The sequence below is a fragment of the Citrobacter sp. Cpo147 genome (genome assembly GCF_030332405.1).
In the GTDB taxonomy this organism is placed as follows: domain Bacteria; phylum Pseudomonadota; class Gammaproteobacteria; order Enterobacterales; family Enterobacteriaceae; genus Citrobacter; species Citrobacter portucalensis.
Genome location: NZ_JAOWHX010000031.1, coordinates 1 through 115343, shown reverse-complemented (window position 1 = coordinate 115343; position 115343 = coordinate 1). Strand labels below are relative to the sequence as shown.

107 protein-coding genes and 1 tRNA gene (1 of these 108 running past the window's edge) are annotated in these 115343 nt (G+C 52.6%); 70 read left to right on the top strand and 38 right to left on the bottom strand.

Features of this window, described 5'->3' with window-relative positions:
- Positions 1 to 1649: the 3' portion of a two-component system sensor histidine kinase PgtB gene (gene pgtB / locus OGY06_RS10350; protein ID WP_267397809.1), read on the top strand. It extends 346 nt beyond the left edge of the window; the window shows 1649 of its 1995 coding nt (coding positions 347-1995); the start codon falls outside the window, past its left edge; it ends in the stop codon at positions 1647 to 1649.
- Positions 1639 to 2886: a two-component system response regulator PgtA gene (pgtA, locus tag OGY06_RS10345; RefSeq protein ID WP_286605275.1), complete on the top strand. Its 1248-nt coding sequence runs from the start codon at positions 1639 to 1641 to the stop codon at positions 2884 to 2886. Before pgtB ends, pgtA begins: the two co-directional genes overlap by 11 nt.
- A 105-nt stretch (positions 2887 to 2991) precedes the next feature.
- Here pgtA and OGY06_RS10340 read toward each other — a convergent pair whose 3' ends face one another.
- Positions 2992 to 3531, bottom strand: coding sequence for a DUF2058 domain-containing protein (locus tag OGY06_RS10340; protein WP_003834848.1), 540 nt, complete (start codon positions 3529 to 3531; stop codon positions 2992 to 2994).
- A 372-nt stretch (positions 3532 to 3903) separates the two neighbouring features.
- On the opposite strand from OGY06_RS10340, the gene OGY06_RS10335 reads away from it, so the two are divergent.
- Positions 3904 to 5802 carry a methyl-accepting chemotaxis protein gene (locus OGY06_RS10335; RefSeq protein ID WP_286605272.1) on the top strand — a complete coding sequence of 633 codons (1899 nt, stop codon included), beginning with the start codon at positions 3904 to 3906 and terminating at the stop codon, positions 5800 to 5802.
- Between the two features lie 186 nt (positions 5803 to 5988).
- On the top strand, positions 5989 to 6621 hold the full coding sequence (locus OGY06_RS10330; RefSeq protein WP_286605270.1) for an ECs1377 family protein: 633 nt from the start codon (positions 5989 to 5991) through the stop codon (positions 6619 to 6621).
- 46 nt (positions 6622 to 6667) lie between these two features.
- On the opposite strand, the gene OGY06_RS10325 is transcribed toward OGY06_RS10330, so the two are convergent.
- A tRNA-Arg gene (locus tag OGY06_RS10325) sits at positions 6668 to 6742 on the bottom strand.
- A gap of 75 nt (positions 6743 to 6817) precedes the next feature.
- Entirely contained in the window at positions 6818 to 7759 is a 942-nt protein-coding gene (locus OGY06_RS10320; protein ID WP_125112645.1) for a formate/nitrite transporter family protein, read from the bottom strand.
- A 288-nt stretch (positions 7760 to 8047) separates the two neighbouring features.
- On the opposite strand from OGY06_RS10320, the gene mlaA reads away from it, so the two are divergent.
- Positions 8048 to 8803: a phospholipid-binding lipoprotein MlaA gene (gene mlaA / locus OGY06_RS10315; protein WP_003028190.1), complete on the top strand. Its 756-nt coding sequence runs from the start codon at positions 8048 to 8050 to the stop codon at positions 8801 to 8803.
- 59 nt (positions 8804 to 8862) lie between these two features.
- On the opposite strand, the gene fadL is transcribed toward mlaA, so the two are convergent.
- Positions 8863 to 10143 (bottom strand): long-chain fatty acid transporter FadL, encoded by a 1281-nt coding sequence (gene fadL, locus OGY06_RS10310; RefSeq protein WP_003028188.1) that lies wholly within the window; start codon positions 10141 to 10143, stop codon positions 8863 to 8865.
- A gap of 371 nt (positions 10144 to 10514) precedes the next feature.
- Here fadL and OGY06_RS10305 point away from each other — a divergent pair, with 371 nt between their 5' ends.
- The 4 genes from OGY06_RS10305 to sixA all read left to right on the top strand — a co-directional run bounded on the left by OGY06_RS10305 (position 10515) and on the right by sixA (position 15128).
- Positions 10515 to 10799 (top strand): YfcZ/YiiS family protein, encoded by a 285-nt coding sequence (locus OGY06_RS10305; protein ID WP_003834838.1) that lies wholly within the window; start codon positions 10515 to 10517, stop codon positions 10797 to 10799.
- A 177-nt stretch (positions 10800 to 10976) separates the two neighbouring features.
- Entirely contained in the window at positions 10977 to 12287 is a 1311-nt protein-coding gene (gene fadI, locus OGY06_RS10300; RefSeq protein WP_063940574.1) for an acetyl-CoA C-acyltransferase FadI, read from the top strand.
- The gene (gene fadJ, locus OGY06_RS10295; RefSeq protein WP_003834835.1) at positions 12287 to 14434 is read left to right on the top strand and encodes a fatty acid oxidation complex subunit alpha FadJ; all 2148 of its coding nucleotides are present in this window, start codon (positions 12287 to 12289) and stop codon (positions 14432 to 14434) included. Before fadI ends, fadJ begins: the two co-directional genes overlap by 1 nt.
- 208 nt (positions 14435 to 14642) lie before the next feature.
- Entirely contained in the window at positions 14643 to 15128 is a 486-nt protein-coding gene (gene sixA, locus OGY06_RS10290) for a phosphohistidine phosphatase SixA (protein WP_003028179.1), read from the top strand.
- Positions 15129 to 15202: 74 nt separating this feature from the next.
- Here the strand turns inward: sixA and smrB are convergent, their stop codons facing one another.
- Positions 15203 to 15754 carry an endonuclease SmrB gene (smrB, locus tag OGY06_RS10285; protein ID WP_003839296.1) on the bottom strand — a complete coding sequence of 184 codons (552 nt, stop codon included), beginning with the start codon at positions 15752 to 15754 and terminating at the stop codon, positions 15203 to 15205.
- Positions 15755 to 15920: 166 nt separating this feature from the next.
- Here smrB and prmB point away from each other — a divergent pair, with 166 nt between their 5' ends.
- The 6 genes from prmB to OGY06_RS10255 are packed head-to-tail and all read left to right on the top strand — an operon-like array spanning position 15921 to position 20471.
- Positions 15921 to 16853 carry a 50S ribosomal protein L3 N(5)-glutamine methyltransferase gene (prmB, locus tag OGY06_RS10280; protein WP_003834827.1) on the top strand — a complete coding sequence of 311 codons (933 nt, stop codon included), beginning with the start codon at positions 15921 to 15923 and terminating at the stop codon, positions 16851 to 16853.
- 39 nt (positions 16854 to 16892) lie between these two features.
- Complete coding sequence (aroC, locus tag OGY06_RS10275; RefSeq protein ID WP_003834825.1) at positions 16893 to 17978, top strand: chorismate synthase; 1086 nt, start codon at positions 16893 to 16895, stop codon at positions 17976 to 17978.
- Positions 17979 to 17981: 3 nt separating this feature from the next.
- Complete coding sequence (gene mepA, locus OGY06_RS10270; RefSeq protein WP_063940571.1) at positions 17982 to 18806, top strand: penicillin-insensitive murein endopeptidase; 825 nt, start codon at positions 17982 to 17984, stop codon at positions 18804 to 18806.
- Positions 18806 to 19615 carry a sulfite exporter TauE/SafE family protein gene (locus OGY06_RS10265; protein WP_003834821.1) on the top strand — a complete coding sequence of 270 codons (810 nt, stop codon included), beginning with the start codon at positions 18806 to 18808 and terminating at the stop codon, positions 19613 to 19615. The genes mepA and OGY06_RS10265 overlap by 1 nt, the downstream gene beginning before the upstream one ends.
- On the top strand, positions 19615 to 20163 hold the full coding sequence (locus OGY06_RS10260; RefSeq protein WP_003834819.1) for an elongation factor P hydroxylase: 549 nt from the start codon (positions 19615 to 19617) through the stop codon (positions 20161 to 20163). Before OGY06_RS10265 ends, OGY06_RS10260 begins: the two co-directional genes overlap by 1 nt.
- Before the next feature lie 32 nt (positions 20164 to 20195).
- Entirely contained in the window at positions 20196 to 20471 is a 276-nt protein-coding gene (locus OGY06_RS10255; RefSeq protein ID WP_003028163.1) for a YfcL family protein, read from the top strand.
- A gap of 114 nt (positions 20472 to 20585) precedes the next feature.
- Here the strand turns inward: OGY06_RS10255 and mnmC are convergent, their stop codons facing one another.
- The gene (gene mnmC, locus OGY06_RS10250) at positions 20586 to 22586 is read right to left on the bottom strand and encodes a bifunctional tRNA (5-methylaminomethyl-2-thiouridine)(34)-methyltransferase MnmC2/FAD-dependent 5-carboxymethylaminomethyl-2-thiouridine(34) oxidoreductase MnmC1 (RefSeq protein WP_286605268.1); all 2001 of its coding nucleotides are present in this window, start codon (positions 22584 to 22586) and stop codon (positions 20586 to 20588) included.
- A 159-nt stretch (positions 22587 to 22745) separates the two neighbouring features.
- Here mnmC and fabB point away from each other — a divergent pair, with 159 nt between their 5' ends.
- Positions 22746 to 23960, top strand: coding sequence for a beta-ketoacyl-ACP synthase I (fabB, locus tag OGY06_RS10245; RefSeq protein ID WP_003834815.1), 1215 nt, complete (start codon positions 22746 to 22748; stop codon positions 23958 to 23960).
- Between the two features lie 51 nt (positions 23961 to 24011).
- Here the strand turns inward: fabB and OGY06_RS10240 are convergent, their stop codons facing one another.
- The 3 genes from OGY06_RS10240 to OGY06_RS10230 form a co-directional block, all read right to left on the bottom strand.
- Positions 24012 to 24542, bottom strand: a complete 531-nt coding sequence (locus OGY06_RS10240; protein ID WP_286605266.1) for a YqhG/Tai3 family protein — start codon at positions 24540 to 24542, stop codon at positions 24012 to 24014.
- A 3-nt stretch (positions 24543 to 24545) separates the two neighbouring features.
- A complete protein-coding gene (locus OGY06_RS10235) occupies positions 24546 to 24914 on the bottom strand; it encodes a CHAP domain-containing protein (protein ID WP_003834811.1) in 369 nt (122 codons plus the stop codon).
- A 150-nt stretch (positions 24915 to 25064) separates the two neighbouring features.
- Entirely contained in the window at positions 25065 to 25322 is a 258-nt protein-coding gene (locus OGY06_RS10230) for a helix-turn-helix domain-containing protein (protein WP_003834809.1), read from the bottom strand.
- A 171-nt stretch (positions 25323 to 25493) separates the two neighbouring features.
- Here OGY06_RS10230 and OGY06_RS10225 point away from each other — a divergent pair, with 171 nt between their 5' ends.
- Positions 25494 to 25868 carry a hypothetical protein gene (locus OGY06_RS10225; protein WP_003834808.1) on the top strand — a complete coding sequence of 125 codons (375 nt, stop codon included), beginning with the start codon at positions 25494 to 25496 and terminating at the stop codon, positions 25866 to 25868.
- Between the two features lie 179 nt (positions 25869 to 26047).
- A complete protein-coding gene (locus tag OGY06_RS10220; RefSeq protein ID WP_003834805.1) occupies positions 26048 to 27226 on the top strand; it encodes an MFS transporter in 1179 nt (392 codons plus the stop codon).
- Here OGY06_RS10220 and flk read toward each other — a convergent pair.
- Positions 27223 to 28224, bottom strand: coding sequence for a flagella biosynthesis regulator Flk (gene flk / locus OGY06_RS10215; protein ID WP_257661987.1), 1002 nt, complete (start codon positions 28222 to 28224; stop codon positions 27223 to 27225). The two genes, OGY06_RS10220 and flk, sit on opposite strands and share 4 nt — an antisense overlap.
- A 108-nt stretch (positions 28225 to 28332) precedes the next feature.
- Between flk and pdxB the strand changes: the two genes are divergently transcribed.
- The 15 genes from pdxB (at position 28333) to hisP (ending at position 42607) form a co-directional block, all read left to right on the top strand.
- On the top strand, positions 28333 to 29469 hold the full coding sequence (gene pdxB / locus OGY06_RS10210; RefSeq protein WP_003834802.1) for a 4-phosphoerythronate dehydrogenase PdxB: 1137 nt from the start codon (positions 28333 to 28335) through the stop codon (positions 29467 to 29469).
- 68 nt (positions 29470 to 29537) lie between these two features.
- Positions 29538 to 30551 (top strand): aspartate-semialdehyde dehydrogenase, encoded by a 1014-nt coding sequence (locus OGY06_RS10205; RefSeq protein ID WP_003834801.1) that lies wholly within the window; start codon positions 29538 to 29540, stop codon positions 30549 to 30551.
- Positions 30551 to 31363: a tRNA pseudouridine(38-40) synthase TruA gene (gene truA / locus OGY06_RS10200; RefSeq protein ID WP_003028142.1), complete on the top strand. Its 813-nt coding sequence runs from the start codon at positions 30551 to 30553 to the stop codon at positions 31361 to 31363. Before OGY06_RS10205 ends, truA begins: the two co-directional genes overlap by 1 nt.
- A 24-nt stretch (positions 31364 to 31387) precedes the next feature.
- Positions 31388 to 32047, top strand: coding sequence for a DedA family protein (locus OGY06_RS10195; RefSeq protein ID WP_003028140.1), 660 nt, complete (start codon positions 31388 to 31390; stop codon positions 32045 to 32047).
- A 149-nt stretch (positions 32048 to 32196) separates the two neighbouring features.
- Positions 32197 to 33111: an acetyl-CoA carboxylase, carboxyltransferase subunit beta gene (gene accD / locus OGY06_RS10190; RefSeq protein WP_003834797.1), complete on the top strand. Its 915-nt coding sequence runs from the start codon at positions 32197 to 32199 to the stop codon at positions 33109 to 33111.
- A gap of 192 nt (positions 33112 to 33303) precedes the next feature.
- Positions 33304 to 34572: a bifunctional tetrahydrofolate synthase/dihydrofolate synthase gene (gene folC / locus OGY06_RS10185; RefSeq protein WP_063940566.1), complete on the top strand. Its 1269-nt coding sequence runs from the start codon at positions 33304 to 33306 to the stop codon at positions 34570 to 34572.
- Positions 34562 to 35224, top strand: a complete 663-nt coding sequence (dedD, locus tag OGY06_RS10180; protein ID WP_267440554.1) for a cell division protein DedD — start codon at positions 34562 to 34564, stop codon at positions 35222 to 35224. Before folC ends, dedD begins: the two co-directional genes overlap by 11 nt.
- A 213-nt stretch (positions 35225 to 35437) precedes the next feature.
- Positions 35438 to 35926, top strand: a complete 489-nt coding sequence (gene cvpA, locus OGY06_RS10175) for a colicin V production protein (protein ID WP_003028129.1) — start codon at positions 35438 to 35440, stop codon at positions 35924 to 35926.
- 33 nt (positions 35927 to 35959) lie between these two features.
- Positions 35960 to 37477 (top strand): amidophosphoribosyltransferase, encoded by a 1518-nt coding sequence (purF, locus tag OGY06_RS10170; protein WP_003028127.1) that lies wholly within the window; start codon positions 35960 to 35962, stop codon positions 37475 to 37477.
- A gap of 96 nt (positions 37478 to 37573) precedes the next feature.
- Complete coding sequence (locus OGY06_RS10165; protein ID WP_003028125.1) at positions 37574 to 38143, top strand: UbiX family flavin prenyltransferase; 570 nt, start codon at positions 37574 to 37576, stop codon at positions 38141 to 38143.
- A 287-nt stretch (positions 38144 to 38430) separates the two neighbouring features.
- Complete coding sequence (gene argT / locus OGY06_RS10160; RefSeq protein ID WP_003834788.1) at positions 38431 to 39213, top strand: lysine/arginine/ornithine ABC transporter substrate-binding protein ArgT; 783 nt, start codon at positions 38431 to 38433, stop codon at positions 39211 to 39213.
- A gap of 247 nt (positions 39214 to 39460) precedes the next feature.
- Positions 39461 to 40243, top strand: coding sequence for a histidine ABC transporter substrate-binding protein HisJ (gene hisJ, locus OGY06_RS10155; RefSeq protein ID WP_003028120.1), 783 nt, complete (start codon positions 39461 to 39463; stop codon positions 40241 to 40243).
- 186 nt (positions 40244 to 40429) lie between these two features.
- Positions 40430 to 41116: a histidine ABC transporter permease HisQ gene (locus OGY06_RS10150; RefSeq protein WP_003028118.1), complete on the top strand. Its 687-nt coding sequence runs from the start codon at positions 40430 to 40432 to the stop codon at positions 41114 to 41116.
- Complete coding sequence (gene hisM / locus OGY06_RS10145) at positions 41113 to 41820, top strand: histidine ABC transporter permease HisM (protein WP_003028116.1); 708 nt, start codon at positions 41113 to 41115, stop codon at positions 41818 to 41820. The genes OGY06_RS10150 and hisM overlap by 4 nt, the downstream gene beginning before the upstream one ends.
- A gap of 13 nt (positions 41821 to 41833) precedes the next feature.
- On the top strand, positions 41834 to 42607 hold the full coding sequence (hisP, locus tag OGY06_RS10140; RefSeq protein WP_003028114.1) for a histidine ABC transporter ATP-binding protein HisP: 774 nt from the start codon (positions 41834 to 41836) through the stop codon (positions 42605 to 42607).
- Positions 42608 to 42640: 33 nt separating this feature from the next.
- On the opposite strand, the gene OGY06_RS10135 is transcribed toward hisP, so the two are convergent.
- From OGY06_RS10135 to yfcG, 4 genes are all read right to left on the bottom strand, one after another.
- On the bottom strand, positions 42641 to 43156 hold the full coding sequence (locus OGY06_RS10135) for a GNAT family N-acetyltransferase (RefSeq protein ID WP_074170577.1): 516 nt from the start codon (positions 43154 to 43156) through the stop codon (positions 42641 to 42643).
- A gap of 71 nt (positions 43157 to 43227) precedes the next feature.
- Positions 43228 to 44121: a TIGR01777 family oxidoreductase gene (locus OGY06_RS10130; protein WP_286605261.1), complete on the bottom strand. Its 894-nt coding sequence runs from the start codon at positions 44119 to 44121 to the stop codon at positions 43228 to 43230.
- 20 nt (positions 44122 to 44141) lie between these two features.
- Positions 44142 to 44504, bottom strand: a complete 363-nt coding sequence (folX, locus tag OGY06_RS10125; protein WP_003028107.1) for a dihydroneopterin triphosphate 2'-epimerase — start codon at positions 44502 to 44504, stop codon at positions 44142 to 44144.
- 54 nt (positions 44505 to 44558) lie between these two features.
- Positions 44559 to 45194, bottom strand: a complete 636-nt coding sequence (gene yfcG, locus OGY06_RS10120) for a GSH-dependent disulfide bond oxidoreductase (protein ID WP_003834779.1) — start codon at positions 45192 to 45194, stop codon at positions 44559 to 44561.
- 134 nt (positions 45195 to 45328) lie between these two features.
- Between yfcG and yfcF the strand changes: the two genes are divergently transcribed.
- From yfcF to yfcD, 3 genes are read left to right on the top strand one after another with little or no spacing between them, the layout of a single operon-like run.
- A complete protein-coding gene (yfcF, locus tag OGY06_RS10115) occupies positions 45329 to 45973 on the top strand; it encodes a glutathione transferase (protein WP_193134242.1) in 645 nt (214 codons plus the stop codon).
- A gap of 55 nt (positions 45974 to 46028) precedes the next feature.
- Entirely contained in the window at positions 46029 to 46580 is a 552-nt protein-coding gene (yfcE, locus tag OGY06_RS10110) for a phosphodiesterase (protein ID WP_003834777.1), read from the top strand.
- Between the two features lie 56 nt (positions 46581 to 46636).
- The gene (gene yfcD, locus OGY06_RS10105) at positions 46637 to 47191 is read left to right on the top strand and encodes an NUDIX hydrolase YfcD (RefSeq protein ID WP_003834775.1); all 555 of its coding nucleotides are present in this window, start codon (positions 46637 to 46639) and stop codon (positions 47189 to 47191) included.
- Positions 47192 to 47247: 56 nt separating this feature from the next.
- Here the strand turns inward: yfcD and yfcC are convergent, their stop codons facing one another.
- From yfcC to ackA, 3 genes are all read right to left on the bottom strand, one after another.
- Positions 47248 to 48768, bottom strand: coding sequence for a putative basic amino acid antiporter YfcC (gene yfcC / locus OGY06_RS10100; RefSeq protein ID WP_063940562.1), 1521 nt, complete (start codon positions 48766 to 48768; stop codon positions 47248 to 47250).
- A gap of 199 nt (positions 48769 to 48967) precedes the next feature.
- On the bottom strand, positions 48968 to 51109 hold the full coding sequence (gene pta / locus OGY06_RS10095; protein ID WP_003834771.1) for a phosphate acetyltransferase: 2142 nt from the start codon (positions 51107 to 51109) through the stop codon (positions 48968 to 48970).
- Between the two features lie 75 nt (positions 51110 to 51184).
- Positions 51185 to 52387, bottom strand: a complete 1203-nt coding sequence (gene ackA / locus OGY06_RS10090) for an acetate kinase (protein ID WP_003834770.1) — start codon at positions 52385 to 52387, stop codon at positions 51185 to 51187.
- 339 nt (positions 52388 to 52726) lie between these two features.
- Between ackA and yfbV the strand changes: the two genes are divergently transcribed.
- From yfbV to OGY06_RS10070, 4 genes are all read left to right on the top strand, one after another.
- Positions 52727 to 53182, top strand: a complete 456-nt coding sequence (yfbV, locus tag OGY06_RS10085) for a terminus macrodomain insulation protein YfbV (protein ID WP_003028087.1) — start codon at positions 52727 to 52729, stop codon at positions 53180 to 53182.
- Between the two features lie 83 nt (positions 53183 to 53265).
- Entirely contained in the window at positions 53266 to 53760 is a 495-nt protein-coding gene (locus tag OGY06_RS10080; protein ID WP_125112635.1) for a YfbU family protein, read from the top strand.
- The gene (locus tag OGY06_RS10075; protein ID WP_008785348.1) at positions 53753 to 54430 is read left to right on the top strand and encodes a sugar phosphatase; all 678 of its coding nucleotides are present in this window, start codon (positions 53753 to 53755) and stop codon (positions 54428 to 54430) included. Before OGY06_RS10080 ends, OGY06_RS10075 begins: the two co-directional genes overlap by 8 nt.
- A gap of 77 nt (positions 54431 to 54507) precedes the next feature.
- Complete coding sequence (locus OGY06_RS10070) at positions 54508 to 56340, top strand: SLC13 family permease (RefSeq protein ID WP_149335115.1); 1833 nt, start codon at positions 54508 to 54510, stop codon at positions 56338 to 56340.
- Positions 56341 to 56403: 63 nt separating this feature from the next.
- Here the strand turns inward: OGY06_RS10070 and yfbR are convergent, their stop codons facing one another.
- Together yfbR and alaA are read right to left on the bottom strand one after the other, a co-directional pair.
- The gene (gene yfbR / locus OGY06_RS10065; RefSeq protein ID WP_003028083.1) at positions 56404 to 57003 is read right to left on the bottom strand and encodes a 5'-deoxynucleotidase; all 600 of its coding nucleotides are present in this window, start codon (positions 57001 to 57003) and stop codon (positions 56404 to 56406) included.
- Positions 57004 to 57086: 83 nt separating this feature from the next.
- Positions 57087 to 58304, bottom strand: coding sequence for an alanine transaminase AlaA (alaA, locus tag OGY06_RS10060; protein WP_003028082.1), 1218 nt, complete (start codon positions 58302 to 58304; stop codon positions 57087 to 57089).
- A 927-nt stretch (positions 58305 to 59231) separates the two neighbouring features.
- Between alaA and lrhA the strand changes: the two genes are divergently transcribed.
- From lrhA to nuoN, 14 genes are all read left to right on the top strand, one after another.
- Positions 59232 to 60170, top strand: coding sequence for a transcriptional regulator LrhA (lrhA, locus tag OGY06_RS10055; RefSeq protein ID WP_286605255.1), 939 nt, complete (start codon positions 59232 to 59234; stop codon positions 60168 to 60170).
- 627 nt (positions 60171 to 60797) lie between these two features.
- Positions 60798 to 61241, top strand: a complete 444-nt coding sequence (gene nuoA / locus OGY06_RS10050; protein WP_003028077.1) for an NADH-quinone oxidoreductase subunit NuoA — start codon at positions 60798 to 60800, stop codon at positions 61239 to 61241.
- Positions 61242 to 61256: 15 nt separating this feature from the next.
- Positions 61257 to 61919 carry an NADH-quinone oxidoreductase subunit NuoB gene (gene nuoB / locus OGY06_RS10045; RefSeq protein WP_003028075.1) on the top strand — a complete coding sequence of 221 codons (663 nt, stop codon included), beginning with the start codon at positions 61257 to 61259 and terminating at the stop codon, positions 61917 to 61919.
- Positions 61920 to 62004: 85 nt separating this feature from the next.
- On the top strand, positions 62005 to 63807 hold the full coding sequence (nuoC, locus tag OGY06_RS10040; protein ID WP_003834757.1) for an NADH-quinone oxidoreductase subunit C/D: 1803 nt from the start codon (positions 62005 to 62007) through the stop codon (positions 63805 to 63807).
- A gap of 2 nt (positions 63808 to 63809) precedes the next feature.
- Positions 63810 to 64310 (top strand): NADH-quinone oxidoreductase subunit NuoE, encoded by a 501-nt coding sequence (nuoE, locus tag OGY06_RS10035; RefSeq protein ID WP_003028069.1) that lies wholly within the window; start codon positions 63810 to 63812, stop codon positions 64308 to 64310.
- Positions 64307 to 65644 (top strand): NADH-quinone oxidoreductase subunit NuoF, encoded by a 1338-nt coding sequence (gene nuoF, locus OGY06_RS10030; protein WP_003834753.1) that lies wholly within the window; start codon positions 64307 to 64309, stop codon positions 65642 to 65644. The genes nuoE and nuoF overlap by 4 nt, the downstream gene beginning before the upstream one ends.
- Before the next feature lie 80 nt (positions 65645 to 65724).
- On the top strand, positions 65725 to 68451 hold the full coding sequence (nuoG, locus tag OGY06_RS10025) for an NADH-quinone oxidoreductase subunit NuoG (RefSeq protein ID WP_126317644.1): 2727 nt from the start codon (positions 65725 to 65727) through the stop codon (positions 68449 to 68451).
- Entirely contained in the window at positions 68448 to 69425 is a 978-nt protein-coding gene (gene nuoH, locus OGY06_RS10020; protein ID WP_003028063.1) for an NADH-quinone oxidoreductase subunit NuoH, read from the top strand. Before nuoG ends, nuoH begins: the two co-directional genes overlap by 4 nt.
- A gap of 14 nt (positions 69426 to 69439) precedes the next feature.
- A complete protein-coding gene (gene nuoI, locus OGY06_RS10015) occupies positions 69440 to 69982 on the top strand; it encodes an NADH-quinone oxidoreductase subunit NuoI (protein ID WP_003028062.1) in 543 nt (180 codons plus the stop codon).
- Between the two features lie 11 nt (positions 69983 to 69993).
- Positions 69994 to 70548: an NADH-quinone oxidoreductase subunit J gene (nuoJ, locus tag OGY06_RS10010; protein WP_003028059.1), complete on the top strand. Its 555-nt coding sequence runs from the start codon at positions 69994 to 69996 to the stop codon at positions 70546 to 70548.
- A complete protein-coding gene (gene nuoK / locus OGY06_RS10005; RefSeq protein WP_000612644.1) occupies positions 70545 to 70847 on the top strand; it encodes an NADH-quinone oxidoreductase subunit NuoK in 303 nt (100 codons plus the stop codon). Before nuoJ ends, nuoK begins: the two co-directional genes overlap by 4 nt.
- Positions 70844 to 72685: an NADH-quinone oxidoreductase subunit L gene (nuoL, locus tag OGY06_RS10000; RefSeq protein ID WP_003834744.1), complete on the top strand. Its 1842-nt coding sequence runs from the start codon at positions 70844 to 70846 to the stop codon at positions 72683 to 72685. The genes nuoK and nuoL overlap by 4 nt, the downstream gene beginning before the upstream one ends.
- A 251-nt stretch (positions 72686 to 72936) precedes the next feature.
- The gene (gene nuoM / locus OGY06_RS09995; protein ID WP_003027692.1) at positions 72937 to 74466 is read left to right on the top strand and encodes an NADH-quinone oxidoreductase subunit M; all 1530 of its coding nucleotides are present in this window, start codon (positions 72937 to 72939) and stop codon (positions 74464 to 74466) included.
- Positions 74467 to 74472: 6 nt separating this feature from the next.
- A complete protein-coding gene (gene nuoN / locus OGY06_RS09990) occupies positions 74473 to 75930 on the top strand; it encodes an NADH-quinone oxidoreductase subunit NuoN (RefSeq protein ID WP_003027689.1) in 1458 nt (485 codons plus the stop codon).
- Positions 75931 to 75988: 58 nt separating this feature from the next.
- Here nuoN and OGY06_RS09985 read toward each other — a convergent pair whose 3' ends face one another.
- Complete coding sequence (locus tag OGY06_RS09985; protein ID WP_003834740.1) at positions 75989 to 76993, bottom strand: chemotaxis protein; 1005 nt, start codon at positions 76991 to 76993, stop codon at positions 75989 to 75991.
- Positions 76994 to 77057: 64 nt separating this feature from the next.
- Positions 77058 to 77975: a ribonuclease BN gene (gene rbn, locus OGY06_RS09980; protein WP_003834737.1), complete on the bottom strand. Its 918-nt coding sequence runs from the start codon at positions 77973 to 77975 to the stop codon at positions 77058 to 77060.
- 67 nt (positions 77976 to 78042) lie between these two features.
- Between rbn and OGY06_RS09975 the strand changes: the two genes are divergently transcribed.
- The 9 genes from OGY06_RS09975 (at position 78043) to pmrD (ending at position 86403) form a co-directional block, all read left to right on the top strand.
- On the top strand, positions 78043 to 78504 hold the full coding sequence (locus OGY06_RS09975) for a GNAT family N-acetyltransferase (RefSeq protein ID WP_286605253.1): 462 nt from the start codon (positions 78043 to 78045) through the stop codon (positions 78502 to 78504).
- Between the two features lie 63 nt (positions 78505 to 78567).
- Positions 78568 to 78873 carry a stress response protein ElaB gene (gene elaB, locus OGY06_RS09970; protein ID WP_003027683.1) on the top strand — a complete coding sequence of 102 codons (306 nt, stop codon included), beginning with the start codon at positions 78568 to 78570 and terminating at the stop codon, positions 78871 to 78873.
- A 104-nt stretch (positions 78874 to 78977) separates the two neighbouring features.
- A complete protein-coding gene (menF, locus tag OGY06_RS09965) occupies positions 78978 to 80276 on the top strand; it encodes an isochorismate synthase MenF (protein ID WP_057066387.1) in 1299 nt (432 codons plus the stop codon).
- Positions 80277 to 80363: 87 nt separating this feature from the next.
- Entirely contained in the window at positions 80364 to 82034 is a 1671-nt protein-coding gene (gene menD / locus OGY06_RS09960; protein WP_003834726.1) for a 2-succinyl-5-enolpyruvyl-6-hydroxy-3-cyclohexene-1-carboxylic-acid synthase, read from the top strand.
- Positions 82031 to 82789 carry a 2-succinyl-6-hydroxy-2,4-cyclohexadiene-1-carboxylate synthase gene (menH, locus tag OGY06_RS09955; RefSeq protein WP_003834724.1) on the top strand — a complete coding sequence of 253 codons (759 nt, stop codon included), beginning with the start codon at positions 82031 to 82033 and terminating at the stop codon, positions 82787 to 82789. Before menD ends, menH begins: the two co-directional genes overlap by 4 nt.
- A gap of 14 nt (positions 82790 to 82803) precedes the next feature.
- Complete coding sequence (menB, locus tag OGY06_RS09950) at positions 82804 to 83661, top strand: 1,4-dihydroxy-2-naphthoyl-CoA synthase (RefSeq protein WP_003027671.1); 858 nt, start codon at positions 82804 to 82806, stop codon at positions 83659 to 83661.
- A complete protein-coding gene (gene menC, locus OGY06_RS09945) occupies positions 83661 to 84623 on the top strand; it encodes an o-succinylbenzoate synthase (protein ID WP_125112629.1) in 963 nt (320 codons plus the stop codon). The genes menB and menC overlap by 1 nt, the downstream gene beginning before the upstream one ends.
- Complete coding sequence (gene menE / locus OGY06_RS09940) at positions 84620 to 86044, top strand: o-succinylbenzoate--CoA ligase (RefSeq protein ID WP_003834718.1); 1425 nt, start codon at positions 84620 to 84622, stop codon at positions 86042 to 86044. The genes menC and menE overlap by 4 nt, the downstream gene beginning before the upstream one ends.
- Positions 86045 to 86139: 95 nt before the next feature.
- Positions 86140 to 86403 carry a signal transduction protein PmrD gene (gene pmrD, locus OGY06_RS09935; RefSeq protein ID WP_003834715.1) on the top strand — a complete coding sequence of 88 codons (264 nt, stop codon included), beginning with the start codon at positions 86140 to 86142 and terminating at the stop codon, positions 86401 to 86403.
- 2 nt (positions 86404 to 86405) lie between these two features.
- Here pmrD and arnF read toward each other — a convergent pair whose 3' ends face one another.
- The 8 genes from arnF to nudI all read right to left on the bottom strand — a co-directional run bounded on the left by arnF (position 86406) and on the right by nudI (position 94491).
- Positions 86406 to 86792, bottom strand: a complete 387-nt coding sequence (arnF, locus tag OGY06_RS09930; RefSeq protein ID WP_003834713.1) for a 4-amino-4-deoxy-L-arabinose-phosphoundecaprenol flippase subunit ArnF — start codon at positions 86790 to 86792, stop codon at positions 86406 to 86408.
- Positions 86792 to 87127 (bottom strand): 4-amino-4-deoxy-L-arabinose-phosphoundecaprenol flippase subunit ArnE, encoded by a 336-nt coding sequence (arnE, locus tag OGY06_RS09925; protein WP_003834709.1) that lies wholly within the window; start codon positions 87125 to 87127, stop codon positions 86792 to 86794. The genes arnF and arnE overlap by 1 nt, the downstream gene beginning before the upstream one ends.
- Positions 87124 to 88782, bottom strand: coding sequence for a lipid IV(A) 4-amino-4-deoxy-L-arabinosyltransferase (gene arnT, locus OGY06_RS09920; RefSeq protein WP_125112628.1), 1659 nt, complete (start codon positions 88780 to 88782; stop codon positions 87124 to 87126). The genes arnE and arnT overlap by 4 nt, the downstream gene beginning before the upstream one ends.
- Complete coding sequence (gene arnD / locus OGY06_RS09915) at positions 88779 to 89681, bottom strand: 4-deoxy-4-formamido-L-arabinose-phosphoundecaprenol deformylase (protein ID WP_125112627.1); 903 nt, start codon at positions 89679 to 89681, stop codon at positions 88779 to 88781. The genes arnT and arnD overlap by 4 nt, the downstream gene beginning before the upstream one ends.
- A complete protein-coding gene (gene arnA / locus OGY06_RS09910) occupies positions 89678 to 91660 on the bottom strand; it encodes a bifunctional UDP-4-amino-4-deoxy-L-arabinose formyltransferase/UDP-glucuronic acid oxidase ArnA (RefSeq protein WP_125112626.1) in 1983 nt (660 codons plus the stop codon). Before arnA ends, arnD begins: the two co-directional genes overlap by 4 nt.
- The gene (arnC, locus tag OGY06_RS09905) at positions 91657 to 92640 is read right to left on the bottom strand and encodes an undecaprenyl-phosphate 4-deoxy-4-formamido-L-arabinose transferase (protein ID WP_193134236.1); all 984 of its coding nucleotides are present in this window, start codon (positions 92638 to 92640) and stop codon (positions 91657 to 91659) included. The genes arnA and arnC overlap by 4 nt, the downstream gene beginning before the upstream one ends.
- Before the next feature lie 2 nt (positions 92641 to 92642).
- On the bottom strand, positions 92643 to 93782 hold the full coding sequence (arnB, locus tag OGY06_RS09900; protein ID WP_125112625.1) for a UDP-4-amino-4-deoxy-L-arabinose aminotransferase: 1140 nt from the start codon (positions 93780 to 93782) through the stop codon (positions 92643 to 92645).
- 283 nt (positions 93783 to 94065) lie between these two features.
- Positions 94066 to 94491, bottom strand: coding sequence for a nucleoside triphosphatase NudI (nudI, locus tag OGY06_RS09895; protein WP_125112762.1), 426 nt, complete (start codon positions 94489 to 94491; stop codon positions 94066 to 94068).
- A 318-nt stretch (positions 94492 to 94809) separates the two neighbouring features.
- Between nudI and OGY06_RS09890 the strand changes: the two genes are divergently transcribed.
- Complete coding sequence (locus OGY06_RS09890) at positions 94810 to 95352, top strand: YfaZ family protein (protein WP_286605250.1); 543 nt, start codon at positions 94810 to 94812, stop codon at positions 95350 to 95352.
- 79 nt (positions 95353 to 95431) lie between these two features.
- Positions 95432 to 96628 carry a nicotinamide mononucleotide deamidase-related protein YfaY gene (locus tag OGY06_RS09885; RefSeq protein ID WP_125112624.1) on the top strand — a complete coding sequence of 399 codons (1197 nt, stop codon included), beginning with the start codon at positions 95432 to 95434 and terminating at the stop codon, positions 96626 to 96628.
- 38 nt (positions 96629 to 96666) lie between these two features.
- Here OGY06_RS09885 and OGY06_RS09880 read toward each other — a convergent pair whose 3' ends face one another.
- The 4 genes from OGY06_RS09880 to glpA form a co-directional block, all read right to left on the bottom strand.
- Positions 96667 to 97620, bottom strand: a complete 954-nt coding sequence (locus OGY06_RS09880) for an Rpn family recombination-promoting nuclease/putative transposase (RefSeq protein ID WP_286605248.1) — start codon at positions 97618 to 97620, stop codon at positions 96667 to 96669.
- 183 nt (positions 97621 to 97803) lie between these two features.
- Positions 97804 to 98994, bottom strand: a complete 1191-nt coding sequence (gene glpC, locus OGY06_RS09875; protein ID WP_286605246.1) for an anaerobic glycerol-3-phosphate dehydrogenase subunit GlpC — start codon at positions 98992 to 98994, stop codon at positions 97804 to 97806.
- Positions 98991 to 100250, bottom strand: a complete 1260-nt coding sequence (glpB, locus tag OGY06_RS09870) for a glycerol-3-phosphate dehydrogenase subunit GlpB (RefSeq protein WP_003834683.1) — start codon at positions 100248 to 100250, stop codon at positions 98991 to 98993. The genes glpC and glpB overlap by 4 nt, the downstream gene beginning before the upstream one ends.
- Positions 100240 to 101868: an anaerobic glycerol-3-phosphate dehydrogenase subunit A gene (glpA, locus tag OGY06_RS09865; RefSeq protein WP_125112623.1), complete on the bottom strand. Its 1629-nt coding sequence runs from the start codon at positions 101866 to 101868 to the stop codon at positions 100240 to 100242. Before glpA ends, glpB begins: the two co-directional genes overlap by 11 nt.
- Positions 101869 to 102138: 270 nt before the next feature.
- On the opposite strand from glpA, the gene glpT reads away from it, so the two are divergent.
- Both glpT and glpQ read left to right on the top strand, forming a co-directional pair.
- Positions 102139 to 103497, top strand: a complete 1359-nt coding sequence (glpT, locus tag OGY06_RS09860) for a glycerol-3-phosphate transporter (RefSeq protein WP_003834677.1) — start codon at positions 102139 to 102141, stop codon at positions 103495 to 103497.
- 3 nt (positions 103498 to 103500) lie between these two features.
- The gene (gene glpQ, locus OGY06_RS09855; RefSeq protein ID WP_286605240.1) at positions 103501 to 104568 is read left to right on the top strand and encodes a glycerophosphodiester phosphodiesterase; all 1068 of its coding nucleotides are present in this window, start codon (positions 103501 to 103503) and stop codon (positions 104566 to 104568) included.
- Between the two features lie 60 nt (positions 104569 to 104628).
- Here glpQ and OGY06_RS09850 read toward each other — a convergent pair whose 3' ends face one another.
- On the bottom strand, positions 104629 to 105507 hold the full coding sequence (locus tag OGY06_RS09850) for a LysR family transcriptional regulator (RefSeq protein WP_008785317.1): 879 nt from the start codon (positions 105505 to 105507) through the stop codon (positions 104629 to 104631).
- Positions 105508 to 105667: 160 nt separating this feature from the next.
- Here OGY06_RS09850 and OGY06_RS09845 point away from each other — a divergent pair, with 160 nt between their 5' ends.
- Complete coding sequence (locus OGY06_RS09845) at positions 105668 to 106858, top strand: MFS transporter (RefSeq protein ID WP_200921360.1); 1191 nt, start codon at positions 105668 to 105670, stop codon at positions 106856 to 106858.
- Positions 106859 to 106861: 3 nt separating this feature from the next.
- Here the strand turns inward: OGY06_RS09845 and yfaE are convergent, their stop codons facing one another.
- From yfaE to ubiG, 4 genes are all read right to left on the bottom strand, one after another.
- Positions 106862 to 107116, bottom strand: a complete 255-nt coding sequence (gene yfaE / locus OGY06_RS09840; protein ID WP_003027609.1) for a ferredoxin-like diferric-tyrosyl radical cofactor maintenance protein YfaE — start codon at positions 107114 to 107116, stop codon at positions 106862 to 106864.
- A complete protein-coding gene (gene nrdB, locus OGY06_RS09835; RefSeq protein WP_003834668.1) occupies positions 107116 to 108246 on the bottom strand; it encodes a class Ia ribonucleoside-diphosphate reductase subunit beta in 1131 nt (376 codons plus the stop codon). Before nrdB ends, yfaE begins: the two co-directional genes overlap by 1 nt.
- A 110-nt stretch (positions 108247 to 108356) precedes the next feature.
- Positions 108357 to 110642 (bottom strand): class 1a ribonucleoside-diphosphate reductase subunit alpha, encoded by a 2286-nt coding sequence (gene nrdA, locus OGY06_RS09830; RefSeq protein ID WP_003834667.1) that lies wholly within the window; start codon positions 110640 to 110642, stop codon positions 108357 to 108359.
- A 419-nt stretch (positions 110643 to 111061) separates the two neighbouring features.
- Positions 111062 to 111790, bottom strand: a complete 729-nt coding sequence (gene ubiG / locus OGY06_RS09825) for a bifunctional 2-polyprenyl-6-hydroxyphenol methylase/3-demethylubiquinol 3-O-methyltransferase UbiG (protein WP_003834665.1) — start codon at positions 111788 to 111790, stop codon at positions 111062 to 111064.
- Between the two features lie 158 nt (positions 111791 to 111948).
- Here ubiG and gyrA point away from each other — a divergent pair, with 158 nt between their 5' ends.
- Together gyrA and tnpA are read left to right on the top strand one after the other, a co-directional pair.
- Positions 111949 to 114588 carry a DNA topoisomerase (ATP-hydrolyzing) subunit A gene (gene gyrA, locus OGY06_RS09820; RefSeq protein WP_003834662.1) on the top strand — a complete coding sequence of 880 codons (2640 nt, stop codon included), beginning with the start codon at positions 111949 to 111951 and terminating at the stop codon, positions 114586 to 114588.
- 187 nt (positions 114589 to 114775) lie between these two features.
- Positions 114776 to 115234 (top strand): IS200/IS605 family transposase, encoded by a 459-nt coding sequence (tnpA, locus tag OGY06_RS09815; protein WP_057069660.1) that lies wholly within the window; start codon positions 114776 to 114778, stop codon positions 115232 to 115234.
- Positions 115235 to 115343: the final 109 nt, after the last annotated feature.

The window sequence follows — 115343 nt, the reverse complement described above, 5'->3', positions numbered from 1 at the left end:
TGCAGGACAGCCGGGCGCTGATGGCGGAACTGGACCGGGTGCTCTACAACATGTTCCTTGTACGCGAAAAAGTGAGCGAACTTTCCGCGCGCATTGATTGGCTACATGATGATTTTACTACTGAGCTGAATTCACTGGTGCAGGATTTTACCTGGCAGCAGGGGACGTTGCTGGATCAAATCGAGGCCAAAAATGGTGATGCGGCGCTGTATCTCAAACGTGCCCGAGAGGTGCAAAACGAGCAGCAGCAGGTCTACACCCTGGCAAGAATTGAAAACCAGATCGTTGATGATTTACGCGACAGGCTCAATGAACTGAAATCGGGTAGCGACGATGGCATGCTGGTGGAGAATCACATCCGCTACCTGGAAAATCTGAAGAAAACGGCGGATGAAAATATCCGTACCCTCGATGACTGGCCCAGCACTATCACACTGCGACAAACTATCGATGAGCTGCTGGAAATCGGGATGATGAAAAATAAAATGCCCGATACGATGCGCGATTATGTCGCAGCGCAAAAAGCGCTGGTTGATGCCAGCCATGCCAGAGAGGCCACGCTTGGGCGCTTTCGAACACTGCTGGAAGCGCAACTGGGGAGTAGCCATCAGCAAATGCAGACGTTTAACCAGCGGCTGGAACAAATTGTTCGCGTCAGCGGTGGGCTTATCCTGCTGGCGACGTTGCTGGCGCTACTTCTCGCCTGGGGGCTTAACCACTACTTCATTCGCTCGCGTCTGGTGAAGCGTTTTACTGCGCTCAACCAGGCCGTAGTGCAAATTGGTCTTGGCAGAACGGATGCCTCTATCCCGGTGTATGGACGCGATGAACTGGGGCGTATCGCAGGCTTGCTACGCCATACTCTGGGGCAATTGAGCGCGCAAAAAAATCAGCTGGAACAGGAAGTGAGCGAGCGCAAGGAGATTGAATCCGATCTTCGCGCAACGCAGGATGAGCTGATCCAGACGGCAAAACTGGCTGTGGTCGGCCAGACTATGACCACGCTGGCGCACGAGATTAATCAACCGCTGAATGCGCTGTCGATGTACCTGTTTACGGCGGGGAGAGCAATCGAACAGGGGCAACCCGCTCAGGCCAGAAGCACATTAACCAAAGCGGAGGGGCTGATTACTCGCATCGATGCCATTATCCGTTCACTGCGTCAGTTTGCGCGCCGGGCCGAGCCTGGCACGCCTCTGCATCCGGTCGATCTACGACAAACGTTCAACGCTGCCTGGGAACTGTTGGCCATGCGACACAAGCCACAGCAGGGTACGCTGACGCTCCCAGACCGGGGCGTGTGGGTGGCTGGTGATGAAGTGCGTATTCAGCAGGTGCTGGTAAACGTCCTGGCAAATGCGCTGGATGCCTGTCCGGTTGCGGCGAAAATAGAGGTTCACTGGCAGACCGAAGGCAGCCGGTTGTGCGTATTTATCAGCGATAACGGTCCCGGCTGGCCTGGGGCATTATTACCATCACTGTTAAAACCGTTTACCACCAGTAAGGATGTTGGCCTCGGTATTGGCTTATCGATTTGTGTATCGTTAATGATGCAAATGAACGGCGAACTGCGCCTGGCGTCGACCCCGGGGCGCAATGCCTGCGTCGTTCTGCAATTTAATCTGACGGATGTAAACGATGTTGAGTGATGAATATTCTGTTCTGCTTATTGATGATGATGCCGATGTTCTTGACGCTTACACCTTGTTGCTTGAACAGGAGGGATATCATGTATTCGCATGCAGTAACCCTTTTGATGCCCGAAATTGGTTGCAGGCCGACTGGTCAGGGATTGTCCTGAGCGACGTGTGTATGCCTGGCTGTAATGGAATTGACCTGATGACGTTGTTTCATCAGGATGACAATCAGCTTCCGATCCTGTTGATCACCGGACATGGCGATGTCCCTATGGCGGTGGACGCGGTGAAGAAAGGTGCGTGGGATTTTCTGCAAAAACCGGTTGATCCTGGCAAACTGCTGGTGTTGGTAGAGGACGCGTTGCGGCAGAGAAAATCTGTGATTGCACGTCGTCACTATTGCCAGCAAAAGCTCCAGGTTGAACTGGTCGGCTACAGTGACTGGGTTAATCAGTACCGCCAGCGCTTACGGCAACTGGCTGAAACGGATATTGCCGTCTGGTTTTATGGCGAGCCGGGAACCGGACGTATGACCGGTGCCCGTTATTTGCATCAGCTTGGGCGCAGCGCTGAAGGACCGTTTATTCGTGGGGAGTTGACGTTAGAGAATGCGGGGCAACTCAATGACCTTATTGCCCAGGCGCAAGGGGGAACGCTGGTCCTGAGCCATATTGAGTGCCTGACGCGCGAACAGCAGCACCAGCTGGTGCATTTGCAAAGCCAGGAGCGGCGTCCGTTTCGCTTAATTGGCATTGGCGCCACTTCGTTGGTGGAACTGGCGGCAACCAACCAGATTGTGGCTGAACTATATTACTGTTTCGCGATGACGCAAATTGGTTGCCAGCCGTTGTCTCAGCGCCCGGATGATATTGAGCCGCTGTTTCGTCATTATCTGCACAAAGCCTGTCTGCGTCTGAACCATCCGGTGCCTGAAGTTGAAGTGGATTTACTGAAAGGCATGCGGCGTCGCGTGTGGTTAAGCAATGTCCGGGAACTGGCCAATGCCGCCGAGCTTTTTGCTGTTGGGCTACTGCCACTGGCTGAAACCGCGAATCCGCAACTGCATTTGCCCGAACCGACACCGCTTGATCGTCGGGTCGACGAGTACGAGCGACAGATCATTACCGAAGCGCTCAATATTCATCAGGGACGCATTAATGAAGTGGCGGAGTATTTACAAATTCCGCGTAAGAAACTGTATTTGCGCATGAGAAAATACGGACTGAGCAAGGAACACTATAAGTTTTAGCAGATGGCATGTGGGGAAGAAGAGCGGGTGACGGTATTTCGGTGGTGGCACTAGCGTTCACCGAAATACGCGACGAAACTCTGGGTGATTATCGGGGGGTTTTTCTTACCACATCAAATCGTCAGGAATGACAAAATCAGCATACGGATCGTCTTCGTCCTTCGCTTCCTGGCTCAGTTCGCAATTTAGAACAATATAGCTTGCATCGCGCTGGGCAATCTTGTCGGCGACAACAGCCGGGATAATGGCGTATTCGCTCTCGCTGCTGCTTTCAGCCGTCAGGCGGGCAATGGCCAGACGGCCCTTGATCAACTGAGACTGGGTTACCTTATCAACATAAACTTTTTTGATCAGTTTATTGTCAGTAAAGTTGTAACCAATATCGCCACGGGAAATGGTGATTTTGTTCATTTCAATCAGTTGCTTGATCTGCGCTTTGTATTCTTTAGACAATGCGGCCTGCTTCTGCTGTTCGCTGAGCTGCTTATCACGCTCGACCTGTGCTTTTTTATTTTCTTCAACCGCTTCTCTGGCTTCACGAGCCTGAACGCGCGATTTTTTCGCCGTTCTCTGCACTTTCGCCATTTTTTTGCTGCTGACCAGACCTGCTTTAAGCATCTGTTCTTGTAGGGTAAGTTTTGTCATTGTCGCTTCTAATCCAAAAAATCGTTGCAAGGATTATAACCTTAACGTTCGGCGGGACGCCAGAATGACGGCCGCGCCATGGCTGTTATCTCGGGCTGCTGTCACTGTCCTGTATCTCTCTCCCTTTCTGAATCAGTTGATGATTACCTGATTCTTTAATAAAAAATAATATGCCAAATAAGTTAATGAAATGGAGTATAGATTCGCATGTGTTAATTATTTAGAGTTTTATTCTAATTGAAGTAATTAAATAGAGTTATACTGGCAAAAATTTAATCTAAAAAACAAACAGTTGCCCATTGTTCAAATTTAAAGAGCCGCTTCTTTACGCCGATAACCATGGTGAAAATATGGATAATGGAGGGAAGTGGCATGTGGTGGGTTTATCGAATGCCGATGAAAATGAAGTTAATAATTGCGCTACAACCATTATTACTGGCGTTATGTTGGTTTGCTGGTTCAGGAATATTAACGCGCATTGAGACAGAACGGCAGATGGAGAATATTGCCCAACTGACAGCGCTCGCACACAGTGCCGGAAATGTAGTGCATGAATTGCAAAAAGAACGCGGTATGAGTGTCGGGTTTCTGGGGGCTGCAGGGAAGACGTTCAAAGATGAGTTAAATGCACAGCGGGCTTTGACCGATCGCGAGATCGAGGTATTTGTGCGGTCACTGTCCGATACTGCATTACCGGAAGGGGATGTCGCCACCTCTGTCGCCACGTTTAAGAAAAACATTCTTTCTCTCTCCACTATACGGGAGAACGTCACGCAATTAGGGCTTCCGGCTTCAGATGTTGTTAAGTTTTATACCAACGTCATTGCTGATGTGCTGAATTTTGTGGGTAGATTGGGGCAGTTGACGGATTCTGGCGAGATGGCAAACGCATTCGCCGCCTACTACAACCTGCTGAATTTAAAAGAACAGGCGGGTATTGAACGAGCTCTGCTGTCAAATATCTTTTCCTCCGGCCATTTCGCCTACGGACAGTTACATCAGCTCAGTGATGTCGTCAGTAAACAGAACGTTTGGTTGGCAGAATCGTTACGCCTGAGTTCACCGGAACAGGCAGCCATGTTGAAAAGCCGCTTACAGTCAGCAGAAGCGTCAAAAGCCCTCGCATTTCGTGAAACCGCGTTTAGCCATGCCGCCAACGGTGGATTTGGTGTCGATCCTACTACCTGGTTTAAAGTACAAACCCAGCGTATTGAAGTGATGCGGCAGATAGAAAATGTGAAGGCGAATCGTCTGTTGGCGAATGCAGAAAAACTCGCGCAGGATGCACGAAAAAACTGGCAAATATATATGGCTGTTAGCCTGTTAGCGCTCCTGGCATCATTGACGTTCGCTGTGGCCATCGCAATTAATATGCACCGTCAGTTTAGTGACACGCTACGCAAGATTGCGGGTATGAATGGCGATCTGACTCAACGTCTGGCGACCCCGGGCAAAGATGAGCTTTCCTCACTTAATCGTGCCTATAACACAATGCTGGAAAGTATTCAGCATATCGTACAGGAGATTAAGCAAGGCTCCGTGGTTTTGTCCGATGCCAGTAGCAGTATTACGGCGGGAAATCAGGATCTGGCTCAACGTACAGATGAACAGGCTGCATCAATAGTAGAAGCTGTGGCCAGCATGGAGCAGCTATCAACTGCGATTACGCAAACGGCGGATAATGCCCGCGAAGCGGAGCATCTGACAATCAGACTGGAAAAAGAGGTCCGACAGGCCAGTAACGTTGCCAGTGCGGCGAACCAGAGCATGGGGGATATTCGCGCTTCCAGTGAGAAAATCTCGAATATTGTGACCTCGATTGATGATATTTCGTTTCAGACTAACTTACTGGCGCTGAATGCGGCAGTGGAAGCTGCTCGGGCAGGAGAGATGGGCAGGGGGTTTGCTGTCGTAGCCAGTGAAGTGAGAAATCTTTCGCAGCGTTGCGCCAAAGAGGCTAACCAAATCCGTGAGTTGGTCGCGCAGAATATGGTCAAAATTAGTGAGGGTGTTGAGCGGGTTACTGCATCTGCTACCGCGCTGGAAGCCGCAGCGGATAATACCACCAGTATGAAGCAATATATTGCGGATATCGCTCGTGTGGCGACGGAGCAGTCACAAGGGGTAACCCAGATAAACCTGGCATTGCGACCGATGGAGCAGGTTACACAGCAAAATGCGGCGTTGGTATCTCAGGCGGCGAGCGACAGCCAGAGGCTGGACAATCTGTCGGCAACCATGAAGGATCTGGTTAACCGTTTTGTTGTCTGACGTGGCGCCGTTTAACCGACCCGGAAAACATACCGGGTCGGTTAGTTATCGTATCCTCATGGTGAGGATAGGAAGGAGCATTGGTCAGGTACTTTCAGTGGGTTAGAAAAAGATTTCTGACACAGGGATGTCGACGCTGGTAAAGTGAGCAACCAATACCGAGATCTGGCCAGAAGGGAATTCAGTGTGACTGAGCGTATTGATTATCAGGCTGAAAAATACAGTTTTACTGAGGCGACAGAGTGTTCCCGTCTTACCGGCCAGTGGGCTGATGTTATTGCTGAATGCCGGGGAATGAAGGCGGGGCCCCAAGAACGTCTTCGTATTGCTTTATTGAATGTGGACTATGTGACCAGCTTTGAGCTGCCTTTCCGCCTGTTATTACTCCGTACTCCACAACTGATTGCAAGCGTGCGTGAAGAGCTGCAGCTTAGTCAGAAAAACGTCATCTTTAACGGCAAACGCTTTGGATGTGTTTACAGCCTGAAAGCGAGTCTCGGCGGGATCCCGGATGAATTTCAGTACCGCCTGTCACATCGTATCCGGCGCATTAGTCCTGCAGGTTCAAGCGAAGCGCCATATCAGCAGATTGCTAAAACAGTAAAATCGCCGCGTGAACGTCTGAAGCTGGCACTGGAATCGGGCCTTGATGTCACTGCGCTGGACGGGCTTTTCTGGTTTGGCAGCCAGCGTATTGCCGCTGATGTGTTGAGGCTGAGAAAAGCAGGGATGCGGATAGCGACAAAGCAGACAATGGTGTCCGACAATCTTACTGCAACAGTGAGGAATGTGCCGTTTTACCGCCTGGCCAAGGGATGAACTGACTGGTAAATGATAGAATTTTGACTGGATGCCTAAGAATTCATGGTGTCCCCTGCAGGAATCGAACCTGCAACTAGCCCTTAGGAGGGGCTCGTTATATCCATTTAACTAAGGGGACGAAGCGGCACGAGTATAGCGTTTTTTACTCACAACGGTAAGTCTCAGGCCGCCCGACTGCTCAAACAGTCACCATTCAGGCCTGTTTTTTCTGGTTTTTCTGCTTTTGCTCATCACGCTTTGCTTGCAACCTGGCTTCTTCCTTGCGTTTGTTGCTCATATCATTGCGGATCTGCGCATGGCTCATCAGCGCGAAAATAAACGTTCCGCCACAGATATTCCCGGCGAGCGTTGGTAGCGCAAAGGGCCAAAAAAAATCACTCCAGTGCAGCGTGCCATTAAAGACCAAATAGAGAATTTCCACCGAGCCGACGACGATATGCGTGGTATCACCTAACGCAATCAGCCAGGTCATCAGAATAATGACCACAATTTTTGCCGCCCCGGCAGCCGGAAACATCCACACCATGGTGGCAATTAACCAGCCGGAAATGATGGCGTTGGAAAACATCTCTGTTGGCGTATTTTTCATCACATCCATACCAATTTTGACAAAAGCATCGCGGGTCTCTTCATCAAAAATCGGCATATGTTCAAACGCCCATGCGGCAACCCCGGTGCCAATAATATTACCCAGCAGAACCACGCTCCACAGGCGCATCAACAGGCCAAAATTGCCGAGGGTAGGGTTTTGCATCACCGGCAGTACAGCGGTGACGGTATTTTCGGTAAAGAGTTGCTGGCGGGCCATAATGACAATAATAAAGCCGAAGGTATAACCGAGGTTCTCGAGTAAAAATCCCCCTGGCACGCCTTCCAGCTGTACGTGAAAAATCCCTTTAGCCAGCAATGAGGCGCCCATCGACAGTCCTGCTGCGATGGCTGACCACAGTAGCGCCATCGCGTCACGCTCCATCTCTTTCTCTCCATCCTGGCGAATATGTTCATGGATTGCCATGGCGCGGGAGGGGAGTCTGTCCTCATCAAGCTCTATCTTTGTCCCTGTTAGCTTTTCATCGCTTTCCACCTCGAGCTCGTCGCTGTGTCGATCGATCTTATCTTTCTTGATGTCATTCATAGCCTAATCCTGAATAAGCACGTATTGCTAAAGCGTAGCGGCTTTTGTCCGAAAATCAGCGGGAGAAAGTCTGAGATAGCAAAAATAGTAACGTTTGTTTTTATCGGGTTAGTTAGAATAGAACCGCCGCGGAGTGCGCATTACCAGGCTATGATCAAATCAGTAAGACAGGGTATATAGACATCATTTGACGTGCTGTTACAATCGCTCACATCTAAACAGGCGGATACGTCATCGTTCCGTCATGGATGGCAATCAGCTATAGCCATAAAACACAGGGAGACACTTATGAAGCTTCGCCTGTCGGCGCTTGCGCTGGGAACCACACTTTTGGTGGGGTGTGCGAGCTCCGGTACTGAACAGCAGGGGCGTTCGGATCCATTTGAAGGGTTCAACCGCACCATGTACAACTTCAACTTTAATGTTTTAGATCCATACGTTGTTAGACCCGTAGCTGTTGCCTGGCGAGATTATGTTCCGCAGCCAGCGCGTAATGGTTTAAGCAACTTTACGGGGAACCTTGAAGAGCCGGCCGTCATGGTCAACTATTTCCTGCAAGGCGATCCTTATCAGGGGATGGTGCACTTTACCCGTTTCTTCCTGAATACCCTGTTAGGTATGGGCGGCTTTATCGATGTGGCTGGTATGGCTAATCCGAAGTTGCAGCGCGTTGAACCACACCGCTTTGGCAGTACGTTAGGCCACTATGATGTTGGTTACGGGCCGTATATGCAGCTTCCATTCTACGGTAGTTTCACGCTGCGTGATGACGGCGGCGATATGGTCGATACCCTGTATCCGGTACTGTCCTGGCTGACCTGGCCGTTGTCGATAGGCAAATGGACGGTTGAAGGGATTGAAACTCGCGCGCAATTGCTCGACTCTGATGGTCTGCTGCGTCAGTCTTCCGATCCTTACATCATGGTGCGTGAAGCTTACTTCCAGCGTCATGACTTTATTGCGAACGGCGGGAAACTCAAACCAGAAGAAAACCCGAACGCGAAAGATATTCAGGATGATTTAAAAGAGATCGATTCTGAGTAAGGAATTGGGCAAATAAAAAGGTGAGCTAAAAAGCTCACCTTTTTTACGTCTGAAGAAAATCAGAATGCGTAGTTGAAGTTTGTACCAAACAGCCAGGCTTTACCTTCAGAGTCGAAAGTATAGTTGCCTTCTTGCACTGTTACTTTTTGTCCGTGCATGTAAGACACACCGACGTCGATAGAGGCATCGTCATTGAACGCATAAGTTGTACCTGCACTCAACCACAGGCGATCCTGATCCGGAATCGAGATGGAACGCTTACTTGCTGGAACCGGGCTATCGTCATAAGCAATACCGGTACGGAACGTCCAGCTTTTATCCATATAGTAAGTCGTACCCAATGCAATGCGGTAAGAATCTTTGAAGCCTTCTTCTTTATAGAACAGTGTCTGTCCATTGGAACCTGTGGCTTTCAGCTCCTGGAACTGACTCCAGCTGGTATAGGCCATGCTGTAGTGGATAGCCCACTGTGGTGCAATACGGTTATAACCTGACAATTCCCACATTTCAGGAAGGTTAAGTGTCAGAGAACCCGGGACGGTGGCATTGGTCGTTCCCCATGGGAATGTAGTGCCAGCGCCAGGTATAGCGTTCGCCTGGGTACGGATGCCACTCTTATAATCGCCATCAAAATCAATTTTAACTTCAGAACGGTACGTTAAACCATAACGGTTATTTTTATCCAGTTCGTACAGAATCCCGGCGTTCCAACCGTAGCCCCATTCGTCCCCTTTCAGGCTGGCAATTTTGTTGCTGACCTTCGGTAATGCAGCCGTCTGCTCGCCAGAATAACGTTCAATTTTTGCATCAGCATAAACGGCGTTAAAACCGAGACCGAAGCTCCAGCTATCATTCAGACGGTAGGCGCCGCTCAGGTTAAGGTTGACCGTTTTAAGGTCGGTCTTACCGCCGTATTCACCGACGATGTAGCTGTCGTTAAATTCGGTAGCCAGGCCATAGTTTGAGGTAACGGAAGCACCCCAACCAAACTGTTCGTTGATAGGCATCACGAAGTGAGCATTGGGAACCCACGCCGTAGGCGCGATGTTGTCCGCATCAGTGCTGCGTCCGGTGTATGGCGATTTACCGGAAATATTAACGTCTGGATCGATATACACCGCACCTGCTGAGAAAGTAGGGCGATCGAACATCATAATCAGTGCCGGGTTACGACTGGCGTTACCTGCATCATCTGCAATTGCGCCTTCACCCGAATATGCCCGGCCAAGGCCAGAGGAAGAAAATTCGTTTAACTGAAAGCCTGCAGACCAGGCCTGTGTGGAGATAATTGCCACTGCGACTGCGAGAGCAGACTTTGTAAACAGGGTTTTCTGGCTCATGACCATAACCTCATAGATTTATTTTTATACAAACAATGTTACATGCCGTAACAGGAGCGCGAAGTGTAGGGTCTGAGGTACGACTTAGAAATCAGACCAGTGGCGTGAGTATAGGTCGGACCAGCTGGAATGTTGCAAGTATGTTTATAAATATTTTCAAATTTGATCAGAGAAACGCGATCCAGCTGGCAAAATTGCGGGGGGGCGCACTCACCTGTTTGGGCGATTTTTGTTTTAGATCATTTTTAAGTGTGATTTCGGTCACTTATCGCATTTCATACAATTAACGACTGGAGAGGCGAATAATGGGAGCGTAAAATATCCCTATCGTTTATCTGGCACCTCAGGTGCGAATACAGAGGAAATCTACAATGAGTAAATGCAGTGCTGATGAAACCCCGGTTTGCTGCTGTATGGATGTTGGCACCATCATGGACAACTCCGATTGCACCGCGTCCTACAGCCGTGTGTTCGCGAACCGCGCAGAGGCAGAAGAAACGCTGGCCGCTCTGACTGAAAAGGCGCGTGGCGTGGAATCTGAGCCTTGCCAAATCACCTCGACCTTTACTGAAGAGTCAGAAGGTGTGCGTCTGGATATCGACTTTGTTTTTGCCTGTGAAGCTGAAACGCTGATCTTCCAGCTGGGCCTGCGTTAATCCCCCTCTGCAAAAGCCCTTGCTATCTGATAGCAAGGGCTTTTTCGTAACTGTCAGTGATTATTCACTGTGTCTTAGCTCCCACTTTCTTTTCTCTCCGCTTGGCTAAATGTAAAAAATTGGTTAAGACTATGATCAGGTCAGACCACTTATTTTATTTTTTTACAGGGGAGTGTTATGAGTCAGGCTTTACCGCTGGTTACCCGCCAAGGCGACCGTATTGCCATTGTAAGTGGATTGCGTACGCCATTTGCTCGTCAGGCTACCGCGTTTCATGGCATTCCCGCCGTTGATTTAGGAAAAATGGTCGTCGGTGAGCTGCTGGCGCGCAGCGAAATACCTGCTGATGTGATTGAGCAACTGGTTTTTGGTCAGGTGGTGCAAATGCCTGAAGCGCCAAATATTGCTCGTGAAATCGTGCTGGGAACCGGCATGAATGTGCACACGGATGCCTACAGCGTAAGCCGAGCCTGTGCTACCAGTTTTCAGGCAGTGGCGAATGTCGCGGAAAGCCTGATGGCGGGGTCTATTCGTGCGGGAATTGCGGGTGGTGCGGACTCATCGTCAGTCTTGCCTATTGGCGTTAGTAAAAAGCTGGCGCGGGTGCTGGTGGATGTCAATAAGGCCCGGACAACCGGTCAACGCCTTAAACTCTTTTCCCGACTGCGTTTACGTGACCTGATGCCTGTGCCGCCAGCCGTCGCCGAGTATTCCACTGGTTTGCGTATGGGGGATACGGCTGAGCAAATGGCCAAAACCTATGGTATTACCCGAGAACAGCAGGATGCTCTGGCGCACCGCTCTCATCAGCGTGCCGCTCAGGCGTGGGCTGAAGGAAAGCTGGCAGATGAGGTAATGACTACCTACGCGCCACCGTTTAAAGATCCTTTTTCAGAAGATAACAATATTCGCGGTAACTCTACGCTGGCCGATTACGCCAAACTACGTCCGGCGTTTGACCGCAAGCACGGCACTGTCACCGCAGCAAACAGTACCCCGCTAACGGACGGCGCAGCCGCCGTGATCATGATGACGGAGTCGCGTGCGAAAGAGTTGGGGCTGGTGCCGCTGGGATACCTGCGTAGTTTTGCTTTTACCGCCATCGATGTCTGGCAGGACATGCTGCTGGGACCAGCGTGGTCAACGCCGCTAGCCCTGGAGAGAGCGGGTCTGACGATGGCAGATTTAACCCTGATCGACATGCATGAAGCTTTTGCCGCACAAACGCTGGCGAATCTTCAGTTGTTGGGTAGCGAACGTTTTGCCCGCGATGTGCTGGGCAGAGCACATGCCACTGGCGAAGTTGATGACAGTAAATTTAACGTGCTGGGTGGATCGATTGCCTATGGACACCCCTTCGCCGCTACCGGTGCGCGCATGATCACCCAAACCCTACATGAGTTACGACGTCGTGGCGGTGGTTTTGGTTTAGTGACCGCCTGTGCAGCTGGTGGTTTGGGTGCAGCCATGGTTCTGGAGGCGGAATAATGGAAATGGCATCGGCTTTTACACTAAACGTACGTCTGGATAACGTTGCTGTTGTCACCATTGATGTGCCCGGAGAGAAAATGAACACCCTGAAAGCGGAGTTTGCTTCTCAGGTACGGGCCATTCTGAAACAAATCCGCGATAACAAAGCATTGCGCGGCGTGGTGTTTATTTCGGCTAAACCCGATAACTTCATTGCCGGGGCGGATATCAACATGATTGGAAGTTGTCGTAGCGCGCAGGAAGCCGAAACGCTGGCCCGTCAGGGGCAGCAGATGATGGCGGAAATTAATGCCTTGCCGATCCCGGTTATCGCCGCGATTCATGGCGCATGCCTCGGCGGTGGCCTGGAGATGGCACTGGCGTGCCACAACCGTATTTGTACCGATGATGTTAAAACCGTTCTGGGTTTACCGGAAGTACAACTTGGCTTGTTGCCCGGCTCCGGTGGTACGCAGCGGCTGCCGCGCCTGATTGGCGTCAGTACCGCACTGGATATGATCCTCACCGGAAAACAATTACGCGCAAAACAGGCGCTGAAAGTTGGTTTAGTGGATGAAGTTGTACCGCATTCCATTTTGCTGGAAGCGGCCGTAGAACTGGCTAAAAAGGACAGTTCTGCGCATCGAACACTGCCCGTGAGAGAGCGAGTGTTGGCGGGGCCGCTGGGGCGGGCGCTGTTGTTCCGCATGGCCAGTAAAAAGACGGTGCAAAAAACGCAAGGTAACTACCCTGCAACAGAACGTATCCTTGAGGTCATCGAAACCGGGCTAGCGCAAGGCAGCAGTAGCGGTTACGACGCTGAGGCCAGTGCGTTTGGTGAGCTGGCGATGACATCCCAGTCTCAGGCGTTACGGCACATCTTTTTTGCCAACACCGATGTGAAAAAAGATCCCGGAAGTGATGCGAAACCTGGCCCGCTAAACAGCGTAGGTATTTTGGGCGGCGGTCTGATGGGCGGTGGTATTGCCTACGTGACGGCCTGTAAAGGCGGCTTGCCTGTGCGCATCAAAGATATAAACGCTAAGGGAATCAACCACGCGCTGAAGTACAGCTGGGATCAGCTTGAAACGAAGGTTCGCCGCCGTCATATCAAAGCCAGCGAACGCGATAAACAACTGGCGCTGATTTCGGGAACGATCGACTACCGTGGCTTTGCGCATCGCGATCTAATTATTGAAGCCGTGTTTGAAGATCTGTCGCTAAAACAAAGGATGGTGGCAGAAGTTGAGCAAAATTGCGCACCTCATACCATTTTTGCTTCTAACACCTCATCTTTGCCCATTAGCGATATTGCTGCGAACGCTGCAAGGCCCGAACAAGTGATTGGTTTACACTTTTTTAGTCCGGTGGAAAAAATGCCGTTGGTCGAAGTGATCCCGCATGCCACGACCTCTGAGCAGACAATTGCAACTACCGTTAAGTTAGCGAAAAAACAGGGTAAAACGCCGATAGTGGTCAGAGATAAGGCCGGCTTTTACGTTAACCGCATTTTAGCGCCTTATATTAACGAAGCGATTCGTATGTTGACCGAAGGCGAGCGGGTCGAAACCATAGACGCCGCGCTGGTTAAGTTTGGTTTTCCAGTTGGACCAATCCAACTTTTGGATGAGGTTGGAATTGATACGGGCACTAAAATTATACCAGTGCTTGAGGCTGCATATGGAGAACGTTTTAGCGCGCCTGCAAATGTTGTTGCTTCAATTTTGAATGACGATCGCAAAGGTAGAAAAAATGGTCGGGGTTTCTATCTTTATGGTGCGAAAGGGCGTAAAAGCAAAAAACAGGTCGACCCTGCAATTTATACGCTTATTGGCGTCCAGGGTCAGGGCCGACTTTCCGCCGCGCAGGTAGCAGAGCGGTGCGTTATGTTAATGCTCAATGAAGCAGCCCGTTGTTTCGACGAGAAGATAGTCCGCAGCGCACGTGATGGCGACATCGGCGCTGTATTTGGTATTGGTTTTCCGCCATTCCTCGGCGGCCCGTTCCGGTATATGGATTCTCTCGGCGCGGGTGAAGTGGTTGCGGTTCTGCAACGGCTGACCACGCAGTACGGCTCGCGGTTTACACCGTGTGAGCAGTTATTGCAGATGGCGGAACGCAGTGAAAGATTCTGGAATATTGGGGAAACTGACCTGAATTCATGAGGTCAAAGGTAGGATGAATCCGCACTGAATGTATGGGTCGCGCTCAAAATGTAAACAGAGATTGACTATACTTACGCCGTTGAGGTAAAAAACAGCGTTTCATTCGGTGAATGGATAAGGCACAATGCCGGCCACCATATCGTTACCACAGCCAATAGGGGCTGTGAATAAAGGTAGTGGTGATTCTGGTTAACAAAAGCGGTGCAATATGCAAGTTTTTATCATGCGTCACGGCGACGCGGCCCTCGATGCCGCCAGTGATTCGGTTCGTCCCTTAACCTCCTGTGGTTGTGACGAATCTCGCCTGATGGCGAACTGGCTGAAAGGTCAAAAAGTGGATATCGAACGTGTTCTGGTGAGCCCGTTCCTACGAGCCGAACAAACGCTGGATGTGGTGGGGGAGTGTATGAACCTGCCAACCGGTGTGGATGTTTTGCCGGAGCTGACTCCCTGCGGCGATGTCGGTCTGGTCAGCGCCTATTTACAGGCTCTGGCCAATGAAGGTATCGCCACCGCACTGGTTATCTCTCACTTGCCTTTAGTGGGATATCTGGTGTCTGAGCTTTGCCCAGGTGAAACACCGCCGATGTTTACCACATCAGCGATTGCCAGCGTTACGCTTGATGAGAGCGGGAAGGGTACTTTTAACTGGCAAATGAGCCCGTGTAACCTGAAAATGGCAAAAGCGATTTAAACAGGCCGGATAAGGCGCAGCAGCCACCCGGAAAATCAAAGAGCCGCAAATGCGGCTCTTTTTGTCTTTCTGCATCACGGAAGTTCGGGCGGTAGCCACTCTTCCACTTCAATCAGCACCAGCAGCGCGGCGTCGCCACCGTACTCCTTCGGTGCCTGATGAAAGGCCATTACGTGCGGATGCTGGGCCAGCCAGAGCGGCGTCTGCTGTTTCAGAATATGTTTTCCGTGGCCATGCATCACGCAGGCGCAAAACACATGCTCACGGCGACAGGCGGCAATCAGCGCGCCTAACTCTTGTTTGGCCTGTTGCTGGGTCAGCCCATGCAGATCGAGAAACAGCTCCGGAGAGTAATCGCCACGGCGCATTTTCTTCAGTTCGAAATGGCTGACGTCGGCGCGCAGGTATCTTACCGGGCCGTCCGTATTCAGCAGCGGCTGAAACTCATCCGAGAAATAGTGGCTGGCATCAGCCTGCTCCTGTAGCAGCCTTTTAACCGGAACCTCGGCAATTTTTTTACGTGGAGGTCGGTGAACAATGGTGTCCTGTTTAATTTTACGCGTGCCGGTCATCAGCTGGCGAAACAGCGTCTGATCCTCCTCGCTGAGCGATGTTTTCTTTTTCATTCGAGAGTCTCAACTTTTATTTTCCGTTAGTTTAACCCGACTCGGCGGGCATCCGATCGCTTAAAACGCAATTTTCGCGTTCAGGCCCCGTGTGAATGCTGATTTATCGCCGTCTTCGTGGCAAACTAGCCGCCGAAATTAATACGAGCATGCCCTGGAGGAATACGTGGATAAAATTTTCGTCGATGAAGCAGTGAGTGAACTGCATACCATTCAGGACATGTTGCGTTGGGCGGTCAGCCGTTTTAGCGCGGCGAACATCTGGTATGGCCATGGCACGGATAACCCATGGGACGAGGCCGTACAACTGGTGCTGCCGTCACTTTATTTGCCGTTGGATATTCCAGAAGATATGCGTACCGCGCGTCTGACCTCCAGCGAGCGTCATCGTATTGTTGAACGCGTGATTCGCCGCGTCAACGAGCGCATTCCGGTTGCTTATCTGACCAACAAAGCCTGGTTCTGCGGGCATGAATTTTATGTTGATGAACGCGTGCTGGTTCCACGTTCACCGATTGGCGAGCTTATCAATAACCGCTTTGCGGGCCTTATTAATGAGCAACCGCAGCATATCCTCGATATGTGTACCGGCAGCGGCTGTATTGCCATTGCCTGCGCCTATGCCTTCCCGGAAGCCGAAGTCGATGCGGTGGATATTTCCACTGACGCGCTGGCGGTGACTGAACACAATATTGAAGAACACGGTCTGATCCATCATGTCACGCCGATCCGTTCCGATCTGTTCCGCGATCTGCTGAAAGTCCAGTATGACTTGATTGTGACCAACCCGCCGTATGTCGATGCGGAAGATATGTCCGATCTGCCAAACGAATATCGTCACGAACCTGAGCTGGGTCTGGCGTCCGGCAGCGATGGGCTGAAACTTACCCGCCGCATTCTGGGGAACGCCCCAGACTACCTGTCAGATAACGGTATTCTGATTTGTGAAGTCGGAAACAGCATGGTACATCTGATGGAGCAGTATCCGGATGTACCGTTCACTTGGCTGGAGTTTGACAACGGCGGTGACGGCGTATTCATGCTGACCAAAGAGCAGTTAGTTGCTGCTCGCGAGCACTTCAGCATTTATAAAGACTAATTACACGCGCACATACACAACACGCATAACGGAGCCGTGATGGCAGGAAACACAATTGGGCAACTCTTTCGCGTAACCACTTTCGGCGAATCACACGGGCTGGCGCTCGGTTGTATTGTCGATGGTGTTCCGCCGGGCATTTCTCTGACAGAAGCTGACCTGCAGCACGATCTCGACAGACGCCGTCCGGGCACATCGCGCTACACTACGCAGCGTCGTGAGCCGGATCAGGTGAAAATCCTCTCCGGGGTGTTCGAGGGCGTTACCACAGGCACCAGCATTGGCCTGCTGATCGAAAATACCGATCAGCGTTCACAGGATTACGGCGCGATTAAGGACGTTTTTCGTCCGGGACACGCCGACTATACCTATGAGCAAAAATATGGCCTGCGCGACTACCGTGGCGGCGGACGTTCATCCGCACGTGAAACAGCGATGCGCGTGGCGGCCGGAGCGATTGCCAAAAAATATCTGGCGGAAAAATTCGGCGTTGAGATCCGCGGCTGCCTGACGCAGATGGGGGATATTCCGCTGGAGATTAAAGACTGGTCCCAGGTGGAACTTAACCCGTTCTTTTGCCCGGACCCGGATAAACTCGAAGCGCTGGATGAACTGATGCGCGGGCTGAAGAAAGAAGGTGACTCCATCGGAGCTAAGGTGACCGTTGTTGCACGCGGTGTACCTGCGGGTCTCGGCGAACCTGTATTCGACCGCCTGGATGCCGACATCGCCCATGCGCTGATGAGCATTAACGCCGTTAAGGGCGTTGAGATTGGCGATGGATTTGACGTTGTTGCGCTGCGCGGCAGTCAGAACCGTGACGAAATCACCAAAGAAGGTTTCCAGAGTAACCATGCGGGCGGCATTCTGGGCGGGATCAGCAGCGGGCAACAAATCATTGCTCATATGGCGCTGAAACCGACGTCCAGTATTACCGTTCCTGGGCGCACTATTAACCGCTTTGGAGAAGAAGTCGAAATGATCACTAAAGGTCGCCACGATCCGTGCGTAGGGATCCGCGCCGTACCGATCGCCGAGGCGATGCTGGCGATCGTATTGATGGATCACCTGCTGCGTCAGCGGGCGCAAAATGCGGACGTGAAGACCGATATTCCACGCTGGTAAGAGATGAAAAAAACGGCACTTGCGGCGCTGGCTCTGTTTGCCAGTACCGCCTGTCTGGCGGCGACGCCCTGGCAGAAAATTACCCATCCGGTTGCGGGCAGCGCGCAGTCTATCGGCGCGTTTTCCAATGGCTGTATTGTTGGCGCAGATACGCTGCCTGTCCAGTCAAAACACTATCAGGTGATGCGCACCGATCAGCGTCGTTACTTTGGCCATCCGGATCTGGTGAGGTTTATCCAGCGTCTGAGTAATCAGGCCAATAGTCAGGGGCTGGGCACGGTGTTAATCGGCGATATGGGTATGCCGGCCGGTGGGCGATTCAATGGCGGTCACGCCAGCCACCAGACGGGATTGGATGTGGATATTTTCCTGCAACTGCCGAAAACGCGCTGGACCCAGTCGCAACTGCTGCGGCCGCAGGCGTTAGATCTGGTCTCACAGGATGGCAAACGTGTTGTGCCGTCACTGTGGAAACCGGAGATTTTCAGCCTGATCAGGCTGGCTGCAAAAGATAATGAAGTAACGCGTATTTTCGTGAATCCGGCGATTAAGCAACAACTTTGTCTGGATGCAGGGACCGACAGGGACTGGTTGCGTAAAGTGCGGCCGTGGTTCCAGCATCGTGCGCATATGCACGTGCGGTTACGTTGCCCTGCCGACAGCCTTGAGTGTGAAGATCAACCGTTACCGCCACCGGGTGACGGCTGTGGCGCAGAGCTGCAAAGCTGGTTCGAACCTCCAAAACCTGGAACCACCAAGCCTGAGAAGAAGACACCGCCGCCGTTGCCGCCTTCCTGCCAGGCGCTACTGGACGAGCATGTACTCTAATGGATCATTTTGCCTCTCTGTTTATGGTGTCGCCACTGCTGTTAGGTGTGCTTTTTTTTGTGGCGATGCTGGCAGGTTTTATTGATTCTCTGGCCGGAGGCGGTGGTCTACTCACCATCCCGGCATTGATGGCGGCCGGGATGCCACCTGCGCAAGCGCTGGCGACCAATAAGCTGCAAGCCTGCGGGGGATCTATCTCTTCCTCCCTCTATTTTATTCGTCGGGGTGTGGTTAATCTGGCGGATCAGAAGCTCAATATCTTCATGACCTTTATCGGCTCAATGAGTGGCGCGCTGTTGGTTCAACACGTGCAGTCAGATGTTCTGCGCCAGATCCTGCCAGTATTGGTTATCTGTATTGGCCTTTACTTTCTGTTGATGCCTAAAATCGGGGAAGAGGACCGACAGCGCCGACTGCACGGTTTGCCTTTCGCGCTGGTGGCCGGAGGCTGCGTCGGCTTTTACGATGGCTTTTTTGGTCCGGCGGCGGGGTCGTTCTACGCGCTGGCTTTTGTCATGCTGTGCGGATACAACCTGGCGAAATCGACGGCCCACGCCAAAGTATTAAATGCCACATCGAATATCGGTGGGTTGTTGCTGTTTGCTCTCGGCGGCAAAGTGATTTGGGCGACAGGTTTTGTGATGCTCATTGGCCAGTTTATTGGCGCACGGATGGGCTCTCGACTGGTACTCAGCAAAGGACAAAAACTCATTCGGCCAATGATCGTTATTGTCTCCGCCGTGATGAGCGCCAAGCTACTTTATGATAATCATGGACAGGAGATTCTCCACTGGCTGGGGATGAACTAATGAATAATACGCATCACTACGAACAGTTAATTGAGATTTTTAACGGCTGCTTTGCCGATGAATTTAATACCCGTCTGATTAAAGGCGACGACGAACCGATCTATCTTCCAGCGGATGCGGAATTACCGTATCACCGTATCGTTTTTGCGCATGGTTATTACGCCAGTGCGTTACACGAAATTTCACACTGGTGCATCGCCGGTAAAGCCCGTCGTGAACTGGTCGATTTCGGTTACTGGTACTGCCCGGACGGACGCGACGCGAAGACACAATGCCAGTTTGAAGATGTGGAAGTGAAGCCGCAGGCGTTTGACTGGTTGTTTTGCATGGCGGCGGGCTACCCGTTTAACGTCAGTTGCGACAATCTGGAGGGGGACTTTGAACCGGATCGCGTGGTATTCCAGCGCCGTGTTCATGCTCAGGTGATGGAGTACCTGGAAAAAGGGATCCCTGAACGTCCGGCGCGTTTCATTAACGCGTTACAGAATTATTATCACACGCCTGAACTTACGGCGGAACAATTCCCGTGGCCCGAAGCGCTCAACTGAAGCCGCTGCCACGTTTACAATGAGGAAATAAGATGATCGCGGAGTTTGAATCACGCATTCTGGCATTAATCGACGATATGGTAGAGCACGCCAGCGATGATGAGTTGTTTGCCAGTGGCTATTTGCGTGGGCACCTGACGCTGGCTGTGGCTGAGCTGGATGCTGGCGAGGACCATTCCGCTGAGGCATTGTACGCCAATGTGACCAGCAGCCTGGAAAAAGCCATCAGCGCAGGCGAACTCTCGCCGCGTGACCAGGCGTTAGTGAAAGAGATGTGGGACACACTGTTCCAGAAGGCAACGCAATAATAATTGCAGTGGATTGTGCCGGATGGCGACGCGAAGGCGTCTTATCCGGCCTACGAGGACGGGAGTTGTAGGCCTGATAAGCGTAGCGCCATCAGGCAATGGCGAGATGGTATCTTATTTCACCGCTTTACCCTTCAATAACTTCCTTACCCACAGACGATTCGGATTCAGCGCTGCCAGCGTGTTGGCATCCATTGGTATGGGTTCATTGCTCATTTGCGATGCAAGAATTTCTGCACACAGCGGGGCAGTACACAGCCCGCGCGAGCCCAGCGCACCTAACATAAATAAATCGGAATACACCGGGGCGTTTACGGCGTGCACTTTGTCTTCGGCAAGAATGGCATACTGGCTGAGCGTGGCGTCATAATCCGCGACGTTGCCGACCATCGGCATGTGATCGCGCGTGGCGCAGCGCACTCCACAACGGGCGTCATTGCCACTAACGTCTACTTCTTTTGCCCACGAGGCATTCGGGAAACAATCTATTAAGCGCTGACGGTTTTGCTGCTGATCGTCCGCGCGATACACCGTTTCTTCACTTCCGCGATGATAGCTGGCGCCAATGCAGTGTTGCTGGTTTTGCGGGTTGTGTGGCGTGAGGTAGCCGTCATAGCACAGCACCTGACGCAGCGCTGAAAGCGAAGGCGTGGTAGGAATGTGACTCACCTGACCGCCTACGGAGTACACCGGAAGCGACTGCGTTTGCTCAACGCCGTTAATGCGATGCCCGTTAGCCATAACTACAGCAGCGTGAGTGGCGGTGTCGCCACTGGCAAACGTCAATTGCCAGTGTTCTGTCTGCCGAGACAGCGAGGCCAGCGTATGTTGATACCGGGTGCGTAATCCCAGCGTTGCGGCGTAGTCGAATACGGCGGCGGTTAACTGTGCCGGACACAGCCATCCTCCGGCAGGGTACTGAATGCCGCCGCATCCGGTTTCTACGCCGGTCGTTTGTAAAACCTGCTCTGCGTTAACGCTGATGGCGAGCGCATCAGGCAATTCAAGGGACAGCATTTGGTCGATTTTTTGCTGGCTTTTTTCATCCCACGCCAGTTGTGTCACACCGCACCAGTCATGCGCGAACTCAACGGGGAGGGCGTCATACAGTCGACGAGCGAAGGTAAACGCGGTGGGGAAAAAGAGATTAATGGCCGCGTCATGCTTGCTGAGTAGCGGATAAAGCGCGCCCTGGCGATTGCCGGATGCACCCCCGGCTGGGTTATCGTCGGCGCAATAGAGAGTGACCTGCCAACCGCGACGCAGTAACGCCAACGACAGCAATGCGCTGGCAATCCCCCCGCCAATAATGGCGGCTTCGCGTTTATCTGTTCCGGTACGTGCAAACCACGGTGCCGAGGAGGGGAGCGTCAGCGTCTGTTCCATTACGCCACAGAGCATTTCGCGTTTGCGACCAAAGCCTTTGCATTTTTGCATCGTAAATCCGGCTTCCTGCAATCCCCGACGCACAAAGCCCGCTGAGGTGAAGGTTGCCAGCGTACCGCCGGGACGAGCCAGACGGGCCATTGCGTTAAACAGTGTTGGCGTCCACATATCCGGGTTTTTTGCCGGAGCGAAACCGTCCAGAAACCAGGCATCCACTTTTTGATTCAGGGAGTCATCGAGCTTACTGGTCAGTTCGTTAATATCGCCAAACCACAGATCCAGCGTGATACGTCCTTCATCAAGGAGCAGGCGATGGCATCCCGCCAGCGGCAGCGGCCATTGCTCTTGCAGCGCCGTGGCCCACGGGGCAAGTTCTTGCCAGTGCTGATGGGCTAAGGTTAAATCTTCGCGCGTCAGTGGATATTTTTCAAAGCTGATGAAATGTAATCTTTCCAGGGTAGCTTCGGGATGGGTATCGCGAAAATCGGTAAATGCCTGCCAGAGTGTCAGGAAGTTAAGTCCGGTGCCAAACCCGCTTTCTGCCACCACGAAGAGGGGCCGTGAATGCGCAGGGAATCGCTGGGCGAGATGATTCCCGCCGAGAAAGACGTAACGTGTCTCTTCCAGCCCGTTATCATTGGAAAAATAGACATCGTCAAAATCTCGGGAAACAGGTGTACCCTCAGCGTTGAATTCAAGGTTTGCAGGTTGTATAGCGTATTGTTTCACGTAAGTTACTCGTCTGGCAGGCTGTGCCCCGATCTTAGCGATGAGTGCCTGGCTGCGCAAATTTCCACACTAAATGGCTGATCGGACTTGTTCGGCGTACAAGTGTACGCTATTGTGCCACTCGAAACTTTAAAATAGTGCGACTTACAGAGGTATTGAATGAAACGTGCAGTGATTACTGGCTTGGGCATCGTTTCCAGCATCGGTAATAACCAGCAGGAAGTCCTGGCATCTCTGCGTGAAGGACGTTCAGGGATCACTTTCTCTCAGGAGCTGAAGGACTCCGGCATGCGTAGCCACGTTTGGGGCAACGTAAAACTGGATACCACTGGCCTCATTGACCGCAAAGTAGTGCGCTTTATGAGCGACGCATCCATCTATGCATTCCTTTCTATGGAACAGGCAGTGGCTGATGCCGGCCTTGCAGCAGAAGATTACCAGAACAACCCGCGCGTTGGCCTGATTGCAGGTTCCGGTGGCGGCTCCCCGCGTTTTCAGGTGTTCGGTGCTGACGCAATGCGTAGCCCGCGTGGTCTGAAAGCGGTTGGCCCGTATGTGGTCACCAAAGCGATGGCGTCCGGCGTTTCTGCCTGCCTCGCAACGCCGTTCAAAATCCACGGCGTAAACTACTCCATCAGCTCTGCCTGTGCGACATCTGCGCACTGTATCGGTAACGCGGTAGAACAAATTCAGCTGGGCAAACAGGATATCGTTTTTGCTGGCGGCGGCGAAGAGCTGTGCTGGGAAATGGCGTGTGAATTCGACGCAATGGGCGCGCTGTCTACTAAATACAACGACGATCCATCCAAAGCTTCCCGTACCTATGATGCACACCGTGACGGTTTCGTTATCGCTGGTGGTGGCGGTATGGTCGTGGTCGAAGAGCTGGAGCATGCGCTGGCACGTGGCGCGCATATCTACGCGGAAATCGTCGGTTACGGCGCAACGTCCGATGGCGCAGACATGGTTGCTCCGTCTGGCGAAGGTGCAGTACGTTGCATGCAGATGGCGATGCACGGCGTAGACACCCCGATCGACTACCTGAACTCTCACGGTACCTCTACCCCGGTAGGCGACGTGAAAGAGCTGGGTGCAATCCGTGAAGTGTTTGGTGATAACAGCCCGGCCATCTCTGCGACTAAAGCCATGACCGGTCACTCTCTGGGTGCGGCTGGTGTGCAGGAAGCTATCTACTCTCTGCTGATGCTGGAACACGGCTTTATCGCGCCGAGCATCAACATTGAAGAGCTGGATGAGCAGGCGGCAGGTCTGAACATCGTGACCAAACCGACCGAGCAGGCGCTGACTACTGTAATGTCCAACAGCTTCGGCTTTGGCGGCACTAACGCAACGCTGGTCATGCGTAAGCTGTAAGTGTAAGTCTACAAAATGAGATGCAAAGGGGAGCCTGATGGCTCCCTTTTTTTACTTATTCATCTTTTCATACTCCGGTGCGATCTCCGCAGACCATGCTTTGGCTTGCGCGATGTCACCGGTGCTGTAGATTGGCTGTTCAAAATGATTGCCCAGATCCGTTACGCGATAAATTTTCCAGTGTCCCTCTTCCCAACGCGTATACACTTCCAGCAGTATGGGGGCTTCGCCTGTCGGCCCACCTAATTGTACTTCCACTTTTTCGCCGCCGAGAAAGGGGTGAGCTGGTCCAACCCGTAACAGCGGGGTCCATTCAGGGTCGTAATCCTGCACGTACATAAAGTAGTCAGAATCCAGTATTTCCTGCTCGTATAGGCTGTCAATCAGCGCCAGACGATCGATAACGTCTTTCGCCACATAGCGTTGCAATAATGCGGATATGTCATGAGAAGTATCCAGATCTTGGGTAAAGTTGTTCATCCATGCGAGATAGAACTGCTTTACATCTTGTGTGCTGTCACTGCGAGGTGAAGAACAACCACAAAGTAACAAAACCAGAGCAATCAACGAGAACGCTTTCATTACTTACTGTTTCCTGTAAATGGTGTATGACGGTTTTGCCGCCCGATAGCCAGGCCCCGCCCACATATCACGTTGTCTAAAATCGGAGTACCACTCCTGACCGTCAAATATCGCCATATGACCGCTTGGGTTTCCTCCCTCATACGGTTGAATGATGATTACATCTCCTGCTCGGGGCTGCTCAAAGTGGCCAATGGCGCTGAAACCGGCACTTTTTAGCATGGGGCCATAATCTTTAGCATGATAAGTATGCCCAAGAGTGATACCTCCTGCCTGAATGGCTTTGCGGGTAAATTCCGCGCAGCGTCCTTGAGAATGTGAACTCGCGTGTGATTTAGCGTGATTAACTGCTGTTGTTTTATTCCAGCTCATCATGACTCCTGTTAATGGAATAGGTAATTAGTTCGCGTATTGCTTTAACAGGATTTAATCTGACGGGAATGGCCGATAGTGCTATTAATATCAGGAATATAATTAATTGACGTATTAATTAATCCATTTAGTGAATCATGTATTATATGTTTATAATTGACAGTTATTCTTTAGAACGGCATTTTTCTCTGATTTCGATTGATAGCGTGATGGCCAAATTACGTCCGGCGTGGTCTCCAGTGCCTGTGCGATGATCTGTTCTTCTCTGGGCCAGCTGCGGGAAAATACATTTCGTAGCGAATCAGGAGACAAGCCCGCAGAACGTGACAATTCTCTGAGAGTAATGCCTCTTTTTTCCAGTGCACTTTTAATATCTGCACGATGCCAGTCTTGGCTTTTGTGTTCCATTCTGTAATCCTAAGAAGATGTGTTATCGGCGCCGATATTTTTTAGGGTGTAAATTAGAAAGAAAAAAGAACGTTACTTTCTTTTTTATCGTAGGAATATTGCCAGAATTAATTTGAAATTTCGCGAAAAAGAAAAATATTTTTAATTCATCAGCAGAAAGGAAAGAAACTGATGGTAAAAGAGTGGCTCACGGTAAAGGAGTGTCTTGAATTACCGGGGTTTTCTGGAAGCGCGCCAGCTGTACGCCTGCGCTTAAATACCTACAGTGAAGGGAAGGAGGGCGTTAAGCGCAAGCGTGCGAAATCTAAGGCCGAGGAATTCCATATTTCTGTGTTCCCACTGTATGTTCGTTCGTATCTGAATGAAAATGAGAAAACAGTAGTGCCAGAACGTAACATTGTGCAGGAAGCAGAGCCCAAAGAGATTTGGGATATGATGTTCCGGCTCCTGACGCCGCAGCAGCGTGAACAGGTAACCGGGCGGTTCAGAGCGAAAGGCATTGATGCGGTATTTCCCTTTTTGTTCGTTGAGAAGTCACCGCTTTGAAACGCACAGCTATGCTTTCACAGTTGACAGCCAGGGTCACTCGCAGGCAGACTCCAGCTTCAACATTATCCTCTTGATAATGCGTAAGCGTTTAACGTTATCCAACGCACCTTAACCCTGATAGTCAGGTAGAGGGGGCGTGGACATTCCTCGCCTTACTCTGCATTTTGGAGTAACGCATGACAGCTGTAACCCAACAAGAAAAAACACCTTCGGCGAACTTTTCGCTGTTTCGTATCGCTTTTGCGGTTTTCCTGACCTATATGACGGTCGGTCTACCTTTGCCCGTGATTCCTCTGTTTGTGCATCAGGAACTGGGCTATGGCAACACCATGGTCGGTATCGCCGTAGGCGTCCAGTTTCTGGCGACGGTATTAACGCGCGGCTACGCCGGGCGCTTAGCCGATCAATATGGTGCTAAACGCTCGGCGCTACAGGGGATGTTTGCCTGTGGGCTGGCGGGCGCGGCGTGGCTTTTAGCCGCGCTATTGCCAGTTTCTGTCCCTGTAAAATTTGCGTTGTTAATCGTCGGGCGTTTGATCCTCGGTTTTGGCGAAAGCCAGCTGCTCACTGGAACGTTGACCTGGGGGTTGGGGTTGGTCGGCCCAACACGCTCCGGTAAGGTGATGTCGTGGAACGGAATGGCGATTTACGGCGCGCTGGCCGCCGGTGCACCGTTGGGCCTGTTGATCCACAGCCACTTTGGCTTTGCAGCGCTGGCCGGGACGACGATGGTATTACCGCTGCTGGCATGGGCATTCAACGGCACTGTACGCAAAGTGCCTGCGCATGCAGGAGAACGTCCTTCGTTATGGAGCGTGGTAGGGCTTATCTGGAAACCGGGCCTGGGCCTGGCGCTGCAGGGCGTTGGCTTTGCGGTGATCGGTACGTTTATTTCACTCTATTTTGTCAGCAACGGCTGGACGATGGCGGGGTTCACCCTGACTGCGTTTGGTGGGGCGTTTGTGCTGATGCGCATTCTGTTTGGCTGGATGCCGGACCGGTTCGGCGGCGTGAAGGTTGCCGTTGTCTCTTTGCTGGTGGAAACCGCAGGGCTGATTCTGCTGTGGCAGGCCCCATCGGCCTGGATTGCGCTGCTCGGGGCGGCATTAACCGGGGCCGGGTGTTCGCTTATCTTCCCGGCCTTGGGCGTCGAAGTGGTGAAGCGAGTGCCTGCGCAGGTTCGTGGGACGGCGCTGGGCGGTTACGCCGCGTTTCAGGATATCTCCTACGGCATAAGCGGTCCGGTCGCCGGGGTGCTGGCCACCGCGTACGGTTATCCCTCAGTGTTCCTTGCCGGGGCGATATCCGCCGTGGTGGGGATTATTGTAACGTTGCTTACGCTGCGTAAAGGTTAGGCGACCAGCCAGAAAATGGTTAACGCAATTATCAACGCAACAAACAGCAGTCCCGGTCGTGCCGACAGAGATTTAACCGTTTCAATCATCGGCGCGAACGGGCTGTAAATGGGCTGCAGATGGCGCGGATCGCTGAGCTCGCGTTCTCGTTCCACGCGCCGCAGGAAAATTTGATTGAGCAAGTCCTGCACCTGCACCGTGGTCAGAATCGATTGTGGTTGGATCTGATACGTCTGCTGTGCGTACTCTTTTATTGCTGTCAGCTCATTCGGCTCTAATGGCAGCTTCAGCGCCGCCTGGAGCGTTTGTAGCGTCGGGGCGCTTTGCAGGCTGAGCGTCTGGCGCGCCTGCAGCCAGGTGACCAGGTGCGTAAACTGTTTGGCAGGGATCAGCTCACCGCTTTTTACGCCAGACAACTCCAGCATCGACTGCCAGATCATCTTCCCGGATTCTCCCGTGGCCGCCGCCAGTTTGGTAACCAATTGGTTCAGCGTATTGTGCTCTGCGGGGAGCAACGGGCGATCGGTAGCCGGGCGCTGCTGCGGCTGCGGTATCGAAAGCTGCCCTTGCTGCAGCAGTGTGAGCACGTTCTTCAGCTGCTCAGGCGTGAGCTGGCTGAGCGCCGTTTGCCCATACTGCTGACGGATAAAATCACTGACTGCCTGGCGGTTATTTCCCTGACTCAGTAATTCAGTGAGCTGCGAAAGCACCTGACGATTCACATGATTTTGCTGAGCAACCCCCAGCCGTTGATTCAGGTTTTGCTCAGCGGCTGGAAAGTGACGTGACTGCAGCGGCGTATCACTTTTGACGCCCAGATCGTGCTTCATTCCGGCCCACACCTCAGCACTTTGCTGCTGGGTGAGTGAAATCAAACGGGTAATAAGCCGTTCCAGCACAGTACGTTGTTGCGTGGATAACGGTTGTTCACCCGCAGCGGAAGGGGCATTATGGCCTTCGCCGGGAGGGCGTGCGGGCGTACCTGAAATGGGCTGCATCATCTCTGTTCCTTAAATCTGTGCTGACCAGGTCTCGCAGTATGCCTGGCGGCGAGATTATGGCACACTTGCCCGGTTAACTCTCGTTCTCAAACAGGTGCGAAAGACGTGAAAATCCTCGTTGATGAAAATATGCCCTATGCCCGCGAACTGTTCAGTCGTTTGGGGGAAGTCAAAGCGGTTCCCGGCCGTCCGATTCCCGTTGCTGAACTGGATGATGCGGATGCTTTAATGGTGCGCTCGGTGACGAAAGTAAATGAATCACTGCTTGGCGGAAAACCGGTTAAATTTGTCGGTACGGCAACCGCTGGCACAGACCATGTGGATGACGCCTGGCTTGCTCAGGCGGGGATAGGTTTTTCCGCCGCACCCGGTTGTAACGCAATAGCGGTCGTAGAATATGTTTTTTCAGCATTGCTGATGCTGGCGGAGCGCGACGGGTTTGCGTTACGCGATCGCACCGTAGGCATTGTGGGTGTGGGGAACGTGGGCGGGCGTTTGCAGGCGCGTCTGGAAGCGTTGGGGATCCGCACGCTGCTGTGCGATCCACCGCGAGCCGATCGCGGTGACGAAGGCAATTTCTGCTCGCTGGATGAACTGGTTGAGCAAGCCGATGTGCTGACTTTCCATACCCCGCTGTTTAAAGACGGGCCGTACAAAACGCTGCACATGGCGGATGACTCGCTGATTAGTCGGTTGAAGCCGGGCACCATTCTGATCAACGCCTGCCGTGGGCCGGTCATCGACAATACGGCATTGCTGAACCGATTGAATGCCGGTCAGTCGCTGAGCGTTGTGCTGGATGTCTGGGAAGGAGAGCCGGATCTCAATGTGGCATTGCTGGAGAAAGCCGATATCGGCACGGCGCACATTGCCGGGTATACCCTCGAAGGAAAAGCGCGTGGTACCACGCAGGTCTTTGAGGCCTATAGTAAGTTTATTGGTCACGAGCAGCACGTTGCGCTCAGTACCCTGTTACCCGCACCGGAATTTGGTCGTATTACCCTGCATGGCCCGTTAGATCAGCCAACGCTGAAAAGGCTCGTGCATTTAGTGTATGATGTGCGCCGCGATGATGCGCCGTTGCGTAAAGTCGCTGGAATTCCGGGTGAGTTTGATAAACTGCGTAAAAATTACCTTGAGCGTCGTGAATGGTCGTCTTTATATGTGATGTGTGACGACGCAACGGCTGCTGCCTTATTGTGTAAGCTGGGTTTTAACGCTGTTCATCATCCGGCACATTAATGTCTTCTTAATGCTCCCTGTCGAATAATGCGACAGGGACGCTTACGTATTTCTTGGAGTAAATCACCATGTCTGAAGGCTGGAATATTGCCATTCTGGGCGCAACGGGCGCCGTAGGCGAAGCCCTGCTCGATACGCTGGCTGAACGCCAGTTCCCGGTCGGTGAAATTTATGCGCTGGCGCGTAATGAAAGCGCCGGTGAGCATCTGCGTTTTAACGGTAAATCGGTCATAGTGCAGGACGTTTCAGACTTTGACTGGACGCAGGCACAGTTGGCATTTTTTGTTGCGGGCGCTGAAGCCACCGCCGCATGGGTAGAAGAAGCCACTAATGCGGGTTGTCTGGTGATTGACAGCAGCGGTCTGTTCGCGCTCGAGCCTGACGTTCCGCTGGTGGTTCCGGACGTTAATCCGTTCGTGCTGGCGGATTACCGTAACCGCAATGTGATTGCGGTGCCTAACAGTCTGACCAGCCAACTGCTGTCTGCGCTGAAACCGTTGATTGATGACGGTGGGCTTTCGCGTATTACGGTGACCAATATTATCTCAGCTTCCGCTCATGGCAAAAAAGCGGTGGATGCGCTGGCCGGACAGAGTGCGAAACTGCTTAATGGCATCCCGATTGACGAAGATGATTTCTTTGGCCGTCAGTTGGCATTCAACATGCTGCCGATGCTGCCCGATCGCGAAGGTAGCGTGCGTGAAGAACGTCGTATCGTTGATGAAGTGCGCAAAATTATGCAGGATGACGGCCTGCTCATCTCTGCCAGCATCGTGCAGTCCCCGGTATTTTATGGCCACGCGCAGATGGTGAATTTTGAGGCCCTGCGTCCGTTGGCGGCGGAAGAAGCGCGCGATGCGTTTTCACGCGGTGAAGACGTGGTGTTGTCGGAAGAGACCGATTTCCCGACCCAGGTTGGCGATGCATCGGGCACGCCGCACCTTTCTATTGGCTGCGTGCATAATGATTACGGTATGCCAGAGCAAGTTCAGTTCTGGTCTGTGGCGGACAACGTTCGCTTTGGCGGCGCGTTAATGGCGGTGAAAATTGCGGAAAAACTGGTGCAGGAGTACCTGTACTAATGTCTGACCAGCAACAGCCGTCAACCCATAAAATTGCGCTGGGCATTGAGTATGACGGCAGCAAATATTATGGCTGGCAGCGCCAGAACGAAGTGCGTAGCGTTCAGGAAAAACTGGAAAAAGCGCTCTCTCAGGTGGCGAATGAGCGCATCAATGTTTTTTGTGCAGGACGCACGGATGCGGGCGTTCATGGTACTGGGCAGGTCGTGCATTTTGAAACCACTGCCCAGCGTAAAGATGCGGCCTGGACACTGGGGGTAAATGCGAATTTACCTGGTGACATCGCCGTGCGCTGGGTTAAAGCTGTACCCGATGATTTTCATGCTCGATTTAGCGCCACGGCTCGCCGTTATCGCTACATCATCTACAATCATCGGTTGCGCCCTGCGGTTTTGGGTAAAGGGGTAACCCATTACTATGAACCGCTGGACGCTGAGCGAATGCATCGTGCGGCCCAGTGTCTGATTGGCGAAAATGATTTTACCTCGTTTCGAGCGGTGCAGTGTCAGTCGCGCACGCCGTGGCGAAACGTGATGCACATTAACGTCGAACGTTTCGGTGCATATGTGGTGGTGGATATTAAAGCGAATGCCTTTGTACATCATATGGTCAGGAATATTGTCGGTAGCCTGATGGAAGTTGGCGCCAACAACCAGCCGGAGAGCTGGATAGCAGAACTGTTAGCGGCAAAGGACAGAACGCTGGCAGCGGCAACGGCGAAAGCGGAAGGACTGTATCTGGTTGCGGTAGATTACCCAGACCGGTTCGACCTGCCAAAACCGCCTATGGGCCCGCTATTTCTGGCGGACTAATTTGAGTCGTATAAAGGCAAAACTATGGACCTGATTTACTTTCTTATCGATTTTATCCTGCACATTGATGTGCACCTGGCGGAGCTGGTTGCGGAATACGGTATCTGGGTATATGCCATTCTGTTTCTGATCCTGTTCTGTGAAACCGGGCTGGTGGTGACACCCTTCCTGCCTGGGGACTCGCTGCTGTTTGTTGCGGGGGCGCTTTCTGCGCTGCCAACCAACGATCTCAATGTTCATCTGATGGTGGCACTGATGATTGTGGCGGCGATTGTGGGCGATGCGGTGAACTACACGATTGGTCGATTGTTCGGGGAAAAACTTTTCAGTAACCCGAACTCCAAAATTTTCCGCCGCAGCTACCTGGATAAAACCCATGCGTTCTACGAGCGTCATGGCGGTAAGACGATTATCCTGGCGCGTTTCGTGCCTATCGTGCGTACATTTGCGCCGTTTGTTGCCGGTATGGGACATATGTCCTACCGTCACTTTGCGATGTATAACGTCGTCGGTGCACTGCTGTGGGTATTGTTGTTCACCTACGCAGGCTACCTGTTCGGCGATCTGCCGATCGTCCAGGAAAACCTGAAATTATTGATTGTGGCGATTATCGTCCTTTCCGTATTGCCGGGGGTGATTGAAGTAATTCGCCATAAGCGTGCTGCGTCACGGGCTGCAAAATAGAAAGTAACTCAGCGGTTCGACCACTTTTTTATCCAAAGTTTCGGGCTGTTATGTTTTAATGTGCAACATTCATGGTCTGTTAGGGGCAAAAATGGCATTATGCGCCCCTTATAACAAAGCTGACTAGGGTTCAGGCAGAAAGGTCACCAATGAGCTGGATTGAACGAATTAAAAGCAACATTACTCCCACCCGCAAGGCAAGCATTCCTGAAGGGGTGTGGACCAAGTGTGATAGCTGCGGTCAGGTTTTATACCGTGCTGAGCTGGAACGTAATCTTGAGGTCTGTCCGAAGTGTGACCATCATATGCGCATGTCGGCGCGCAATCGCCTGCATAGCCTGTTAGATGAAGGTTCTCTTGTGGAACTGGGTAGCGAGCTTGAGCCGAAAGACGTGCTGAAGTTTCGTGACTCCAAAAAATACAAAGACAGACTGGCTTCTGCGCAGAAAGAAACTGGCGAGAAAGATGCGCTGGTGGTGATGAAAGGCACACTTCACGGTATGCCGGTCGTTGCTGCGGCATTCGAGTTCGCGTTTATGGGCGGCTCCATGGGCTCTGTGGTCGGCGCGCGTTTTGTCCGTGCCGTTGAGCAGGCGCTGGAAGACAACTGTCCGCTGATCTGTTTCTCTGCTTCTGGCGGGGCGCGTATGCAGGAAGCGTTGATGTCTTTGATGCAGATGGCGAAAACCTCTGCTGCGCTGGCGAAAATGCAGGAACGCGGTTTACCGTATATTTCTGTACTGACCGACCCAACAATGGGTGGTGTTTCCGCAAGCTTCGCGATGCTGGGCGATCTCAACATTGCAGAACCGAAAGCATTGATCGGCTTCGCGGGTCCGCGTGTTATCGAGCAAACCGTACGTGAGAAACTGCCGCCGGGATTCCAGCGCAGCGAGTTCCTGATTGAAAAAGGCGCTATCGATATGATCGTTCGCCGTCCGGAAATGCGTCTGAAACTGGCAAGCATCCTGGCGAAGCTGATGAATCTTCCTGCGCCGAATCCGGATGAGCCGCGTGAAGGCGAAGTGGTACCTCCGGTTCCCGATCAGGAACCAGAGGCCTGATAGTTTACGCTATGGGTTTCGGGTTGCAGGCAGGCGAGAAGAGCGTTGATCCCGATGAGCTTACACCGGTAAGTGATTCGGGAGAGCGAGTACAGCCAACGCATCTGCAACGTGGAAAACAACGTGTAAAAAAGGGCAGGCCGGTTGGCGCTGCCCTTTTGCTTTTCTCAACGTAAAGAATCTACAGGCATCATGGACAATAAACGTATCCCTCAAGCCGCGTCGCCCCTGGCGTCGTGGCTTTCTTATCTGGAAAACCTGCACAGTAAAACCATCGATCTGGGCCTTGAACGCGTCAGTCAGGTGGCGCGTAAACTGGGTGTGTTGAAACCTGCGCCATTTGTTTTTACGGTGGCAGGAACCAATGGGAAAGGCACAACCTGTCGTACGCTGGAATCTGTGCTGACTGCGGCAGGCTATAAAGTTGGGGTGTACAGTTCGCCTCATCTGGTGCGCTACACGGAACGCGTACGCGTGCAGGGGCGTGAACTGCCGGAATCAGCCCATACCGCCTCGTTTGCTGAGATTGAAGACGCACGGGGTGACATTTCCCTGACCTACTTTGAATACGGTACGTTATCGGCACTCTGGCTGTTTAAACAGGCCCAGCTGGATGTCGTTATTCTGGAAGTGGGGTTAGGCGGCCGCCTTGACGCCACCAATATCGTCGATGCCGATGTCGCAGTAGTCACCAGTATTGCGCTTGACCATACTGACTGGCTGGGCCCGGATCGCGAAAGTATTGGTCGTGAGAAGGCGGGAATTTTCCGCGCAGAGAAACCGGCCATCGTCGGCGAACCGGAAATGCCTTACACCATCGCGGATGTCGCTCAGGAGTGCGGGGCGGTTTTGCAACGTTGCGGTGTGGACTGGCGCTATGCGGTCACGGAGAACGACTGGTCGTTTACTGATGCTCATGGAACGCTGGCGCACCTGCCGTTACCGCAGGTGCCACAACCTAATGCTGCAACCGCACTGGCTGCACTGCGCGCAAGCGGCCTTAACGTCAGCGAGCAGGCTATTCGTGACGGTATCGAACAAGCGATTTTACCGGGGCGCTTCCAGATTGTGAGCGAGTCGCCGCGGGTGATTTTTGATGTTGCCCATAACCCGCATGCGGCGGAGTATCTGACTGGACGTCTGAAAAAGTTAGTGAAAAGCGGGCGTGTACTTGCGGTTATCGGTATGCTACATGATAAAGATATTGCTGGTACGTTGGCCTGGCTGAAAAGCGTGGTTGACGACTGGTACTGTGCGCCCCTGGAAGGGCCGCGTGGAGCAACGGCAGAACAGCTGCTGGAGCACCTGGGCAAAGGCAGCGCCTATGACAGCGTGGCGCAGGCATGGACTGCGGCACTGGCTGAGGCGAAGCCAGAAGATACCGTGTTGGTGTGTGGATCGTTTCACACTGTCGCACATGTCATGGAAGTAATAGACGTGGGGAGAAGCGGTGGCGAGTAAGTTTCAGAACCGATTAGTCGGCACAATTGTGCTGGTCGCGCTCGGGGTAATTGTGCTTCCCGGGCTGCTTGACGGGCAAAAAAAGCATTATCAGGATGAATTTGCAGCGATCCCACTGGTGCCTAAACCCGGCGATCGCGATGAACCAGACATGATGCCTGCAGCAACGCAGGCGCTGCCGACTCAGCCGCCGGAAGGGGCGGCAGAAGAGGTGCGTGCGGGTGATGCTGCCGCGCCATCGTTGGATCCATCACGTTTGACGACGGCAAACAGCGCGGAGTTAGATCCTGTTCCTGCGCCTGTGGAACCACCGAAACCTAAACCGAAGCCTGTTGCCGTCGCCCCGACGCCAACGCCGGCACCGACTCCAGCGCCGAAACCGGCCGCTGAGGAAGCGCCAGCGCCAACCGGCAAAGCGTACGTTGTACAACTCGGTGCATTGAAAAACGCGGATAAGGTCAATGAGATCGTGGGTAAACTTCGTGGCGCGGGCTTCCGGGTATATACTTCCCCGTCAACGCCGGTGCAGGGTAAAATAACCCGCATTCTCGTAGGGCCTGACGCCTCCAAAGATAAGCTGAAGAACTCGCTGGGCGAGCTGCAGAAGATCTCTGGTTTGAGCGGGGTGGTGATGGGGTATACCCCTAACTAAGGGATTGCGTTACGTTGCTCTGATGTAGGCCGGATAAGGTGTTTACACCGCCATCCGGCAGTGCCCGAAGAGGCATAAAATCGTATGGCGTTGAAGATTTTTTCAACGCCATTTTTATTTACGCGTGGAAAGGAAATCCCTACGCAAACGTTTTCTTTTTCTGTTAGAATGCGCCCCGAACAGGACGACAGGGCGTAAAATCGTGGGACACATATGGTCTGGATTGATTACGCCATTATCGCGGTGATTGGTTTTTCCTGTCTGGTTAGCCTGATCCGTGGCTTTGTTCGTGAAGCATTATCGTTGGTGACTTGGGGTTGTGCTTTCTTTGTCGCCAGCCATTACTACACTTACCTGTCTGTCTGGTTTACGGGCTTTGAAGACGAACTGGTTCGAAATGGGATTGCTATCGCGATACTGTTCATCGCGACACTTATCGTCGGCGCTATCGTTAACTTTGTGATAGGCCAACTGGTAGAGAAAACAGGACTGTCGGGTACCGACAGGGTGTTGGGGATTTGCTTCGGTGCTTTGCGTGGAGCGTTGATCGTCGCCGCCATACTGTTCTTTCTCGATACCTTTACCGGTCTGTCGAAAAGTGAAGACTGGGGTAAGTCACAGCTGATCCCGCAGTTCAGTTTCATCATCAGATGGTTCTTTGACTATCTGCAAAGCTCGTCAAGTTTCTTGCCCAAAGTATAAACTTTGGGTCGTTGCTGAACGAGGAAAAGACGTATGTGCGGTATTGTCGGTATCGCCGGTGTTATGCCGGTAAACCAGTCGATTTATGACGCGTTAACGGTGCTCCAGCATCGTGGTCAGGATGCTGCGGGCATCATCACCATTGATGCCAACAACTGCTTCCGCTTGCGTAAAGCAAATGGAATGGTGAGCGATATTTTTGAAGCGCGCCATATGCAGCGTTTGCAGGGCAATATGGGCATCGGTCATGTGCGTTACCCAACGGCTGGCAGCTCCAGCGCCTCCGAAGCTCAACCTTTTTACGTCAACTCACCGTATGGCATTACGCTTGCCCACAATGGCAACCTGACCAACGCGCATGAGTTGCGTAAAAAGCTGTTTGAAGAAAAGCGCCGCCACATCAATACCACTTCAGATTCTGAAATTCTGCTGAATATTTTCGCCAGCGAGCTGGATAACTTCCGCCATTACCCGCTGGAAGCCGACAATATTTTTGCTGCCATTGCGGCAACCAACCGCCAGATTCGCGGCGCCTATGCCTGCGTGGCGATGATTATCGGTCACGGCATGGTTGCCTTCCGCGACCCTAACGGTATCCGTCCGCTGGTGATGGGCAAACGCGATATTGGCGATGGCCGTACCGAGTACATGGTGGCGTCTGAGAGCGTAGCGCTGGATACGCTGGGCTTTGAATTCCTGCGCGACGTAGCACCTGGCGAAGCGGTGTACATCACCGAAAAAGGCCAGCTGTTTACTCGTCAGTGTGCTGATAACCCGGTGAGCAATCCGTGTCTGTTTGAATACGTTTACTTCGCTCGCCCTGACTCCTTTATCGACAAGATTTCCGTCTACAGCGCCCGTGTGAATATGGGGACTAAGCTTGGCGAAAAAATTGCCCGTGAGTGGGAAGATCTGGACATCGATGTAGTAATCCCAATCCCGGAAACCTCCTGTGATATCGCGCTGGAAATTGCCCGTATTCTCGGTAAGCCGTACCGCCAGGGGTTTGTGAAAAACCGCTATGTGGGCCGTACCTTTATCATGCCGGGCCAGCAGTTGCGTCGTAAATCTGTGCGCCGTAAGCTGAACGCTAACCGTGCGGAATTCCGTGATAAAAACGTGCTGCTGGTGGATGACTCCATCGTGCGCGGCACCACTTCAGAACAGATTATCGAGATGGCGCGTGAAGCTGGCGCGAAGAAGGTGTATCTGGCCTCTGCCGCCCCGGAAATTCGCTTCCCGAACGTTTATGGCATCGATATGCCTACGGCGACGGAGCTGATTGCGCATGGTCGCGAAGTGGACGAGATTCGCCAGATAATCGGCGCAGATGGTCTGATCTTCCAGGATCTGAACGATCTGATTGAAGCTGTCCGTGCTGAGAACCCGGATATTCAGCAGTTTGAATGTTCAGTGTTTAACGGCGTGTACGTTACTAAAGACGTCGACCAGCAATATCTCGATTTCCTCGACTCCCTGCGTAATGACGATGCCAAAGCGGTGTTGCGTCAGAACGAAGCGGAAAACCTTGAGATGCACAACGAAGGTTAATGTTTGCTCGCAAGCAAGGACGCAACCTGCGCCCTTGCTTGCAACTCACCGTAATTTCCTGCAAAGTCGGCCCTGAGCAAGTAAGGGCGATTACACATGAAACGACTCATCATTGGTATTTCTGGTGCAAGCGGGGCAATTTACGGCGTGCGCCTGTTGCAGGTATTGCGTGACGTCACTGATGTGGAAACCCACCTGGTGATGAGTGCCGCTGCCCGGCAGACGCTGGCGCTGGAAACGGACCTCTCTGTGCGCGACGTGCAGGCGCTGGCAAATGTGAATCACGATACCCGTGATATCGCCGCCAGTATCTCCTCCGGCTCTTTTCAGACCGCCGGAATGGTTATCCTGCCTTGTTCAATCAAAACGCTTTCTGGCATCGTCCACAGTTACACCGATGGGTTGCTTACCCGTGCGGCAGATGTAGTGTTGAAAGAACGTCGTCCGTTGGTGCTGTGTGTACGCGAAACACCGCTGCATTTGGGGCATTTGCGATTGATGACGCAGGCGGCAGAAATTGGGGCGGTAATTATGCCACCTGTTCCGGCGTTTTATCATCGTCCGCAAACGCTCGATGATGTGATTAATCAAACGGTTAATCGCGTGCTTGACCAGTTTGATATTACCCTTCCGCAGGACCTGTTCACCCGCTGGCAAGGGGCGTAAGCCGTTCCATCAGCGTGCAAAGAATCATCGGTTGCCCTGTTTCAGGGCAATTTTGTAACCGCGATCATATCCTCAACATTTAATTCGTTAAAACTCAACGAAACGCTGCGGTTCAACCGCCAGACCTGCTATCTTCAAAATCAGGACATTATTGCAACGTTTTATTAACATATTTAACGTCGAATATCCTCATCGACGCTAAAATGGCATAAGACCTGCATGAAAAAGTCTGCAAACACACAACACAACGTAAAACATAATAAAATTACGCTACTTGAGGGTTATGTATGAAGAAGACGGTTCTTGCTTTGTCTTTGCTGGTAGGACTCTCCGCCACCGCGGCCAGCTACGCAGCACTTCCGCAGACGGTTCGTATTGGTACAGATACAACGTACGCTCCTTTTTCCTCTAAAGATGCCAAAGGCGACTTTGTCGGTTTTGATATCGATCTGGGAAATGAGATGTGTAAGCGCATGCAGATCAAATGCACCTGGGTTGCCAGCGACTTTGATGCGCTGATCCCATCGCTGAAAGCGAAAAAAATTGATGCCATCATCTCCTCGCTTTCTATCACCGAAAAGCGTCAGCAAGAGATTGCGTTCTCAGACAAACTTTACGCTGCAGACTCACGTCTGATCGCCGCGAAAGGTTCCCCAATTCAGCCGACTCTGGATTCCCTCAAGGGTAAACACGTTGGCGTCCTGCAAGGCTCTACTCAGGAAGCCTATGCCAATGACAACTGGCGCAGCAAAGGCGTGGACGTGGTGGCCTATGCGAACCAGGACCTCATCTATTCTGACCTGACGGCAGGCCGTCTGGACGCGGCATTACAAGATGAAGTCGCGGCCAGCGAAGGCTTCCTGAAGCAGCCTGCTGGTAAGGATTACGCTTTTGCCGGTCCGTCGGTGAAAGATAAAAAATACTTTGGTGATGGAACCGGGATTGGCTTGCGCAAAGATGATACAGAGCTGAAAGCCGCTTTCGACAAAGCGCTGGGCGAACTGCGTAAAGACGGCACCTACGACAAAATGGCGAGCAAATATTTTAATTTTAATGTCTACGGCGATTAATACAGCGGCGTGGGGAATTGGCTGCACCATTGCGGGTAACCATTTCGGTGCATAATAAATTCAGTGCACTGTTTTGGTGCTTTTATCGCTGACTTAATAGGCATGAGTGCATACTTAAGCGCTTTTCATGCAAATAAATACCGCCGACAGGGTAGAATGCTTTGCCTTGTCGGCCTGATTAATGGCACGATAACTGCACCTGGTCCTGTAAAGATCCCCTATAAAAGACAGTCTGTTGAGGATAGTTATGAAAAAACTGGTGTTGTCTCTTTCTCTGGTTCTGGCTTTCTCCAGTGCTACCGCAGCATTTGCAGCCATTCCGCAAAAAATTCGTATCGGTACCGATCCTACTTATGCGCCGTTCGAATCGAAGAATGCGCAGGGTGAATTAGTCGGTTTTGATATCGATCTGGCTAAAGAGCTGTGCAAACGTATCAATACGCAATGTACCTTCGTGGAAAACCCTCTGGACGCGCTGATCCCTTCGCTAAAAGCGAAGAAAATTGATGCCATCATGTCCTCGCTTTCCATTACTGAAAAACGTCAGCAGGAAATCGCATTTACCGACAAGCTTTATGCAGCAGATTCGCGTCTGGTTGTCGCTAAAGATTCTGCTATTCAGCCGACCATTGAGTCGCTGAAAGGTAAACGTGTTGGTGTGCTGCAGGGCACTACCCAGGAAACGTTCGGCAACGAACACTGGGCGCCAAAAGGTATTGAGATTGTCTCTTATCAGGGGCAGGACAATATCTATTCTGACCTGACTGCCGGGCGTATTGACGCCGCGTTCCAGGATGAAGTCGCGGCTAGCGAAGGCTTCCTGAAACAGCCAGTCGGTAAAGATTACAAATTCGGCGGCCCGTCTGTGAAAGACGAGAAGTTGTTCGGCGTGGGTACCGGTATGGGACTGCGCAAAGACGATAACGAGCTGCGCGAAGCGCTGAACAAAGCCTTTGCCGAAATGCGAGCTGACGGTACTTACGAGAAGCTGGCGAAAAAGTACTTCGATTTTGATGTTTACGGCGGTTAATTACCGCAGGTGCTGATAAAGCCCGTAGATTTTTGACGCGTTGAATTTATGCCCGATGGCACCGCGCTTATCAGGCCTACGGTGATTTTGTAGGCCAGATAAGGCAAAGCCGCCATCCGGCATTTAACGGTTAGTCTGAAATCAAAAGAGGCTTACTACTCCACCACACACGACAGGACAGGCAGCATGTTGTATGGCTTTTCAGGTGTTATTTTACAGGGCGCAATTGTTACGCTGGAGCTGGCACTCAGCTCGGTGGTACTGGCGGTTCTGATAGGTCTTGTCGGCGCAGCAGCAAAGCTGTCGCAAAGCCGGGCAATGGGGCTCATTTTCGAAGGGTACACAACGCTAATCCGCGGTGTGCCCGATCTGGTCTTAATGCTGCTCATCTTCTACGGATTACAAATCGCGCTGAATACCATTACCGATGCCATCGGTATCGGCCAGATTGATATTGATCCGATGGTTGCGGGCATTATCACCCTTGGATTCATCTACGGTGCCTACTTTACCGAAACTTTTCGCGGTGCGTTTATGGCTGTACCAAAAGGCCATATTGAAGCCGCGACGGCGTTTGGCTTTACCAGCTCACAAATATTTCGTCGCATTATGTTCCCGGCGATGATGCGATATGCCTTACCGGGAATCGGTAATAACTGGCAGGTTATTCTTAAGGCTACGGCGCTGGTATCGTTGCTTGGACTTGAAGACGTGGTGAAAGCGACTCAGCTTGCCGGGAAGAGTACCTGGGAGCCGTTCTATTTTGCCGTCGTGTGCGGGGTCATCTATCTGGTGTTTACCACTGTTTCTAATGGTGTGCTGCTGTACCTTGAGCGCCGCTATTCCGTGGGTGTGAAGAGGGCTGACCTGTGATCGAGATTATTCAGGAGTACTGGAAGTCCCTGCTGTGGACCGACGGATATCGCTACACTGGCGTCGCTATCACCCTGTGGCTTTTGATTTCGTCAGTAGTGATGGGCGGAATACTGGCACTCTTTTTGGCGATTGGTCGCGTTTCCAGTAACAAATTTATCCAGTTTCCCATCTGGCTATTCACCTATATTTTTCGTGGGACGCCGCTGTACGTTCAGCTACTGGTGTTTTATTCCGGGATGTATACGCTGGAGATAGTTAAAGGCACGGACTTCCTCAACGCGTTTTTCCGCAGCGGGCTGAATTGCACCGTGCTGGCGCTGACGCTGAATACCTGCGCCTATACCACGGAGATTTTCGCCGGGGCTATCCGTTCCGTGCCTCACGGTGAGATTGAGGCTGCGCGCGCATACGGTTTCTCGTCATTCAAACTGTATCGATGCATTATTTTACCTTCCGCGCTGCGTATTGCGCTGCCGGCATACAGCAATGAAGTTATTTTAATGCTGCACTCAACGGCGCTGGCATTTACTGCAACGGTGCCTGATTTGTTGAAAATCGCTCGCGATATCAACTCGGCAACGTATCAGCCGTTTACCGCATTCGGTATTGCCGCTGTGCTGTATTTGATTATTTCGTATGTCCTGATCAGTCTGTTCCGTAAAGCGGAAAAACGCTGGTTGCAGCATGTATCCTCTAAATGATTCGAGTAACACGATGTCTGAAAATAAATTAAACGTTATCGATTTACATAAGCACTACGGCGAACATGAAGTGCTAAAAGGGGTATCGCTGCAGGCCAACGCGGGTGATGTTATCAGCATTATTGGCTCGTCAGGTTCCGGTAAAAGTACCTTCCTGCGCTGCATTAACTTTCTCGAGAAACCGAGTGCCGGGTCGATTGTCGTCAGTGGTCAGAACATTGGTCTGGTGCGCGACAAAGACGGCCAGTTGAAGGTTGCGGACAAAAATCAGCTACGCCTGCTGCGTACGCGTCTGACGATGGTTTTTCAGCACTTTAATCTGTGGAGCCACATGACGGTGCTGGAAAACGTCATGGAAGCGCCGATTCAGGTGTTGGGGCTGAGCAAGCAGGAAGCTCGCGACCGTGCGGTGAAGTATCTGGCTAAAGTGGGCATTGATGAGCGCGCACAGGGCAAATATCCGGTGCACCTGTCCGGTGGTCAGCAGCAGCGTGTTTCCATTGCCCGTGCGCTGGCGATGGAACCGGAAGTGTTATTGTTTGATGAACCTACGTCGGCGCTTGATCCTGAGTTGGTGGGGGAAGTGCTGCGCATTATGCAACAGCTGGCTGAAGAGGGGAAAACCATGGTGGTGGTGACCCACGAAATGGGGTTTGCCCGTCATGTTTCCACGCACGTGATATTCCTGCATCAGGGGAAAATTGAGGAAGAGGGTGACCCGGAACAGGTATTCGGTAATCCGCAAAGCCCGCGTTTGCAGCAGTTCCTCAAAGGTTCGTTGAAGTAAATCACCTGCCCGGAGGCGCTACGCTTTCCGGGCTTACAATTTTAGCGCGTCGCACTCCAGCCGAAACACCCAGTCGTCGTAGGCGATGTCGTCAATCTCATACGCCTTTTCCAGTACCTGCGTACGTACAAAGCCTGTCTTTTCCAGAATACGGATTGAACCTTTATTATCCGCCAGCGCGTATGCGTTTATCGCCGTCACACCTGCATGCTCGAAGGCATACTGGCACACCGCGCGGACGGCTTCGCTGGCAATACCTTTCCCCTGAGCCTGTGGCATGATGGCGTAGCCGAGGTCGGCTTCATGCGGGTAAAGATGGCTGATTTGCAGACCAATATCGCCGAGTGGCGTTGGGCTGTTATGCTCGCGGATGACGAAAGTGTGCTGTGCGGCCAGACGTCTGGCGAATAACAGCCGGGTATCTTTCGCCGGGGCGATGTTGCCCATATAGCGCATGACTTCAGGACATTCACGGAGTTTCTGGAAAAATGACCAGTCAGAAAATTGAAACAAAGAAAGGGTAAGTCGGGGAGTCGATATTATCGCCATAACGTCGCCATTGCGGAAATCTGGTCTATAACCTTACCACCACAACGGCGACTGTGAATAGCGCTTAGGGGTTATCGGATGACATCCGCCAGCGCTTCCTCTAAATCGTACCAGCGAAACGTAAAACCGGAAGCTTCCAGGCGTTTGGGCAATGCGCGTTGCCCACCAAGGACCAGTACTGACGATTCCCCCATCAGCAGTCGCATAGCGGTGGCGGGAACGCGCAGAATGGCAGGGCGGTTCAGAGCGTGACCCAGCGCGTGGGCAAACTGCTCATTATGCACCGGGTATGGCGAAACCATATTGAAGGGACCGCGTAGATCGTTATTCAGCAGCCAGATAATTCCGTTGACCATATCATCAACATGGATCCAGGCCATATACTGGCGTCCGTTACCGATCGGGCCGCCTAAGCCAAGACGAAACGGCGGGACCATTTTTGCCAGAATGCCGCCTGCTGAGGCCAGTACCACGCCGGTACGCAGCATACATACGCGGGTTTTGTCGCTTTGCGCAGTGCTGGCAATTTGCTCCCAGCGGGCGCACAGCTTGTGGGTAAATTCGTTATGCGGTGGCTCTTCTTCCGTAACCACAACTTCGCCCAAATCGCCGTAGTAACCGGTAGCGGAACCGGAGATTAACACTGAGGGCGGCGTCTCGCTGGCATTGATTAAATCGACCAGTTTCTGCGTAATGCCCCAACGGCTCTGGCACAAGCGTTCCTTTTGCTGTGCGCTCCAGCGCTTATCTGCAATAGGCTCTCCGGCAAGGTTAATCACGGCATCAATATTATTGAGATGTTGCCGCTCTTCCAGTCCTTTCCATAACGTGACCCGAGAGTCGAGAATCTGACGAGCCTTATCAGGGGTACGTGTCACTACGATTATCTGATGCCCCAGTTCCAGCAGGCAGGGGATCAGATGACATCCAATCAGGCCAGTACCGCCGGTAATCAGAATCTGCATGTCGCCTCCCGGGTTACGTTTTAGCGCTGCCAGCTCAGCGTCATTGATACTGAATCGGCATAACGCAATGCGTGAAGTTTATCTATCTCCACTTCAGCATAAGTGACCCAGTGATGTTCGCGTGCGATATCGAGCACATCTTGAGTTAATTTTTCTAACAATGAGAAGCGGTTACCCTCCACGTGGGCAATGATGCTTTTGGTGATAGTGCGATAATTCAGCGCGTCGTTGATATCTTCGCTGGTACGGGCTTTGTCTGCCGGATAGTGAATGGCAATGTTGATGACGATATCCTGGCGATTAAGGATCTCCTCTTCTTTGATGCCGATAAAGGTGCGCAGACGAAGGTTTTTTATACGAATAATGGCGTCAGGTTGTGACATTGCAGGTTTCCTCCATGTATGAACCTCTGCATGATACACGAGAACCGAATTGCGTCACCGCTTCTCACTCTGTGCTTGCTGCATGGCGCGTTCCGTGGCGGGACGCGTACGGATGCGTTCGTGCCAGTTATTGACTGCCGGATAGTTGTCGAGATCGATGCGCTGACGCTGATGGGCGTGGATCCACGGCCAGCAGGCAATGTCAGCAATGCTGTAGTGATCGCCTCCCAGCCAGGGTGACGTTTCCAGACGTTTATTCATCACGTTGTACAGGCGCTGGGTTTCAACCTGGTATCTTTCAATAGCGTAAGGGATCGTTTGCGGAGCGTAATGACTGAAATGATGATTCTGCCCCAGCATAGGACCCAGACCGCTGACCTGCCAGAACAACCACTGGAGCGTGGTGTGGCGTTCGCGTAATTCACCGCTGAGCAGCTTACCGCTCTTCTCCGCCAGATAGAGTAAAATTTCTCCGGACTCAAACAGGCTGATGGGCCTTCCGCCGTCCACCGGGGCATGATCGATAATGGCCGGGATTTTATTGTTCGGCGAGATCTGCAGAAAATCGGGGCGAAACTGGCTACCTTTGCTGATATCGACATGAATCAGACGGTATTGCAGCTGTGCCTCTTCAAGAAACAGCGTGATTTTGTGACCGTTTGGCGATGGCGTGTAATAGAGATCGATCATTTTCAGCATCCGTTTTGTCATGAACCGGGTCATTACAAGTATAGAGCCTGTTGGCGTGCGTGAGTTTTCATCAAGTGACAGCGAGAGAAAGACTCTATATTTTGAAGGCAAGCCAATACACTTCAGAGGACATTATGAGCAAATCTGCAATTACGCTGTGGTCAGATGCCAATTTTTTCTCCCCTTACGTGCTGTCTGTTTATGTTGCTCTGCAAGAGAAAGGGCTACCTTTTACGCTGAAAACCGTTGATCTCAATAGTGGTGAACACTTGCATCCTTCATGGCAAGGTTACGCCTTGACGCGCCGGGTACCGGTTCTTGAGATCGATGGTTTTGAACTGAGCGAATCATCAGCGATTACGGAATTCCTGGAAGAGAGCTTTGCACCGCCACAGTGGGAGCGTATCTACCCACACGATGTACAAAAGCGCGCTCGGGCGCGCCAGGTTCAGGCGTGGATCCGCAGCGATTTAATGCCTATCCGTGAGGAACGATCAACAGATGTCGTTTTTGCTGGCGTGAAGAAAGGACCGTTAAGCGAAGCGGGAAAAGCCAGTGCGGAAAAACTGTTCGCTACTGCGAGCAGTTTACTGAGCCACGGTAAGCAGAATTTATTTGGCGAATGGTGTATCGCTGACTGTGATATAGCGCTAATGCTTAATCGCCTGGTCCTGAATGGCGATGAGGTTCCAGAAGCGCTTGCGGAATACGCCACCTTCCAGTGGCAGCGCGCCTCAGTACAGCGTTTTATCGCGCTTTCAGCGAAGCGTTCCTGCTGAAAAACGGGCCGTAATCCAGTATCATTACAAGGTAATTTTCAGCGAGGAGTGAGTGATGAAACTGATGTTCGCATCGGACATTCATGGTTCGTTGCCAGCCACGGAACGCGTACTCGAACGGTTTGCTGCAAGCGGCGCGCAATGGCTGGTGATATTGGGTGATGTTTTAAACCACGGGCCGCGTAATGCGCTTCCAGAAGGCTATGCACCTGCGCAGGTTGCTGAACGGCTGAATGAGCTGGCATCGCGAATTATTGCGGTACGTGGTAATTGCGATAGCGAAGTGGATCAGATGCTCCTGCATTTTCCGATGACTGCGCCGTGGCAGCAAATTCTGACAGAAAACCAGCGACTCTTTTTGACGCACGGACACCTTTTTGGCCCGCAAAATATGCCGGCGCTCAATGCGGGCGATGTTCTGGTTTATGGGCATACTCATCTGCCGGTTGCTGAGCGGCGCGAGGATATCTATCATTTCAATCCCGGCTCGGTAAGCATCCCGAAAGGGGGCTTTGCGGCAAGTTACGGGATTCTGGATGATAATGTTCTCAGCGTAATGGCACTCAATGATCAAAGTGTTATTGCACAGGTCGAGATTAATCCGTAATTTACCCCACAAACATAAACGCGCCGTAAGAGCGCCAGAAAAAAGAAGGTTTCCTGATGGTGGAACAGCGTCGTTTGGCAAGTACTGAATGGGTGGATATTGTGAATGAAGACAACGAAGTCATTGCACAGTCCAGCCGGGAACAAATGCGGGCGCAACGCTTACGCCATCGTGCAACGTATATCGTTGTGCATGATGGTATGGGCAAAATTCTGGTTCAACGTCGCACTGAGACAAAAGATTTTTTGCCCGGCATGCTGGATGCCACCGCAGGCGGTGTGGTTCAGGCTGACGAGCAGATGCTGGAATCAGCGCGTCGTGAAGCAGAAGAGGAACTGGGGATTGCGGGCGTGCCGTTTGCCGAGCATGGTCAGTTTTACTTTGAAGACCAGAACTGTCGCGTATGGGGTGGGTTGTTTAGCTGCGTTTCCCACGGACCGTTTGCGCTTCAGGAAGATGAGGTCAGTGAAGTTTGCTGGTTGACGCCGGAAGAAATTACCGCGCGCTGCGACGAATTTACACCGGACTCCCTGAAAGCCCTGGCGCTGTGGATGACCCGCAACGCCAAGAATGAAGGGGCGAAAGCCGAAAAGCAGGAAGAAGCTGAGTAAACTCTGTTCATCCGGCCTACTGCGTCGAGAAATCGAGTAGGCCGGACGCACACTTTTTAATGGTAACCCATCATCTGCGCGCCAATCACCACCACGCTGGACATAATAAACAGCAGTCCCAACAGCGTAGCACCTACCTTCAGCCAGTTACGAAAATCCACCCGACAAACGCCTAACGTAGCCATCAGAGATGCTGACGTCGGATAGATAATATGACTGAATCCGTCGCCAAACTGGAAGGCCAGGACCGTGACCTGACGGTTTACGCCAACCAGATCGCCCAGCGGTGCCAGTAGCGGCATGGTTAACGCAGCCTGACCAGAGCCGGAAGTGACGAAGAAATTAAATACTGCCTGGAACAATAGCATAAACCACGCCGCGATGGCGTTATCCAGCCCGCTGATGCCATTGGCAATGCTGTGCAGCAGAGTGTTTAACACGCTGGCTTCACCCGCCTCTCCATTACCGACCAGCAGTAAAATGCCTTTGGCAAAACCAACCAGCAGGGCAGGGGCAATCATCATTCGTGCACCCTCAGTGAATGAGGAGGCCATGATGTTGACCGTCATGCCGTTGAGCCGGAACACGACGCCGATAATGCCAATCACCAGACCCATCGTGAAGAACTGACTGGCGATCTCAGGAATAAACCACGCGTTGACGATAACGCCCCAGACAACCCAAATCATCACCGCGGTCAGCACCAGTAGCACTAACCAGTCGCCCAGCGTGAAGCGTCGTTCCACGACCTCGTCCTGCTGCTCGCGAAAGAAGCGGTCGGATTCATGTACCCGGGACAAAAGCGGATTCTTTTTGATACGCGCCGCATAGGCCAGCGTGAAGGTCAGCCCGATTAGTGTAGCGATCACCCAGACCACGATGCGTAGCCCGGAACCAGAGAGCACCGGTACTCCCGCAATACCTTGCGCGACCACCACGCAAAATGGGTTCATCCATGAGCTGGCGAAACCAATCTGAGTCGCGATATAGGTAACCAGAACGGTGGTGATACTGTCGTAACCTAGCCGTACCATCAAAGGCGCGATGATAATGGCAAAGGCAACAGCCTCTTCCCCCATGCCAAACACCGCGCCGCCTAAGGAGAAGAGAATAAACAGCACTGGGATAAACAGGACCTCGTTGCCCCGCGTATGGCGAATGAGCGCCAGGATGCCGTTATCAATGGTGCCGGTACGCATAACGATGCCGAATGCGCCGCCAATGACCAGCATAAACATAATGATGCCCACAGCGGTACCGAATTTCGAGCCGGAGGTTAATCCTTCAAACGGGAAATTCATCAGGCCTGGGCGTTCATCTCCGGTGGTGAATAACTGCACCCGGTGATACTGCTCTTCACCTGCGTCGTTGGTCAGAATACGAAAGGAATGGGGGTCAACCACCTTACGGGTTTTGGTTTGTCCATCAACCTGATACTGAACTTCCTGGCTATCGAACATCCCGACGGGAACAACCCATGTTGCCAGACTGGTTAAAATGGCGACGAAAAAAATAATCACCAGCGTGTCGGGCATCGCCCATTTTTTAGCTGGCTGTGATTCTGTTACTGCTGACATGAAAGACTATCCCTGTTGCAACGCAAAAGAGAGTAAGTATGCGAACAGAAGAATGGTTATTCATTGATGCAGCGCATTCAGGCAAATATTTCAGATTATGCCAAAGGGGAAACAGACATAAAAAAACCGGAAATATCAGCTATTTCCGGTTTGATAAGCAGATGTGTTGCCGGATAAGAGATCCGGCACACTCGGCAGATTACTGCTGCTGGGAAGACTGGATCGCGGTCAGTGCGATGGTGTAGACGATATCGTCTACCAGCGCGCCACGAGACAGGTCGTTCACCGGCTTGCGCATACCCTGCAGCATCGGCCCGATGGAGATCAGGTCGGCAGAACGCTGTACCGCTTTGTAGGTGGTGTTACCGGTGTTCAGATCCGGGAAGATGAACACGGTAGCGCGACCTGCAACCGGAGAGTTCGGCGCTTTGGATTTCGCTACGTCAGCCATAACGGCGGCGTCGTACTGCAGCGGACCGTCGATCATCAGGTCAGGACGTTTTTCCTGCGCCAGACGGGTTGCTTCGCGAACTTTCTCTACGTCGCTACCTGCACCAGAAGTACCGGTGGAGTAAGAGAGCATCGCTACGCGCGGTTCGATACCGAAGGCAATTGCGGAATCAGCGGATTGAATCGCGATTTCTGCCAGCTGCTCTGCGGTCGGATCCGGGTTGATCGCGCAGTCGCCGTAAACGTAAACCTGATCCGGCAGCAGCATGAAGAACACGGAAGACACCAGGGAGCTACCCGGCGCAGTTTTGATCAGCTGCAGCGGCGGACGGATGGTGTTCGCGGTGGTGTGTACTGCACCAGAAACCAGGCCGTCAACGTCGTCTTGCTCCAGCATCAGGGTACCGAGAACCACGTTGTCTTCCAGCTGTTCGCGGGCAACGGTTTCGGTCATACCTTTGTTTTTACGCAGTTCGACCAGGCGAGCAACGTAGCTTTCGCGAACCACATCTGGATCAACGATTTCTACGCCAGCGCCCAGTTCAACGCCCTGAGAGGCTGCAACGCGGGTGATCTCATCCGGGTTACCCAGCAGTACGCAGGTTGCGATACCACGTTCAGCACAGATGGCTGCTGCTTTAACGGTACGCGGTTCGTCGCCTTCCGGCAGAACAACGCGTTTGCCCGCTTTGCGCGCCAGCTCGGTCAACTGGTAACGGAACGCTGGCGGAGACAGACGACGGCTGCGCTCAGAGGTCGCAGTCAGGGATTCAATCCAGTCAGCGTTGATGTAGTTAGCAACGTATTCCTGGACTTTCTCAATGCGCTCGTGATCGTCAACCGGAACTTCCAGGTTGAAGCTCTGCAGGCTCAGAGAGGTCTGCCAGGTGTTGGTGTTTACCATGAATACCGGCAGGCCGGTTTCAAATGCACGTTCGCACAGTTTAGTGATGCGCGCGTCCATTTCGTAGCCGCCAGTCAGCAGCAGGGCACCGATTTCCACGCCGTTCATGGCCGCCAGGCATGCTGCAACCAGCACGTCAGGACGATCTGCGGAAGTTACCAGCAGGGAGCCTGCGCGGAAGTGTTCCAGCATGTGTGGAATGCTGCGTGCGCAGAACGTCACAGACTTCACGCGACGGGTGTTGATATCGCCTTCGTTAACGATGGTGGCGTTCAGGTGACGCGCCATATCGATTGCACGAGTAGCGATCAGATCGAAGCTCCATGGCACCGCGCCCAGAACCGGCAGCGGGCTGGATTCTTGCAGTTTAGCCGGATCAACTTTGATCACTTTCGCTTTGGAAGAGTCGTCGAAAATCTCGGACAGATCCGGGCGAGTACGGCCCTGCTCATCAACCGGTGCGTTCAGTTTGTTAACGATTACGCCGGTGATGTTGGTGTTTTTCGCGCCGCCGAAGCTGCTGCGAGTCAGTTCAATACGCTCGTTCAGCTGTTCCGGGGTGTCGGTACCCTGAGACATAACGAAGACGATTTCCGCGTTCAGCGTTTTCGCGATTTCGTAGTTCAGGGACTGCGCGAACTGATGTTTACGGGTTGGGACCAGGCCTTCAACCAGTACAACTTCAGCGTCTTTGGTGTTCGCGTGGTAGTTCGCTATGATCTCTTCCATCAGCACATCTTTCTGATTGCTGGACAGCAGAGATTCAACGTGGCTCATCTTCAGCGGCTCAGCGGCTGGCAGAGAAGAGTTAGCGCGGACGATGCTGGTAGTCTGGTCTGGCGCATCGCCACCGGCACGCGGTTGAGCAATCGGCTTAAAGACGCTCAGACGAACGCCTTTGCGTTCCATTGCGCGGATCACGCCAAGGCTGACGCTGGTCAGGCCGACGCTGGTTCCGGTAGGGATCAGCATAATAATACGGGACACGGTTTATCCTCTTTCGTTACCGCCAATTTAGACGGGTTACAAAACAGCACCGCCAGCTAGGCTGGCGGTGTGAAATCAGGCAGTCAGGCGGCTCGCGTCTTGCGCGATAACCAGTTCTTCGTTGGTTGGGATAACCAGCGCAGGACGGGTACCTTCTTTGTTGATGAAACCAGATTTGCCGAAACGTGCGGCCAGGTTACGTTCGTGGTCAACTTCAAAGCCCAGAACGCCCAGTTTGCCCAGAGACAGTTCACGAACCATCGCTGCGTTTTCACCGATACCACCGGTGAAGACAACTGCATCCAGACGACCATCCATCAGCGCAGTGTAAGAACCGATGTATTTCGCCAGACGGTGGCAGTAAACGTCCATTGCACGTTTAGCGTCTTCTTTAGTAGCGTAGTTATCTTCAACATAACGGCAGTCGCTGGTGACTTCGGTCAGACCCAGCAGGCCGGACTCTTTGGTCAGCATTTTGTTGATCTGGTCAACGCTCATGCCCAGGGTATCGTGCAGGTGGAAGATGATCGCCGGGTCGATGTCACCGGAACGTGTACCCATCACCAGACCTTCCAGTGGGGTCAGACCCATGGAGGTATCAACACATTTACCGTTACGGATAGCAGATACAGAACCGCCGTTGCCCAGGTGGCAAGTGATGATGTTCAGCTCTTCAACCGGTTTGTTCAGTACTTTTGCCGCTTCCTGAGTGACGAAGAAGTGGCTGGTACCGTGTGCGCCGTAACGACGAACGCCGTGTTCTTTGTAGAGGCTGTACGGCAGAGCATAGAGGTAAGACTCTTCCGGCATAGTCTGATGGAACGCGGTGTCGAATACAGCCACGTTTTTGTCTTTCAGATTAGGGAAGGATTTCAGCGCTTCTGCGATACCGATCAGGTGAGCCGGGTTATGCAGCGGTGCGAAAGAGGCAGAATCTTTGATGCCCTGAATAACAGAATCATCGATAACCACGGAGCTGGTGTACTTCTCGCCGCCGTGTACGATACGGTGACCAATAGCGGTCAATTGCGCAGACAATTCTGGTTTTTGTGCCAGAATAGTGTTAACGATAAAGTTCAGCGCTTCACTGTGAGCGGCGCCTGCACCTAAAGCCGCTTCTTGTTTACCGCCGTCCATTTTCCACTTGATACGTGCTTCTGGGAGATGGAAACATTCGGCTAAACCAGAGAGGTATTCTTCACCGTTTACTGCATCGATGATGGCAAATTTCAGTGAGGAGCTACCGCAGTTCAGAACCAGTACTAACTTACTCGACATGGAAGTACCTATTTATGATACGTGGCTAAAAAAACGTCAGGGAGTCATAGAGCGTAGCGCATGATGACACCGACGTTTATGATTAACATCATGCGCCATAGTCTTTTTGGGCACGATGGAATAAATACCTTTGAGTCTATGTCATTTTGCGTATTTTTCAGGCAATGGCATAATGTATGCCAATTTGACGACTCAATGATTTTGGACTACAGGCCTTACAGGCCGGCACAGGATACCTGAATGTGGGTATCAAAGACAAAATGTTTTGAACGATGTCCCTTGTAGTTGTTTTTTTGCACAAATTTTTTAATTTTTATATGTGAAGTTGAGGTAACCGCCATGTCGACACCGGATAATCGCTCCGTCAATTTTTTTAGCTTGTTTCGCCGGGGGCAGCACTATGCAAAGACGTGGCCAATGGAAAAGCGCCTTGCGCCCGTGTTTGTTGAGAACCGCGTGATCCGCATGACGCGTTACGCGATCCGTTTTATGCCGCCTATCGCCGTCTTCACCTTATGTTGGCAAATTGCGTTAGGGGGGCAGTTGGGCCCGGCCGTGGCGACTGCGCTGTTTGCGCTTAGCCTGCCGATGCAGGGGATGTGGTGGCTGGGAAAACGTTCTGTAACGCCGCTGCCGCCTTCAATTCTCAATTGGTTCTACGAAGTTCGGGGTAAATTGCAAGAAGCTGGGCAGGCGCTCTCTCCGGTAGAAGGAAAGCCGGATTACCAGGCGCTGGCTGACACGCTTAAGCGCGCCTTCAAACAACTGGATAAAACTTTCCTTGATGATTTGTAATTGACCCCTGATTACGCATATAAAAGAAGGCACATGATGCCTTCTTTTTTTTCATCGCAGTAGTAGTGATACAGGAGTCCCAAATGGAAATGACCAACGCTCAACGTCTGATTTTGTCGAATCAGTACAAAATGATGACTATGCTCGATCCAACTAACGCCGAGCGTTATCGTCGTTTGCAGACGATTATTGAACGCGGTTACGGCTTGCAGATGCGTGAGCTGGATCGTGAGTTTGGTGAGCTGACGGAAGAAACCTGTCGTACGATTATCGATATTATGGAGATGTATCACGCATTACATGTGTCCTGGACTAATCTTAAGGATGCACAGGCTATTGATGAGCGTCGCGTGACCTTCCTCGGTTTTGACGCTGCAACGGAAGCCCGTTTCCTCGGGTATGTTCGTTTTATGGTCAATGTGGAAGGTCGTTACACCCACTTTGATGCGGGTACGCATGGCTTCAACGCCCAGACCCCAATGTGGGAAAAATATCAGCGTATGCTGAATGTTTGGCACTCTTGCCCGCGTCAGTATCACCTGAGCTCGAATGAAATTAACCAAATCATTAATGCCTGAGGGGGCGAGCGTGCAGTGCAAAGGTTTTCTGTTTGATCTGGATGGAACGCTGGTCGATTCCTTACCCGCAGTAGAGCGTGCGTGGTGCAACTGGGCCGATCGCTTCGGCCTCGATCACGCCGAGGTACTCGGCTTTATTCATGGTAAGCAGGCCATTACCTCCCTGCGACACTTTATGGTGGGCAAGTCTGAGGCAGAGATCGCCGCGGAATTTACCCGTCTGGAGCAGATCGAAGCGACGGAAACTGCCGGGATCACCGCGCTGCCGGGGGCTGTTGATTTACTCAACCATCTCAATAAAGCGGGTATTCCATGGGCGATTGTGACCTCCGGCTCCATGCCGGTCGCACGGGCGCGCCATCGTGTTGCTGGGCTTCCTGCTCCTGAAGTGTTTGTCACCGCCGAGCGGGTAAAGAGAGGGAAACCAGAACCAGACGCGTATCTGTTAGGCGCTCAGCTTCTGGGCCTGGCACCGCAGGAATGTGCAGTGGTGGAAGATGCCCCCGCAGGGGTGCTCTCAGGACTGGCGGCTGGGTGCCATGTCATCGCGGTTAACGCGCCAGCGGATACGCCGCGTCTGGACGAGGTGGATTTTTCGCTGACCAGTCTGGAACATATTTCTGTGACCAAACAACCCAACGGAAATGTGGTCGTTATAAGAAATACCTGATCATGATTTAGCCCCAGATTGTTGGGGCTTTTTTATGGCAGAATCAGTCCATCCCTCTCATTTAACAAGGATATGTTGTGAACGGTGAATTGATATGGGTTCTCTCATTGCTGGCGATTGCCGTCGTCTTGTTTGCAACTGGCAGAGTGCGTATGGACGCGGTCGCTTTGCTGGTCATTATTGCCTTTGTTCTGAGCGGAACATTGAGCATCACAGAGGCTTTTTCCGGGTTCAGCGATCCTAACGTTATTTTGATAGCGGCTTTATTCATTATCGGCGACGGCCTGGTGCGTACCGGGGTGGCGACGGTAATGGGCGCCTGGCTGGTGAAGGTGGCTGGCAGCAGTGAAGTGAAAATGCTGGTGTTGCTGATGATAACCGTAGCCGGACTCGGCGCCTTCATGAGTTCGACCGGTGTGGTCGCCATCTTTATTCCGGTTGTCTTAAGCGTTTCCATGCGCATGCAAATCTCCCCCTCACGCCTGATGATGCCATTGAGCTTTGCCGGATTGATAAGCGGCATGATGACGCTGGTGGCAACGCCGCCGAACCTGGTCGTCAACAGTGAATTGTTACGTGAAGGACTTAACGGTTTTAGCTTTTTTAGCGTAACCCCACTGGGGCTGGTGGTGTTGGTTCTCGGCATAATTTATATGCTGGTGATGCGTTTTATGCTGAAAGGCGAAGACTCCGGGCAGCCGGGAGACGGCTGGAAGCGCCGGACCTTTCGCGACCTGATTAAAGAATATCGCCTGACAGGACGTGCTCGTCGCCTGGCGATTCGCCCGGGTTCTCCCATGATTGGGCAACGTCTGGATGACCTGAAATTGCGTGAGCGCTACGGGGCAAACGTGATTGGTGTTGAACGCTGGCGGCGTTTTCGCCGCGTGATTGTTGATGTTAACGGGGTTTCTGAGTTCCGTGCCCGTGACGTATTGCTGATCGATATGTCAGCGGCCGACGTTGACCTGCGTGAATTTTGCAGCGAGCAACTGTTGGAGCCAATGGTGCTGCGCGGCGAATACTTCTCTGAGCAGGCGCTTGATGTGGGTATGGCCGAGATTTCATTGATCCCTGAATCGGAACTGATCGGCAAAACGGTACGGGAAATCGCCTTTCGCACACGTTATGGTCTGAATGTCGTCGGACTGAAGCGTGATGGTGCGGCGCTGGACCGGGCGGTCGTCAATGAGCCGCTGCTGATGGGCGATATTATTCTGGTGGTGGGTAACTGGAAACTCATCACTTTGTTGGGGCAAAAAGGGCGCGATTTCGTGGTGCTGAATATGCCCGTGGAAGTTAGTGAAGCCTCCCCGGCGCACAGCCAGGCGCCGCATGCGATTTTCTGTCTGGTGCTGATGGTTGCGTTAATGCTCACCGATGAAATTCCTAATACGGTTGCCGCGATTATCGCCTGTTTGCTGATGGGAAAATTCCGCTGCATCGATGCCGAAAGCGCCTATAAAGCCATTCACTGGCCAAGTATTATTTTGATTGTCGGAATGATGCCCTTTGCGCTGGCATTACAGAAAACGGGCGGTGTTGATCTGGTGGTTAAAGGGCTAATGGACGTTGGTGGAGGGTACGGCCCGTATATGATGCTGGGCTGCCTGTTTGTGCTGTGCGCGACCATTGGGTTATTTATCTCTAACACTGCGACGGCGGTACTGATGGCGCCGATTGCGCTGGCGGCAGCAAAGTCGATGGGCGTTTCGCCATATCCTTTTGCGATGGTGATTGCGATGGCGGCTTCCGCAGCCTTTATGACGCCAGTTTCTTCACCGGTAAACACACTGGTGCTCGGGCCGGGTAACTACAGCTTTAGCGATTTCGTAAAAATTGGCGTGCCGTTTACCATCATTGTGATGGTGGTGTGCGTGGTGATGATCCCGATGCTGTTTCCGTTTTGATTTTTATGTGCCGGATGGCGGCTAACGCCTTATCCGGCCTACAAAGGTAACGTTGTCGCAAACTTACAATGGAGAATCCTGACTGATTTCATCTAATGAGAGGTGAAAACTCGGGACGAACACGTCCATAAAGTAGTCCATCTCTTCGCTTCGTCGTGACTCCAGCGTTTTTTCCAGACGTGTTTTCGCCAGCAGAAATTCGTTGTTACCGGCGGAGAGTTCTTCCAGGCATTTCAGATACGCGCACAGGGCATCGGCCTGTTTAACAATCGACCTCTCTTCTTCGCTTAAGGCATGTTCATCAATGAGTGGCGCAAAAATATCGCGCAGCTCATCAGGAACCATATCGACCAGTTTTTGTTGGGCAATTTTCTCTATCGCTTTATATTCCTGAGCAATCTGCGAGTTAAAATATTTCACTGGGGTAGGGAGATCGCCGGTTAACACCTCTGACGCATCGTGATACATCGCCAGCAGGGCAATACGCTCAGCATTAACCTGACCACCAAATTTACGGTTTTTAATTGCGGCCAGCGCATGGGCAACCATGGCAACCTGCAGACTGTGTTCGGACACGTTTTCGGTGCGCACGTTGCGCATCAGCGGCCAGCGGTTAATGAGTTTCAGACGGGAGAGGTGGGCAAAAAAATGGCTCTGCTTCATAACGACCCTTACTCAGTGACTTCAGTAACGGTATTTTGCGCAGAGAGTGCTACCGGATGCAAACCCGGCAGCACTTTGCGTGGTTACAGCTGGCGATACCCTGACAGGAAACGCTCAAATTTACTCAGCGACATTTCGATATCGTCAATACGCGGTAGCGTGACGATGCGGAAATGATCCGGCCACGGCCAGTTGAATGCCGTCCCCTGGACCAGCAGTACTTTTTCCTGCAACAGGAAGTCGAGTACCATCTTCTGGTCGTCATGAATATTGAAGCGTTTAGCATCAATTTTCGGGAACATATACAGCGCACCGCGCGGTTTTACGCAAGAGACGCCGGGGATGTCATTAAGCAGTTCCCAGGCGCGGTTACGTTGCTCATACAGACGTCCGCCAGGCATGATGAATTCGCTGATGCTCTGATATCCACCCAGTGCGGTTTGAATGGCATGTTGTGCCGGAACGTTGGCACACAGGCGCATAGAAGCCAGCATCTCAAGGCCTTCGATATACCCTTTGGCATGTTTCTTCGGTCCGTTCAGTACCATCCAGCCCTGGCGGAAACCGGCAACACGATAGGTTTTTGACAGGCCGTTAAAGGTAATAGTCAGCAGGTCAGGGGCCATTGCCGCAATTGAGTGGTGCTCGGCGTCATCGTAAAGAATTTTGTCGTAAATCTCGTCCGCAAAGATGATGAGATTGTTTTGGCGGGCAATCTCAACAATCTCCATCAGCAGCTCTTTAGAATACACCGCGCCAGTAGGGTTGTTTGGGTTGATGATGACGATCCCACGGGTACGCGGCGTAATTTTGGCGCGGATATCATCCAGGTCCGGGAACCAGTCTGACGATTCGTCACACAGGTAGTGCACGGCATTACCACCAGAGAGCGAAACCGCCGCCGTCCACAGTGGATAATCAGGTGCAGGAACCAGCATTTCGTCCCCACTGTTTAGCAATGCCTGCATGGCCTGCACAATCAATTCAGATACGCCGTTACCGATATAAATATCTTCCACGGTTACGTCGCGCATCCCACGGGCCTGGTAATGCTGCATGATTGCTTTGCGGGCTGAATAAAGGCCTTTGGAATCGCAATATCCTTGCGCAGTTGGCAAATTGCGGATCACATCCACCAAAATTTCATCTGGCGCTTCAAACCCGAAAGGCGCAGGGTTGCCGATGTTCAGTTTCAGAACTTTGTTGCCTTCTTCTTCCAGGCGCTTTGCTTCCTTCAGAACCGGGCCGCGAATGTCATAACAGACGTTTTCTAATTTGCTGGATTTTTCAATGGGGGACATGAACGTTGACCTTTTTAGCTGTGAATGCCACTCCCTGCCGTGGAAGTCAGCCCAGCACAATGTACTCCCACGACGGTGAGTTTTGAAGGGTCTCTAGTAGAAGATTTTGGAAAGCAGGAGGGTTATAATTCACTGTTAATAACTAAATAATATGATTTTTGTAGAGTAATAATCTGGGTTGTTGTGTTTTTAGTGGTTTATATTTTGCTTTGTTAGTGTTGGTATGGTGATTTGTCTGGCCTAAAAAAGTTAGGCCTGTAAAGAAAAAGGTAGCCGAGATCTCAGCTGAATGGCGTATTTCGAAAATACTGAGGTTTTGCCTGCGAAATCTGTTATCGGTCTGATCCCTGCGTGATGCGGTGTGAATCCATTGTTAAGCATAATTAATGAATTGAGAGATTCTTAATTAATTATTATTTATTATTTAAACGACATCAAATTGAGTGGGCCAATAATACGAAAACCGTTGCACTGACATAACACCAATTTGCCCGGAATTATTCGCGATAACACTTATAAATATAGTGGTTTTAGGTTAAGATAACTCCTATGAAATGGTGTGTAGTACGAATTTTACGATAATTCAAATGTTTGTTGGTTGTTCCTAACATCCTGAAAAGTTAGTTTTTAATGTGTAAATTATTGTTCGTTAACTATTTTTTAAATTTACAAAATTTACATGTTTCCCATTAGTCAGAATCATCCAGCAGCTAAAAATACGGCTCTTTCTCGTTGCTATATTCCGATGAATATCACGGGTATTAAAATAGCTCAGAAAGAGAATTGTTTCGTTTGTTAAACCAAATACATCCTTATTTTCACTTGGTTACACTAAGCGAAACTGAAGGGAGGCACATTACAAATGGAGTTGTTTGATTCTGAATGCACAGCATTAACCCGGTATGACCCGCGAGTAAGTGAAAAACTATGATAAATGCAAATCGTCCGATAATTAACCTCGACCTCGATCTGCTGAGAACCTTTGTTGCTGTTGCCGACCTGAATACCTTTGCGGCTGCGGCAGCTGCGGTATGTCGAACTCAGTCTGCGGTAAGTCAGCAAATGCAGCGTCTTGAACAACTTGTGGGGAAAGAGTTGTTCGCGCGCCATGGACGCAACAAACTGCTGACCGAACATGGTATCCAGTTGTTGGGTTACGCCAGGAAAATACTGCGATTTAATGATGAGGCATGCTCATCATTGATGTTTAACAATCTTCAGGGGGTGTTAACTATCGGTGCTTCTGATGAATCCGCCGATACCATACTCCCTTTTCTGCTTAACCGTATAAGTTCGGTTTATCCGAAACTTGCACTGGATGTAAGAGTGAAACGCAATGCCTACATGGTGGAGATGCTTAAGTCGCAAGAAGTGGATTTAGTGGTCACCACTAACCGACCTGGCGATTTTGAGTGCCTGAATTTGCGGACTTCACCGACGCACTGGTATTGCGCAGCCGAATATATCCTGCAAAAAGGGGAACCGGTGCCGTTAGTTCTGCTGGACGATCCCAGCCCGTTTCGCGATATCGTGCTGGCGACGTTGAATGCAGCACAGATCCCGTGGCGTCTGGCCTATGTCGCTTCAACATTGCCTGCGGTCCGCGCGGCGGTAAAAGCAGGGCTGGGCGTTACTGCCCGTCCTGTCGAAATGATGAGCCCTGATTTACGCGTACTGGGTGCGGCAGACGGATTGCCACCTCTGCCTGATACCGAGTATCTGCTGTGCAGCGATCCGGCCACGCAAAATGAATTAGCTCAGGTTATCTTTAAGTCGATGCAGACATATCAAAATCCTTGGCAATACAATCAGTTTACCCCTGAAGGGGGAAATGACTCGCTGATTGTTGAAGGCGACTTTGAGTAAAGCGTCACAAAAAAACGTTTTAAAATGTAAGTGTAAAAAAGAGCCACTGATGATGAAAAAACATCCAGCGGCTCTTTTTTTATGCAAATATTACTGCTTTCTGTTCATTCATATACTAAAACTTAACAAAATCAGCAGGTAAAAAAACTGACTGACAATAGGATGAAAAATAATCAGCTGAGTTGTTAAATGTTTCCATGTTAAAAAACTAGAGAAATTGTTGCTGTTTTTTATGGTGAATTAACAAAAGCGTGTCACAGATCAAGAAAATACTCCCATTTAGGGGGAGGCATCTGGGTGAATTCCTGTCAAAATAGACGTGTATTATCTTTTTTACTTCACTACGGACACGATTCAACAACATTAAAAATGACCGATGATGCAATCGAAATAGGTCTAAAGAGCACTTTATGTTAATGAAGTTGGAACAGTGTAAAATAATGTGAGGAAACTTTTGTTAAAGTTGACAAAAGGTTATAGAAAGGAGTAAAAAACCCCATCAATTAGCTGTATAAAATGATTTTTCACAGTGATTGTAAGGTTTTTTTTATTCCTCCCCATGAATCGATGTGGCGTTCATCTGCCGAAAAGAGCAGAGAATTTGGCGCTACTTTTGATGAGTAAGCAATGAGTATGTCAACATCCACTGAAATCATCGCTCATCACTGGGCATTCGCTATCTTTCTTATCGTTGCCATTGGCCTGTGCTGCCTGATGCTCGTCGGCGGCTGGTTTTTAGGGGGTCGCGCACGCGCGAGATCTAAAAACGTGCCGTTTGAATCAGGTATCGACTCGGTCGGCACCGCCCGCCTGCGCCTGTCTGCCAAGTTTTATCTGGTAGCCATGTTCTTCGTTATCTTCGACGTTGAAGCGCTGTATCTGTTCGCATGGTCAACTTCTATCCGTGAAAGCGGCTGGATTGGCTTTGTGGAAGCTGCAATTTTTATTTTTGTGTTACTGGCAGGTCTGGTTTATCTGGTGCGTATTGGCGCGCTGGACTGGACGCCCGCGCGTTCACGCCGCGAGCGTATGAACCCGGAAACGAACAGTATCGCTAATCGTCAACGCTAACCGCGAGGCATTAAGATGGATTATACGCTCACCCGCATAGATCCTAACGGTGAGAACGACCGTTACCCCCTGCAAAAACAGGAGATCGTAACCGACCCCCTGGAACAAGAAGTTAACAAAAACGTGTTCATGGGCAAACTGCATGACATGGTTAACTGGGGCCGTAAAAACTCAATTTGGCCATATAACTTTGGCCTTTCCTGCTGCTACGTTGAGATGGTGACCTCGTTTACCGCCGTGCACGATGTGGCCCGTTTTGGTGCGGAAGTACTGCGTGCATCGCCGCGTCAGGCTGACCTGATGGTCGTAGCCGGAACCTGCTTTACCAAAATGGCGCCAGTTATTCAGCGCCTCTACGATCAGATGCTGGAACCGAAATGGGTTATTTCCATGGGCGCATGCGCCAACTCCGGCGGTATGTACGACATCTATTCTGTAGTGCAGGGCGTTGATAAATTTATTCCGGTCGATGTGTACATCCCGGGATGTCCGCCGCGCCCAGAAGCGTATATGCAGGCTCTGATGCTGCTGCAAGATTCCATTGGCAAAGAACGCCGTCCGCTCTCCTGGGTGGTTGGCGATCAGGGCGTTTATCGCGCCAATATGCAGTCAGAACGCGAGCGTAAACGCGGCGAACGTATTGCTGTAACGAATCTTCGTACACCAGACGAGATTTAATTTGCGCCTGTCGGCAGCAGCACTTCCTTCGCTTATCACTACATAAATAGCGCGAAGCACTGCCGACCACCACGGACCATTTGCAATGGTGAACAATATGACCGACTTAACCGCGCAAGACGCCGTATGGCAAACACGGGATCACCTTGATGACCCGGTCATTGGCGAACTGCGCAACCGTTTTGGGCCGGATGCCTTTACCGTTCAGGCGACTCGCACCGGGGTACCCGTTGTTTGGGTCAAGCGTGAACAATTACTGGAAGTTGGCGATTTCTTAAAGAGACTGCCGAAACCTTACGTCATGCTGTTTGACTTACACGGCATGGACGAACGTCTGCGTACGCACCGCGAAGGGTTACCTGCCGCGGATTTTTCCGTTTTCTATCACCTGATTTCCATTGAACGCAATCGCGATATCATGCTCAAGGTGGCTTTGTCTGAAAACGATCTGCGCGTACCGACCTTCACCAAACTGTTCCCGAACGCCAACTGGTACGAGCGTGAAACCTGGGAAATGTTTGGCATCGATATCGAAGGTCACCCGCACCTGACGCGTCTGCTGATGCCGCATACCTGGGAAGGTCACCCGCTGCGTAAAGACTACCCGGCGCGTGCGACCGAATTTGATCCGTTTGAGCTGACTAAAGCCAAACAGGATCTGGAAATGGAAGCGCTGACATTCAAACCTGAAGATTGGGGTATGAAGCGTAGTACCGAAAACGAGGACTTCATGTTCCTCAACCTCGGTCCTAACCACCCGTCTTCTCACGGTGCTTTCCGTATTGTGCTGCAGCTTGATGGCGAAGAAATCGTCGACTGCGTACCTGACATCGGCTACCACCACCGTGGCGCTGAAAAGATGGGTGAACGTCAGTCCTGGCACAGCTACATTCCGTACACCGACCGTATTGAGTACCTCGGCGGCTGCGTAAACGAAATGCCTTACGTACTGGCCGTTGAGAAGCTGGCTGGTATCACCACGCCGGATCGCGTCAACGTGATTCGCGTGATGTTGTCCGAACTGTTCCGTATCAACAGCCACCTGCTGTACATCTCCACGTTCATTCAGGACGTCGGCGCGATGACCCCGGTATTCTTCGCCTTTACCGACCGTCAGAAAATCTATGACGTGGTGGAAGCGATCACCGGTTTCCGTATGCACCCGGCCTGGTTCCGTATCGGCGGTGTGGCACACGATCTGCCGCGCGGTTGGGACAAGCTGCTGCGTGACTTCCTCGACTGGATGCCAAAACGTCTGGATTCTTACGAGAAAGCCGCACTGCGTAACACCATTCTGAAAGGCCGTTCGCAGGGCGTTGCCGCTTACGGTAAGAAAGAAGCGCTGGACTGGGGTTGTACCGGTGCTGCGCTGCGCGCGACCGGTATTGATTTCGACGTGCGTAAAGCGCGTCCGTACTCTGGCTACGAAAACTTTGACTTTGAAGTCCCGGTTGGCGGCGGCGTGTCCGACTGCTATACCCGCGTGATGCTGAAAGTTGAAGAGCTGCGCCAGAGTCTGCGCATCCTTGAGCAGTGCCTCAATAACATGCCGGAAGGCCCGTTCAAAGCGGATCACCCGCTGACGACGCCGCCGCCGAAAGAGCGCACGCTGCAACATATCGAAACCCTTATCACCCACTTCCTGCAGGTTTCGTGGGGTCCGGTTATGCCGGCAAACGAGTCCTTCCAGATGGTGGAAGCGACTAAGGGTATCAACAGTTACTACCTGACCAGCGATGGCAGCACCATGAGTTACCGTACCCGTATCCGCACCCCGAGCTATGCGCACCTGCAGCAGATCCCGGTAGCGGTACGTGGCAGCCTGGTGTCCGACTTAATCGTCCATCTGGGTAGTATCGATTTTGTTATGTCAGATGTGGACCGCTAATTATGCACGAGAATCAACAACCACAAACCGAGGCTTTTGAGCTGAGTGCGGCTGAGCGTGAAGCGATTGAGCACGAAAAGCACCACTACGAAGACCCGCGTGCGGCGTCCATTGAAGCGCTGAAAATCGTTCAGAAACAGCGTGGCTGGGTGCCGGATGGGGCGATCTACGCTATCGCTGATGTGCTGGGTATTCCGGCAAGCGATGTAGAAGGTGTTGCCACGTTCTACAGCCAGATCTTCCGCCAGCCGGTAGGTCGCCACGTGATCCGCTATTGCGACAGCGTGGTGTGCCATATCAACGGCTACCAGGGGATTCAGGCCGCGCTTGAGAAAAAACTCAACATCAAGCCGGGGCAGACGACCTTTGATGGTCGCTTTACGCTGCTGCCGACCTGTTGCCTGGGGAACTGCGATAAAGGGCCAAATATGATGATCGATGAGGATACTCACGCTCACCTGACCCCGGAAGGCATTCCCGAACTACTGGAGCGGTATAAATGAAAGACATTATCCGTACTCCCGAAACCCATCCGCTGACCTGGCGTCTGCGTGATGACAAACAGCCGGTCTGGCTGGACGAATACCGTAGCAAGAACGGCTACGAAGGTGCGCGTAAGGCCCTGACCGGGCTGTCACCGGACGAAATCGTTAATCAGGTAAAAGACGCTGGCCTGAAAGGGCGCGGCGGCGCGGGCTTTTCCACCGGTCTGAAGTGGAGCCTGATGCCGAAAGACGAATCCATGAACATCCGTTACCTGCTGTGTAACGCCGATGAAATGGAGCCGGGCACCTATAAAGACCGTCTGCTGATGGAACAGCTGCCGCACCTGCTGGTGGAAGGCATGCTGATTTCCGCGTTTGCGCTGAAAGCGTACCGTGGTTACATCTTCCTGCGCGGTGAATATATCGAAGCTGCCGTGCATCTGCGTCGCGCGATCGCCGAAGCGACCGAAGCCGGTCTGCTTGGTAAAAACATCATGGGCACTGGTTTCGACTTCGAACTGTTTGTCCACACCGGGGCAGGGCGTTACATCTGCGGTGAAGAAACCGCGCTGATCAACTCCCTCGAAGGTCGCCGTGCTAACCCACGTTCCAAGCCGCCGTTCCCGGCAAGCTCTGGCGCATGGGGCAAACCGACCTGCGTAAACAACGTCGAAACCCTGTGTAACGTACCGGCTATCCTCGCGAACGGCGTGGAGTGGTACCAGAACATTTCGAAGAGCAAAGACGCGGGCACCAAGCTGATGGGCTTCTCTGGTCGCGTGAAGAATCCTGGCCTGTGGGAACTGCCTTTCGGTACTACCGCGCGTGAGATCCTCGAAGATTACGCGGGTGGCATGCGCGATGGACTGAAGTTCAAAGCCTGGCAGCCTGGCGGCGCAGGGACTGACTTCCTGACCGAAGCACACCTCGATCTGCCGATGGAATTCGAAAGCATTGGTAAAGCAGGTAGCCGTCTGGGCACCGCGCTGGCCATGGCTGTCGATCACGAGATTGGCATGGTTCCTTTGGTGCGTAACCTCGAAGAGTTCTTTGCCCGCGAGTCTTGCGGCTGGTGTACGCCGTGCCGTGACGGTCTGCCGTGGAGTGTGAAAATTCTGCGCGCGCTGGAGCGTGGCGAAGGCCAGCCAGGGGATATCGAGACACTTGAGCAACTGTGTCGTTTCCTCGGCCCGGGTAAAACCTTCTGTGCACACGCACCGGGCGCAGTGGAACCGCTGCAGAGCGCCATTAAATATTTCCGCGAAGAATTCGAAGCTGGCATCAAGCAGTCCTTCAGCAATACCCATCAGATTGGTGGTATTCAGCCGAACCTGCTGAAAGAGCGCTGGTGATTACAGGGTTAGCCCTGTATCGCGATAAGAAATTCGATTAACGCTCGGTTACGACCGAGCCAACTGGAAGCATGCTGACTATGGCTACGATTCATGTAGACGGCAAAGAATATGAGGTCAACGGAGCGGACAACCTGCTGGAAGCTTGTCTGTCTCTCGGCCTTGATATTCCGTACTTTTGCTGGCACCCGGCGCTGGGAAGCGTCGGTGCTTGCCGCCAGTGTGCGGTGAAGCAATATCAAAACGCGGAAGACACGCGTGGTCGCCTGGTGATGTCTTGTATGACACCGGCCACCGAAGGCACCTTTATTTCTATTGATGACGAAGAAGCGAAACAGTTCCGCGAAAGCGTCGTGGAGTGGTTGATGACTAACCACCCGCACGACTGTCCGGTCTGTGAAGAGGGCGGCAACTGCCACCTGCAGGATATGACCGTCATGACCGGTCACAGCTTCCGTCGCTACCGCTTCACGAAGCGTACTCACCGTAACCAGGACCTGGGGCCGTTCATCTCTCACGAAATGAACCGCTGCATCGCCTGCTATCGCTGCGTACGTTACTACAAAGATTACGCCGATGGCGCGGATCTGGGCGTCTATGGCGCACATGACAACGTCTACTTCGGTCGCCCGGAAGACGGTACGCTCGAAAGCGAGTTCTCTGGTAACCTGGTAGAAATTTGCCCGACCGGCGTCTTCACTGATAAAACGCACTCCGAGCGTTATAACCGTAAATGGGACATGCAGTTTGCGCCGAGCATCTGCCAGCAGTGTTCCATCGGCTGTAACACCAGCCCGGGTGAACGCTACGGTGAACTGCGTCGTATCGAAAACCGTTATAACGGTACCGTTAACCACTACTTCCTCTGCGACCGTGGTCGTTTTGGCTATGGTTACGTGAACCTGAAAGACCGTCCACGTCAGCCGGTACAGCGTCGTGGCGATGACCTGATCACGCTGAACGCCGAGCAGGCGATGCAGGGCGCGGCAGATATTCTACGTCAGTCGAAGAAAGTAATTGGTATCGGCTCCCCGCGCGCCAGCGTTGAAAGTAACTTCGCGCTGCGTGAACTGGTGGGTGCGGATAACTTCTATACTGGTATCGCCCAGGGCGAGCAGGAACGTTTGCAACTGGCACTGAGCGTGCTGCGTGACGGCGGGATTCATACTCCGGCACTGCGCGAAATTGAATCTTATGATGCGGTTCTGGTGCTGGGCGAAGATGTCACCCAGACCGGCGCACGCGTTGCGCTGGCAGTGCGTCAGGCGGTGAAAGGTAAAGCGCGTGAAATGGCGGCGGCACAGAAAGTGGCTGACTGGCAGATCGCAGCAATCCTTAACATCGGCCAGCGTGCTAAGCACCCGCTGTTCGTTACCAACGTCGATAACACCCGTCTGGATGACATCGCCGCATGGACCTATCGTGCACCGGTTGAAGATCAGGCGCGTTTAGGTTTCGCTATCGCTCATGCGCTGGATAACAATGCTCCGGCGGTTGACGGTATCGACCGTGACCTGCAGAACAAAATTGACGTTATCGTTCAGGCACTGGCCGGGGCGAAGAAACCACTGATTATTTCCGGCACCAACGCTGGTAGCGCCGAAGTGATTCAGGCGGCTGCCAACGTGGCGAAGGCGCTGAAAGGCCGTGGCGCAGACGTTGGCATCACCATGATTGCTCGCTCTGTTAACAGCATGGGCCTGGGTATGATTGGCGGTGGTTCCCTTGACGATGCGCTGACCGAGCTGGAAACAGGTCGTGCTGACGCCGTTGTGGTGCTGGAGAATGACCTGCATCGCCATGCTTCAGCAACGCGTGTGAACGCTGCGCTGGCGAAAGCACCTCTGGTACTGGTCATTGACCATCAGCGTACGGCAATTATGGAAAACGCTCATCTGGTGCTTTCCGCCGCAAGCTTCGCCGAAAGCGATGGTACGGTGATTAACAACGAAGGCCGCGCCCAGCGTTTCTTCCAGGTTTATGATCCGTCCTACTACGACAGTAACACTATCATGCTGGAAAGCTGGCGCTGGCTGCATTCGCTGCACAGCACCGTGCAGAGCCGTGAAGTGGACTGGACGCAGCTCGACCACGTTATCGATGCGGTCGTTGAGAAGCTGCCGCAACTGGCGGGTATCAAAGATGCCGCGCCGGACGCAACCTTCCGTATCCGTGGACAGAAACTGGCACGTGAACCGCACCGCTACAGCGGTCGTACCGCAATGCGCGCCAACATCAGCGTACACGAACCGCGCCAGCCGCAGGACAAAGACACCATGTTCGCCTTCTCTATGGAAGGGAACAACCAACCGTCTGCGCCGCGTTCACAAATTCCGTTTGCCTGGGCTCCAGGCTGGAACTCCCCACAGGCGTGGAACAAGTTCCAGGATGAAGTGGGCGGTAAACTGCGTCATGGCGATCCGGGTGTGCGCCTGATCGAAGCTTCTGCGGATGGTCTGGATTACTTCACTACCGTTCCGGCGAGCTTCCAGGCTCAGGATGGTCAGTGGCGTATCGCGCCGTACTACCATCTGTTTGGCAGCGACGAAATGTCCCAGCGTGCGCCGGTCTTCCAGACCCGTATGCCGCAGCCGTACATCAAACTCAACCCGGCTGATGCCGCGAAGTTGGGTGTTAATGCCGGTACGCGCGTTTCTTTCAGCTACGATGGCAACACGGTTACATTGCCGGTTGAAATAGCCGAAGGATTAACGGCAGGGCAGGTTGGTTTGCCGATGGGTATGCCTGGCATCGCGCCGGTTTTGGCTGGTGCGCGTCTTGAGGATCTGCAGGAGGCACAACAATGAGTTGGATTACACCCGATCTGATTGAGATCCTGCTGAGCATTCTCAAAGCGGTCGTGATCCTGCTGGTGGTGGTCACCTGCGGGGCATTCATGAGCTTTGGCGAACGTCGTCTGCTGGGTCTGTTCCAGAACCGTTACGGACCGAACCGTGTTGGCTGGGGCGGTTCGCTCCAGCTGGTTGCGGACATGATCAAGATGTTCTTTAAAGAAGACTGGATCCCGAAATTCTCGGATCGCGTCATCTTTACCCTGGCACCGATGATCGCCTTCACCTCGCTGCTGCTGGCTTTCGCCATCGTGCCGGTGAGTCCGAACTGGGTGGTTGCTGACCTGAACATCGGGATCCTGTTCTTCCTGATGATGGCGGGCCTCGCGGTATACGCGGTACTGTTCGCCGGCTGGTCCAGTAACAACAAATACTCTTTGCTCGGTGCGATGCGTGCGTCTGCGCAGACGCTGAGCTATGAAGTGTTCCTCGGACTTTCCCTGATGGGCGTGGTGGCGCAGGCCGGTTCATTTAACATGACCGACATCGTCAACAACCAGGCTGATATCTGGAACGTTATTCCGCAGTTCTTTGGTTTTGTCACCTTTGCCATCGCGGGCGTGGCGGTGTGCCACCGTCACCCGTTTGACCAGCCAGAAGCCGAGCAAGAACTGGCCGACGGTTACCACATTGAATATTCCGGTATGAAATTCGGTCTGTTCTTCGTGGGTGAGTACATCGGTATCGTCACCATTTCTGCACTGATGGTTACCCTGTTCTTCGGTGGCTGGCATGGCCCGTTTTTACCGCCATTCGTCTGGTTCGCGCTGAAAACCGCGTTCTTCATGATGATGTTCATTTTGATTCGTGCGTCGTTACCGCGTCCTCGTTATGACCAGGTAATGTCCTTCGGCTGGAAAGTCTGTCTGCCGCTGACGCTCGTCAACTTGCTGGTAACGGCGGCTGTCATTCTCTGGCAGGCGCAATAAGGGACACAAAGACCATGACCTTAAAAGAATTGTTCGTAGGTTTCGGCACCCAGGTACGCAGTATCTGGATGATCGGCCTGCATGCGTTCGCGAAACGTGAAACGCAGATGTATCCGGAAGAGCCGGTCTATCTACCGCCCCGTTTTCGTGGTCGTATCGTTCTGACTCGTGATCCAGACGGTGAAGAGCGCTGCGTTGCCTGTAACCTGTGTGCGGTAGCGTGTCCGGTAGGCTGTATCTCTCTGCAAAAAGCAGAGACCAAAGATGGCCGCTGGTATCCGGAGTTTTTCCGCATTAACTTCTCACGCTGCATTTTCTGCGGCCTGTGCGAAGAAGCCTGTCCGACTACGGCTATTCAGCTGACTCCAGATTTCGAGCTGGGTGAGTACAAGCGCCAGGACCTGGTTTACGAGAAAGAGGATCTGCTGATCTCCGGTCCGGGCAAATACCCGGAATATAACTTCTACCGGATGGCAGGTATGGCAATCGACGGCAAAGATAAGGGCGAAGCAGAGAACGAAGCTAAGCCTATCGACGTCAAGAGCCTGTTACCGTAAGGAGAGGGGCAATGGAGTTCGCTTTTTATATCTGTGGCCTGATAGCCATTCTCGCAACCTTGCGGGTGATCACCCACACCAATCCGGTACACGCGTTGCTGTACCTGATTATTTCGCTGCTGGCGATTTCTGGGGTGTTCTTCTCGTTAGGCGCTTACTTCGCTGGTGCGCTGGAAATTATCGTCTACGCGGGCGCCATCATGGTGCTGTTCGTGTTCGTGGTGATGATGCTCAACCTTGGTGGTTCTGAAATTGAACAGGAACGTCAGTGGCTGAAACCGCAGGTGTGGATTGGTCCGGCGATTCTGTCGGCCATTATGCTGGTGGTTATTGTTTACGCCATTCTGGGCGTTAACGATCAGGGCATCGACGGCACGCCAATTAGCGCGAAAGCAGTCGGTATTTCCCTGTTCGGACCGTATGTACTGGCGGTTGAACTGGCTTCGATGCTGCTGCTGGCGGGTCTGGTTGTGGCCTTCCATGTGGGGCGCGAAGAGCGTTCTGGTGAAGTGCTGAGCAATCGCACCGACGACCGCGCGAAAAGAAAAACGGAGGAGCACGCATGATCCCCTTACAACATGGACTGATCCTCGCTGCGATCTTATTCGTGCTGGGCTTAACCGGTCTGGTTATCCGCCGCAATCTGCTGTTTATGCTGATTGGGCTGGAAATCATGATTAACGCCTCCGCGCTGGCCTTTGTGGTCGCCGGAAGCTACTGGGGCCAGACCGATGGTCAGGTGATGTATATTCTCGCCATCAGCCTTGCGGCTGCCGAAGCGAGCATTGGGCTTGCGCTGTTGCTGCAACTTCATCGCCGTCGCCAGAACCTGAACATCGATTCAGTAAGTGAGATGCGTGGATGAACATGCTTGCCTTAACCATTATTCTGCCATTTATTGGCTTTGTATTACTGGCGTTTTCTCGTGGTCGTTGGTCAGAAAATCTGTCCGCTACCGTGGGTGTCGGTTCGATCGGCCTGGCCGCGCTGGTGACTGCGTTTGTTGGCGTTGATTTCTTTGCCAATGGTCAGCAGGCTTACAGCCAGCCGCTGTGGACGTGGATGTCAGTCGGTGACTTCAACATCGGTTTTAACCTGGTGCTGGACGGCCTGTCGCTGACCATGCTCTCCGTGGTGACCGGCGTTGGTTTCCTGATCCACATGTTCGCTTCCTGGTATATGCGCGGAGAAGAGGGCTATTCTCGTTTCTTCGCCTACACCAACCTGTTTATCGCCAGCATGGTGGTTCTGGTACTGGCGGATAACCTGCTGCTGATGTACCTCGGCTGGGAAGGCGTGGGCCTGTGCTCCTATCTTCTGATTGGTTTCTACTACACCGATCCGAAGAATGGCGCTGCGGCAATGAAAGCCTTCGTGGTAACCCGCGTTGGTGACGTATTCCTGGCGTTCGCGCTGTTCATCCTCTACAACGAGCTGGGCACGCTGAACTTCCGCGAAATGGTGGAACTGGCGCCTGCGCACTTTGCAGACGGTAACAACATGCTGATGTGGGCAACCCTGATGCTGCTGGGCGGTGCGGTCGGTAAATCTGCACAGCTGCCGTTGCAGACCTGGCTTGCTGATGCGATGGCCGGCCCGACGCCTGTCTCCGCGTTGATCCACGCCGCGACGATGGTTACCGCTGGTGTCTACCTGATAGCTCGTACGCACGGCCTGTTCCTGATGACGCCTGAAATCCTGCACCTGGTGGGGATTATCGGTGCTATCACTCTGGTGCTGGCGGGTTTTGCTGCGCTGGTACAGACCGACATCAAACGCGTTCTTGCGTACTCCACCATGAGCCAGATTGGTTATATGTTCCTGGCTCTCGGCGTACAGGCGTGGGACGCGGCGATTTTCCACCTGATGACGCACGCCTTCTTTAAAGCGCTGCTGTTCCTGGCATCCGGCTCGGTTATCCTGGCTTGCCACCACGAACAGAACATCTTCAAGATGGGCGGGCTGCGTAAGTCAATTCCGCTGGTGTATCTCTGCTTCCTGATCGGTGGCGCGGCGTTGTCGGCTCTGCCGCTGATTACCGCTGGCTTCTTCAGTAAGGATGAGATTCTGGCCGGTGCAATGGCGAATGGTCATATTAATCTGATGGTTGCAGGTCTGGTCGGTGCATTCATGACCTCTCTGTACACCTTCCGTATGATTTTCATCGTGTTCCACGGTAAAGAACAAATTCACGCTCACGCAGGGAAGGGGATTACCCATCATCTGCCGCTGATTGTGCTGATGATCCTGTCCACCTTCGTTGGCGCGCTGATTGTGCCGCCGCTGCAGGGTGTACTGCCTGCGACGACAGAGCTTGAGCATGGTCGCGTCATGACGCTGGAAATTACCTCCGGTATCGTAGCGATTGCAGGCATCCTGATCGCAGCATGGCTGTGGCTGGGTAAACGCACGCTGGTGACGTCGATTGCGAACAGTGCGCCGGGCCGCCTGCTGGGTACCTGGTGGTATAACGCCTGGGGCTTCGACTGGCTGTACGACAAAGTGTTCGTCAAGCCGTTCCTGGGTGTTGCCTGGTTGCTGAAACGCGATCCGCTCAACTCAATGATGAACATTCCGGCGATCCTTTCCCGCTTTGCAGGTAAAGGCCTGCTGTTGAGCGAGAACGGTTATCTGCGCTGGTATGTTGCATCAATGAGCATCGGCGCCGTCGTTGTGCTGGCACTGTTGATGGTACTGCGTTGAGTTTGTTGGCTGGATGAACGATTGCCGGATGGCGCTGCGCTTATCCGGCCTACAAACCCAAAAATAATTTTTAGAATTCGTTGAAAATCTGTTCCTGATGTACAGGCGTCATCGGCGAAGTCAGACCGGAGACCGCCAGCGCAGAGCAACCGGAGCGTACTGAAGTACGTGAGGATTGCCAGCACTGCCGGGATTTGGGCTGACGAGTGAGATAGCCTGAGCAGGAGTAAATATAAGGGACATACTTAGCTATGTTATTACCCTGGTTGATATTAATTCCCTTTATCGGTGGCTTCCTGTGCTGGCAGACCGAACGCTTTGGCGTGAAGGTGCCGCGCTGGATCGCGCTGATTACCATGGGATTGACGCTGGCGCTTGGCCTGCAACTGTGGTTGCAGGGCGGCTATTCACTGACGCAATCCGCTGGCATTCCGCAGTGGCAGTCTGAATTTGTCCTGCCGTGGATCCCACGTTTTGGCATCTCTATTCATCTGGCTATCGACGGTCTGTCGCTGCTGATGGTAGTGCTGACTGGTCTGCTCGGTGTTCTGGCGGTACTTTGCTCCTGGAATGAAATCGAAAAATACCAGGGCTTCTTCCATCTGAACCTGATGTGGATCTTAGGCGGCGTGATCGGCGTGTTCCTTGCCATCGACATGTTCCTGTTCTTCTTCTTCTGGGAAATGATGCTGGTGCCGATGTACTTCCTGATCGCGTTGTGGGGGCATAAAGCCTCTGACGGTAAAACGCGTATCACGGCGGCGACCAAGTTCTTCATTTATACCCAGGCGAGTGGTCTGGTGATGTTGATTGCCATCCTGGCGCTGGTGTTTGTGCACTATAAAGCGACCGGTGTGTGGACCTTCAACTATGAAGAGCTGCTGAATACCCCGATGTCCCACGGTGTGGAATATCTGCTGATGCTGGGCTTCTTCATCGCCTTCGCGGTGAAAATGCCGGTGGTTCCGCTGCACGGCTGGTTGCCGGATGCGCACTCCCAGGCGCCGACGGCAGGTTCCGTTGACCTGGCGGGGATCTTGCTGAAAACCGCGGCTTACGGTCTGCTGCGCTTCTCTCTGCCGCTGTTCCCGAACGCGTCGGCGGAGTTTGCACCTATCGCAATGTGGCTGGGCGTTATCGGTATCTTCTATGGCGCGTGGATGGCCTTTAATCAGTACGATATCAAACGTCTGATCGCTTACACCTCCGTATCGCACATGGGCTTCGTACTGATTGCTATCTACACCGGCAGCCAGCTGGCGTACCAGGGTGCTGTTATCCAGATGATTGCGCACGGTCTGTCCGCAGCAGGTCTGTTCATTCTGTGTGGTCAGCTGTACGAACGTCTGCACACGCGTGATATGCGTATGATGGGCGGCCTGTGGGGCAAAATGAAATGGTTGCCTGCGCTGTCGATGTTCTTCGCAGTGTGTACGCTGGGTATGCCGGGTACAGGTAACTTCGTTGGCGAATTTATGATTCTGTTCGGCAGCTACCAGGTGGTTCCGGTCATTACCGTGATCTCGACTTTTGGTCTGGTGTTTGCCTCTGTTTACTCGCTGGCGATGCTGCATCGCGCTTACTTCGGTAAAGCGAAGAGCCAGATTGCCAGTGTTGAACTGCCAGGGATGTCGCTGCGTGAGCTGTTTATCATCCTGTTGCTGGTCGTGCTTCTGGTACTGCTTGGCTTCTATCCGCAGCCGATTCTGGATACCTCGCATTCTGCGATGAGCAACATCCAGCAGTGGTTTGTTAATTCCGTTACTACTACAAGGCCGTAAATCGCCATGACAATAACTCCACAACACCTGATTGCGCTGCTACCGCTGCTGATCGTCGGCTTGACGGTGGTGGTTGTGATGCTCTCCATTGCGTGGCGACGCAATCACTTCCTCAATGCCACGCTGTCGGTCATTGGGCTTAACGCCGCGCTGGTTTCGCTCTGGTTTGTTGGCCAGGCGGGCGCCATGGACGTCACCCCGCTGATGCGGGTTGACGGTTTCGCCATGCTCTACACCGGGCTGGTGCTACTGGCGAGTCTTGCCACCTGTACCTTCGCTTACCCGTGGCTGGAAGGCTACGATGACAACCGGGAAGAGTTCTACCTGTTGGTGCTGATTGCCGCACTTGGCGGTATTCTGCTGGCTAACGCTAACCATCTGGCGGCGCTGTTCCTTGGTATTGAGCTGATCTCTTTGCCGCTGTTTGGTCTGGTTGGCTATGCGTTCCGTCAGAAACGTTCGCTGGAAGCCAGTATCAAATACACCATTCTGTCTGCCGCAGCGTCTTCCTTCCTGCTGTTCGGTATGGCGCTGGTGTACGCGCAGTCTGGAAATCTGTCGTTTGTTGCACTCGGTAAGAGCCTCGGCGACGGCATGCTGCACGAACCGCTGCTGCTGGCTGGCTTCGGTCTGATGATTGTTGGCCTCGGCTTTAAACTCTCGCTGGTTCCGTTCCACCTGTGGACCCCAGACGTATACCAGGGTGCTCCTGCTCCGGTTTCCACCTTCCTGGCGACGGCGAGCAAAATCGCTATCTTCGGCGTGGTGATGCGTCTGTTCCTGTACGCCCCGGTAGGGGATAGCGAAGCGGTACGTATCGTACTGGGCGTAATTGCCTTTGCTTCCATCATCTTCGGTAACCTGATGGCGCTGAGCCAGACCAACATTAAACGTCTGCTCGGTTACTCTTCTATCTCTCACCTCGGTTACCTGCTGGTGGCGCTGATTGCTCTGCAGAGCGGCGAGATGTCGATGGAAGCGGTTGGTGTTTACCTGGCCGGTTACCTGTTCAGCAGCCTCGGCGCGTTCGGTGTGGTCAGCCTGATGTCCAGCCCGTACCGCGGCCCGGATGCGGACTCTCTGTTCTCCTACCGTGGTCTGTTCTGGCATCGTCCAATCCTCGCGGCTGTGATGACGGTGATGATGCTGTCTCTGGCAGGTATCCCGATGACGCTGGGCTTTATCGGCAAGTTCTACGTACTGGCAGTCGGTGTGCAGGCTAATCTGTGGTGGCTGGTTGCCGCAGTGGTAGTCGGTTCCGCGATTGGTTTGTACTACTACCTGCGTGTTGCCGTGAGCCTGTACCTGAGCGCACCGCAACAGCTGAACCGTGATGCGCCGTCTAACTGGCAGTACAGCGCGGGCGGTATCGTAGTGCTGATTTCTGCCCTGCTGGTTCTGGTGCTGGGTATTTACCCACAACCGCTGATCAGCATTGTGCAGTTAGCGACTCCGCTGATGTAAACGAAATGCAGAAACGAAAAAACCCGCCTTGGCGGGTTTTTTTATGCGTGAAATACGGTCAGTTTAATAGCTGACGGCTCACCAGCGGACCGCTGATGCCTTTCGCTGTGCGATCCATCACTTCCTGGATCACTGAAGAAAGCTCATTGACTTCGAATTTGGCCACGTAGCCATCCGCTTTTACTCGGCGAACGTGATCTTCGTTCGCGCTACCGGAAAGCGAAGAGTGGATAACGACCGGGATTTTCTTCAGACGTTCGTCGGTTTTTATCTTACGGGTAAGCGTAAAACCGTCCATCTCCGGCATTTCGAGATCGGTGAGCACCAGGGCGATCTTCTCACTGATTGGCTTGCCCTCCGCCTGCGCTTCTGCGGAAAGCTGCTGTATTTTTTCCCACGCATCCTGACCTGTTACATGCATCAGATGCGGGATCTCCATGGCGTTAAGCCCTTTTTCCAGCATGGCGCGGGCCACTTTGGAATCATCAGCCACAATCGCCACCGCACCCGGCGTGATGTTGAATTTATTGGTTTTAAGATCGGTTGCGCGCAGGTCGTGGTTCGCCGGTACGATGTCGTACAGGATCTGCTCAACGTCGAGCACCAGCGCCAGGTTGTTAGTCTCTTTGTTGTCGTCCAGGCAAGCGATACTGGTGATATAGCGACCATTAACGGCTTTCTCGGCGGTATGCACCTGTTGCCAGTCCAGGCGCATAATGTTTTCCACTGACTCCACAGCAAACGCCTGGACGCTGCGGGCATATTCTGTGATCAACAGGATGTTGAGTCCGGTCTCTGGCTTACAGCCCGCAACGGCGGGCAGGTCAATCACCGGGATCACCTGATCGCGAATATTAACCATACCCAGTAACGGGGCCTTCATACCCGCCGGACGCGTAAAGGTCGGCATCGGCACGATTTCACGTAGCTTGAATACGTTGATGCCAAACAGCTCTGATTTCTGCTCCTCAACAGATTTGCCGAGGCGAAACAGCAGCAGTTCAAAACGGTTAGACAGGGTTAGGTTTGTCCTGTCATCAATATCTTTCTGGAAATTGTTCATCCTGTCCTCAGTGTGAAAGCCAGCCTTTCCACTGTTATCGGCACTGAGGCGGAAAAATAGAGCGTTAAACGCTGAAAATGGCGAAATCGTGAGCCAGTGCCGTGTCTGGAAATATTGTTTTGCACTCTGCGAGTAAGCGCTGGCAGCCTTTTTCATCGTAGCGTGAGCTAACGTGGGTCATTATCAGACGTCCCACTCCGGCATCCAGCGCCAGCTGTGCGGCTTGTCGGGTTGAGCTGTGCCCGCGACTGTTTGCTTTTTCCTCCATTGACGCGTCCAGCGTGGTTTCGTGTACCATGACATCTACACCTCGAGCCAGTTCAATGGCGGACGCGCAGGGTCCTGTGTCACCGAAAATAGCGACTGATTTTCCCCTGGTGGGCGGGGAAAGAAAATCGGCACCGTTAATCGCTCGACCATCCTCCAGCACGATGGTTTTTCCGGCTTTCAAATCCTGAAACCACGGGCCCGCTTTAACGTCTGCCGCCTTCAGGGCATTGGCGTCAAGCGCACCCGGTTTATCGTGCTCTTGAATGCGAAAACCGTAGCATTCCAGCGGATGCGCCAGCGGGTACGCCGTTACTTTTCGCAGGCCGTCATCCACAATCTCACCCGCGGTAATTTCCACAATATCCAGCGGATAATCGGTCCAGGAGCCGCTCAGACGCAATGCGGTTTCGGTAAACTCTCGCAACCCTTTTGGCCCGTAGAGCGTCAGAGGCTGGACATTGCCGGCCATTGAGCGACTGCACAGTAGCCCCGGTAAACCAAACAGGTGATCGCCGTGCAGATGGCTGATAAAAATACGATCGAGTTTTCCTGGATTGAAAGGCGTGGTGAGCATCTGATGCTGCGTCCCTTCGCCGCAATCAAAAAGCCACAGCCCCGCCTGAGTCGGGTGTTGCAGATTCAGTAAAATTGCCGTTACATTGCGTGAGCGCGTGGGGACTCCCGCAGACGTGCCTAAAAATAGTAATTCCATCTTTGCGTTACACTTTTCGCCATCAATAAGGCAGGGTGTTCAGGTTATCACAACATAGGGGCAGACAATGATTCACTGGCAAGATCTCCACCATGCAAAGCTGAGTACCCAACAACTGTACGCACTACTTCAGCTACGATGCGCGGTGTTTGTAGTTGAGCAACAGTGTCCGTACCAGGATGTGGATGGCGATGACCTGGCTGGAGAGAATCGGCATATTCTGGGCTGGCATAACGATGAGCTGGTGGCGTATGCGAGGATTCTGAAAAGCGATGACGAGCTGGAGCCGGCAGTGATTGGTCGGGTGATTGTAAGCGAAGCGCTGCGTGGTGAAAAACTGGGGCAACAGCTAATGGCCCAGACGCTGGCATCCTGCGTGCAACACTGGCCGCACAAGGCGTTGTATCTGGGCGCGCAGGCGCATCTGCAATCGTTCTATGCGCGCTTTGGCTTTGTTCCGGTGACGGATATCTATGACGAAGATGGTATTCCACACGTCGGAATGGCGCGGGAAGCACATCAGGCGTAAACAGGCGCAATCAGTCCAGGTTGTCTATAGTTAGCGGGTACGTCAATAGAAAGGGAGAATATAATGTCTTTTCATTCTTATGAATCACGTATCGATGATGATCTGGAATTATTAAGCGAAACGCTGGAAGAGGTGCTGCGTTCTTCTGGCGACCCAGCAGATCAAAAATACCTTGAGTTAAAAGCGCGGGCAGAGCGGGCGTTAGAAGAGGTGAGAAATCGCGTCAGCCATGCTTCTGATAGCTACTATTACCGTGCGAAAAAAGCCGTTTGTCGGGCGGATGACTATGTGCACGAAAAACCCTGGCGCGGAATCGGCGTTGGCGCCACAGTCGGTTTAGTGATGGGATTATTGTTAGCGCGGCGATAAATTCCGTTCTGTCATCGCATTTGTACGTACTCCCTAACTGGGGGTACTGCTTTTTCTGCTCAGTACCCCGTATAATGAGAGGTTTTTAACAGGGAGAGGTCCGCGTGCATTCAATCACTACTGCGCTGGAAAGTCTGATGCGTCATTTATCGCAAGAGATGCCAGCAGCACCTGGAATTCGTATTTACGATATACCTTTCCCACTGAATGATGCGTTTGACGCTTTAGGATGGCTGGCCAGTCAACCCGTCTGGCCCCAGTTTTACTGGCAGCAGCGTAACGGCGATGAAGAAGCCGCCGTATTAGGGGCCGTCGCCGCATTTTCCTCGCTGGAATCAGCCCAGCAATTTTTACATCAGCATGATAATCATCCCGACCTGCGCATCTGGGGCCTGAATGCCTTTGAGCCTCAGCGTGGCAATTTACTGCTGCCGCGGCTGGAGTGGCGACGTTGTGCCGGAGTGGCGAGCTTACGCTTACATCTCTATAGCGACGTGTCGCTACGTGAAGACGCTGCGCAAGCGATCGCCTTCATCTCATCGCTTGCTCCCGTAAAACCGCTCCCTGCATTGCGTTTGAATTTGACGGGAGAACAGCACTGGCCGGAGAAAGCTGGCTGGATAGACCTGATAAAACTCGCTACTCAAACGATCGCAGGAGAAGACCTCGATAAGGTCGTGCTGGCGCGGGCGACCGATTTACAGTTTTCTCAGTCGGTTAATGCCGCTGCCGTGATGGCTTCCAGCCGTCGCTTAAATCTGAACTGCTACCATTTCTTTATGGCATTCTCCGCCGACACCGCTTTTCTTGGCTCTTCTCCTGAACGTCTGTATCGACGACGTGATACGGCGCTGCGCACCGAGGCGCTGGCCGGAACTGTGGCCAATCACCCTGAGGATCATCGGGCCTGGCAATTGGGCGACTGGCTAATGAAAGATGACAAAAACCAGCGCGAGAATATGCTGGTGGTCGAAGATATTTGCCAGCGGCTACAAGGCTGTACGCAAACTCTCGATGTGCTGCCACCGCAGGTGCTCAGGCTGCGTAAAGTGCAGCACCTGCGCCGTTGCATCTGGACGGAACTGAATCAGGCCGACGATACGCTTTGCCTGATGCAGCTCCAGCCAACGGCGGCCGTTGCCGGTATTCCGCGTGAGCTGGCGCGTGAGTTCATCCAACAAAATGAACCCTTTGAACGCGAGTGGTATGCCGGTTCAGCGGGTTATCTTTCTTTGCGCCAAAGCGAGTTTTGTGTGTCATTGCGTTCGGCGAAAATTAGCGCAAACGTGGTACGCCTGTATGCCGGGGCAGGGATTGTACGTGGCTCAGATCCTGAGCAGGAATGGCAAGAAATAGACAATAAAGCGGCAGGGTTACGTACTTTATTACAGATGGAAGGATAGTGATTTCGTGTATATTTCCGATTCATATCAAAAATCCATTTATTCGATTCTCTATACTGTGTCGCAATATTGATACCGGACAATCTCATGTCAGTAAGCGCATTTAACCGACGCTGGGCGGCGGTCATTCTGGAAGCACTCACTCGCCACGGCGTCAGGCATGTCTGCATTGCCCCTGGCTCTCGTTCTACACCGTTGACGCTGGCGGCAGCGGAAAACCCCGCATTCATCCACCACACCCATTTTGACGAGCGCGGTCTTGGGCATCTGGCTTTAGGTCTGGCAAAAGTCAGCCGGCAGCCTGTCGCCGTGATTGTGACGTCCGGTACCGCGGTGGCGAATTTATATCCCGCGTTGATTGAAGCGGGCCTGACCGGTGAAAAACTGATTTTACTTACGGCAGACCGACCGCCAGAGCTTATCGACTGTGGCGCGAACCAGGCGATTCGTCAGGCCGGAATGTTTGCCTCGCATCCATCGCAAACGCTCTCTTTACCGCGTCCGACTCAGGACATTCCGGCAAGCTGGCTGGTGTCCACTATTGATAATGCGTTAGCTGCCCTGCATAGCGGGGCGGTTCATATCAATTGCCCGTTTGCGGAACCGCTGTATGGCGATATGGACGAAACGGGGATTGCCTGGCAGCAGCGCCTCGGCGACTGGTGGCAGGACGATAAACCCTGGCTGCGAGAAGCGCGTCGGCTGGAAAGCGACAAACAGCGCGACTGGTTTTTCTGGCGACAAAAACGCGGCGTAGTCATTGCCGGTCGCATGAGCGCGGAAGAAGGTAAGAAGGTTGCGCAGTGGGCGCAGACATTAGGCTGGCCGCTGATTGGCGATGTTCTGTCGCAAACCGGACAACCGCTGCCGTGCGCCGACCTGTGGCTGGGAAATGCGAAAGCTGTAGCTGAATTGCAGCAGGCGCAGATTGTGGTGCAGCTTGGTAGCAGCCTGACCGGAAAACGTCTGCTGCAATGGCAGGCCAGCTGCGATCCGCAGGAATACTGGATTGTCGATAATATCGAAGGCCGCCTCGATCCGGCCCATCATCGCGGCCGCAGGTTGGTAGCGAAAGTTGGCGACTGGCTGGAGCTACATCCGGCGGAGAAACGTCAGCCCTGGTGTATTGAGATCCCTCGTCTGGCGCAACAGGCCTGGCAGGCGGTAGAAGCCCGTCGCGAGGCGTTTGGTGAAGCGCAACTAGCCCACCGTATCCGCGACTACTTGCCGGAGCAGGGCCAGCTGTTCGTGGGTAACAGTCTGGTGGTGCGCCTGATTGATGCGCTGTCGCAGCTTCCGGCTGGTTACCCGGTCTATAGCAACCGTGGCGCGAGCGGTATTGATGGCCTGCTGTCAACGGCAGCAGGTGTACAGCGTGCCAGCGCGAAATCGACGCTGGCGATTGTTGGCGATTTATCTGCATTGTATGACCTGAATGCGCTGGCATTATTGCGCCAGGTATCCGCGCCGTTTGTCCTGATAGTGGTCAATAATAACGGCGGGCAGATTTTTTCCCTGCTGCCGACGCCAGCCAGCGAACGCGAACGGTTCTATCTGATGCCGCAGAACGTACATTTCGAGCATGCTGCCGCCATGTTTAACCTTAAATACCAGCGCCCGGAAAACTGGGAGCAGCTGGAGAGCGCGTTGACTAACGCGTGGCGTACACCTGCGGCCACGGTGATTGAGCTGGTGGTGAACGAAACTGACGGGGCGCAAACCTTGCAGCAACTGCTGGCGAAGGTAAGTCACCTATGATCCTGCATGCGCAGGCGAAAGAGGGGCAGACGGGGTTTCCCTGGCTGGTTTTCCTGCACGGTTTCTCTGGTGATTGTCAGGAATGGCAGACGGTCGGCGAAGCGTTTCAGGATTATTCGCGGCTATACATCGACCTGCCGGGACACGGTGGCTCCGCTGACATCAGCGTGAGCGGGTTCGATGATGTCAGCGTTTTGCTGCGTAATACTCTACTTAGTTACAACATACTTAACTGCTGGCTGGTGGGATACTCTCTTGGCGGCAGAGTCGCGATGATGGCGGCCTGTCAGGAGATGCCCGGGCTTTGTGGTCTGGTGGTTGAGGGTGGACATCCCGGCTTGCAAAGCGAAGAAGCGCGCGTTCAGCGTCGACTCTCGGATGGCCGCTGGGCTGCACGTTTTCGCGCAGAGTCGCTACGTGAGGTGTTTAATGACTGGTATCAACAGCCCGTTTTTTCCTCGCTGAACGCGGCACAAAGAGAGGCGCTGGTCGCTCTGCGTAGCCAGAATAATGGGCAAACGCTGGCGGCAATGCTGGAGGCCACCTCGCTTGCCGTACAACCTGATTTACGTGCGCAACTCACGATGCGCACATTTCCGTTTTATTATTTATGTGGTGAACGTGACGATAAATTCCGCGCTCTGGCGGCGGAAATATCAGTACCAAACCATGTGATTCGTAATGCCGGACACAACGCGCATCGGGACAACCCCGCGGGCGTAGTGGACTGTCTGGCTCAGATTCTGCGTCGCTGACTATAGGACATTTTATGATCTATCCTGATGAAACAATGCTTTACGCACCGGTAGAATGGCACGATTGCTCTGAAGGCTATACCGACATTCTTTACGAGAAATCCACCGACGGTATCGCAAAAATCACCATTAATCGTCCGCAGGTACGCAATGCTTTCCGTCCGGTCACCGTGAAAGAGATGATCCAGGCGCTGGCGGATGCTCGCTATGATGACAACATCGGCGTCATTATTCTGACTGGTGCTGGCGACAAAGCGTTCTGCGCAGGCGGCGATCAGAAAGTGCGTGGTGACTACGGCGGATACCAGGATGACTCCGGTGTGCATCACCTGAACGTACTGGACTTCCAGCGCCAGATTCGTACCTGTCCGAAACCGGTAGTAGCGATGGTTGCTGGTTTCTCCATTGGCGGTGGCCATGTACTGCACATGATGTGTGACCTGACCATTGCGGCTGAAAACGCTATTTTCGGTCAGACCGGCCCGAAAGTCGGTTCCTTTGACGGCGGTTGGGGCGCTTCCTACATGGCGCGCATCGTCGGTCAGAAAAAAGCGCGTGAAATTTGGTTCCTTTGCCGTCAGTACGATGCTAAACAGGCGCTGGATATGGGTCTGGTCAACACCGTGGTTCCGCTGGCGGATCTGGAAAAAGAGACCGTACGCTGGTGCCGTGAAATGCTGCAAAACAGCCCAATGGCGCTGCGCTGCCTGAAAGCCGCACTGAACGCCGACTGTGATGGTCAGGCTGGTCTGCAGGAGCTGGCAGGTAACGCCACTATGCTGTTCTACATGACGGAAGAAGGTCAGGAAGGCCGTAACGCCTTTAACCAAAAACGTCAGCCTGATTTCAGCAAATTCAAACGGAATCCGTAATGCGTAGCGCGCAGGTATACCGCTGGCAGATCCCCATGGACGCGGGGGTGATTCTGCGCGACAGGCGGTTAAAAACGCGTGACGGGTTGTACGTTTGTCTTCGTGACGGTGAGCGAGAAGGGTGGGGAGAGATCTCCCCGCTGCCGGGCTTCAGTCAGGAAAGCTGGGAAGAGGCGCAAACCGAGCTGCTGGCCTGGGTGAAAGGCTGGCTGCAAGGGGATGACTCCTTACCGCAACTGCCTTCGGTCGCCTTTGGCGTAAGCTGTGCGCTGGCCGAACTGACTGGCGTATTGCCACAGGACGCGGACTATCGTGCTGCGCCGCTGTGCACGGGCGATCCTGACGATCTGGTGCTACAACTGGCGGACATGCCGGGCGAAAAAGTGGCGAAGATCAAGGTCGGTCTGTATGAAGCGGTCCGTGACGGCATGGTAGCCAATCTGCTGCTTGAGGCGATCCCGGAGCTGCATTTGCGACTTGACGCCAACCGGGCCTGGACGCCGTTGAAAGCTCAGCAGTTCGCGAAATACGTTAATCCGGAGTATCGCGGACGCATTGCCTTCCTCGAAGAACCGTGCAAAACCCGCGACGACTCCCGTGCCTTCGCGCGTGAAACCGGCATTGCCATCGCCTGGGATGAAAGCCTGCGTGAAGCGGATTTCACCTTCGAAGCCGAAGAAGGCGTCAAGGCCGTTGTTATCAAACCTACGCTGACCGGCAGTCTCGATAAAGTCCGTGAACAGGTGGCTGCGGCGCATGCGCTTGGTCTTACTGCCGTTATCAGTTCGTCAATCGAGTCGAGTCTGGGCTTAACCCAGCTGGCGCGAATTGCCGCATGGTTAACGCCGCAGACCATTCCGGGTCTGGATACCCTGAGCCTGATGCAGTGCCAGCAGGTTCGCACCTGGCCGGGTAGCACGTTGCCGTGTATCGACGTTGATGCGCTGGAACGTCTGCTATGACCCAGCAGGAAAGGTCCGATAGCGTGAGCTTATCGGGCTTGGTACAACCGGGTGACTGGCCGTGGCGTCACTGGCGACAGGTTCGTGCGAAGGTGCCAGCCTTACGCCTCAACGATGAGGTATTAAGCTGGAGCGATCTCTGCACACGTGTAGATCAGCTGGCCTGCGGTTTTGCCGCTCAGGGCGTGGAAGAGGGCGATGGTGTTCTGCTTCGCGCGTGGAATCATCCGCGCGCTTTGCTGGCCTGGCTCGCGCTGCTGCAATGTGGGGCACGAGTTTTACCTGTGAACCCACAGTTGCCTCAGCCGCTGCTTGATGCGCTGATCCCGGACTTAACGCTACGTTTTGCGCTGGATCTGGAGGCCGCTATCGCACTTCCGGAACTCAGCCCGTTGCAGATGCAGCCATTGCCAGGCGATCACGCCGCAGCGTGGTTGCCTGAACGTTTGAGCACGATGACGTTAACTTCAGGTTCTACCGGATTGCCAAAAGCGGCTGTTCATACCTGTCAGGCGCATCTGGCAAGCGCGCAGGGCGTCCTGTCATTAATGCCGTTTGGTGCTGAGGATGACTGGCTGCTCTCGCTGCCGCTGTTTCATGTTTCCGGCCAGGGTATTTTGTGGCGCTGGTTGTTCGCCGGAGCGCGAATGACCGTGCGCGACAAGCAGCCGCTGGAGCAAATGCTGGCTGGATGTACCCACGCTTCACTGGTGCCCACGCAGCTGTGGCGCTTGCTGGTCAACAACACGCCAGTCACGCTCAAAGCGGTACTGCTGGGTGGCGCTGCAATTCCTGTTGAATTGACGGAGCAAGCGCGCGAGCAAGGGATTCGTTGCTGGTGCGGTTACGGATTAACGGAGTTTGCTTCTACGGTCTGTGCGAAAGAGGCGGATGGTCTGGCAGATGTGGGTTCCCCTCTGGCAGGCAGAGAAGTCAGAATCGTTGATGATGAAGTCTGGTTACGGGCTGCCAGCATGGCGCAAGGTTACTGGCGTAACGGACAGCTTATTCCTTTAGTGAACGCGGAAGGCTGGTTTGCAACCCGCGATCGCGGCATGCTAAAGGACGGCAAGTTAACGATTGTCGGTCGTATGGATAATCTGTTTTTTAGCGGCGGGGAAGGTATACAGCCGGAAGAAGTGGAACGCGTGATTGCAGCGCATCCGCATGTTCTACAAGCCTTTATTGTGCCGATAGAAGACAAAGAGTTTGGCCATCGCCCGGTGGCGGTCATTGAGTATGACGCTAATGCTGGAGAAACTAATCTCGCAGTGTGGGTAAAAGATAAGCTGGCCCGCTTTCAGCAGCCGGTATGTTGGCTAACATTGCCGCCCGAGCTCAAAGCTGGAGGAATTAAAATTTCGCGCCGTGCGTTATTGGATTGGGTAAGCGCTTCATCATTAACATTAAGAAAACATTAACAGTATTTCTCGTTTTTGTCATTCCGCAGCTATTGTCTTTTTGTTTACCTGCTAAAGTGTAACCTATTGTGAAATTTATTAACAAAAGGTGCGCTATGGAATGGCATGTGAAGAAGTCTTGCTGTCACAAAAAAGCAGGGAAGCTCTATATCGTACTTTGCGATAGCGGTGGTTCGCTAAAGATGCTTGCTGAGGCGCAATCTTCCGAGCGGGTTAAGCCCGGCGATCTCCTTTCACCGCTGAAGGATGCACAGTATTGTATTAACCGCGATAAATCCCGGGTCATTAAGGTAATTGATGCCAGACAGTACATCTGTGATGAATGGGAACGTCTGTTACGACAGTCTGAAGATAAGTAATCTCAGGGTTGGTGTTTGCGTGAAGGCAGAAAAATCGTCATTAGCCCTGCCATGATGCACAGTACCCCTGCCAGCGCTTTCACTGAAAATGTTCCCTGCCAGCCGGGTAGGATCATTGAGGCAACCCACACCAGCACATAGCTCAGGCTGAGTAGGGCATAGGCTTTGCTCAGCGCGAGTTGGTGTAGGGCTTTATGCCAGCAAATCACTGACAGTAAATACCCTGTCAATCCGGCATATAAAGCAAACGCTCCGATACTGACAGAGAATACGGCAGAGATGAACGCCAGCGGCTGCAGCATTGGCGGCAGATTATCCATCGCAAAGCCGAGGCTCAACTGGGCGATAGAGGTGATCATCACGCTACATAATCCCCAAAATACGCCCATTACACTGCACTCCCAAGAATAAATATGCCGGTAATGATCAGCCCAACGCCCAGCCAGTGGCGGGTTGTTACGGGTTCGCGCCAGATTTTCCATGCGGCGAGAGTAACCCAGACAAAGTTAAGGCTCAGCATGGGATAGGCAATACCGACAGGAATGTTTTGTAAAACCGCCAGCCATAGCAGCATGGCCAGGCCGAGGCTTGCCAGAGCAAGCCCAATCCATTGCGTAATGTAGCGTTTTCGCGCACGAACAGACACCGGTCGGGTCGCCTGCTTCTGGCATAGCTGGCCGCAGACGCTGAGCAGGCTGGCGAGGACTAAGGCTATCCAGATCATTTGGGCCGATACTGAATCAGGACCAGACGCCCCTGATTATCAATGTAGTCAGCGGGAGGGATGGCAAGTTGATTAATATCTTCATTCTTATCAATCGAGAGCACGAGCGTAATGTTTCCTTGCTGTCGATGTTGCGCTAACCAGTCGGCAAAGCCTTCCCGGCTGACAAAGCGACCCTGGGCATCCGGGTAGTTGAGGCCATATTTTAACTCGCCCGTTTGTCCGTACATCATGATGTCGTCGCGCTTCAGGCTCCAGGCCAGTCCCGCAGCGACGCCAACGCTGTCGGTGAGAATATAACGGCTCGGCTCCAGCGATTCTTTGGTCATCTCGACAAAAAACTGCGGCTGTTTAGATTCCATCACCCGGTCAGGAATGGAGAAGCCAAATAACAGCGCCAGCCCTAATGGGCATAGTGCTGCGAATTTCCAGTTCTTCTCGCGGTTATTTAGCGTATACCAGCCAAAAAGCGTCCAGATGATAAAGATGCCCCAGGCACAAAAAACCTTATACGTTTCGATATGCGACCAGACTGGCGTCTTCAATGGACCCAGCGTGGAAACAATAAACGTGGCGACGATGCCGACGATGCCGAACAGCACGTTGATCCAACCATTCACGCGCAGCGCGGTCGAGCCTTTTTCCGCAGCCTGCAGGCCGAAGCGCGCCGTTAATATCGCCAGCGGCGCGAAGCAGGAAAGAATATAGGTCGGCAGTTTTCCTTTCGCGATGCTGAAAAACAGGATTGGCATAATAATCCAGCTTAACAGGTACAGAGCACTGCGCGGAACATCCCGCTCACGCCAGCCCGTACGCAGCGCGCCGGGGAGTAGCCCGAGCCACGGTAATGTGCCTGCCACAAATATCGGGATGTAGTACCAGATAGGAGCCTTATGCTGGGCATCATCCTGCGCAAAGCGCTGAATATGTTCAACCCAGAAGAAGTAATGCCAGAAATCCGGCTCGCGTTGCGCAATCGCTATACCCCACGGTAGTACGATCGCGATGCAGCCGATCACCGCCAGCAGACCGTAGAGAATGAGGTCTTTCCAACGCTTTTGTGCAAAAACCCATGGTAATACGCTAAGCACAGGAACGGCGAGTGCCAGAAAACCTTTGGTCATTACACCCATACCGCAGGTCAGACCAAGCAGCAAAAAAGCGATGATTTTGCGTGTTCTGGTGGTGGCCTGCATGCCTTCCCAAAAACAGCACATGCCCGCCATCAGCCAAAGCGCAATGATGGGATCAAGTACCGCGTAGGTGCCGATGCTGTAAACCGAAAAAAACGTTAAAAAGATAGCGGAGGAGAGTACGGCGGTACGCTTATCCTGCCACAGTCGCATGGCAAGCCAGGCTACCAGTAGCGCCGTCATCAAAGTGGCAAAAATAGCCCCCGCTCTGACGCCAAAATTATTGGCGCCAAACAACCATTGTCCGATGCTGTTCAACCAGTATCCGGCAATTGGTTTTTCAAAATAACGCAGCCCTAAAAAGTGTGGAACGATCCAGTCACCAGAGTTGAGCATTTCCCGGCTGATTTCAGCATAGCGCGTTTCATCAGGCTGCCAGAGCATACGGCTGTTGATAGGTAAAATAAAATACAGTGCGATTAAAGCGATAAATGCCAGAGTGTAGCGGGCAGCAGATTTCATTGTGTCACACTCAACGGTTGTTGGCAGCCGAGCCATCCCTCTCTGCCGGGTATTTTTCCACGTACGATCTGTCCTAACGGCAGTGTACTGATGTCGTCAGGTAACAGCTCGCCAAGCGGGCAGAATGTCATCCCCATGTCCGCGGCGCGAGTAAGCAGCTCGTCAAAATTCTGATGAAAGGCGATGCCTTCAACTTCCGCATGAATGGTGTACACCGGTGTTCCTCTGCTCATCTGGATGTGGGAGAGGATATAAGAGTTGAAGTCCACCGCCTGGACCTCCTGGCCAACCACCTCATCCCATGTTGGTAGGGTGACGGGAATTTGTGGCGTCCCCGTTTTCCCGGATTCCAGCACCGGACGAAATAACGACGTTCCCCGACAGTCACTGTTATAGCGCAGATGGAATGCTTCTTTGGCATGGACGACACGGTTGTCGGCACGCCATCCGGCAACGGCAGAGCAGGAGACTGGCTGACCGATGATGGCTTCAAGTGCGGTGATGCCTTGCGAAATATCATCAATCAGCTGTTTGTCATTCCAGTTTCCGCTTCGTGCCTGCCAGGCGTGATGATCCCAGGCATGCAAACCGGTTTCATGAATCTGGGCGGTTTGTGCAATGATTGCCGCGTTGGCCTGGCCAATCTCTTTTCCCGGCCATGCGGTTCCCGCCAATAAAATATCCCATCCGTAGAGCGATGCTGCGTTTGAACGCAGCATTTTCCACAGAAATTGCGGCTTCACAAGACGCCAGAGATGGCGCCCCATGTTGTCAGGCCCAACGCTAAAGAAAAAACTTGCCCGAACGTTATGTCGGTTTAATGTCTCCAGCAGGCGGGGCACGCCTTCGCGCGTCCCCCTGAATGTATCGACATCAATACGCAAGCCTACTTTGGTCATGATGTGTGTTCCGTGATATCCACACTGCGTAAGAAGAAGTCCAGCGTCTCTTCTACCGTTTCCTGCATCTCAATGGTCGGTTCCCAGTTCAGGCAGCGTTTTGCATTGCGAATGTTAGGCTTACGATGCTCAACGTCTTGATAACCTTTACCGTAGTAGCTGCTGCTTTCGACGTCACGGAAACCGGCAAACGGCGGGAAGTGGTTACGCAACGGATGTTTTTCAAAGCAGGAAAGCAGCATTTCTGCCAGTTCCTGAATACTTGCTTCGTTCTGCGGATTACCGATGTTGATAATCTCACCGTCACAGCGGCCGCCTTCGTTTTCAATGATGCGGTACAGAGCTTCGATACCATCACGAATGTCGGTAAAGCAGCGTTTTTGCTTACCGCCTTCAATCAGCTTAATCGGTGAACCTTCCACGAGGTTGAGGATCAGCTGTGTAATGGCGCGTGAGCTGCCGATACGCGCGGCGTTAAGGCTGTCCAGACGCGGTCCCATCCAGTTAAACGGGCGGAACAGGGTGAAGCGCAATCCCTCTTTTTCGCCGTACGCCCAGATAACACGGTCCAGTAACTGCTTGGATACGGAGTAGATCCAGCGTGGTTTATTGACCGGACCGACGATCAGATTCGAACTGTCTTCATCAAAGACTTTGTCGGTACACATGCCGTAGACTTCGGAGGTTGACGGGAAAATGATGCGCTTGCGGTATTTCACGCAGTAACGAATGATTTTCAGGTTTTCTTCAAAATCGAGCTCAAATACGCGCAGCGGGTTGCGGGTATATTCGATAGGCGTTGCGATCGCCACCAGCGGCAGCACAACGTCGCATTTTTTCACATGATATTCAATCCATTCGGAGTGAATGCTGATATCACCTTCGACGAAATGGAATCGCGGATGTTGCAGGAAACGCCCAATGGCGTCGCTGCCAATATCGAGTCCATACACTTCGTAATTATCTTCTTGCAGCAGGCGCTCGGTCAGATGGTTACCAATGAAGCCGTTAACGCCGAGGATCAGTACGCGAGTACGGCGTTTGCTGGTGGTCACTGACTGGCTGTTCAGGTGAGAACCTGGCACCAGACCCAGAACTTGCGCCAGTTGTGAACCCTGCATTGCAATACCATCGCCAGCTTGTCCGGTAATAATCTCCAGTGCACCATCGACACAGGCGATCAGTAAAGGAGACACGGAGATGACGGTGCCCGGCTGGGCCGCAATGTCGTTTGTGCAAACGCGCGATGACCAGACGGTGAACTTTTGTGTGCCAACATAGCTAAATGCGCCCGGCCACGGATCGCTGACGGCGCGGACCTGGTTATGTAACTCCGCGGCAGCTTTGTACCAGTCGAGGAAGCTATCTTCCGGAGTACGGCGGCTAAAACAGGTAGCCTCTGCTTCTTGTTGGGGGAGTTCTGCATAATCTCCCGTTTTAATCGCGGGCAGCGCCTCTTCCAGCAGGTGACGCGCTGCCTGGCACAGCTTATGGTGCAGCGTTAACGCCACATCATCTGGTGAAATAGCAACGCGCTGCTGGGCAACAATGGCACCGGCATCCGCGCGTTTGACCATGCGGTGAAGCGTGACGCCGGTTTCGGTTTCGCCATTGACCAATACCCAGTTCAGCGGGGCGCGACCACGGTATTTCGGCAGCAGCGAGCCGTGCAGATTAAATGCGCCCTTAGGGGCAAGACTGAGGATCTCATCACTCAGTAAATGGCGATAGTAGAATGAGAAGATAACATCCGGCGCCAGTTGGCTAATGCGCTCAACCCACAGGGGATGATTAACCTCGTCGGGGGCGTAAACCGGAATACCGGCGCTGGCCGCGAGGCGGGAAACAGATCCAAAAAACGCTTTTTCACCCGGATTGTCTGTGTGCGTAAAAATGGTAGCGATTTCATAACCTGCATCCAACAAGGCCTGGACACCCTGACATCCCATATCGTGATAGGCAAATACGACGGCTTTCATGCGCGGTTTTCCTCGGTTGACTGCGTGGTTTGTGGGCGAATAACGTGTTGAACAAAATAGCGGGGGCGGGCGCGGACATCGTTATAGATGCGACCGATATATTCGCCGAGTAAACCCATGCCAATAAACTGTGCGCCGATAAAGGTAAACAGGACGGCAAACAGCATGAATACCCCTTCCGCTGCCCACTGTGGGCCGAGCGTCAGGCGCAGAACAACAAGCAAGACTGATAAGGTAAAGCCCGTGGCGGCGATCACGCTGCCCAACAGGCTCAGCATGCGAAGCGGTGTTGTGGTAAGGCATGTTACCAGGTCATACATCAGGTTGATCAGACGCATGAAGCTGTATTTGGAGTCACCAAATTCACGCTCTGCATGATGTACCGGGATCTCCGTGGCGCGACGGGCAAAAATGTTGGCCAGAATAGGGATAAAGGTGCTGCGCTCCTGGCAATGTAGCATGGCATCGACGATGTGCCGACGATAGGCGCGTAGCATGCAGCCGTAGTCGCCCATTGCTTTGCCGGTGGTGCGCTGTATCAGGTGGTTGATCATTCGTGAGGCGGTCTTACGAAATACGCTGTCCTGACGGTTCTGGCGTACCGTGCCTACCACATCGAAGCCTTCATCTGCGGTGGCGACCAACCGTGGGATCTCCTCCGGCGGGTTTTGCAAATCGGCATCCAGTGTGATGATCAAGTCTCCGGTGACATGGCTGAAACCGGCCATAATCGCCGAGTGCTGTCCGTAATTACGATTCAGTAAAATAGAGACAATATGGCTGTTCGGTGCCTGAGAGGCGTCCATCATCAACTGAGCGGAACGGTCGCTGCTGCCGTCGTCGATGAGCAGAATTTCATAGTCTTTGCCCAATTTCTCGCAGGTGGCGCTGGTGCGTCTGATTAACTCTGGCAGGCTTTCCTGTTCATTAAAAACGGGAATGACCACCGAGACTTTTTTAATCGGTGTGGCTTCAAACATGGTTATTGTCCTGCGATCTCGCGAAGCGCCGTAATGACCCGCTGGGTATCCGCTTCAGTCATGTCTGGGAATAACGGCAGCGAGCAGATGCGCGCGCTGTTCCATTCAGTATTTGGGAGCGAAAGGGTAGTGAAGCGTTCGCGATAATATTTTTGCGTATGGGCCGCACGAAAATGCAGACCGGTGCCGATATCTTTGGTCTTCAGCGCTTCCATCAGGGCATCTCTGCTCAGCCCGCAGCGCGTTTCGTCAACTCGAATGATGAATAAGTGCCAGGCATGAACGTGCGACCATTGGGGCAGGCCCAGCGGTTGAAATGGCGTATCAGCCAGCGCTTGTTGATAGTGCTGGGCAATTTGCGCCCGGCGTGAGTTCAGTTGCTCCAGCTTATTCAGCTGTACCAGCGCAATAGCGGCATTGATATCCGTCAGGTTGTATTTGTATCCAGGTGCAAGCACTTCGGCTTGTGGTGCCCGGCCGTAGGTTTGTCGATCAAAAGCATCAACGCCCAGACCGTGAAACTTCAGGCTGCGAAGCCGCTGAGCGAGCTGGCTGTCGTCGGTAACGATCAGTCCACCTTCCGCACAGGTGATATTTTTAATAGCGTGAAACGAGAAGATTGCCGTACCGCGAGCACCGACATGACGGCCCTTATACAATGTCCCTACGGCATGGGCTGCATCTTCTATTACCGGGATGCCATAACGTTCGCCAATGGCATAAATCGCGTCGAGGTCGGCGGGAGCGCCAGCGTAATGTACCGGAACAATGGCTTTGGTTCGTGGGGTGATAGCGGCTTCAATTTGCTCAGGTGTGACCATAAGCGTATCGCGGTCGACGTCGATCATGACGGGCGTTGCCCCCAGCAGGACAATCATGTTGAGGGTAGAAACCCACGTCATCGACGGCGTTATGACCTCGTCGCCTGCGCTTACGCCCAATGCCATCAGCGTGATGTGCATACCCGCCGTGGCGGAGCAGATGGCGACGGCGTGTTGATTTCCTGTGAGCTGACAGAAGGCTTCTTCCAGCTGTTGATTTTTCGGGCCGGTGGTTATCCACCCAGAGTCCAGAACTGCCTTCACTGCGGCAAGTTCTTCAGCACCCATTGCCGGGCGAGAGAAAGGCAAAAAGTCAGACATCATTATTCCTTCAAGCCATTTAACGCCACCAAAGCTTTATTTTTAGTGATAAACAGGGGCGTCGTTAATTATTTGATCAGGCTACAAAGGTTAATGACTGAAGGTTAATTTATCCTTAAGAGTTTAAGGTTTGGGATAGACGGATAAATAGAGATGATTTTTATTTATCTTGATGAAATTAAATTATTTTTTCTGTTTTTGCGGCATTGCTGTTTGCTATAAGTTTATGAGTACAATGCCGCTATTCGGAATGTTAATTATATGCCGTTATTAAAATGATAACCTACAGTAACCCTTTCAAGGTTAACGTTTTACGCGTGGCGATATTTAAATCGTAGGCACCGAGATCTTCCGGTTTAACCCAGGCGAATGCCTGGAACTCTTCGTTAATCTTCACTTCACGATTCGCCGCCACACAATCGAAGATGAGATAAATCATGTAAATCTCTTCTTGACTGCCATCAGCATAGGTTTTAGTGCGAATATCATCACTGAAGGTCCAGGGGGTAATTTCTGATAACACCAGTTGTTCGCCCAGCTCTTCCCTCACTTCACGGCGCAGAGCTTCTTCAATACGTTCACCCGGTTCAACACCGCCACCGGAAAGCGCCCACTGACCGGGAAACACACCGCGGTCATCAGCCATTTTGCAGAGTAAATAACAGCCATCGTTTTGAATTAATGGGCAAACAATCGTTCTTTGGCGCATCATTCGAGTCCTTGTGGGGGAGGTATAGAAAAATTCCATCATGTGCTCATCTTACCTTTTGCTGGCGGCAGAAAAAATGTTTCATCGGCAATTAAGAGCGCTTTGGCAGGGAAATCAGGATGTTTGTTGAAAATGACGTTCTGGGACGTCCATCTGTGTAATTGGCACAAGAATTTAACCTTTAACAAATCTTGTGAGTAGTATTTAGTTACAATATGTCATTGCATCGCTTTTTTAGCTCATTGATTCCTCGTCATCTGACAGTACAATTCATCGGTTTTGGGGCTATGTTTTGATTCTTGCTGGAAAGGATAGAAAATGAAAAAAAGTTTAATGTTGGGTTTTGCCGGAATGCTGTTTGTTTCCGCGTCGGCGAACGCGATTAGCATTAATGGTCAGGCTGGCGAAGATTACACCAACCTTGGATTTGGTATAGGTACTGAGACCACCGGTCTGGCTGTCAGTGGTAACTGGATGCATAACGATGATGACGGTGATGTTGCCGGGCTGGGCCTTGGTCTGAATATCCCACTGGGGCCGCTGATGGCGACCGTTGGTGGTAAAGGTGTTTATACCAATCCAAACGATGGCGATGAAGGTTATGCTGCTGCTGTCGGTGGTGGTTTACAATGGCCAATTGGCGATAGCTTCCGTCTGTTTGGTGAGTATTATTACTCTCCTGATTCACTTTCCAGCGGTATCGACAGCTATGAAGAAGCGAATGCCGGTGCGCGTCTGACCATTATGCGTCCGCTGAGCATCGAAGCCGGTTATCGTTACCTAAACCTGGCAGGCAAAGATGGCAACCGTGATAACGCGATTGCTGATGGCCCGTACGTTGGGGTTAACGCCAGCTTCTAACATTTCTGGCGCGGCGTTCAGTCGCGCCTTCCCCCCTCCATGCGTTATAGTGTTTTCATCATAAAAGCAGGAGAACACGATGTTAAACGTGGAGATGCTATCCACAGGGGATGAAGTGTTGCACGGACAAATCGTCGACACTAATGCCGCCTGGCTGGCCGATTTTTTCTTTAATCAGGGTTTACCGCTAACACGCCGCAACACGGTAGGTGACAATCTTAACGATTTGGTCGCCATTTTGCGTGAGCGTAGCGAACACGCCGATGTACTGATCGTTAATGGCGGTCTGGGACCTACCAGCGATGATTTGAGCGCGCTGGCAGCGGCAGCGGCAAAAGGCGAAGGGCTGGTGTTGCATGAAGCATGGCTGGCCGAGATGGAGCGATATTTCCGCGATCGTGGCCGCGTGATGGCGTCAAGCAACCGCAAACAGGCTGAACTCCCAGCCAGCGCTGAGTTTATCAATAATCCGGTGGGTACCGCGTGTGGGTTCGCCCTGAAGCTTAACCGCTGCCTGATGTTCTTTACACCGGGTGTACCGTCAGAATTCAAAGTCATGGTGGAGCATGAGATCCTGCCTCGTTTGCGTGAGCGTTTCTCTTTGGCTCAACCCCCGTTATGCCTGCGATTAACCACATTTGGCCGTTCTGAAAGCGACCTGGCGCAGAGCCTGGATCCGCTCCCGTTGCCTCCGGGAGTAACAATGGGCTATCGCTCCTCAATGCCGATTATTGAGCTGAAGCTGACCGGTCCGGATTCCCAACGGGAAGCGATGCTGGCGCTGTGGCCAGAAGTTAAGCGGGTTGCCGGGCAGAATATGATTTTTGAAGGTACGGAAGGCTTACCCGCGCAAATCGCCCGCACATTGCAGGAACGGCAATACAGCCTGACGCTGAGCGAACAATTCACCGGTGGTCTGGTGGCATTGCAGCTTTCTCGTGCGAATGCTCCGTTATTGGCGAGTGAAGTGGTTCCGCCCCAGGAAGAAACGCTGGCACAAACGGCGCATTGGATAACCGAGCGACGCAGCAAGCATTATGCTGGATTGGCGCTCGCGATATCGGCTTTCGAAAACGAACATATTAACTTTGCGCTGGCCACGCCTGATGGGACACACGCCTTGCGCGTACGGCTGAATGCAAATCGCTACAGTCTGGCGATTCGTCAGGAAGTGTGCGCGATGATGGCGCTAAATATGCTGCGCCGCTGGCTTAACAATCAGGATATCGCTAGCGAACACGGCTGGATCGAAGTGGTTGAGTCGTTGACGATTTAATCATTGATTGGGAAGGCTAAATGCCTTCCCAATCTGGCTCATGCGGTGGTATCGCCAGGCAATAGCCCGGTAATTAACTGAACTAAATCACGATCAATACCTTGTTCCAGCATTATGTGAGCGATACGTAAGGCTTCTTCTTGCGTACCTTTTTGCACCCCTTGTTCTAACCCTTTTTGCATTCCTTGTTCTAACCCTTGCTGTATCCCTTCTTGCAGTCCATTTTGGTGGCCTTCCTGCCTGAGTCTCTCTGCAATTGTCATCAGCTTCTCCTTGTGATGGGGGGATCGTTCGGCAACTTCGCGGATAAACTCGCTGACGCGAGAAACGTCGCCGTACCGTATCAGGTAATTAAATAGCGTTTGTAGCTGGCTGTCATTAGCAGTGCTTGTAACTAATAGCGAGACCAGTCGATCCACTAACCCCATTAAGTCACGATCGCGGATATGTTTTTGCATCAACTCAAGCAGCGCAACCCTGCGATGCTGCGCGATTTCATCGTCAGGTATTACGGTAATGTCGACCAGCGGAAAAGCCTCTGAATACAGTTGTCGTGCCAGCTGTGGATTGTCAAATTCATCCAGCCAGTTGAGCGACCAGGGATAAGGACTTTGTTGGCCGTGATAAAACAACATGGGGATCACCAGCGGCAGCGTTTTATTGCCGGCATCAAGATGATGCTGCATTGCCGAGGTGGCATATCGCATCAGGCGAAATGCCATGTGCGGTACCGCGGTACTCTGATGTTCAATAACACAATAGATATAGCCCAGGCCTTCGCGGGTTTTTAGTGACCACACTACGTCGGAGTAGTATGCGCGGAGATCCTGTTCGATAAAACTGGTGGACTCCAGCTTCAGCGTTTGTAAATCACATATCTCACGTAATGCGATGGGAAGGTGTATCTCCAGAAAATCCCGAGCCATCTCAGGGTAAGACATTATCTTTTTAAAAACGGCATCATGCGGTGTAGATGTAGTGGATTTAGCCATGGTAGTCCGTCACCGGAAAGAGAAGATGGCGTGACGGTATCTACTTTTAATATGCACTGCATGTGGGAAATGGGTTCTTTGCGTGGATGAATCAGAGATAAATACGCCCGACTGCAACGTATTCAATTAAGCGGAACGGGCTACGCAAAAATGCCCGGTAGCAAATGCTACCGGGCAACAGAGTTAACCCAACGCTTTGGCAAGCAGGGTGATAGGATGTTCGCAGCGCTTGCTTGTTGACATCTCAATCTGCCATTTACAGGTTTCGCAGTCGGTGACGACGATATCAGCGCCGCTTTCTTCAATCTGGCGGAATAACGGTGCGCCGATAGACTGTGAAGTCGGATAGTTTTCCTTTTTAAAGCCGTAAGTCCCGGCAATCCCGCAACACTGAGAATCCAGCACCGTCAGCTCCAGCCCTGGAATTTGTCGCAGTAGCTCCAGCGTATAGAGCGTCCAGCCCATTTTCTCCATGTGACATGGCGTGTGATAGACCACCTTCAGCGGCAGCGTTTTCAGCGGCAGCGTTTTACCTTCATCCAGCTTGTGCCATAGCCAGCGGGTTGCCAGTTCAATGTGTTCACGCAGGCCTGAGTTGTCGACATCCAGCACTTCCGGATATTCATCACGTAGCGCAAAGGTACAGGTTGATGAGGTGGCAATCACCGGAATGCCTTTGCCATCAATTGCCTCTCTGAGTGAGGCCACGTTGCTTACTGCCTGCTTACGCGCTTTATCGGTAAAACCGTTGGCAATCAGCGGCACGCCGCAGCATTTCTCTTTACTCAGCAGTTGCACGCCGGTTCCCATCGCATTCAAAACCTTGATCAGGTCTTTGCCGAGCTGGGGATGGTTGTAATTCACAAAACAGCCGTGGAAAAAGGCGACCTGATCCTGATACTGCGCCTGCTGTGCGGCAACGCTACGATACCAGCGGCGGAAGGTGCCAAAGGAGTACTTCGGCAGCGTACGGCGATGATCGATTTTTAACGCGTAATCCAGCAATTGACGCACCGGTTTTAATGAGGTGGCGGTATTCACTATTGGGGCGAAGGGGGTGGATACGCTACCCATTAAATCTGTATGGCTTAAGACAAAGTTACGCAACGATGGGCGCGTCGTGTCGTATTTGGCACGCGCGCGCTGGATGATATCGCCGATTTTCACGTCTGACGGACAGGCCACTTCGCAGCGTTTACAGTTGATGCAGTATTTCAGTGCGTCGTCATATAGCGCGCCATCTTTCAGGCGCAGACGTTCACCGTCCGGGCCGGCCTGCTTAGGGCCCGGGTAGCTCGGATTGACGCGGCTTACCGGGCAGGCGGTGGTGCACACCGTACATTTGATACAACTTTCAAAACGTGTGTCGCTCATTGCTGTCCTCCTGCACGTTTCGCAATATGATGCGCGGCATGTAAGGCGCTAACTGCGCACACGCCGCCTCCGCAACCCTGGGCGATAGGGTCGAATCCGCCGAGGACGGAACCGATGGCATACATGTTCTCTATCGTTTTTCCCGCCAGTGATGGACGCAATGCGGTATCGGTTGTTACGCCAAACTGTTGCCACGGTTGTGGATCGAAAACATCACGCTGATACCACTCGGCGCGGGTAGCTGTTTGCTGTACATCAAGTCCCAGGATTGGTTCGTGGATTGCCTCACGCGTGGCGACCAGCCCGCTGCTGAAGAAGCTGCCGCTGGCGAGCACGGCGAAACGTGGCCGCAAGGGGATATCGGCATGATTTCGGGTCCAGATTTCGCTGACCACGCCATCCTGACAGGTGATTTTTTTCACTTCATCACCCGGCATCCACACACCGCCCTGGCGCACAAACTGGCGCTGTAATTTGTTGTGCAAACGCATGCCCAGCACCGAAGGTGGTAGGGTCGGTAACAGTGTCAGCGAGCAGGGGAGGCGCTCGTTAAGCCACTGCCAGAGCCGCTCATCGGCCAGACCAAAGCATGCCGGCATGATTATCATGTCGCAGGTTTTTGCCATTGGCAGCAATGCGTCATAGAGCAGCGACCATTTATCTTCGTTATCCAGCAGGCGCGCAATATTAACGGCGCGAAACTCGGTTGGGTTATCACGCAGGACATCCAGCTCCGGCAGCTCGATTTCTGCCGTCTCGACGCTGAGATTGCGTTGGCGTAATGACGCTGCGGCGAGATGCGCCTGAAAATCCAGTAACCCGCTAATCCCTACAACGCAGATACGCTGCGCGGACAGCGGCCAGACCGGCACTTCCGGGGAACTTAACCAGGTTGAGCGCAGGGTGCCCAGCGGGGTAACACGTTGATGCGCCTGATGCACTTTGCCCTGCAAATGCGTTCCGCATTCATCCAGTAAATTTTGCGCCTGCTGGGCCAGTTCCAGAACGTTCTGCGTTCCGATGGTGCTATACGGATGTGTGGGTGCCTGAGTGCGCAGCGCATTCAAACCCGCTTCTATATCCGTCACCGGTTGACCATCGGGTAAGCTGCTGAGCAAATCCAGTGAGCCGGAGGAAAAATGCAGGGCGCTTTGGCCGCGGGTAACAATCGTGCAGCGCAGTCCGCTTTTTTGCAGTTGCAGGCCACATAGCAGTCCGGCGAGGCCGCCGCCGATAATGACGGTATCAAATTTCATCCTGGTGCTCCTTTTCCAGACCACACAACCCTTGATAAACCCAGCGCGTGAATTCGCTTTCGCGCAGCGCATCTCCCCAGGCGATAGGCTGCACGCCTTTCCAGCGTTCATTGAGGAAGTCGGAAAGCTGGGTAATGGACTGCGCTGCGGTAGTGACATTAAAACGTTGCAGCAAACCTGCGGCGCGGCAGGCACACAATTCGCCCTGGCAGGTCCCCATTCCAACACGGGTACGGCGACGCAAATCGAGCAGGCTGTTGACGGTTAAATTCTCGACGGCGTATTGCACTTCGCCTGCGGTGACTGCTTCGCATTCGCAGACCAGACTGCGGTGCTGACGGCCTTCGCTAAGCCACGCAGGGGTGCGATCGCCGTGACGGTAGACCGCCGAGCCGCGCAGTGGCGCAGGCAATGAGATCACGCGTTTAAGCGTATGCTCGGTAGATTCCTGTGAGCCAGGCAGCGCGGTGTCTGCCGTTGTGCAAGGCTGGGTATTGCCCAGCTTACGACAAACGGCATCGGTGGCCCATTCCGCCATCAGGCGGTAGGTCATCAGTTTGCCGCCGGTAATGGTGATAAATCCGTCCAGTCCGTCACGTTCAGCGTGATCGAACAGTACAATCCCACGGCTGACGTTACGACCGCTTGGGTCGTCGTCGCTAGCCACCAGCGGGCGTACGCCAGAGTAGGCGCGTAAAATGCGCGTTTTCGCCATAATCGGCGCCAGCTTCTCGCCTTCACGCAGCAGAATATCGACCTCTTCTGCGGTGACGCGGTTGCTGTCGATATCGTCGTAATCAATGTGTTGCGAGGTGGTACCGATCAGTGAAATGGTATCGCCAGGCACCAGAATATCGGCGTCAGAGGGCTTACGGCAGCGGTTAATGACATGCTGGTTAATGCGATGATCCATAATCAGCAACGAACCTTTGGCCGGGAACATACGGATGCTCAGATCGGCATATTCCGCAATGCGTTGACCCCAGATCCCAGCGGCGTTGACGACAACCGGTGCATGCAGGGACTGCATTTCGCCTGTCAGATGATTGCGCACGTTAACGCCGCAAACCGTTGCGCCTTCGCGGATCAGTCCAGTCACTTCATGCGCCGTTAAGATAACCGCGCCATGCTCACGCGCATCCAGCATGTTAGCTGCTGTTAAGCGGAAAGGATCGACCGTGCCGTCTGGTACTTTTACTGCACCAATCAGCTGTGGATTCACAGAAGGTTCGATAATACGTGCCTGCTGAGGGTCAATCGCTTCTGCGCGAATCCCTGCCTCTTCACAGGCGCGAATAAAGGTGGACTGGAAGGACAGCTCATCCTCCGGCAGGGTGATAAACAGACCGTCCGTTGGCTCAACGCAATGGCGGGCGATACGTTTCAGAATTTGGTTTTCGCTGATGCACTCACGGGCAGATTCAGCGTCGGTGACGGCGTAGCGTGCACCGCTGTGCAGCAGGCCGTGGTTGCGCCCGGTCGCACCTGTGGCGATATCGTGGCGTTCCACTAAGATGACGCGCAACCCGCGCAGCGCACAGTCACGTGCGATCCCTGCACCTGTTGCTCCTCCACCAATGATAATCACGTCACTTGTTTGCGAGTCGCGAGTTTTCATTGTTTTTCCTCACAGTTCGTTTTTTATCATTTAGCCACATAAAAAACATGGATTGTTTGATTTCGCGCATAATCGCTCATTATTCGAAAATGAAACGTGATTTCGTGCGCCTTTATGAACATTTGTCATAAATCTGTAACAATATGTGCTGCGTTTCACATTTTTGTTATGTATCTTTCCTTAACATCGCGGCCACACTGGGAGCGGTAGGGTAGTAATGACGAACTGCAGTGTTTACTTCGAATGAAAGACGGCCACGGAGGCTACACTATGTTGAGCATTTTTAAACCAGCGTCACACACGGCGCGTTTACCTGCAGCGGAGATCGACCCGACATATCGTCGATTACGTTGGCAGATTTTTCTGGGGATTTTCTTTGGTTATGCCGCGTACTATCTGGTACGTAAGAACTTTGCCCTTGCGATGCCGTATCTGGTTGAGCAAGGTTTCTCGCGTGGCGATCTGGGTTTTGCGTTGTCCGGTATCTCCATTGCTTACGGATTTTCGAAATTCATCATGGGGTCCATTTCGGATCGCTCGAATCCGCGCGTTTTCCTGCCAGCCGGTCTGATTCTGGCCGCCGCAGTGATGCTGTTCATGGGCTTTGTGCCGTGGGCGACATCGAGTATTGCTATTATGTTTGTGCTGCTGTTCCTCTGCGGATGGTTCCAGGGGATGGGCTGGCCTCCGTGTGGCCGTACTATGGTGCACTGGTGGTCGCAGAAAGAGCGTGGAGGAATTGTTTCCGTCTGGAACTGTGCGCACAACGTGGGTGGCGGTCTGCCTCCGCTGTTGTTCCTGCTGGGTATGGCCTGGTTCAATGACTGGAAAGCGGCGCTGTATATGCCTGCTTTCGGTGCGATCGTCGTCGCGCTGATTGCTTTTGCCCTGATGCGTGATACGCCGCAGTCCTGTGGTCTGCCGCCTATCGAAGAGTATAAGAATGACTATCCGGACGATTACACCGAGAAAGCGGAAGAAGAGCTGACTGCGAAGCAGATCTTCATGCAGTACGTACTGCCGAACAAACTGTTGTGGTACATCGCTATCGCTAACGTGTTTGTTTATCTGCTGCGTTACGGCATCCTGGACTGGTCACCGACCTACCTGAAAGAAGTGAAGCATTTCGCACTGGACAAGTCATCCTGGGCCTACTTCCTGTATGAGTATGCGGGTATTCCGGGCACGCTGCTGTGCGGCTGGATGTCGGATAAAGTCTTCCGTGGTAACCGTGGCGCGACCGGCGTGTTCTTTATGACGCTGGTAACTATTGCAACCATCGTTTACTGGATGAACCCGGCAGGCAACCCGAACGTGGATATGGCTTGTATGATCATCATCGGCTTCCTGATCTACGGCCCGGTAATGTTGATTGGTCTGCACGCGCTGGAACTGGCACCGAAAAAAGCGGCGGGAACGGCGGCTGGCTTTACCGGTCTGTTCGGTTATCTCGGTGGTTCTGTGGCCGCGAGCGCCATTGTTGGTTACACCGTTGACTTCTTCGGTTGGGACGGCGGCTTTATGGTGATGATTGGCGGTAGCGTGCTGGCGGTTATTCTGCTGGTAGTCGTCATGATTGGCGAAAAACGCCATCACGAAGAGATGGAACTGAAGCGTAACGGGGGCTAATAGATGAAAACCACATTGAAAAGTCTCAGCGTGGCGCTGATGCTCGCAGGTATGGTGGTCAGCAGTGCAGCGGTTGCCGCAGATAAAATCGTGATTGCGCATCGTGGCTCCAGCGGTTATCTGCCGGAGCATACGCTGCCAGCAAAAGCGATGGCCTATGCCCAGGGTGCGGATTATCTGGAGCAGGATTTGGTTATGACCAAGGATGACCATCTGGTCGTCCTGCATGACCACTATCTTGACCGCGTCACCGATGTTGCCGAGCGTTTTCCGGATCGTGCGCGTAAAGATGGGCGTTACTACGCCATCGATTTTACGCTGGATGAAATTAAATCGCTGAAATTTACCGAAGGCTTCGATATCGAAAATGGCAAAAAGGTCCAGACCTACCCAGGGCGCTTCCCGATGGGTAAATCTGATTTCCGCGTGCACACGTTCGAAGAAGAGATTGAGTTTGTTCAGGGATTAAATCATTCCACCGGTAAAAACATCGGTATTTACCCTGAAATGAAAGCACCGTGGTTCCATCACCAGGAAGGGAAGGACATTGCGGCTAAAACACTGGAAGTACTGAAAAAGTACGGGTATACCGACAAGAACGACAAGGTCTATCTACAGTGTTTTGATGTTGCAGAGTTGAAGCGCATTAAAAATGAACTGGAACCGAAGATGGGGATGGATCTCAATCTGGTACAGTTGATTGCGTACACTGACTGGAATGAAACCCAGGAGAAAAAGCCGGACGGCAGTTGGGTGAATTACAACTACGACTGGATGTTTAAACCGGGTGCCATGAAGCAGGTTGCGCAGTATGCGGACGGCATTGGGCCGGACTACCACATGCTGATTGATGAGAAGTCGAAGAAGGGCAATATCTCGTTAACTGGCATGGTGCAGGACGCACATCAGAGTAAGATGGTGGTGCATCCTTATACCGTTCGCGCCGATCAACTGCCGGATTACACCACTGACGTAAACCAGCTGTATGACATTCTTTATAACAAGGCGGGCGTTGACGGGCTGTTCACCGACTTCCCCGACAAAGCAGTGAAATTCTTGAATAAAGAGTGATGATGTAAGGCCTGTGATGCACCTCCGGTCACAGGCCTTAATGGATGAACGTTTTAACTGCTAGATAAGGCCGTCTGCTGTCAACGTTTCCATACATGCCTGCAGGAGAAATAAAGGGCTGCCGTCCACCGGCGGCTCTTTTGCCAGTAAGGATATCTGTCGATAGAACGTTGGTTCCAGCGCGACTGAGCGTACTTTCCCACCAACAGCCTTCAGCGTTAATTCCGGTAATAATGCTATACCCAGCCCCTGACGAATAAAGCTCATCGCGGTATCCGGATGGTTAAACTCGTATTTAATGACCGGTTCAATCCCCTTCTCTTTAAATAGCGCCATGATGCTTAATTCATAGCGACCTTTGCTGATAATGAGCGGTTCTCCAACCAGTTGTTCCACTGAAATCGTGCTATTGGCCGCCAGCGGATGGCTTTCAGGAACTACAACGGTAAATTTGTCGCGATACACCGGTACGCAGTACATGCCATTTACCGGGAAATGCACAAATCCCGCATCGATATCCCCACTGCGCAGGGAATCAACTATTGCCGTGCTGTTTTCTTCATAAGGGATAATTTTGATATGCGGGTGGTGCTGTTCGAAGTGGTGGATGATGCCGGGCAAAATGCAGGCACAGGCGCTGGGAAAGCAGCCGATACGCAGGGTTCTGGCCGGGTTTTGTCGCTCCTGCTCGGCAATCTCTTTCACCGCGTTGGTTTCAGACACGATCGTCCGCAGGTGTGAAACGATCCGACTCCCGGCCGGACTAAGTTGAATGTCTTTGCGGCGTTCTCGGATAAGAATATCAACCCCTAGCTCTTCCTCTAGCGCTGAAATTGCCTGGCTAACGGCGGATTGGGTCATGTACAGCCGCTTGCTGGCTTCGGTAAATCCACCGTACTCAAGTACGGCAAGCAGGGCGTGGATCTGGGTTAGTGTCATTAGTTCCCTCTAATCAACAATATTAAAACGATTAATTTCTCTAATATAATGGACCTGTTTATACTTGCGGTCTACCGTAAAATCACTCTTCGACGCACCTGTCCGTAGTTCAGTTGAGCTGAGCGTTGCCTGCGTGCGCCGTCTGGACAGGTTGTCGAATATGAAAGAAAAACTGTGGACGAAAGATTTTTGGGCAATAACGATAATCAGCTTTATTATATTTTTTGTTTTTTATGTCCTGCTCACGCTGTTACCGATCTATATTTCGGATCGCCTGCATGCCACTCCAGATAAGGCCGGATTATTAGTCACCTTCTTTTTGGGGGCCGCAATTGTTGTGCGCCCGTTTGCGGGACAATGGGTAGGAAAATATTCGAATAAAACAATTCTGGTGCTCTCTTCTCTGGCCTTTTTGGTGGTCACTGCGCTGTATCCTTTTTGCCACTCAATTGAATCACTGCTGTTGATTCGGGTGCTTCATGGTGTAACGTTTGGCGTTATTACCACGGTAAAAGGAACGATTTCCGCGCGGTTGATACCGGCCTCCCGACGTGGGGAGGGCATCAGTTTTTTCTCGTTAGCCATGGGACTGGCAATGGTTGTGGGGCCGTGGGTAGGGTTGAACATGGCACGCTGGGAAGCTTTTGCCACTGCATTCTGGCTGTGTAGCGCGGTTGCCGTACTGGGTATTATCCTGTCATTGATTGTCGCTGTACCGCCGGTTATCCGTCATGCTGACGGCTCAAAACCGAAGCTGGGATTTGCGGCAATGTTTGATCGCGCCGCACTGCCTTTCGCGATGGTGACGTTTTTCATGACCTTTTCCTACGCGGGCGTTTCCGCTTTTCTCGCACTGTATGCGCGCGAGCTCGATCTGATGGCCGCCGCCAGTAATTTCCTGTTGTGTTACGCCATTTGCCTGATGATCTGTCGAACCTTTACCGGCAATGTTTGTGATAAAAAAGGGCCGAAATACGTGGTCTATCCGTGTTTGCTGGCTTTCACAGTCGGGCTGGTGGCGCTTGGCTATACTAACGGTAGCATTATGATGATTATTTCCGGTGGATTAATTGGCATCGGTTATGGTTCGGTCACACCCGTATTTCAGACACAAATTATTAGTTCGGTGGAACCCCATAAAATTGGTATCGCCAATTCGCTGTTTTTCAATGCGATGGATGCAGGAATGGCAATCGGCGCGTTTATCATGGGGATGATGGTCGAGGGTGTGGGATATCGGGCGATTTATCTGGTGGGGGCGCTGCTGGTGGTACTGGCCGGGGCGTTGTATATCATGCAGATGAAAAAACGCGGAGACGTGGTACTGGTCTCCGCGCATGAAGTTCACTAAACACTACAGCTCTATTTCAATATCGCCTTTTGCCCGGCAACAGCACGGCAATATTTCACCGGGCTGAATGAAGGCCAGCGGTTCTGCAATCCAGTCAACCTGTCCCGCCACCAGGCGGGTACGGCAGGAGCCGCAGTAGCCTTCACGACACTGATATTCGACTTCAACATCGTGCGACTCGAGCGCGGCAAGCAGGGAAGGGTGTTCATCCTGGCACAGCAACTGCGTGCCAGAGATGCGCAGAGTCACGCGGCCCATCAGAGCTGGAAGTTACTCAGATCGTCAGTATCGACTTCGGCATCGATCTGGCCGACCAGATAAGAGCTGACTTCCACTTCCTGCGGCGCAACCTGGACGTTGTCAGACACCAGCCAGGTATTGATCCAAGGGATCGGGTTAGAACGTGTCTGGAATGGCAGATCGAGTCCAACAGCCTGCATACGGATGTTGGTGATGTACTCAACGTACTGGCACAGAATGTCTTTGTTCAGGCCAATCATTGAGCCATCACGGAACAGATAGTCCGCCCACTCTTTTTCCTGCAGCGCGGCCTGTACGAACAGGTCGTAGCACTCTTGTTTGCACTCTTCGGCAATTTCCGCCATCTCCGGATCGTCCACGCCGCTGCGCAGCAGGTTCAGCATATGCTGAGTACCGGTCAGGTGCAGGGCTTCGTCGCGGGCGATCAGACGAATAATTTTCGCGTTGCCTTCCATCAGTTCACGTTCGGCGAAGGCGAAAGAGCAGGCGAAGCTGACATAAAAGCGGATCGCTTCCAGCGCGTTCACGCTCATCAGGCACAGATACAGCTTCTTCTTCAGCTCACGCAGGTTTACGACAACCGTTTTACCATTAACGGTATGCGTGCCTTCACCGAGCAAATGCCAGTAGCTGGTCATCTCGATCAATTCGTCGTAGTAGCTGGAGATGCCTTCTGCGCGTTTCTGGATTTGCTCGTTGGTGACGATATCGTCAAACACCACCGCCGGATCGTTAACAATATTACGGATGATGTGGGTGTAAGAGCGGGAGTGGATCGTTTCAGAAAACGCCCACGTTTCCACCCAGGTTTCCAGTTCAGGGATCGAGATTAACGGCAGCAGCGCGACGTTAGGACTACGTCCCTGAATGGAGTCCAACAGCGTCTGGTACTTCAGGTTGCTGATGAAGATATGTTTTTCATGTTCCGGCAATGCCTGGAAGTCGATACGATCGCGAGAAACATCGACTTCTTCCGGACGCCAGAAGAAAGAGAGCTGCTTTTCGATCAGTTTTTCAAAGATGTCATATTTTTGCTGATCGTAGCGGGCGACGTTCACCGGCTGGCCGAAGAACATCGGTTCCAGAAGCTGATCATTTTTCGTCTGTGAAAAAGTGGTGTATGCCATTGATGTGAATCCTGTCTGGAATGTACTGCCGGATGCGCTTTGCTTATCCGGCCTACAATACCGCGAATTAATTTGTAGGCCGGGTAAGCGCTACGCCACCCGGCAAAAGATTAAATCTTACATGCGCCGCTTTCGCAGCCATCGTCCTGAATGGACGGTACCAGATCGTCCTGAGAGTCTTCCGCACCGTCACGGGTGTTCTGATAATACAGCGTTTTAACACCAAATTTGTAGGCGGTGAGCAGGTCTTTCAGCAACTGCTGCATCGGTACTTTTCCGGACGGGAAGCGCGACGGATCGTAGTTGGTGTTGGCGGAAATCGACTGATCGATAAATTTCTGCATGATGCCTACCAGCTGCAGATAGCCGTCGTTGTTTGGCATTTCCCACAGCAGTTCGTATGCGTCGTGCAGGTGTTCGTAGTCCGGCACGACCTGACGCAGAATCCCATCTTTCGATGCTTTGATGCTCACGTAACCGCGTGGCGGTTCAATGCCGTTGGTGGCGTTGGAGATCTGTGAAGAGGTCTCGGACGGCATCAGGGCTGACAGCGTGGAGTTACGCAGGCCGTGAGTCTTGATAGATTCACGCAGCTGTTCCCAGTCCATATGCAGCGGTTCGTTAGCGATAGCATCAAGATCTTTTTTATAGGTATCAATCGGCAGAATACCTTTCGCATAGGTGGTTTCGTTAAACCATGGGCATGCGCCTTGCTCTTTTGCCAGCTCGTTAGAAGCCTTCAGCAGGTAATATTGAATCGCTTCAAAGGTTTTGTGAGTCAGGTTATTGGCGCTGCCGTCAGAGTAGCGTTTACCGTTTTTCGCCAGCCAGTAAGCGTAGTTGATCACGCCAATACCCAGCGTACGACGACCCATCGCACCGCGTTTGGCGGCCGGAATCGGATAATCCTGGTAATCGAGCAGCGCATCCAGCGCACGTACCGCCAGTACAGCCAGCTCTTCCAGTTCGTCCAGACTTTCGATAGCGCCCAGGTTAAATGCGGACAGCGTACACAGCGCAATTTCGCCGTTTTCATCGTTAACGTCGGTCAGCGGTTTGGTCGGCAGAGCAATTTCCAGGCACAGGTTGGACTGGCGTACCGGCGCGACAACCGGATCAAACGGGCTATGGGTGTTGCAGTGGTCAACGTTCTGAATGTAGATACGACCGGTCGAGGCACGTTCCTGCATCATCAGTGAGAACAGCTCAACTGCTTTTACGCGCTGTTTGCGGATGCTGTCGTCGTTTTCATATTGGGTGTACAGACGCTCGAACTCATCCTGATCGGCGAAGAACGCGTCATACAGACCCGGGACGTCGGACGGGCTAAACAGGGTGATGTCGCCGCCTTTCAGCAGACGGGTGTACATCAGCTTGTTGATTTGTACGCCATAGTCCATGTGACGAACGCGGTTGCCTTCGACGCCACGGTTGTTTTTCAGGACCAGCAGGCTTTCAACTTCCAGGTGCCACATTGGGTAGAACAGCGTGGCTGCACCACCGCGTACGCCCCCCTGAGAGCAGGATTTCACCGCAGTCTGGAAATGCTTGTAGAACGGAATACAGCCAGTGTGGAACGCTTCACCGCCGCGAATCGGGCTCCCCAGCGCACGGATGCGACCAGCGTTAATGCCGATACCGGCACGCTGAGAAACGTATTTCACAATTGCGCTGGAGGTTGCGTTGATGGAGTCCAGGCTGTCGCCGCACTCGATCAGTACGCAGGAGCTGAACTGACGCGTTGGGGTACGCACGCCGGACATAATTGGCGTCGGCAGCGAGATTTTGAACGTAGAAACGGCGTCGTAGAAACGTTTTACATATTGCAGACGTGTTTCACGCGGATAGTTAGAGAACAGGCAAGCCGCTACCAGAATGTAGAGGAACTGTGCGCTTTCATAGATCTCACCGGTAACACGGTTTTGCACCAGATATTTACCTTCCAACTGCTTCACCGCAGCGTAGGAGAAGGTCATATCACGGTCGTGTACGATGAACGAGTCCATCTGCTTGAACTCTTCTTCCGTGTAGTCTTCCAGCAGATGATTGTCGTATTTGCCCATTTCAACCATTTTCACGACATGGTCGAACAGCTTTGGCGGTTCAAACTCACCGTAGGCTTTTTTACGCAGGTGGAAAATCGCCAGACGGGCAGCCAGATACTGATAATCCGGCGCTTCGCGGGAGATCAGGTCGGCGGCTGCTTTGATGATTGTTTCATGGATGTCGGAGGTCTTGATTCCGTCATAAAACTGAATGTGGGAGCGCAGCTCGACCTGAGAAATCGATACGTTATTCAGTCCTTCTGCCGCCCAATCCAGAACTCGGTGGATTTTGTCGAGATTGATGCGCTCTGTACTACCATCACGCTTTGTCACCAGCAGACTCTGATTCATGTGGTTTTTTACCTGTCCGTGAAAGAAAAAATATCCCCCATATTATCCACAGAGTCATGTTGTGACTAAGTCTGTGGATAAATACTATATGTAGGGGTTGTTTGATAAAATAGACGCTATATGGTGAGTATTCTAGTAGGGATTCTTTTCAGCACAAGAGTTGATTTTGAGGTTAAATTGAGGTTGCAAAAGGGTGATAATCGCTAAGTGCGCGTCTTATAAGGCCTGGCGGGGATGTCAATAATTGAGAAAAAAAATAGAAAATTTGATCGAGTGCTGATTTCTTCATCTAAGGCAAGGAAAGTTCTTATGATCTGGCACAGGATTTGTAGGCCTGATAAGCGAAACGTCATCAGGCATGGTTCCAGTAAGCATGCCGGATGGCGGCGTTGCACGCTTTATCCGGCCTACTGGAGCGGTTAATCAACCTTGGCGGTGGTATGTACCATATAGTTCACATCAACGCCCGGGCCAAGTTTGAAGGTGTTGGTGATGGGGTTGTAATGCAGGCCGGTCATATGGCGCTCTTTCAGTACGGTCTGGTCAACCCACTCTAATAATTCAGCAGGCTTAATAAATTTTTTCACATCGTGCGTGCCTTTCGGCACCATGCGCAGAATATATTCCGCTCCGACCACCGCCATCAGCCAGGATTTGCCGTTGCGGTTAAGCGTGGAGAAAAATACTTCACCACCCGGTTTGACCAACCTGGAGCAAGCTCTGACCACTGACTGTGGGTCTGGCACGTGCTCCAGCATTTCCATGCAGGTGACAACGTCATACTGATGTGCATGCTTTTCCGCATGCTCTTCGACGGTTTCTTGTACGTACTCTACCTGGATACCGCTTTCCAGTGCATGCAGTTTTGCTACCTGCAGCGGTTCAAAACCCATGTCCAGTCCGGTAACGGTGGCACCTTCGCGCGCCATACTCTCCGCCAGAATACCGCCGCCGCATCCGACGTCGAGTACCTTTTTACCAAACAGGCCGCCTGAGCGCTCAGTAATATAGCCCAGACGCAGTGGGTTAATGCGGTGCAGCGGCTTAAATTCACCCTCAAGATCCCACCAGCGTGACGCGACTGCTTCAAACTTGGCAATTTCTTCATGGTCAACGTTGTGAGCTACCGGAGGTTTTTCGGCATTCATTGGGGCTTCTACTCCTAAATTTGCGATGCAAATGAGTATATCAGCCTGACGGGATGAATAAAGCCTCTGTCAGGGGGAATCCATTTACCTGAATCTGCACGGATGTGTTATAATTTGCGACCTTTGAATCCGGGATACAGTAGAGGGATAGCGGTTAGATGAGCGACCTTGCGAGAGAAATTACACCGGTCAACATTGAGGAAGAGCTGAAGAGCTCCTATCTGGATTATGCGATGTCGGTCATTGTTGGCCGTGCGCTGCCGGACGTCCGAGATGGCCTGAAACCGGTTCACCGTCGCGTACTTTACGCCATGAACGTATTGGGCAACGACTGGAATAAAGCCTATAAAAAATCTGCCCGTGTCGTTGGTGACGTAATCGGTAAATACCACCCTCATGGTGATACCGCCGTTTACGACACCATTGTTCGTATGGCACAGCCATTCTCCTTGCGCTACATGCTGGTAGATGGTCAGGGTAACTTTGGTTCTGTCGATGGCGACTCCGCAGCGGCGATGCGTTATACGGAAATCCGTATGTCGAAAATCGCCCATGAGCTGATGGCTGACCTGGAAAAAGAAACGGTTGATTTCGTCGACAACTATGACGGCACCGAACAAATTCCTGACGTCATGCCGACCAAAATTCCTAACCTGCTGGTGAACGGTTCGTCCGGTATCGCGGTAGGTATGGCGACCAACATTCCGCCGCACAACCTGACCGAAGTGATCAACGGCTGTCTGGCATATATTGACGATGAAGACATCAGCATTGAAGGGCTGATGGAACATATTCCGGGTCCGGACTTCCCGACCGCCGCGATCATCAACGGTCGTCGTGGTATTGAAGAAGCCTACCGTACCGGCCGTGGCAAAGTGTACATTCGCGCACGCGCGGAAGTCGAAGCAGATGCCAAAACGGGCCGTGAAACCATCATCGTTCACGAAATTCCGTATCAGGTAAACAAAGCACGCCTGATTGAGAAAATCGCCGAGCTGGTAAAAGACAAACGCGTTGAAGGCATCAGCGCGCTGCGTGACGAGTCTGACAAAGACGGTATGCGCATCGTGATTGAAGTGAAACGCGATGCGGTCGGGGAAGTGGTTCTGAACAACCTCTATTCCCAGACCCAACTGCAGGTTTCTTTCGGTATCAACATGGTTGCATTGCACCATGGCCAGCCGAAGATAATGAACCTGAAAGATATTATTGCCGCGTTCGTACGTCACCGCCGTGAAGTCGTAACTCGTCGTACTATCTTTGAACTGCGTAAAGCCCGCGACCGTGCGCACATCCTTGAAGCGCTGGCGATTGCGCTGGCGAACATCGATCCGATCATCGAGCTGATCCGCCGAGCGCCGACCCCGGCAGAAGCGAAAGCCGCGCTGGTTGCGCGTTCGTGGGAACTGGGCAACGTTTCCGCCATGCTGGAACGTGCCGGTGATGACGCCGCGCGTCCTGAATGGCTGGAGCCGGAATTTGGCGTGCGTGACGGTCAGTACTATCTGACTGAACAGCAGGCCCAGGCTATTCTGGATCTGCGTTTGCAGAAACTGACCGGCCTTGAGCACGAAAAACTGCTCGACGAATACAAAGAGCTGCTGGAACAGATCGCTGAACTGCTGCACATTCTGGGCAGCGCCGATCGTCTGATGGAAGTTATCCGTGAAGAGATGGAGCTGATTCGTGAACAATTCGGTGACGCTCGTCGTACTGAAATCACCGCGAACAGCGCTGACATCAACATCGAAGATCTGATTAGCCAGGAAGATGTTGTCGTAACCTTGTCTCATCAGGGCTACGTGAAATATCAGCCGTTAACCGATTACGAAGCGCAGCGTCGTGGCGGTAAAGGTAAATCAGCAGCACGCATTAAAGAAGAAGACTTTATTGACCGCCTGCTGGTGGCCAACACCCATGACACGATCCTCTGCTTCTCCAGCCGTGGTCGTTTGTACTGGATGAAGGTCTATCAGTTGCCGGAAGCAAGCCGTGGCGCGCGTGGACGTCCAATCGTCAACCTGCTGCCGCTGGAAGCTAACGAACGTATTACCGCAATTCTGCCAGTACGTGAGTACGAAGAGGGCGTGAACGTCTTCATGGCAACCGCCAGCGGTACCGTGAAGAAAACGGCGCTGACCGAGTTCAGCCGTCCGCGTTCTGCCGGTATTATTGCGGTTAACCTGAACGAAGGCGACGAACTGATTGGTGTAGATCTGACATCCGGCAGTGACGAAGTCATGTTGTTCTCTGCGGCAGGTAAAGTGGTGCGCTTTAAAGAAGATGCTGTCCGTGCAATGGGTCGTACCGCGACCGGTGTACGCGGTATCAAGCTGGCGGAAAAAGATAGCGTGGTATCGCTGATCGTTCCGCGCGGTGAAGGTGCGATCCTGACCGTTACTCAGAACGGTTACGGTAAACGTACGGCGGCGGAAGAGTATCCGACCAAGTCTCGTGCGACCCAGGGCGTTATCTCCATCAAGGTTACCGAGCGCAACGGTTCCGTTGTTGGCGCAGTGCAGGTTGAAGATACCGACCAGATCATGATGATCACCGACGCAGGTACGCTGGTACGTACTCGCGTGTCGGAAATCAGCGTGGTAGGGCGTAATACCCAGGGTGTGATCCTTATCCGTACTGCGGAAGACGAAAACGTCGTGGGTCTGCAACGCGTTGCTGAACCGGTTGATGATGAAGAGCTCGACTCCATCGACGGAAGTGCAGCTGAAGGTGACGAGGATATCGCACCTGAAGCGGAAAGCGATGACGATGCAGCAGCGGATGACGCTGACGAGTAATTAAGACGCTATAAAAAGGGCCGGAGAAATCCGGCCCTTTTTTTGTGCACAGAAAACCCCCAGCTAGGCTGGGGGTTCCGGAAAGCTTTCAGCTTTGGGCCAGTTATTAAAACCCCTTTTGATTTGTTAAAACACCTTGCGGTCTGGCAACTGCAAGGGTTAAACAAGAAATCAAAAGGGGGTCCCAATGGGGGACGAAAAGAGCTTAGCGCACACCCGATGGAACTGTAAATATCACATAGTTTTTGCGCCCAAATACCGAAGACAAGCATTCTACGGGGAGAAACGTAGGGCGATAGGCAGCATATTAAGAAAGCTGTGTGAGTGGAAAAACGTGCGGATCCTGGAAGCGGAATGCTGTGCAGATCATATCCATATGCTTGTGGAAATCCCGCCCAAAATGAGCGTATCCGGTTTTATGGGTTATCTGAAAGGTAAAAGCAGTCTGATGTTGTATGAGCAGTTTGGTGATATGAAGTTTAAATACAGGAACAGGGAGTTCTGGTGTCGTGGGTATTACGTAGATACGGTGGGTAAGAACACAGCAAGGATACAGGAATACATAAAGCACCAGCTTGCAGAGGATAAAATGGGCGAGCAGTTATCGATCCCTTATCCGGGTAGCCCGTTTACGGGCCGTAAGTAACGAAGTCTGATGCAAATGTCAGATCGTATGCGCCTGTTAGGGCGCGGCTGGTAACAGAGCCTTATAGGCGCATCAGAAAAACCTCCGGCTATGCCGGAGGATATTTATT

Excerpts from the sequence above, each read along its gene's own strand:
- pgtA (WP_286605275.1), top strand. The coding sequence starts at position 1,639 with ATGTTGAGTGATGAATATTCTGTTCTGCTTATTGATGATGATGCCGAT.
- OGY06_RS10340 (WP_003834848.1), bottom strand. The coding sequence starts at position 3,531 with ATGACAAAACTTACCCTACAAGAACAGATGCTTAAAGCAGGTCTGGTC.
- OGY06_RS10335 (WP_286605272.1), top strand. The coding sequence starts at position 3,904 with ATGTGGTGGGTTTATCGAATGCCGATGAAAATGAAGTTAATAATTGCG.
- OGY06_RS10320 (WP_125112645.1), bottom strand. The coding sequence starts at position 7,759 with ATGAATGACATCAAGAAAGATAAGATCGATCGACACAGCGACGAGCTC.
- mlaA (WP_003028190.1), top strand. The coding sequence starts at position 8,048 with ATGAAGCTTCGCCTGTCGGCGCTTGCGCTGGGAACCACACTTTTGGTG.
- fadL (WP_003028188.1), bottom strand. The coding sequence starts at position 10,143 with ATGAGCCAGAAAACCCTGTTTACAAAGTCTGCTCTCGCAGTCGCAGTG.
- OGY06_RS10305 (WP_003834838.1), top strand. The coding sequence starts at position 10,515 with ATGAGTAAATGCAGTGCTGATGAAACCCCGGTTTGCTGCTGTATGGAT.
- fadI (WP_063940574.1), top strand. The coding sequence starts at position 10,977 with ATGAGTCAGGCTTTACCGCTGGTTACCCGCCAAGGCGACCGTATTGCC.
- fadJ (WP_003834835.1), top strand. The coding sequence starts at position 12,287 with ATGGAAATGGCATCGGCTTTTACACTAAACGTACGTCTGGATAACGTT.
- sixA (WP_003028179.1), top strand. The coding sequence starts at position 14,643 with ATGCAAGTTTTTATCATGCGTCACGGCGACGCGGCCCTCGATGCCGCC.
- smrB (WP_003839296.1), bottom strand. The coding sequence starts at position 15,754 with ATGAAAAAGAAAACATCGCTCAGCGAGGAGGATCAGACGCTGTTTCGC.
- aroC (WP_003834825.1), top strand. The coding sequence starts at position 16,893 with ATGGCAGGAAACACAATTGGGCAACTCTTTCGCGTAACCACTTTCGGC.
- mepA (WP_063940571.1), top strand. The coding sequence starts at position 17,982 with ATGAAAAAAACGGCACTTGCGGCGCTGGCTCTGTTTGCCAGTACCGCC.
- OGY06_RS10265 (WP_003834821.1), top strand. The coding sequence starts at position 18,806 with ATGGATCATTTTGCCTCTCTGTTTATGGTGTCGCCACTGCTGTTAGGT.
- OGY06_RS10260 (WP_003834819.1), top strand. The coding sequence starts at position 19,615 with ATGAATAATACGCATCACTACGAACAGTTAATTGAGATTTTTAACGGC.
- OGY06_RS10255 (WP_003028163.1), top strand. The coding sequence starts at position 20,196 with ATGATCGCGGAGTTTGAATCACGCATTCTGGCATTAATCGACGATATG.
- fabB (WP_003834815.1), top strand. The coding sequence starts at position 22,746 with ATGAAACGTGCAGTGATTACTGGCTTGGGCATCGTTTCCAGCATCGGT.
- OGY06_RS10240 (WP_286605266.1), bottom strand. The coding sequence starts at position 24,542 with ATGAAAGCGTTCTCGTTGATTGCTCTGGTTTTGTTACTTTGTGGTTGT.
- OGY06_RS10235 (WP_003834811.1), bottom strand. The coding sequence starts at position 24,914 with ATGAGCTGGAATAAAACAACAGCAGTTAATCACGCTAAATCACACGCG.
- OGY06_RS10230 (WP_003834809.1), bottom strand. The coding sequence starts at position 25,322 with ATGGAACACAAAAGCCAAGACTGGCATCGTGCAGATATTAAAAGTGCA.
- OGY06_RS10225 (WP_003834808.1), top strand. The coding sequence starts at position 25,494 with ATGGTAAAAGAGTGGCTCACGGTAAAGGAGTGTCTTGAATTACCGGGG.
- OGY06_RS10220 (WP_003834805.1), top strand. The coding sequence starts at position 26,048 with ATGACAGCTGTAACCCAACAAGAAAAAACACCTTCGGCGAACTTTTCG.
- flk (WP_257661987.1), bottom strand. The coding sequence starts at position 28,224 with ATGCAGCCCATTTCAGGTACGCCCGCACGCCCTCCCGGCGAAGGCCAT.
- OGY06_RS10205 (WP_003834801.1), top strand. The coding sequence starts at position 29,538 with ATGTCTGAAGGCTGGAATATTGCCATTCTGGGCGCAACGGGCGCCGTA.
- truA (WP_003028142.1), top strand. The coding sequence starts at position 30,551 with ATGTCTGACCAGCAACAGCCGTCAACCCATAAAATTGCGCTGGGCATT.
- OGY06_RS10195 (WP_003028140.1), top strand. The coding sequence starts at position 31,388 with ATGGACCTGATTTACTTTCTTATCGATTTTATCCTGCACATTGATGTG.
- accD (WP_003834797.1), top strand. The coding sequence starts at position 32,197 with ATGAGCTGGATTGAACGAATTAAAAGCAACATTACTCCCACCCGCAAG.
- folC (WP_063940566.1), top strand. The coding sequence starts at position 33,304 with ATGGACAATAAACGTATCCCTCAAGCCGCGTCGCCCCTGGCGTCGTGG.
- cvpA (WP_003028129.1), top strand. The coding sequence starts at position 35,438 with ATGGTCTGGATTGATTACGCCATTATCGCGGTGATTGGTTTTTCCTGT.
- purF (WP_003028127.1), top strand. The coding sequence starts at position 35,960 with ATGTGCGGTATTGTCGGTATCGCCGGTGTTATGCCGGTAAACCAGTCG.
- OGY06_RS10165 (WP_003028125.1), top strand. The coding sequence starts at position 37,574 with ATGAAACGACTCATCATTGGTATTTCTGGTGCAAGCGGGGCAATTTAC.
- argT (WP_003834788.1), top strand. The coding sequence starts at position 38,431 with ATGAAGAAGACGGTTCTTGCTTTGTCTTTGCTGGTAGGACTCTCCGCC.
- hisJ (WP_003028120.1), top strand. The coding sequence starts at position 39,461 with ATGAAAAAACTGGTGTTGTCTCTTTCTCTGGTTCTGGCTTTCTCCAGT.
- OGY06_RS10150 (WP_003028118.1), top strand. The coding sequence starts at position 40,430 with ATGTTGTATGGCTTTTCAGGTGTTATTTTACAGGGCGCAATTGTTACG.
- hisP (WP_003028114.1), top strand. The coding sequence starts at position 41,834 with ATGTCTGAAAATAAATTAAACGTTATCGATTTACATAAGCACTACGGC.
- OGY06_RS10135 (WP_074170577.1), bottom strand. The coding sequence starts at position 43,156 with ATGGCGATAATATCGACTCCCCGACTTACCCTTTCTTTGTTTCAATTT.
- OGY06_RS10130 (WP_286605261.1), bottom strand. The coding sequence starts at position 44,121 with ATGCAGATTCTGATTACCGGCGGTACTGGCCTGATTGGATGTCATCTG.
- folX (WP_003028107.1), bottom strand. The coding sequence starts at position 44,504 with ATGTCACAACCTGACGCCATTATTCGTATAAAAAACCTTCGTCTGCGC.
- yfcG (WP_003834779.1), bottom strand. The coding sequence starts at position 45,194 with ATGATCGATCTCTATTACACGCCATCGCCAAACGGTCACAAAATCACG.
- yfcF (WP_193134242.1), top strand. The coding sequence starts at position 45,329 with ATGAGCAAATCTGCAATTACGCTGTGGTCAGATGCCAATTTTTTCTCC.
- yfcE (WP_003834777.1), top strand. The coding sequence starts at position 46,029 with ATGAAACTGATGTTCGCATCGGACATTCATGGTTCGTTGCCAGCCACG.
- yfcD (WP_003834775.1), top strand. The coding sequence starts at position 46,637 with ATGGTGGAACAGCGTCGTTTGGCAAGTACTGAATGGGTGGATATTGTG.
- yfcC (WP_063940562.1), bottom strand. The coding sequence starts at position 48,768 with ATGTCAGCAGTAACAGAATCACAGCCAGCTAAAAAATGGGCGATGCCC.
- ackA (WP_003834770.1), bottom strand. The coding sequence starts at position 52,387 with ATGTCGAGTAAGTTAGTACTGGTTCTGAACTGCGGTAGCTCCTCACTG.
- yfbV (WP_003028087.1), top strand. The coding sequence starts at position 52,727 with ATGTCGACACCGGATAATCGCTCCGTCAATTTTTTTAGCTTGTTTCGC.
- OGY06_RS10080 (WP_125112635.1), top strand. The coding sequence starts at position 53,266 with ATGGAAATGACCAACGCTCAACGTCTGATTTTGTCGAATCAGTACAAA.
- OGY06_RS10075 (WP_008785348.1), top strand. The coding sequence starts at position 53,753 with ATGCCTGAGGGGGCGAGCGTGCAGTGCAAAGGTTTTCTGTTTGATCTG.
- yfbR (WP_003028083.1), bottom strand. The coding sequence starts at position 57,003 with ATGAAGCAGAGCCATTTTTTTGCCCACCTCTCCCGTCTGAAACTCATT.
- alaA (WP_003028082.1), bottom strand. The coding sequence starts at position 58,304 with ATGTCCCCCATTGAAAAATCCAGCAAATTAGAAAACGTCTGTTATGAC.
- lrhA (WP_286605255.1), top strand. The coding sequence starts at position 59,232 with ATGATAAATGCAAATCGTCCGATAATTAACCTCGACCTCGATCTGCTG.
- nuoA (WP_003028077.1), top strand. The coding sequence starts at position 60,798 with ATGAGTATGTCAACATCCACTGAAATCATCGCTCATCACTGGGCATTC.
- nuoB (WP_003028075.1), top strand. The coding sequence starts at position 61,257 with ATGGATTATACGCTCACCCGCATAGATCCTAACGGTGAGAACGACCGT.
- nuoC (WP_003834757.1), top strand. The coding sequence starts at position 62,005 with ATGGTGAACAATATGACCGACTTAACCGCGCAAGACGCCGTATGGCAA.
- nuoE (WP_003028069.1), top strand. The coding sequence starts at position 63,810 with ATGCACGAGAATCAACAACCACAAACCGAGGCTTTTGAGCTGAGTGCG.
- nuoF (WP_003834753.1), top strand. The coding sequence starts at position 64,307 with ATGAAAGACATTATCCGTACTCCCGAAACCCATCCGCTGACCTGGCGT.
- nuoG (WP_126317644.1), top strand. The coding sequence starts at position 65,725 with ATGGCTACGATTCATGTAGACGGCAAAGAATATGAGGTCAACGGAGCG.
- nuoH (WP_003028063.1), top strand. The coding sequence starts at position 68,448 with ATGAGTTGGATTACACCCGATCTGATTGAGATCCTGCTGAGCATTCTC.
- nuoI (WP_003028062.1), top strand. The coding sequence starts at position 69,440 with ATGACCTTAAAAGAATTGTTCGTAGGTTTCGGCACCCAGGTACGCAGT.
- nuoJ (WP_003028059.1), top strand. The coding sequence starts at position 69,994 with ATGGAGTTCGCTTTTTATATCTGTGGCCTGATAGCCATTCTCGCAACC.
- nuoK (WP_000612644.1), top strand. The coding sequence starts at position 70,545 with ATGATCCCCTTACAACATGGACTGATCCTCGCTGCGATCTTATTCGTG.
- nuoL (WP_003834744.1), top strand. The coding sequence starts at position 70,844 with ATGAACATGCTTGCCTTAACCATTATTCTGCCATTTATTGGCTTTGTA.
- nuoM (WP_003027692.1), top strand. The coding sequence starts at position 72,937 with ATGTTATTACCCTGGTTGATATTAATTCCCTTTATCGGTGGCTTCCTG.
- nuoN (WP_003027689.1), top strand. The coding sequence starts at position 74,473 with ATGACAATAACTCCACAACACCTGATTGCGCTGCTACCGCTGCTGATC.
- OGY06_RS09985 (WP_003834740.1), bottom strand. The coding sequence starts at position 76,993 with ATGAACAATTTCCAGAAAGATATTGATGACAGGACAAACCTAACCCTG.
- rbn (WP_003834737.1), bottom strand. The coding sequence starts at position 77,975 with ATGGAATTACTATTTTTAGGCACGTCTGCGGGAGTCCCCACGCGCTCA.
- OGY06_RS09975 (WP_286605253.1), top strand. The coding sequence starts at position 78,043 with ATGATTCACTGGCAAGATCTCCACCATGCAAAGCTGAGTACCCAACAA.
- elaB (WP_003027683.1), top strand. The coding sequence starts at position 78,568 with ATGTCTTTTCATTCTTATGAATCACGTATCGATGATGATCTGGAATTA.
- menD (WP_003834726.1), top strand. The coding sequence starts at position 80,364 with ATGTCAGTAAGCGCATTTAACCGACGCTGGGCGGCGGTCATTCTGGAA.
- menH (WP_003834724.1), top strand. The coding sequence starts at position 82,031 with ATGATCCTGCATGCGCAGGCGAAAGAGGGGCAGACGGGGTTTCCCTGG.
- menB (WP_003027671.1), top strand. The coding sequence starts at position 82,804 with ATGATCTATCCTGATGAAACAATGCTTTACGCACCGGTAGAATGGCAC.
- menC (WP_125112629.1), top strand. The coding sequence starts at position 83,661 with ATGCGTAGCGCGCAGGTATACCGCTGGCAGATCCCCATGGACGCGGGG.
- menE (WP_003834718.1), top strand. The coding sequence starts at position 84,620 with ATGACCCAGCAGGAAAGGTCCGATAGCGTGAGCTTATCGGGCTTGGTA.
- pmrD (WP_003834715.1), top strand. The coding sequence starts at position 86,140 with ATGGAATGGCATGTGAAGAAGTCTTGCTGTCACAAAAAAGCAGGGAAG.
- arnF (WP_003834713.1), bottom strand. The coding sequence starts at position 86,792 with ATGGGCGTATTTTGGGGATTATGTAGCGTGATGATCACCTCTATCGCC.
- arnE (WP_003834709.1), bottom strand. The coding sequence starts at position 87,127 with ATGATCTGGATAGCCTTAGTCCTCGCCAGCCTGCTCAGCGTCTGCGGC.
- arnT (WP_125112628.1), bottom strand. The coding sequence starts at position 88,782 with ATGAAATCTGCTGCCCGCTACACTCTGGCATTTATCGCTTTAATCGCA.
- arnD (WP_125112627.1), bottom strand. The coding sequence starts at position 89,681 with ATGACCAAAGTAGGCTTGCGTATTGATGTCGATACATTCAGGGGGACG.
- arnA (WP_125112626.1), bottom strand. The coding sequence starts at position 91,660 with ATGAAAGCCGTCGTATTTGCCTATCACGATATGGGATGTCAGGGTGTC.
- arnC (WP_193134236.1), bottom strand. The coding sequence starts at position 92,640 with ATGTTTGAAGCCACACCGATTAAAAAAGTCTCGGTGGTCATTCCCGTT.
- arnB (WP_125112625.1), bottom strand. The coding sequence starts at position 93,782 with ATGTCTGACTTTTTGCCTTTCTCTCGCCCGGCAATGGGTGCTGAAGAA.
- nudI (WP_125112762.1), bottom strand. The coding sequence starts at position 94,491 with ATGCGCCAAAGAACGATTGTTTGCCCATTAATTCAAAACGATGGCTGT.
- OGY06_RS09890 (WP_286605250.1), top strand. The coding sequence starts at position 94,810 with ATGAAAAAAAGTTTAATGTTGGGTTTTGCCGGAATGCTGTTTGTTTCC.
- OGY06_RS09885 (WP_125112624.1), top strand. The coding sequence starts at position 95,432 with ATGTTAAACGTGGAGATGCTATCCACAGGGGATGAAGTGTTGCACGGA.
- OGY06_RS09880 (WP_286605248.1), bottom strand. The coding sequence starts at position 97,620 with ATGGCTAAATCCACTACATCTACACCGCATGATGCCGTTTTTAAAAAG.
- glpC (WP_286605246.1), bottom strand. The coding sequence starts at position 98,994 with ATGAGCGACACACGTTTTGAAAGTTGTATCAAATGTACGGTGTGCACC.
- glpB (WP_003834683.1), bottom strand. The coding sequence starts at position 100,250 with ATGAAATTTGATACCGTCATTATCGGCGGCGGCCTCGCCGGACTGCTA.
- glpA (WP_125112623.1), bottom strand. The coding sequence starts at position 101,868 with ATGAAAACTCGCGACTCGCAAACAAGTGACGTGATTATCATTGGTGGA.
- glpT (WP_003834677.1), top strand. The coding sequence starts at position 102,139 with ATGTTGAGCATTTTTAAACCAGCGTCACACACGGCGCGTTTACCTGCA.
- glpQ (WP_286605240.1), top strand. The coding sequence starts at position 103,501 with ATGAAAACCACATTGAAAAGTCTCAGCGTGGCGCTGATGCTCGCAGGT.
- OGY06_RS09850 (WP_008785317.1), bottom strand. The coding sequence starts at position 105,507 with ATGACACTAACCCAGATCCACGCCCTGCTTGCCGTACTTGAGTACGGT.
- OGY06_RS09845 (WP_200921360.1), top strand. The coding sequence starts at position 105,668 with ATGAAAGAAAAACTGTGGACGAAAGATTTTTGGGCAATAACGATAATC.
- yfaE (WP_003027609.1), bottom strand. The coding sequence starts at position 107,116 with ATGGGCCGCGTGACTCTGCGCATCTCTGGCACGCAGTTGCTGTGCCAG.
- nrdB (WP_003834668.1), bottom strand. The coding sequence starts at position 108,246 with ATGGCATACACCACTTTTTCACAGACGAAAAATGATCAGCTTCTGGAA.
- nrdA (WP_003834667.1), bottom strand. The coding sequence starts at position 110,642 with ATGAATCAGAGTCTGCTGGTGACAAAGCGTGATGGTAGTACAGAGCGC.
- ubiG (WP_003834665.1), bottom strand. The coding sequence starts at position 111,790 with ATGAATGCCGAAAAACCTCCGGTAGCTCACAACGTTGACCATGAAGAA.
- gyrA (WP_003834662.1), top strand. The coding sequence starts at position 111,949 with ATGAGCGACCTTGCGAGAGAAATTACACCGGTCAACATTGAGGAAGAG.
- tnpA (WP_057069660.1), top strand. The coding sequence starts at position 114,776 with ATGGGGGACGAAAAGAGCTTAGCGCACACCCGATGGAACTGTAAATAT.